Here is a 94141-nt window from a genome sequence, read left to right on the forward strand (position 1 = left end):
CGGTCCGGGCGCGGGCAGCCGAAATCCGCGCCGCCGTCGCGGCCGAACGCGCGCGCTGGCTCGCATCGCTGGTCGGCCTTCCGCGCGAAGTGCTTGCCGAACGCGACGGCACCGGGCATTCGCCCGAGTTCGCGCCCTATCGCCTGCCCGAAGGCACGGCCGCGGGCACCATCGTCACCCTGACGCCGACAAGGATCATCGAAGGAATGCTGGCATGAGCCCCGAGCCGGAGAACGGAAGCTGGAGCGACAGGCTTCTCGGCGGGTTTCGCAAGACTTCGGAACGCCTCACCGAGAACCTGACCGGCATTGTCGGCAAGACCCGGCTGGACGACGCGCAGCTCGACGAGATCGAGGACGCGCTGATCCTGTCCGACCTTGGCCCGCGCGCCGCCGCGCGCATCCGCGAACGGCTGGCGGACGAAAAGTTCGAACGCGGGATCGACGAAACCGCGCTGCGCGAAGCCGTGGCCGAGGAAATCGCCGCCATCCTGCGCCCGGTAGCGAAGCCGCTGGAGATCACCGCCTTCCCACGCCCACACGTCGTCCTCGTGATCGGCGTCAACGGATCGGGCAAGACCACCACGATCGCCAAGCTGGCGCATCTGTTCCAGGAACAGGACTATGGCGTGATGCTGGCGGCGGGCGACACGTTCCGCGCCGCCGCGATCGGCCAGCTCAAGGTATGGGCGGACCGGCTGGGCGTGCCCGTGGTCACCGGCCCCGAGGGCGGCGACCCCGCCTCGATCGTGTTCGACGCGGTCAAGGCGGCGACCGATACGGGCATCGACGCGCTGATCGTCGACACCGCCGGACGGCTCCACAACAAGCGCGAACTGATGGACGAATTGGCCAAGGTCCGTCGCGTGCTCGGCCGCCTGAACCCCGCCGCGCCGCACGACGTGGTGCTGGTGCTCGATGCCACCAACGGCCAGAACGCGCTCCAGCAGATCGAGATCTTCAAGGAAGTGGCGGGCGTGACCGGCCTGATCATGACCAAGCTGGACGGCACCGCGCGCGGCGGCGTGCTGGTGGCGGCGGCGGAACAGTATGGCCTGCCGATCCATGCCATCGGCGTGGGCGAGAAGATCGACGATCTGCGCCCGTTCGACCCCGATCTGGTCGCCCGCGTCATCGCGGGCGTGTTCCGGTGAACGTCTTGCCTTTCCCCCTTCGTCATTGCGAGCGAAGCGAAGCAATCCAGAGTGCGGCACGAGAGGCCCTAGATTGCTTCGTCGCTACGCTCCTCGCAATGACGATCCAAAGCGTGATGCAGGTTTCCCATGTCTGACTCTCAACAGCCCGGCGCCAAGCCCAAGTCCTCGTGGATCAATCTGCTGGTAGATTACGGCCCGTTGCTGGTGTTCTTCCTCGCCTATCGGCATTTCAGCCCCAGGGAAGCCAACGCCGGGATCGGCACCGTTGTGGCCGTCACCAAGGGTACGGTCGCGTTCATGGTGGCGACGATCGTGGCGCTGATCGTGTCGAAGTGGCGGCTCGGCCGGATCTCGCCGATGCTGTGGCTGTCGACCGTGCTGATCCTGGGATTCGGCACGCTGACCGTGCTGCTGGGCGATCCGTTCTGGATTCAGATCAAGCCCACCGCGATCTACCTGCTGTTCGCGGGCGTGCTTTTCGCCGGCCTTGTCCGGGGCAAGCCGATGCTGCGCACGCTGCTGCAAAGCGCGTTCGACGGGCTGGACGATGCGGGCTGGATGAAGCTTTCGCGCAACTGGGCGTTCTTCTTCCTGTTCCTGGCCGCGCTGAACGAAGTGTTGCGACACACGCTCAGCTTCGACGGCTGGCTTCAGGCCAAGCTGTGGGGCGTGACCGCGCTGTCGTTCCTGTTCACCTTCGCGCAAATCCCCATGCTGCTGAAACACGGGCTGGGCGCGGAAGCGGCGGACGAGGTGGAACAGAACCCGCCACACGATTGAGCGCTTCAGTCCGTCAAGCCGCTTTGCCGCAAATGCCCGACGCCCTGCCGCACGACAAAAACGTGTGACAAATTGCGCACACCCCCTAGAATGTTGTCAGCCCACCTCCGGCGATAACCGGGTAAACGGATCAAAGGGCGCAAACTGGGGGAAAGTTTCATGGCCAAGCTGTTTGGTAACCTGCATCTGGTGCTTGCGATCGGCCTTGTCGCGGCCATCGCCGTGATGCTGGGGTTCGGCGCGGAAGTGCCGGTCGATGTCAATTCCGTGTTCCGCTGGCTGCACGTGTTCTTCGGCATTCTGTGGATCGGCCTGCTCTATTACCTGAACTTCGTGCAGGTGCCGACGATGCCGTCGATTCCGGCCGAACAGAAGGGCGCGATCACCGGCCACATCGCGCCGAAAGTGTTCTTCTTCTTCCGCTGGGCCGCGCTGCTGACGGTCGTCACCGGCCTGGTGATCGCCTACGTCACCGGCTACGTCCACCGCGCGCTGATCTTCCAGGGGCTCAACCTGCATGAAAACCTGATCGGCCTGGGCATGGACCTCGCGCTGATCATGGCGTTCAACGTGTGGTTCATCATCTGGCCCGCGCAAAAGAAGATCCTCGGCATCGTCGAAGCCAGCGCGGAGGAAAAGGCTGCCGCCGCACCGCGCGCCCTGATCGCCAGCCGCACAAACCTGCTGCTGTCGCTGCCGATGCTCTACTGCATGGTCAGCGCCAACCTCGGGTAACTCCGACGCTGACCGGAGCCATCCAGGCTTGCACGGGCGCGGCTTTCTCCGGAAAGTCGCGCCCGTTTCCGTTGGACGATACGTTCGTCAGGAACTCGAAGCGCCATCGCGCTTTGATGTGACGCGACAGAGAGGAGCTTTTTTGATGCGCAAACCCATCTTCACCACCCTGGCCGCAGCGGCAGCCGCCATCGCGCTTTCTGCCTGCTCGGAAAAGACGCAGGACAACGCGCAGGAAGCCGCGACGTCAGCCGGGAACGATATCGCTGCTGCCGCCTCGGACATGAGTGCAACCGCCAGCGAGGGCGCGGAATCGGTCCGCAACGCGGCAGACGAAGCGATCAACAAGGCCGACGCCGCCGCCGACAAGGCCGGTGTCGAGGCGGACAAGGCTGGCGTGAAAGCCGCCGATGCGCTGAACAAGGCCGGCGACAAGGCCAAGGAAGAGGCCGCGAAGCTCAAGGCCAAGGCCGAAAACAGCAATTGATCGGTTTATCCTGACAAGCGTCTCCCGTCCGCGCGACGGGCGGGAGACCGTCAGATCTTGAGCTGGCTGCCCAGCTCCACCACGCGGTTTGTCGGCAGCCGGAAGAACTCCATCGCACTCGCCGCGTTGCGCAACATCCACGCGAACAGCTTTTCGCGCCAGATCGCCATGCCCGGCTTGTCAGACGCGATCAGCGTCTGGCGCGACAGGAAGAAGCTGGTCTTCATCATGTCGAACGGTTCGCCGCACATCGTCACGGTCTTGAGCGTGGCCGGCACGTCGGTTTCCTCCAGAAAGCCGAAGCGCAGGCTGACGCGGTAGAACCCGTTGCCGAAATCCTTGCAGGCCGATCGCTCCACCTGATCCACGTAGGGCACGTCCTCGATCTGCACGGTCAGGATCACCACCCGCTCGTGCAGCACCTTGTTGTGCTTCATGTTGTGGAGCAGCGCCGAAGGCACGCCCGATGCGGTGGAGGCCATGAAGATCGCCGTGCCCGGCACCCGCGCCGCGCTGGCGTGCGCGGACTTGGTGAATACTTCCAGCGGGATCGATCCCTCCGCCATGTTCTGCCGCATCAGCGCGCGCCCGCGTGACCAGGTGGTCAGCAGCGTGAAGATGGTGACGCCCATCAGCAGCGGCACCCAGCCGCCGTCGGGGATCTTGGTCAGATTCGCGCCGAGGTAGCCCGCGTCGATCACGAAGAACAGCGCCAGCAGGCCGACCGCGAACACCGGCTTCCAGTTCCACAGCTTGAACAGCACCACGGCCAGCAGCACGTTGTCGATCAGCATCGCGCCGGTCACGGCGATGCCATAGGCCGCCGTCAGGTTCGACGAACGCTGGAACACCAGCACCAGCAGGATCACCGCGACCATCAGCGCCCAGTTGATGACGGGGATATAGATCTGCCCCGCCGCCGTGCTGGTGTGCTTGATCGTCATGCGCGGGATGAAGCCGAGCTGGATCGCCTGCTGCGTAACCGAGAACGCGCCCGAGATTACCGCCTGCGAGGCGATCACCGCCGCCAGCGAGGCGATGACGAGCAACGGCCACTGGAACCATTCGGGCGCGAGGAAATAGAACGGGCTTTCCAGCGCGGAAGGATCGCGCATCAGCAGCGAGGCCTGGCCCAGATAGTTCAGCACCAGCGCCGGCAGCACGAACGTCAGCCACGACACCCGGATCGGGTTGCGGCCGAAATGCCCCATATCGGCATAGAGCGCTTCCGCGCCCGTCACGGCGAGCACCGCCGCACCCATCGCCAGGAAGCCCCGGAACGGGTCCGCCGCGAACATCATCACCGCATGATGCGGGCTGAGCGCGGTGATCACGTGCGGGAAGGCCATGATGCTGATCACGCCCAGCACCGAGATCGTGGTGAAATAGGCGAGCATGATCGGACCGAAGAAGGTCGCCACGCGTTCCGTGCCCCGGCTCTGGATGAAGAACAGGAAGATCAGGATGGCCACGACCATCGGCACCACCAGCCGGTGCATTTCGGGCTGATAGACCGCGACACCCTCGATCGCACCCATCACCGAAACGGCTGGGGTAATCATAGAATCGCCATAGAACAGCGCGGTGGCGAACACCCCCATCAGGATGATGCCCTTGCCCCAGCGGTTGCCGCTGGTGTGCTGATTGATCAGCGCCAGCAGCGCCAGGCTTCCGCCCTCGCCCTTGTTGTCCGCGCGCATGATCACGCTGACGTACTTCAACGTCACGATGATCATCATCGACCAGAACATCAGGCTGATGATGCCATAGACGTGCAGCTGGTCGAGCGGCAGCTTGTGGTGGCCGGCGAAGGTATCGCGCAGCGCGTAGAGCGGGCTGGTGCCGATATCCCCGAACACCACACCGATCGCGCCCACCGCCATCTTGAGCAGGCTGCCCTGATGGTGAGTCTGGTGGCCGGAATCGCGAAGAGTGGATAAAGGAACTGCGCTTTCGTCCGAACCGTTCGCAAGCACGGAATCACTCATGGCAACGGTGCCCCCGGGCCTTGGCCCAAACCGCCGGTCCGCCATCGGACACCGGAACGGCGCGGCGCTTTAGCACCGGGCCTTGGCCCCGGCAATGGCTGCCTTCGTCACACCGGATACCACGAAATCATGCCCCGCATGGCATCGCAAATAGCTGATTTCAGGGCGCTTCAGAAGAGGCACCCGACGGTTCGGCGGCTGCGGCGGGCGGCTCGTCCGATGGAGATGCCGGCGCCGGCGCCTGTCCCGAGGCCGCCAACATCGAATCGAGTCTCGCCAACCGGGCCTGAAGGTCCTCCCGATAGGGGGCATCGGCAGGCGCACGGCGAAGCAGTTCGGCCCAGATCGCCCGTGCTTCTACCAGCTTGCCGGACTGCGCCAGCGCCAGCCCCATGAAGAACGGCGGCCCCGGATGTTCGGGCGAAATCTTCGCCGCCTTCTGAAACGCGAACTGCGCGGCCGGGGTGATCAGCCCGTCGCTATGGCCGACCAGCGTGTTGCCGAGCGCCACCCACAGGTCCGCATCGTTGGGATCGGCCTTCACCGCCTTGCCCAGGATTGTCGCCGCCGCCCCGAACTGACCCTGCCGCGAAAGCCCGTCCGCCAGCACCATCCAGTTCTGGCCCTTGCCGAAGGCATCGCCCATCGCCTGCCGCTGCTTGATCAGCGCCTCGTCGGCCGCCTTCTGGTTCTCGACCGCCGCCTTGGGCGCGCCGGGAACGCCCGGATGGCCCTGCAAGGCATAGCCAGCAATACCGAACAGCAGGGCCGCGCCGGTCAGTTCCCAGCCGGAGCGCGGCATCTTCAGCACGAATGCCAGCACCGCGAAGACCAGAATCGCGATCAGGAGGATCAGCACCCAAGTCATGCGTTATCCTCCAGCCCTTCGACGTCCGGCTCGTCCACCCCGCCATCGCCATTCCCCCGGCGGAAGCGCTTGCGCAGAAGCAGCGCCGCCAGCACGAGGAACGCGGCTGGCGCGGCGAACAGCGGCCAGGTCATCGGTCGCAGTTGCGGGGTATAGCTCACATAGTCGCCATAGCGTTCGATCAGCCACTGGCGGATTTCCTCCGGGTCTTCCCCCGCCGCGATGCGCGTGCGCACCTGATGGCGCATGTCGCCCGCCATCGGCGCGTCCGAATCCGCGATCGACTGGCTCTGGCACTTGAGACAGCGCAGTGTCTCCATCAGCGCCTGCGCCCTCGCCTCTTGATCGGGGTTCGGAAGCTGCTTGTAGGCATAGGGCGCCGGCGGCAGCGAATCCTGCGCGGCGGCCGGAGAAGCCAGCAGAAGCGAGAAGACCGCGAAAACGACGGCTCCACGCCTCGATGCGGCGCGCGCCATCACGATTCCGCCTCCTTCAGCTTGCGCAGGATCAGCGGCACGTCCTCGGCGCGGATGTCGCCGATATGCTGGTAGCGGATCACGCCCTTGCCATCGATCACGAACGTCTCGGGCACGCCCGACGATCCGATCGCGAGCTGGACCTTGCTCAGATCGTCCTTGCCGATCCGGCGGAACGGGTTGCCGTTCGCGGACAGGAACTGGGCCACGTCCTCGCGCCGGTCGCGGATCGCGACGCCGTCGATCTCCACGCCCTGCTGCGCCAGCGCGGCGAGCTGCGGCGATTCCACCGCGCAGGGCACGCACCAGCTGGCGAACACGTTGAGCAGGCGCGGCTTGCCATCCCGGAAGTTGGCGAGCGCCAGGCCGGGGCGGTCGTCCACCGCCGGGGGCAGATCAAAGCCGGGCAACGGCTTGCCGATGAAGGCGCTCGCCACCTCGCGATCGGCCGGCCGCACCAGGCCGTAGATCACCAGCACGAAGAACCCGGCGAACAGCGCCAGCGGCAGCCACAGCGCCAGCCCCGGCTTCTTCGGCGTCGGATCACGCGGATCGTTCTGCTTGCTCATCGTCCCTGCCTCATGCGGCGATACGCGATCTTGCCTTCGGCCCGCAGCCGCTTCACGTCGGCAGCCACGCGGCCAAGCAGCGCCAATACCCCACCCAGCGCGATCAGCACGCCGCCGTACCAGATCATCGGCACGAACGGCTTCCACCAGAAGCGCATCTGCCAGCGGCCGTCCTCGCCCTCTTCGCCCAGCACCGAATAGAGCTGGCCGTTCCAGCGGGTCTTGAGCGCGCTTTCGGTGCGCGTCCCCGGAGGCGAGGCGAAGACGCGCGCCTGCGGTTCCAGCGTGATCGGCGCACCGCCGGCATAGCGCGCCGACAGCGTGGCCTGCAGCGCGGTCCAGTTCGGGCCGGCGACCGGGTCGATGCTTTCGAGCTTCACCTGCCACGGCCCCACGTTCTGCGTATCGCCCACGGTCATCGCGGCAAGCTTCTCGGTGGAGAAAGCGCTATCGCTGGCCATCCCGAACAGGGCGACGGCAATGCCAAGGTGCGCGATCACCATGCCCCACACCGGCAGCGGCGTGCGGCGCAGGTTGCGCCCCTTCAGCGGCAACAGGCTGGCGAAGAAGAGCCCGCTGGCGATGGCAAGGCCCAGCGCCGGCAGCAGGTGGATACCCGGCGCGACCATTTCGGCGATCAGGAACACCGCCGCCATAATCAGCGCGGCGATCGCAAAGGGCATGGTGACCCGCCCCGCCTTGTCATTGCGCCAGCGCAGCAGCGGGCCAACCGCCAGCACCAGCAGCATCGGGATCGCGAAAATCGCGGACACGGGATTGAAATAGGGCGGGCCAACCGAAACCTTGGTGCCAAACGCTTCGGTCAGCAGCGGATAGAGCGTGCCGACCAGCACGATGCCCAGGATGCCGCACAGCATCACGTTGTTGAACACGAGGCTCGCCTCGCGGCTGACGAAGCTGAACCGCGCGCCTTCGGTCACCGTCGCCGCGCGTACGCCGAACAGGGTCAGCGCGCCGCCGATGTAGATCGCCAGCAGCGCGAGAATGAAGCTGCCGCGTTCCGGATCGACTGCAAAGGCATGAACCGAGGTGAGAATGCCCGATCGCACCAGGAAGGTGCCGACCATCGACATCGAGAACGCGATCACGCCCAGCATCACAGTCCAGGCCCGCAACGCGTTGCGCGAAGCGAGGACCGAGCACGAATGGAGCAGCGCCGTCGCCGCCAGCCAGGGCATCAGCGAGGCGTTTTCCACCGGGTCCCAGAACCACCAGCCGCCCCAGCCCAGCGTGTAGTACGCCCAATAGGAGCCGGCGGTGATGCCCAGCGTCAGGAAGATCCACGCGCCCAGCACCCATGGCCGCATCGCGCGGGCGAAGGCGGGGCCGACATCGCGCGTCACCAGCGCACCGATGGCGAAGCTGAAGGCGATCGAAAGGCCGACATAGCCGACGTAAAGCGTGGGTGGGTGGAAGGCGAGGCCGATGTCCTGCAGCAGCGGGTTAAGGCCGTTGCCATCGGGCGCGGGTTCGGGCAGCCGCTCGAACGGGTTCGAGGACAGCAGCAGGAAGGCGTAGAACCCCAGGCTGACGAAGGCCTGCCCTGCCAGCGTCGCCACCAGCGTATCCTCGCGCAGCCGCTTCTCGATCAGCGCCACGAAGCCGCCGGCCAGGCCCATGATCGTCACCCACAGTAGCATCGAGCCTTCGTGGTTGCCCCAGGTGCCCGCCAGCTTGAAAATGAACGGCTTGGCCGAATGGCTGTTTTCCGCCACCAGCTTTACCGACAGGTCGGTTTCCAGAAACAGCGTGACGAGCGCCAGGAACGCGAAGGCGACCAGCACGCCCTGCATCACCGCCAGCGGACGAACCACGCCGGCCAGATGCTCCCCCTTGGGACGCAGGGCGATGATACCCGCCGCCAATTGCAGCACCGCCAGCGCGGCGGCCATCCACAGGACGGCAAGGCCCAGTTCGGCTATCATGGGAGTTCCGCCATCATTTCGTTTCGGCCACCACCTGTTTCGCCTGCGCGTCGGTCATGTTCTTCATCTCGCGCGGGACGTATTTCTCGTCATGCTTGGCAAGCAGGTTGTCGGCCACGAACGTGCCGCCTTCCATCCGCCCTTCGGCGACAACGCCCGATCCCTCGACGAACAGGTCCGGCGTGATCCCGGTGAAGCGCACCGGCACGCGCGCCTTGCCATCGCCCACGATGAAATCGATGGTCACGCCATCGGGCCGGGTCTTGATCGATCCCTTCTCCACCATGCCGCCCAGGCGCACGGCGCGGCCCTGTTCGGGCGGATGGGCGACCAGATCGCTCGGCACGTAGAAATAGGCGGCCTGATTGCGCAGCGCGTAAGCGGCGAGCAGGCCCGCGCCCACCAGCGCGACCAGCGCGATGGCCAGCAGGACCAGCCGCTGGTGCTTTGCCTTGATGCCGCTCACTTGCCCCTCGCCCTGTCACGCCGGCGTTCGGCGCGGACCATGGCCCACAGCGTCCACCCGACCAGCAACAGCGTGCCGATCACCCCGATCGCCAGCGCCGCCGCCACGTAATCCCATTGATCCAGTCTCTCGTGCATCCTGCCCTCCCGCGCCGCGTCAGCCCAGCGCCTTGCGGCGCAGGCGCGCCTCGGTCTGGATGTCGGCCAGCAGCGTCCGCATCCGCGCCAGCACCACGCCGCCGAAGATGCACGAAAAGCCGATGGCCGCAATCAGCAGCGGCCACAGGAACGTGCCGTCGATCGCGGACTTGCCGATGGTGATCGACGGCGGCTGGTGCAGGCTGTTCCACCACACCACCGACCGGTTGATGATCGGGATGTTGATCGCGCCGACCAGACCGAAGATCGCGGTCACGCGGCTCGCGCCCTCACCCGCCTGCGCATCGCGCTGTGCGGCGCCTGCCAGGGCGATATAGCCGAAATAGAGGAACAGCAGGACGAGGAAGCTCGTCAGCCGGCCGTCCCACACCCACCACGTGCCCCAGGTGGGACGCGCCCAGATCGATCCCGTGGCCAGGCAGATCGCGGTGAACGCCGCGCCTGGCACCGCCGCCGCGCGCGCGCCGATGGCGGCGAGCGGATGGCGCCAGACCAGCTCGACCAGGCTCGCCACGGCGATCGTGCTCCAGCCCGCCATGCCCAGCCAGGCCGAGGGGACATGGATGAACAGGATGCGCACGGTATCGCCCATCAGCCGATCGGGCGGCACCACCAGCAGACCCCAGGCCAGCGCGCCGAAGGCAAGCACCAGCCCCAGCCCCAGCAGCAAAGGCATCAACCAGCGCGCAAGGCGCAGAAAACGGGCGGGATTGGCAAAACCGTGCATGGACGCGGGAAACACATATCCTCGTCCGGCGGCGCGCGCCGCCGGTTCGCGCCACGCTCTGCCACCTGCGCCGTTCCGGGGCAAGCGCTTAGCGTCCCTCGAAAGGCCGGGATGCGCAGAGAATCTGAGGAAAGATGGGGCGATCGAAGGGGTTCGAACCCTCGACCTCCGGTACCACAAACCGGCGCTCTAACCAACTGAGCTACGATCGCCACAAGATCGGCGCACCCATCGTAACACGATGCAGGGCGCGGGCGAGCCCCTTTGCAGAAAGGAGCGGCCTTGAAAAGCGAAAACTTGCGCGACCGCCACGCGCCGGCGCGATTCCTACACCCTACCGGCTTTCGCGATCACCCCAGCTGCGGAACGCCACGCGCGCGGGCGTCACCCCGGTATCGATCAGCGCTTCCTCCTCCAACCGCACCGAATCGATAGAGACCACCTGATCCAGCAGGAACCAGCGGCTGCGCACCTGCAACTGATCGAGCGGAAGCGCGCCGGTTGCCCCGGCCGTGCCTCCCAGCCGCGCGGTCGCTTCCGCCGCGCTGGCATAGCCGGCAGGCGGCCGACCCAGCACAAGCGCACGGGCGCGTTCGGGCGGAATCGTGGCGGGAGAAAGCATGGTCAACAGGCGGATCTGGTCCAGCCGCAGCGTGTTGACGTTGACCGGTGAAAGCTCCGCCGCCGGCAGCGCACAGAGCCAGGGCCGTAAACGCTGGTAGAGTACCGGCGTCATCCCCCGCACCGCGCGCAGTTCGCTGACATCGCCGATCAGCCGGTTGGGTGGGCGATAGGGCACCGGCCCGGCGCGATAGGCATCGTCCTCCGCCCCGTTCGGCGCGGGCCGCTCGTCGCTGTCGATCCAGTCCGCCATGGCATCGCTCAGGCGGACCGCCTCGTTCGCCGGCACTGCCAGCCCCGCCATCAGCGCCCGCAACTGCGTGAGCGCCACGGGCCGCAGCGTGAACGTGCCGTCCACGCCCTGCTGGACCAGCGAATTGACGTTGAAGCAATTGCCCGCGTCGTCGATCCGCACGCGCGCCGCCCCGCGCGGCAGCGGCAACGGGAACTCTCGGCCCAGCAGTCCGATGCGGTCGACCGTGCGGCGATCGTCCGCATCGACCAGGGCCTTGAGCCGGGCCATTGCCACCGTTTCCGCGCTGGTGGCGGCAAGGCGCGCCTGAGTCATCGCCTGCCCGTTGCCGGCCAGCCGCGTCGCCAGGTTGAGCCGGTCGAGCATGACCGCCGCGATCACCGCCATGACCGCCACCAGCAGCAGCACCGACAGCAGTGCCGCGCCACGTTCGTGGGGAGGACGAGCCCGCCTCACTGGTAGTTCACCCCGACCAGCGAGACGATGCGCAACGGCTCGCCCCCCGGCTGTGGTAGCAGCACTTCGATCGCCACCGGCAATTCGCCCATGCGCTGCGGCTCCCACCGGCGCTGCCATTGCCCGTCACGGCCGCGGAAGCGCAAGGCCGGCGGCCCCGCCAGCGACAGGACGGCGGCGGCCGGCTCGGGCGCGGCGCCATCGGGGAACGGATAGCCGGCGCGCACCAGCGCCTTGCCGTCCCAGCGGTATTCCACCTTCTGCAGGCTGGGCCGCGCCGCGCCATCCGCGTTGGACCAGCCGCTGCGGGTGAAGCGCAGCACCATGCCGCCCGCTCCACCAGCTTCCAGCGCGGGATGAACCGCGCCGCTTTCGTCGCGCGCCAGACGCGGCGTGATCTGCGCCAGATCAGCGGTCCAGACCGACAGGAAGCGCCGGCTGGCGGCGATACGGTCGGTCCCGGCGCGGCTTGCCAGTTCGGCATCGACGCTGAAGCGCAGCAACGCCAGCGCGCCGCCGGCAATCATCGCGAAGATCAGCAACGCCACCAGCATTTCCACCAGCGTGAAGCCGTTTGCCGAATGCGAAGGTTCGCGATGGCCGTGCAATGACGTCATGACGCTGGCAACCGGGCAAAGTCGAGCGTGATCGCCTGGCTGGCGCGGCCCGGCGTTACCTCGCGCACGGTCAGCGTGATGGCCAGCACGCCGAAGTCCGCCTGCGGCGCGACGTGCCGCGTCCATGCGAACTGGCGGCCGGCATTGCGGATCGTACCGCTGGCGTCGCCGATCGCGGGGGGAGCGGGATCGGTCAGGATTTCCGCCGCCATGTTCTGCGCCACAATCTCGCGCAACAGGCGCTGGTCCAGATCGGCGGTGCGCGCGATGCTGGCGCCCTCCATCCTGAGCAGGGCCAGCGCCGCCAGCGCGAACACCGCCAGCGCGATCATCAGTTCGAGCAGGGTGAAGCCCGCTTCCGCGCCGTTGCCGTCACGCCGCATCGAGCGTGACCTTTCCATCGCGCGCGATGCGCAGGATCAGATGCCGGTCCCCGCGTTCCAGCCGGACCGCGCCATCGCCGCTGGCAAGACCCAGCGTATCGAACACGATGCGGCCCCGTCCGCCCGGCTGGGCGACCGTGGCCTGCGTGCCCTGCTTCCACGCCGCCAGATCGAACCCCTTGCCGGGAAGCGCCTGCCACGCGCCATCAACGCGGCGCTGGAAATAGTAACCGGCCGGCCCCACCACCAGCGCCACCGGCGCGCCGCCAACGATCGCTTCGTCCCGCGCCGCGATGGTGCGCGCGGCGAAGCGTTCCGCCTCGTTGCGCAGGATGCGCTCGTCGCCGGGCATCGACAGGACCACCACTGCCGCCAGCAGGCCGATCACGAACAGCACAACCAGCATCTCGACCAGCGAGAAGCCGTTGGCACGCCCGATGGACGGCGCGGAGCGGGACGACGACGGAGCCATGCCGAAGGAATAGCAGGCCGGACGGCCACATCCTATGGCTGGCGGCACATCGCGCACAGGCGATGTTGGCGTTCGGCCTGGGACCGGCTAGCACACGATCATGGACGCACCCGTCAACGAAGCCTCGCTCGATCGGCTGCTCGCAACGCCGGGCCTCGTTCGCGTTCCCACTCCCCGCGCCGACATGGTGATCCTGCGCGATTTCCTGACCGCTGCGGAATGCGGGGCGCTGATCGCCCGGATCGAGGCGGACCGCCGGCCCTCGACCATCGCCGACCCCAACGGCGATCACTATTTCCGCACCAGCGAGACCTGCGACCTGCCGATGGCCGCTCCCGACGTGTTGGCGCTCGACGAACGTTTTTCCGCGCTGTGTGGCATCGACCGGCCGTTCGGCGAACCGATCCAGGGCCAGCGCTATGCCCCGGGACAGGAATTCAAGGCACACACCGACTATTTCGACGAACACGGCGCCGATTTCGACCGCTATTGCGCCGTTTCCGGGCAGCGCACCTGGACCTTCATGGTCTATCTCAACGCGGTGGAAGCCGGTGGCGCCACGCGGTTCAAGGTTCTCGACAAGCTGATCCATCCCGAACCGGGCAAGCTGGTGGGCTGGAACAACCGCCGGCGCGACGGCAGCGTCAACCCCGCTACGATCCATCACGCCATGAAAGTGCGCAAGGGGCTGAAATACGTGGTGACGAAATGGTATCGCGAACGCCCCTGGCAATAAGCTGGCCTTAGCTCAGCCCTCGGGTTCGGTACCAGTGCCGCGAATCGTCGGCAGGCATCGCAACAGCGTTTCCACTTCGCCCGCGGCAAGCTGGGTGACGAAGCGCGCTTCATGCGCCGCAATGCGCTGACTGGCTTCGTCCGCCATTTTGCGCCCCTGATCGGTCAGGGTGAGCGCGTGCGAGCGGCCGTCCGCCCGGGTGCGCGCAACAAAGCCCCGGTCCATCAGGCGCGCGATGATCGGCACCATGTTGGCGCGCTTGATGGCCAGCGCATGCCCCACCTCGGTCTGCGAGCAATCGGGGTTTTCGCCGATCACCAATAGCGTGGTCACTTCCGCAGGCCGCAGGTCAAGGTCCGCCAACTCGCGCGCGAGGTCGGCCATCATCACCGCGGAAGCGCGGCGCAACTGATAACCCAGGCGGTTTTCCAGCGCGTTGGTCAGGGTGGTCATGGCGATACTCTAGAACGGCTATCGCAGATAGCAATGCCACGCACCGATACGGACGGATCGCTGCGAAACGCTTTAACGAAAGGGCGAAAACGAAAAGGGCGGCCGAAGCCGCCCTGCCCGTCTGGCTTTTCGCGCGCGATCAACGCTTGAGCGAAAGACCGCCGAACCGCTTGTTGAACTGCGCAACGCGGCCGCCCTGATCCATCTGACGCGTGCCGCCGGTCCAGGCCGGGTGCGAGGTGGGATCGATGTCGAGCGCCAGCGTGTCGCCTTCCTTGCCCCAAGTGGAGCGGGTTTCGAACACGGTGCCGTCGGTCATCTGCACCTTGATCATGTGGTAGTCGGGGTGGATATTGGCCTTCATCGGTCTTGCTCCGCTTGGCGACCGGTTCCGACCGGTCTTCGGGAAACTGGAAAGCGGCGCCCCTAATGGATACCGCGCGATTTGTCGAGTCCCTGGTCGGACGCCCCCGGCATCCGTCGGGAGCCTGCTCAGCTGTCCGCGATCATCGCGGTGAAGCTGACCTCGCAGGTCACCTTGCCATCGACCATGGCCTTGCCCGCGAACTTGCAGACGCGCGCGCGCTTCTGCGTGAATTCGACGTGCAGGTGCAACAGGCAGCCAGGCTCCACCGGATTGCGGAACTTGGCGCCCTCGATCGCCATGAAATAGACGAGCTTGCCGGTGCCGGCGAGCCCAAGCGTTTCCACCGCGAGCACGCCGGCGGCCTGCGCCAGCGCCTCGATCTGGAGAACGCCGGGCATGATCGGCCGGCCGGGGAAGTGCCCCTGGAAGAACTGCTCGTTCATCGAGACAGCCTTGACCGCGTGGATCGAATCATCGGGCACAAGGCCCAGAACGCGATCGACCAGCAACAGGGGATAGCGGTGCGGAAGCGCCGCCATCACCTTGGTCACGTCATAGTCGAACGGTGCGGCAACCGCGCCGTCCGTCTGATCTTCCGCCATGGTGCCCCCGTTTGACGCTGTTCGACGCGGACGGCCTTAGCGGCCGACCGGCGCCTTCTTGTTGTCCGGCTGGGCGGCAGCGGCCTGCGCCGCCTGCTGCTGGGCCTGCTGTTCACGCTGCGCGCGCGGCAGCCAGCCGGCCGGCGGCACGAGCTGCGCCGAAGGGATCAGCGCGTTGAGTTCGGTCAGGATGTCCTGGTTCAGGTTGTACGCCTGATCCGCCTTGATCACCGATTGCGAATCGAGGACCAGCGAAATCTTGCGCTTGGTCATCGCGCTCTGCGTGGCATCGTCCAGCTTGTCGCCGATCTGTTCGAGAACGTACTGTTCCGAAAGCTGCAGCGGCTCCAGGATCTGCTGGATTTCGCGCTGGCCGGCCTGCTCGATCTGCTGGATCTGCGCGTACTGCTGGCGCAGCGCGGCCTGATCGGGCTTGGGCGCCTTCGAATCCGCTTCCAGCTTGGCGTACAGCGGCTGAAGCTGCGCGGTGATCTGGTTCTTGCGCGTGTTGGCCTGGTCGATCTGCGCCTTGTAGGTCACCGGGCGCTGCTGCTGCGCGGTCTGGTAGGCCGAGGACGAAGCGACGATCGCCGGGGGGTTGGCCACCGCGACGCCGGCGGCGACAACGCCACCGGTAGCGGCCGGAGCGGCTGGCGCGGCGGCCATGGCCTGCGGAGCAACCGAAACGAGAAGGCCCGCGACAAGGGCCGATGCAATGCGCGTGATCATCAGAACTGGGTTCCTACGTTGAAAGTGAATGCCTTGGGGTCGTCGCCTTCGACCTTGCTGAGGACTTTGGCGAAATCGATGCGGAAGGGACCGAACGGCGAGTTCCAGTTGACGCCGATACCAACCGAGATGCGCGGTTTGGGACTATCGCCCACGAAGACCTCGTCGTACTTCTGCGCAACTTGGTTAACCGCCCCGCTGGAATCCTTGCTGGAAGTCGTCAGCTTCTGGGTCAGGTTATCGAGATACAGCAACGTTCCTGCCCCCGTTGTCTGTGGATGCGCCACACCAAACACGGCGCCCGCGTCAACGAAGATCGAAGGCCGCAGCCCCATCTCACGCGCGCCCGAGCCCAGCGGAATCTCGACCTCGGCGTGGGCAAGGTAGTAATATTTGCCGCCCAGCGCGTCATCGACCCACTGGTTGCGATCGGTCGAAACCGTGCCACCCGCGCCGGTCTGCTGATCATACCCGGAATACTGCTTGCGCAGCACGCGGGGGCCGACGCCGCGAATGTCGAAGCCGCGGATCTGGGGTTCGCCCAGGAAGAAGCGGTCGGTCAGGCGCACGTCGTCGATCGACGGATCGTTGGAGCGGCTGCCCAGCGCCTTGATCGCGCCGCCTTCACCGCGCAGCGAGAAGATGAAGCCATGGCCCAGCGGTACATACTTCGAGGCGTTGGCCGTGAGGCGGGCATACTTCACCGAACCGCCAAGCCCGGCGATGTCGCCACCCAGCACCAGCGAGGAGCCGCGCGTCGGCCGCAGGCGGTTGTCGCGCGTGTCATAGACTAGCGACACACCCAGGATCGAGCTGGTGCGCTTGCCGATGGCGTCGCACAGATACCGACCGGCCAGCAACGGGCTGCACTGGCCGTTGAGGTAGTAGGTATCCTTGTCGAGCGTCACGTTGTCGAAGTTGAGCGTGTAGCGCCCGATCAGCGAGGTATATTCGGTCAACGCCACGCCGATGCGGGCCTGGAAGCCGGTGGTGGCCTGCCGGTAGGTCGTGTTGCGGTTGCTGTTGAAGTAGTTGAAGCTGTTGTAGTCGCGCCGATAGACGTCCATACCGAACGACACGTTCCGGTCGAACAGGTAAGGCTCGGTAAAGCTCACCTGCACCGCGCGCGAATAGCGCGAATAGTCGACGCTGAGGCCAACGGTCTGGCCACGGCCACGGAAGTTGTTCTGCTGGATCGAGGCCTGGAAGATGAAGCTTTCAAGGCTGGAGAAGCCGGCGGAAAGCTGGAGCTGGCCGGTCGGCTTTTCCTCGACGTTGGCTTCCAGCACGATGCGGTCGGCCGCGCTGCCGGGTTTCTGCTCGACCTCGAACTTTTCCTGGAAATAGCCCAGCGACTTGATGCGGTTGGTGGAGCGCTTGATCTGCAGGCTGTTGAAGGCGTCGCCCTCGCCCAGACGGAACTCGCGGCGGACCACCTTGTCCTGCGTCAGCGTGTTGCCGTTGACGTCCACGCGCTCGACATAGACGCGCGGTGCTTCCGCCATGCGGAAGGTCACGCTCATCGTCAGGTCGTCCTTGTCGCGCTGGAAGTCGGGACGGACGTCGGCGAAGGCATAACCGAAGCTGCCGGCGGTTTCGGTGAGGCTGTCGACCGTGTCTTCAACGGCCTTGGCGTTGTACCACTGGCCCTTCTTGATGCTCAGCCGCTCGGCCAGCTTGTCGCCATCGAAGTCGCGCAGCTGGCTGTCCACCTTGACGTCGCCGAACTTGTAGCGCTTCCCCTCTTCCACCACGTAGGTGATGATGAAATCGCGCTTGTCGGGCGTCAGTTCGGCCACCGCCGAAACCACGCGGAAATCGGCATAGCCGTTGGTCAGGTAATACTGGCGCAGCTTCTGCTGGTCGAAGGCGAGGCGATCCGGATCGTAGCTGGTGCCCGAGCTGAACAGGCGGAAGAAGCGCGACTGCTTGGTCACCATCTGGCCGCGCAGTTCCCCGTCGGAGAACTTCTCGTTGCCGATGATGTTGATCTGGCGGACCTTGGACTTCGGCCCCTCGCTGATCTCGAACACGATATCGACGCGGTTCTGTTCGAGCATGACCATCTTCGGTTCGACCGAAGCGGCGAAGCGGCCCTGCCGCTTGTACAGCTCGATGATCCGGGCCACGTCCGCGCGCACCTTGGAACGGGTGAAGATCTGGCGCGCCGAAAGCTTGATTTCGGGCAGGATCTTGTCTTCCTTGAGGCGCTTGTTGCCCTCCAGGATGATACGGTTGACGACCGGGTTCTCCTTGACCTGGATCACCACGTCGCCGTTGTTGTTGCGCAGTTGCACGTCCGAGAACAGCTCGGTCGCGAACAGGTCCTTCAGCACCTGGTCGGCGGCGGCCTGGGTATAGCGATCGCCTTCGCGCAGGCGGATGTAGGAGCGGATGGTATCCGGCTCCAGCCGTTGCGCGCCATCGATCGTGATCGTCTTGACCGTGACTTCCGCAACCACCGGTGGCGCGGCGGGCGCCGGCGCAGGGGTGGCGGGAACCGGAACCGCGCTGGCCGGCGCGGCTTGCCGGGCATGTTTGCCGAACAGGGCCGAAGGCTTGCGCGCAGGCTTCTGATCCGCCTGGCTCTGCTGCGCCGCCGCCATTTCGGGCACGCCGGCCATGCAGGTGGTGACCATCAGGGCAATAGCCACCGACGACGCCCGTGGCGAGGCAGGAACGGTCCGGCCCGAGTTACGTCCAATCATCACCAAGCGCCATCCCGTGTGTTCTTGCGGCAAACCCTTTTCAAGGACCGGCCGCACCAGCAATCGCCGCCATCTGCCCGAAGCAGCCCCGCCAATCAAGCAAGCAGGCTGTCCAAGCGTTCGATCGCCCCGCAAATTGTGGAAAATCCGGCCCCCGCGACCGGATTGTATCCCCTACCCCCCGAACACTTTCAGCGACGCAACGTCATTGATCGTAACAAAGAGCATCAAACCGACAACAAACGCCAACCCGGTCCGGAACGCCCATTCCTGGCCGCGCCGGCTGACCGGCTTCCTGCGCACCGCCTCGGCGGCGTAGAAAGCGAGATGACCTCCGTCCAGCACCGGAATTGGCAGCAGGTTAATGAACCCCAAGTTAATCGAGATCAGCGCGACGAACCATGCGTAGTTCCGCCAGCCCGATACCAGCTGCTCGCCGGAATACTTGGCGATCTTGATCGGCCCACCAAGCTCCTTCACCTCGCGCCGGCCGGTCACGATCTGGCCGATGCCGGTCACCATCATCCCGATGATGTCGCGCGTCTGCCCCACCGCGTCGGCCACGGCATCCACCGGCCCGGCGCGCACCACGTCGAAACGGGCCGGGCCGATGCCCAAATAGCCGATACGCTGTTCGTTTCCGAAAGCATCGGACATCACCTTGGCTTCGGGCGTGACCTGCATGGGCAATTGCTTGCCATCGCGCTCGATTACCAGATCCAGCGGTTCGGCGGGGTGCTGCGACACTTCCATGCGGATTTGCAGGAAATCGTCGATGCGCGCACCTTGCAGCGACACCACGCGATCGCCCGCGCGCAGGCCGGCCTTGTCGGCCACCGAGGTCGGCTGGACCACGCCCACCACCGGCGAGGCAACAACACGCCCATCGATCATGTTGAACGCCGCCAAGATCAGCACCGCGAAAACCAGATTGGTCACCGGCCCGGCCAGCACGATCAGCGCGCGTTGCCACAGCGGCTTGGCCTGGAACGTCCGCTCGCGTTCGGCGGCGGGCAGCGAAAGCCAGGCGGGATCGGGCTGGCTCGCCGGGTTCATGTCGCCCGCGAACTGCACGTAACCGCCCAGCGGCAGCATGGACAGCTTCCAGCGCGTGCCGCGCTTGTCGGTCCACCCCGCCAGTTCCTTGCCGAACCCGATCGAAAAGCTTTCCGCCTTCACGCCGAACAGGCGGCCGACGAGATAGTGCCCCAGTTCGTGGATGAACACGAGCGGCCCGAGCACGAGAACAAAGGCGAGCAGGGTCACCAGGATCCCCGGATCGTGCAGCGGTGGTGTGGGCATCAGTGCGCAAGCTCCATCGTTTCACGCGTTCTGACCCGCGCGGCGCGGTCCACCAGAATAACATCATCCAGCGAGCCCGGGGCGGAAAAGTCGTTCATCGAATCGAGCACGCGCGCCGCATTCTCCGCAATATCGGTGAACGCGATCTGACCGGCCAGGAACGCGGCCACGGCGATCTCGTTGGCGGCATTGAGCACGGCCGGCGCGGAACCGCCCGCCGTCACCGCCTCGCGCGCCAGGCGGGTGGCGGGAAAGCGCGTTTCATCGGGCGCGCGGAACGTCAGTTCGCCAATGGCGGCAAGATCGAGCGGCGCGCAGGGTGTGTCCATCCGCGCGGGCCAGGCGAGCGCGGAGGCGATCGGCACGCGCATGTCCGAAGGGCCAAGCTGCGCCAGCGTGGACCCATCGCGGTATTCGACCATCGAATGCACGATCGACTGCGGGTGAACGATGATGCGCAGCCGCTCCACGCCCACCGGGAACAGGTGGAACGCCTCGATGAATTCCAGCCCCTTGTTCATCATCGTGGCCGAATCGACGCTGATCTTGGCGCCCATCGACCAGTTGGGGTGCTTCACCGCTTCGGCCGGAGTGGCCAGGGCCAGGCGTTCGGCGGGCCAATCGCGGAACGGGCCGCCACTGGCCGTCAGCGTGATCCAGCGGACGTTGGCGGCATCGTTGCCCTGCAGGCACTGGAAGATCGCGTTGTGTTCGGAATCGACCGGCAGCAGCGTGGCCCCGGTCCGGGCGACCGCTGCGGTCATCACCTCACCAGCGGAAACCAGTGCTTCCTTGTTGGCCAGCGCGATCACCTTGCCCTGTTCGATCGCCGCCATCGTGGGAGCAAGGCCCGCGCACCCGACGATCGCGGCCACGGTGATATCCGCGCCGCGCGCGGCCGCCTCGACCAGCGCCGCCGGGCCGCCCGCGGCTTCCACGCCCGATCCGGCGAGATGTTCGCGCAGCTCGGGCAGCCGCGCCTCGTCGGCCACGACCGCCACTTCCGCGCGGAATTCGCGCGCCAGCGCCGCCAGTTCCGCCGCCTGCGCGTTGGCCGTCAGCGCCACCACGCGGAAGGCATCGGGATTGCGTCGGACGAGATCAAGGGTGGAGGCGCCGATCGAACCCGTCGCGCCCAGAACCGAAATCGTGCGTTGTCCGGTCATCTCAGGCTCCTCCGCCAAGTCCCATGGCCCAGGCCGTGCCCGCGACGATCGCCACCGGCAACAGGCCGTCCACGCGGTCGAACACGCCGCCGTGGCCGGGGATCAGGCGCGAACTGTCTTTCACGCCGGCCCGGCGCTTGAGCCAGCTTTCATAGAAATCGCCGGCCTGCGCCACCACCGCCAGCCCGGCGCCGGCCAGCGCCGCCATGCCGACGTTGGTGATCGCCAGCGCCTGCTTCAGGCTTGGCCCGGTCGGCCCCAGCGCCGACAGCATGTACCCGCCCGAAAGCGTGACCAGCGCCAGCCAGATGCCCGCCGCGGCCATGCCGCCGGCAAGGCCGGCCCAGGTCTTGGAGGGGCTGATTTTAGGCGCAATCTTGGGTCCACCCAGCGCGCGCCCGGTGAAATAGGCTCCGGTATCGGTGCAGATCACCAACCCGATCACCGCGATCAACAGCGGCGTGGGCATGACGATCAGCGCGAGCGCTGCCCAGCCGATGTAGAACGCGCCGGTAATCGCCGCCGCTCCCAGACGTGCCGGGTCCGTCGCGATCCGGCTCGCCAGCATCACGTACTCGCCATAGGCTGCGAAGGCGACCAGCGCGATGAAGCAATCGAGCACCACCCCATCGCGCCATATGGCGAAGCCCGCGATGGCGAGCATGACCACGGCCGAGGCGACACGCACCGGAAGGTCGTTCCGCCGGGCCGGCGTGGCGGCGCCTTCGGCGGACGGATCAGCGACCGCCAAAGCGCCGCTCGCGAGTCGAGAACTGCTCCAGCGCCTGCCGCAGATGCTCGGGCGTAAAATCGGGCCACAGCACGTCGGTGAACCACATTTCGGCGTAGGCGGCCTGCCACAGCAGAAAATTGGAAAGCCGCACCTCACCCGAGGTACGGATCAGCAGATCGAGCGGGGGCAGATCGGCGGTATAGAGCTCGGCCTCGATCGCCTCCGGGGTGATCGCGCCCTTGGCGGCAGCCCGCGCCGCCGCGCGGGCGATCTCCTGTTGCGATCCATAGTTCAGCGCGATCGCCAGCGTGGTGCCGGTGTTCGCCGCCGTGCGCGCCATAGCATCTTCGATCAGATCCACGATATCGGGGGCAAGTCCATGATAATCGCCGATAATCCGGAGCCGCGCGTTGTTGTTGATCAATTCCTGCAGATCGCTGCGGATGAAGGCCTTGAGCAGCCCCATGAGGTCGGCGATCTCGTCCGCCGGGCGCTTCCAGTTCTCGGACGAGAAGGCATAGAGCGTCAGCGCTTCAAGCCCCATGTCGCGCGCGGCGCGCGCCACTTCGCGCACCGCGTCGACCCCGCGCTTGTGCCCGACGACGCGCGGCAGCAGGCGCTTCTTCGCCCAGCGCCCGTTGCCATCCATGATGATGGCGACGTGCCGCGCGACGCAACCGGTATCTCCCGACCCGTTTTTCGGGGCGACCGCCGCGCTCACTTGCCCAGGATTTCCTTTTCCTTCTGGGCGGCGGCTTCATCGGCCGCCTTGATGTAATCGTCGGTCAGTTTCTGGACGTCGGTTTCGGCGCGCTTGCGCTCGTCTTCCGAGATTTCCTTCTTGTTCTCGTCCGCCTTGAGCGCTTCCATGCCGTCGCGACGGACGTTGCGGATCGCGATGCGCGCCTTTTCGGCATACTGGCTGGCCAGCTTGGCCAGCTCCTTGCGGCGTTCCTCGGTCAGATCGGGAATCGGCAGGCGCAGGTTGTTGCCGTCGTTAATCGGATTGAGGCCGAGCCCCGCCGAACGGATCGCTTTTTCGACCGGCCCGATGTTCGACTTGTCCCAGACCTGCACCGACAGCAGGCGCGGTTCGGGTGCGGAAACGGTCGCGATCTGGTTGAGCGGCGTGTGCGCGCCATAGACTTCGACCGTGATAGGATCGAGCAGCGCGGTGTTGGCCCGGCCGGTGCGCAGGCCCGAAAGATCGCTCTTGAACGATTCAACCGCGCCCTTCATCCGGCGTTCGAGATCGGCCTTGTCATACTTGGCCATGGTCAGGCTTCCTTCTGCACGATGGTCTGCGTCCCCTCACCCGCCAGCACGCGGGCAAGATTGCCCTGCTCGCGGATCGAGAACACGACGATGGGAATGTGGTTATCGCGGCAAAGCGCCACCGCGCTGGCGTCCATCACCTGCAGGTTGGTTGCCAGGACGGTGTCGTAATCCACGGTTTCATAACGCTTTGCCGAAGGATTCTTCTTCGGATCGGCATCGTACACGCCGTCGACGCTGGTGCCCTTGAGCAGTGCGTCGCACTGCATTTCGGCCGCGCGCAACGCCGCGCCGCTGTCGGTGGTGAAATAGGGCGCGCCCACCCCGGCGGCGAAGATCACCACGCGGCCCTTTTCCAGGTGGCGTTCGGCGCGACGGCGGATCACCGGCTCGCACACCGCGTCCATCTGTATGGCGGACTGCACGCGCGTGTGCACGCCCAGCTTTTCGAGCGAGGACTGCATCGCCAGCGCGTTCATCACCGTGGCCAGCATACCCATGTAATCGGCCTGCGCCCGGTCCATGCCCTTGGCGGCCCCCGCCATGCCGCGAAAGATGTTGCCCCCGCCGATTACGAGGCACAGTTCGACGCCGGTATCCTTTACCGCCTTCACCTCGGCGGCCAGGCGATCGACGAAATCGGTATCGATGCCAAACTGCTGGTTCCCCATCAGCACCTCGCCCGAAAGCTTGAGCAGGATGCGCTTGAACTTGGGGAGGCTCATGGGAACGGGGTACTCGCAAACGGGGGTAAACGCGGCCCTTATACGCGGATGGACCGCGCTGCCAAGGGTGGCGTGGCCGGCCATGGTGGCGGCCGCATACAGCGATCCCCGCGCCGGCGGGGAGAACGAGCCGGAGCAATACCGGCAACGCCTCCCCCGCCCGCGCGGGGACGTGCTGTTCAGAACTTACTTGATGCCGGCAGCGGCGGCGACTTCGGCGGCAAAATCGCTTTCTTCCTTCTCGATGCCTTCACCAAGCTGGAAGCGGACATAGTCCACCAGCGCGATCTTGGTGCCGGCGGCCTTGCCCGCCTGCTCCACCACCTGCGCGATCGGAGTCTTGTTGTCCATCACGAACAGCTGCGAAAGCAGCGCGTTTTCCTTGGCGTACTTCGAGACCGCGCCGTCGACCATCTTGGCCTGCACTTCAGCGGGCTTGCCACTTTCAGCCGCCTTTTCGGCCGCGATCTTGCGTTCGCGGGCGATCAGTTCGGCGTCGAGATCGTCGGCGGTCAGCGCCAGCGGGAACGCGGCGGCGATGTGCATCGCGATCTGCTTGCCCAGCGGCTCCAGCACATCGGCGCCGGCTTCGGATTCGAGCGCGACGAGCACGCCGATCTTGCCAAGGTTCGGCGCGGCGGCATTGTGCATGTAGGGCACGACCACGCCGTTCGTCACGGCGACGTGCTTGATGCGGCGCAGCTGCTGGTTCTCACCGATGGTGGCGACGTTGTTGGTCAGCTTGTCGGCAACCGTGCCGCCATCGGGATAGGCGGCGGCCTTCAGCGCCTCGACATCGGCAGCGGCGGTGTTCAGCGCCACTTCGGTGGCCTTGCGCACGAAGTCCTGGAACTGATCGTTCTTGGCGACGAAATCGGTTTCCGAGTTGACTTCGACGGCAACGCCCTTGGTTCCGGCAACGGCCACGCCAACGAGACCTTCGGCGGCGGTGCGGCTGGACTTCTTGGCGGCGGCAGCCAGGCCCTTGGCGCGCAGCGCGTCGACCGCGGCTTCGAAATCGCCGCCGGATTCGTCCAGCGCCTTCTTGCAGTCCATCATGCCGGCGCCAGTGCGCTCGCGCAGGTTCTTCACGTCAGCGGCGGTATAAGCCATCGCGTTGATCCTTCTGTTCTTCAAACGGGTGAGGCCGCAGCAATCCGCTGCGGCCCGTAAGTCTTGTCCGGGTCAATTCGGTGACGGCCCGGACGGGCCGCCCCGATCATCGACCGGCGGCGCCGGGGCTCAGGCCTCGACAGCTTCCTCGGCCAGCGGCTCGGCCAGCGCGCCGAAATCCGCACCCGAAGCAATGGCGGCATCACGGCCACCCTTGGTGGCGGCGGCGGCCACCGCTTCGCAGTAGAGGCGGATCGCGCGGCTGGCGTCGTCGTTCGCCGGGATCGGGAAGGCGATGCCTTCGGGCGAGACATTCGAATCGAGAATGGCAACGACCGGAATGCCCAGCACGTTGGCTTCCTTGATCGCCAGTTCTTCCTTGTTGGCGTCGATCACGAACATCACGTCCGGAATGCCGCCCATGTCGCGGATGCCGCCCAGCGACAGTTCGAACTTGTCGCGTTCGCGGGTCAGCTGAAGGACTTCCTTCTTGGTCAGACCGGCGGTGTCGCCCGCAAGCTGTTCTTCCAGCGCCTTGAAACGCTTGATCGACTGGCTGATCGTCTTCCAGTTGGTGAGCATGCCGCCCAGCCAGCGGTGGTTGACGAAGTGCTGGCCCGAAGCGCGCGCGGCCTGCGCGATCTGCTCCTGCGCCTGGCGCTTGGTGCCGACGAACAGCACCTTGCCGCCGGCCTGCACGGTGGCCGAGATGAAATCGAGCGCGCGCGCGAACAGCGGCACGGTCTGCGACAGGTCAAGGATGTGGATGCCGTTGCGGGCGCCGAAGATGTACGGCTTCATCCGCGGATTCCAGCGGTGGGTCTGGTGGCCGAAGTGCGCACCGGCCTCGATAAGTTGCTGCATCGTGACGACAGGAGCCGCCATAGGTATTTCCTTTCCGGTTCAAGCCTCCGGGAAACTGGAACCAGGCGGAGATCCCGCCACGGCACCGGTATGTGCGTTTCCCGTGTGGATTACCGTCTCTCATGCAAGGGGCACCTGCCCCTGCACCGTCCGGCGCTGGCGCCCCTTAGAGCAAGTGCGGAAAGAAATCCACCTCGAATTTGCTGGCGCGCGACCGGCCGGTTCCGACGGCGAGGACAGCGTCACGCCGACGATCTCGACTTCCGTCTGTCGCACGCAAAAAACGCCGCACGGCATTTTCCGCTTGACGATACAGAACAAAAAGAGAACATAAGGGGCATTACGGCATCCGGTAAGGAACCGTTAACCATATTCCGAGTTATCCACATGATGTCCACAGGCTGTCAAGGCGAACCTTGGCCGGGGACACAGGGTCGAAAGGCTGGTTGTCATGCTTGGTGTTCTTGTCTCGCTGCTTTTTGCCGGTGCCGGCCTTCTGGCCATCGGTGCGATCGGGGCGACCGTAACCGCGCAAGCCGGTGCGGTGCGCGGCCTGTTGCGCCAATCGCGTGCCGGCGTGGCGCACCGGGAATACTGCGTCAGCATCGTGTCGGACATGCCGGCAGTCGCGCCTGCGGCGGGATGCGGTCCGCGCCGCGCCGCAGTCCGCTCGATCAGGCGGACGGCGGAACGGCGGATCGCCCCTGCCCGCCGCGCAGCCGCCTGACGCGCGCATAGCGCACCACGCCCACCGGCACGAGCGCGAGATAGATCCCGCAGATACCCACCAGCGTCAACCACGGTTCCGTCAGCAGCGCGGCAATCACCAGCCCGAACAGCGCGATCACTTCCAGGCGGATGGCGCGGCGCGGGCGCAACGCGGTCCAACCCAGAGTGGCCATGTTGGATATCATCAGGAACGCGATCAGCGCCGCCCATACTCCGACGAACATCGGGTAGCGGAATTCCTCGCGCCCGCTGGCAATCCACAGGTACAGCGGCAGCATGGCCAGCCCCGCACCTACGGGCGCCGGCACACCCGTCAGGAAACCGGCTGATTTATGCGGTTGGTCCGCCATGTCGATCCGGGCGTTGAAGCGGGCCAGCCGCAACGCGCAGCACACCGCCAGCGCCAGTGCGGCGAACCAGCCGAAGCGCGGTTCGGTCTGCAACGACCACAGATAGAGGATCAGGGCAGGCGCGACGCCGAACGAAATCGCGTCCGACAGGCTGTCCAGTTCGGCGCCGAAGCGCGACTGCGCCTTCATCATCCGCGCCACGCGCCCATCGATGCCATCGAGAATGCCGGCGATGATCACCGCCATCACCGCGCGTTCGAAATCGCCGTTGATGGCAAAGCGGATGCCGGTCAGCCCCGAACAGAGCGCGGCGGAGGTGATCGCGTTGGGCACCAGCGCGCGCAGGGTCAATCCGCGCGGAAGGCGGGTGCGGCCGAAGTCCTCGCCGTCCGGCAGAGCTTCGCCATTCACGTCAAACGTCTCTTCGGGCTCCGCCGACGGCGCAGGCCCGGAGGTCACTGGCTGACGCCCTCGATCATCGGCGCCTGCCCGATCTCGGCCAGCACGGTTTCGCCGGCGATCACCCGCTGCCCCATCAGCACCTTGGGTTCGGTGCCTTCGGGCAGATAGACATCGACGCGGCTGCCGAAGCGAATCAGACCGACGCGCTGGCCGGCGGCGACAATGTCCCCGCCCTTCACGAACGGCACGATACGCCGGGCGATCAGCCCCGCGATCTGTGTGAACCCGATCTGCACCCCGTCGCTGCGCTCGACCAGGAAATGCTGACGCTCGTTCTCCTCGCTGGCCTTGTCGAGATCGGCGTTGAGGAACTTGCCGGGGATATAGACCACACGCCGGATCGTGCCGCCAATCGGCGACCGGTTGATGTGGACGTCGAACACGCTCATGAAAATGGACACGCGGGTCACCGGCGTTTCCGCCATGCCCTTCGCACCCGATCCGTCATCGGCGGTCAATTCGCGCGGCGGCGGCACCTTCTGGATCAGCGTGATCAAGCCATCGGCGGGCGACACCACGAATCGGTCATCGCGCGGCGTAACGCGCAGCGGATCGCGAAAGAAGGCGAGGATGCCGACGGTGAGGAACGCCAGCGGCCAGGCCAGCGTTTCCCACGCCATGACCGCGCTGCCTAGGCTCAGCGCAGCGGAAACAAGCGCGAACTTGCGTCCTTCGGGGTGAATGGCTGGCCAGCTCCAGCCGGCGCTGCCGCGACCGCGGTTGTCAAGAATATCTCCGGGCATGGGGCTCATCTACGGGTTGGCGCGCAAAGCGGCAAGGGCAGGTTCCGGACCGGCGGTCGCAACGGGGGCCTGCCTCGTGGAAAAAGCCCGACCTATCGCCAACCGAACGGACAATCGAAAGACCGGTCGCGCGGACCGGCCACCGGCCTTCACGGCCAATGCGGCGAGAAGAAGCAGCGGTGGTGGACAGGGCTAGATTCGAACTAGCGTACGCTTGCGCGGGCAGATTTACAGTCTGCTGCCTTTAACCACTCGGCCACCTGTCCACACCAGTGCTGCCGGTGCGAGGGTTCCCCGGATAACGGGTCCGCCTCTGATTTGAGACCCCCGCGAAGGGGCCGTCCGGCCGAGAGGCGGCCCCTTTGGCGAAGCATCGCTTGCCTGTCAATGGGGCGACTGGCAGGAGGCGCACGATATTTTCGCATTCCAGCATAAAGGTACTCTCCATGGCCGCTCCCCACGATCATCGCGAAGCCCGGCAAGACGGACAGCGCAAGGGCCGCGCCCTACGCGGCCGCGCGGGGCGGATGCAGGGCGGACGGGGTAGCGGACGCGGCAGCCAGGGCACCGTGCGCCTGTGGGGCCGCCACGCTGTGGAAGCCGCACTGACGAATCCCGATCGCGTGGCCAAGAAACTGTGGGGCACGCGCGAAGCGATCCAGGCGATGCTCGACGATCACGACGCCGAACTGCCCGCGTCGCTGCCGGTGGAATACGCGCAGGCCGCCGATCTCGGCCGGCTGGTGGCGCGCGATGCGCCGCACCAGGGCCTTGTGCTCGAATGCCTGCCGCTGGACGACGTGGCGCTCGACGACGTGCTGGACGAAGCCGACGGCAAGACGCTGGTGCTGCTCGACCAGGTCACCGATCCGCACAACGTGGGCGCCATCCTGCGCAGTTGCGCGGCGTTCGGCGTGGCGGCGATCGTCACGCAGGATCGCCATGCCCCGCCCGAATCGGGCACGCTGGCGAAATCGGCCTCGGGCGCGCTCGAAACGGTGCCGTGGGTGCGCGTGGTAAACCTCGCCCGCGCGCTGGAGGATATCGCCGAGGCAGGATACTGGCGGATCGGCCTGGACGGCGATGGCAAGGATGCCTTCCCGCAGGCGGTGCCCTCCGGGCCGGTCGCGCTCGTGCTGGGGGCCGAGGGCGAAGGGCTTCGGCACAACGTGGCGCAGCATTGCGATTCGATCGCCCGCCTGCCGATCTCCTCGGCGATCGAAAGTCTCAACGTGTCCAACGCCGCCGCGATCGCGCTCTATGCGATCGCCACGCGCACGACCGACTGAACCGGAAGGAGCACATCGTGAGCACAAAGCGCCTGTTCACCGGTACGCTGCTGGTGCTGGCATCGCTGGTACTGGCCGCCTGCATGTTGCTGCCCGGCAAGTTCGGATCGGATCTCACCCTGCACCGCGACGGCACGTTCAGCTTCACCTACAAGGGCGAGATTTTCCTGCTTCCGCTGTCGAAGCTGGCGCAGGACAAGCCGGCCGGCACGGGCGAGAAGAAGCCGTTCACCCCTTCTCCCTGCCGGGATGAAGGCAGTCAGGCCAGCCGGCCCTGCACCAAGGCCGAAGTCGACGCGCAGCGTGCCGCGTGGGACGTCGCGCAGCCCGGGGCATCGCAGCGCGACGCGGAGAACGAACGCATGGCCAAGGCCTGGCTCGGCGGGCTGGACCCGTCCGATCCGAAGGCTGCCGATGCGTTCGCGGAACGCCTGTCACGCCAGGCGGGCTGGAAATCGGTGATCAATCGCGGCGACGGGCGGTTCGAAGTGGAATATGCCGCCAACGGACGGCTCGACCACGATTTCAGCTTCCCGATGATCGAACGGATGCCGGCGGTGGTACCCTTCGTCACGATGATCCGCCGCGCCGACGGCAGCGTGCGGATCGATGCCCCCGCCTTCGCCAGCAGCGCTTCCGCATCGCCACTCATGGCGATGCTGGCGGAAGTGGCCAAGGACAAGGCCAAAGGAGGGACCAGCCCCCTGCCGCAGATCGACGGCACGTTCACGCTGCGTACCGACGGCGCGATCCTGGCCAACAACACCGACGAAGGCGCCCGGCCCGATCCAGCGGGGCAGCGGCTGGACTGGAAGATCGATGTCCGGACGGCCGCAATGCCAACGGCACTGATCCGGCTCGATCGATAAGCTTTACCCCAAAAAGAAAAACCGCGCCGATCGCATGACCGGCGCGGTTTTTCTGTGCTCGGACTTCCAGCAACGGCCGGGCTTCTGCCGGCGCGACCCGTTCGCGCCAGGCGGCCCGGCTCGTTATCAGTTCACCGCGTCCTTCAGGCCCTTGCCGGCCTTGAACTTCGGCTGCGACGAGGCCTTGATCGACATCGGCTCACCCGTGCGCGGGTTACGGCCGGTCGAAGCCTTGCGCTTGGCGACCGAGAACGTGCCAAAACCGACCAGACGCACTTCGTCGCCCTTCGAGAGCGCCCCAGAGATGGAATCGAAAACGGCTTCCACCGCCTTCGTGGCATCACCTTTCGAGAGGCCGCTGGCATCGGCGACAGCGCTGATCAAATCGTTTTTGTTCATTGCGGAACCCCCTACCTTTTCTTGGGAAAACTGCGGTTTCGGAATCGCCTTTCGGGTGCGCGGGAATTGAGCGGAGAAAGAATCCGCTGTCAAAGACAAAAGCAACGAGAAACGTTGAATTTGTCTCAAAAACCAACGCATTTCCCGCAAACGGAAAGGCGCACCCCCATGCGGAGATGCGCCCCCTGGTGATTGCGGCTTCGCGGACGTCCCGCGAAGGAGACCGTCAGTGCGCGGTGGTGGAGGCCGGCTGGCCTCCCACAGCGGCTCCGGGCTGGCTCGCCAGATCGTCCGCTTCGGTCCACTCGATCGGCTCCAGCGGCCCGGCCAGCGCCAGCGCGAGCACCTCGTCCACGTGCTTTACCGGAACGATCTCAAGCCCTTCACGGATGTTGGCCGGAATCTCGGCCAGATCCTTGCGGTTCTCTTCCGGGATCAGCACGGTCTTGATGCCACCGCGCAGCGCGGCGAGCAGCTTTTCCTTGAGACCGCCGATCGCCAGCACGCGCCCGCGCAGCGTCACCTCGCCGGTCATCGCCACGTCCGCACGGACGGGGATGCCGGCCAGGGTCGAGACCATTGCCGTGACCATGCCGATGCCCGCGCTCGGCCCGTCCTTGGGCACCGCGCCTTCGGGCAAGTGGATGTGCAGGTCCTTGCGCGCGAAAATCGAAGGCTTGATGCCATAAGCCGGGCTGCGCGCCTTGACGAAGCTGAACGCCATCTGGACGCTTTCGCTCATCACCTCGCCCAGCTTGCCGGTCGTGCGCACGCCTCCCTTGCCGGGCACCGTCACGCTTTCGATCGTCAGCAGTTCGCCGCCCACCTCGGTCCACGCCAGCCCGGTTACCGCGCCAACCTGGTTTTCCTCGTCGGAAACGCCATGGCGGAACTTGCGCACACCGGCATAGTCGGCGAGGTTTTCAGGCGTCACGGAGACGGCCTTGGCCTTGCCTTCCAGAATCTGGCGCAGCGACTTGCGCGCCAGCCGGGCAATCTCGCGCTCCAGCGTGCGCACGCCGGCCTCGCGGGTGTAATAGCGGATCAGGTCGCGCAGCCCGGATTCGGTCAGCTCGAACTCGCCCTTCTTCAATCCGTGCGCCTCGACCTGCTTGCCCACCAGATGGCGTTGCGCGATCTCGACCTTCTCGTCTTCGGTATACCCTTCGAGCCGGATGATCTCCATGCGATCGAGCAGCGGCTGCGGCAGGTTGAGGCTGTTCGCGGTGCAGACGAACATCACGTCCGACAGGTCCACGTCGAGTTCCAGGTAATGATCCTGGAACTTGGCGTTCTGTTCGGGATCGAGCACTTCGAGCAGCGCGGACGCCGGATCGCCGCGGAAATCCTGTCCCAGCTTGTCGATCTCGTCGAGCAGGAACAGCGGGTTCGAGGTGCCCGCCTTGCGCAGGTTGGTCACGATCTTGCCCGGCAGCGAGCCGATGTAGGTGCGCCGGTGGCCGCGAATTTCCGCCTCGTCGCGCACGCCGCCCAGCGACTGGCGCACGAACTGGCGCCCGGTGGCCTTGGCGATCGACTTGCCCAGCGAGGTCTTGCCCACGCCCGGAGGGCCGACGAGGCACAGGATCGGCCCCTTCAACTTGTTGGTGCGCGCCTGCACGGCGAGATACTCGACGATGCGGTCCTTGACCTTGTCGAGCGCGTAGTGGTCCGCATCGAGGACCGACTGCGCCGCCGCGATATCCTTCTTCAGCTTGCTGCGCTTGCCCCACGGCAGGCCCAGCAGCACGTCGAGGTAATTGCGGATGACCGTGGCCTCGGCGCTCATCGGCTGCATGGTCTTGAGCTTCTTCAGCTCCGCCTGCGCCTTGGCGCGTGCTTCCTTGGGAAGCTTGAGCCGGTCGATCTTGTCTTGCAGTTCCTGAATCTCGTTGGCTTCACCATCGTCGCTGCCGCCGAGTTCGGACTGGATAGCCTTCAACTGTTCGTTGAGGTAATATTCGCGCTGCGTCTTCTCCATCTGCCGCTTCACGCGGCCACGGATCTTCCTTTCGACCTGGAGCACGCCGAGTTCGCCTTCCATGAAGGAAAGCACCATCTCGAGCCGCTTGAGCGGATCGTTCTCGGACAGCAGCGCCTGCTTGTCGGACACCTTGGCCGCGATCTGACCGGCAACGGCGTCGGCAAGCGGGCCCGCTTCGGTGATCTCGCCAAGCTGGCCGGCGGCATCGGGCGAAAGCTTCTTCGACAGCTTGGCATATTCGCCAAACTGCTCGACGACCTGGCGCATCATCGCCTCGATCTCGGTACTTTCGGCCTCGATCGCGTCGATCGTTTCCACCTGCGCCATCAGCACTTCGCCGTTGGCGCCGGTTTCGGGGGTCAGCGCTTCCAGCCGCGCGCGGCTTGTGCCTTCGACCAGCACGCGCACGGTGCCATCGGGCAGCTTCAGCAGCTGCAGCACCTTGGCAATGACGCCGGTATCGTACAGGTCATCCCGATCGGGATCGTCGCAGCCGGGATCGAGCTGGGCGAGCAGGAAAATATCGCGTTCGCCCGCCATCGCGGCTTCCAGCGCCGCGACCGACTTCGCGCGACCGACGAACAGGGGCACGACCATGCCCGGAAAGACAACAATGTCGCGCAGGGGAAGCAAGGGGTACAGATTCATCAGCAACTTTTCCGTCTGTCCCGGATCAGGGCGCCGGGTTTGAGCAGGATATGGGAGGGCATTCCCGCGCCCGCAATGGCAAAACGCATAACGGCTGTGGATCGGTGCTTTTCAGCCACTCCGCGCATTCCGTCCGCGCCAGCCTGCAATGACAAGGTCAACGCGCTTCATCCCTCGGGCAGCAGCACCGCCGCGCCCTGCAGCGCGCCCGAACGCAGCCGGGCCAAAGCCTCATCGGCCTGCGCCAGCGGGAAGGTCTCGGTCACGGAACGGATGCCGGCTTGCTCGGCAACCGCGAAGAACGAAACGCCATCCTCGCGCGTCAGGTTGGCGACGGACAGGATCTGCCGCTCCTCCCACAGGTCGGCATAGGGAAAGGCGGGAATGTCGCTCATGTAGATGCCAGCGCAGACCACGCGCCCGCCCTTTCGCACCGCCTTGAGCGCCTGCGGCACCAGATCGCCCACCGGCGCGAAGATCAGCGCGGCGTCGAGCGGTTCGGGCGGCATCTCGTCCGATCCGCCGACCCAGACGCAGCCAAGCGAGCGGGCAAAGGCCTGCCCCGCCGCATCGTCGGGCTTGGTGAAGCCGTGGACCGTCCGCCCCTGCCAGACCGCCACTTGCGCCAGAATGTGCGCCGCCGCGCCGAAGCCGTAGAGGCCGATTACCTTGCCCTCGCCCGCCAGCCGCAACGCGCGCCAGCCGATCAGACCGGCGCACAGCAGCGGCGCGGCCTCGACGTCGGAAAAGCAATCGGGCAGCGCGAAGCAGAAATGCGCGTCCGCCACGGTATGCGTGGCGTAGCCTCCGTCGCGCGTGGCTCCGGTGAACGCGGGCGCATCGCACAGGTTCTCGCGCCCGCCGGTGCAATAGGGGCACGTTCCACAGGTATGGCCAAGCCAGGGCACGCCCACGCGCTGGCCTACGGCAAAACCTGTCACGCCTTCGCCCAGCGCCAGAACGCGCCCAACGATCTCGTGCCCCGGGATGACCGGATAGCGCGCCTTCACCTCGCCATCGAGGACGTGAAGGTCCGTGCGGCACACGCCACAGGCGCTTACCGCGATCAGCAGTTCGTTCGGGCCGGGCGCGGGAACCGCCCGCTCTATGCGCCTGAGCGGACGCCCCGTCGCCTCGATCTCCATCGCGACCATGATCTCAGACTTGTCCACGGGCCCATCCACAGGGTTATTCACAGGCGGACGGCTCGCAAGGCAAAACCAGCGAGCAGCAGCATGAAGCCCTGCAGGAACAGGTCCACCGCCAACACCAGCCCCAGCACCCAGATCGTGTTCCACGGCCAGCCAAGTGCCAGCACCAGCGCCACGCCGATGCTGACGAGGCCGGAGAGTAGCAGCCAGCCCCACCCCCGCTCGCGCATGGCGAAGGCAACATAGGCGCGGACGAGCCCCGATGCGGCAAGGCTCGCCGCCAGCAGCAGGGTCAGCACGCCGGCCGCGAACAGCGGGTCGGCCAGCGTGACGAGCGCCGCGCCCATGTAGAGCAGGCCCGACAGCGCCCACCACCATGTCCGTCCCTGGCGCCGCACGCCGAAGGCGTGGACAAGCTGGAACACGCCGCCCGCAAACATCATGACGCCCACGGTGATGGTCGCGGCCAGCGTCGCGAACATAAGATTGGCCGACGCGAGCGCGCCAAGCATGGCCAGCACCACGCCCACACCCACAAACCATCCCCAGGCCCGGCCAGGGCGGTCATCGACAATCAGACTGCTGCCTATGATCTGTGTCATCCAAAGCGGCTCCCGATGCGGTGATACGGCGAATCCGAAGGCCCCACCCTAGCATCTTTTGCGCCGGTGGCGTTGGCATCGATCAAAAGGGCGGCGGCCCTGCCGCGAGCGCCTGCGCGGAAACGAAAGCGGCGGGTTGTCTGGCCTGCCCGCCGGTGGCATCGTTGCCCCGCCATGCAGCGCATCACCATATCCGTCGACGAAACCCTTGCCACCTCGCTGGACAGCATGGCGCGCGAGAAAGGCTATTCCAGCCGTTCGGAAGCGGTGCGCGATCTGGTGCGCGGCGGACTGGAACAATGGCACAGCGAAGCGCACGCGGGCGAGCATTGCGTTGCCAACCTGTCCTATGTGGTCGAGCATCGCGTCCGCGCGCTGCCGCAACGCCTGGCGGAAATGCAGCACGCCCACCACGATCTTGTCGCCGCGCGGACCACGGTGGTGCTCGATCACTATCACAGCCTGGAAAGCGTGATCCTGAAAGGACCGACGCACGCGGTGCGGGCCTTCGCCGATGCGGTCCGCTCGGAACGCGGCGTGCGGTTCGGCGCGATCAACCTGCTGCGCGTGCAGCCCGACGATAGCCATGACCATGCGGACGATCACGTCCACCATGGCCACAACCACCTGTCGCCCACGCTTTAGCGCCCCGACCGCGCCGTCAAATCCGGCGCTCGGCCACGCAGAGGCTCAACGCCGCGCGCGCCCTTTGCGCAGCGCGGCCCGAACATCGCGCCAGGATACCAGCTTGAAGTTCTGCGGCGCCGGCTGGTTGTGCCCGTCCTGCGCCACGAACAGCCCGGCGGGGTAGTCCTTGCCGAAACTGCCCGGCATCACGGCGATGCCATCGGTTTCCTCGGTGCCACCGAACCGCCCCGCCACCACGCGGAAACGCCCCGCCGGCTTCATCGATGGCAGCGCGAACAGGGCATAGGCATTGTCGCCCTGGCTCGACGCGATCAGCCAGCCGCCATCGCGGCCCACAGGCATCAGCGCCAGGCCCTCCACATCGTCGAACAGGTGCGCGCGGTCGACGGTCGCGACCAGCGTGGCTTCGGCGGGGCGATCCTCGCGCACATCGAACGCCCAGATGCCCCGGTCTTCCTCGCCCACATAGAGCGTGCCCGTGCGCGGATCGGCGACGCAGCCCTCGGTCTGGGTCGGCAACTGCATGGTCCGCACGATCCGCCCCGTCGGCGCCGCGCCGTCCAGCGCGATCCGCACCTGCACGATCGCCCCGTGCTTGAGCACGGAGAACGCGGTCAGCCCGCCCGCATCGCGCAGCAGGCATACGCCATAAGCCTCGCCCGCGCCGCCCGTCACCGCGCCCAGCGGCTGCAGCTTTGCCGCCGCGGTATCGAGCCGCCAGACCTGCAGCTTCGCCTGCGCCTCGTCGTTGCGGTCGCTGGCGACGACGATCACGCCCGCCGTGCCCATGTCGATCAGATCGACGTTGTTGAGCCGCCCGGCCGCCGCGAAATCGCGCACCTTGCCGTCCAGCCCATAGACGTAGAGCCCGGCCTTCTTGTCGGTGCCGACGATCAGGCTTTCCCCCGGCCGCGCCGGGTTGCGCCAGATCGCCGGATCATCGGCGGCATCGCCCTGCGCCGTCGCCACCGGCGCGGTTTCCCCGCGCGCGGTGACTTCGACGGTGGGGACCGACGGCGGCGCGGCTGCTGCCAGCGCGGCCGCGCTCCAGATCGTCAGCAGCATCAGAACGTCACCCGGATACCGCCGCTGTAACGACGGCCGAAGCGTTCCCATTCGATCGTGTAGTTCTCGATCGCGCCATTGGTCTTGATCCCCTTGGCGTTGAGAATGCCCGAAGGATCGACGAACCGGCGGCCCGGCTGGTTGAGCAGGTTCTGCGCGTCGAAATAAATCTCGACATGCTTGTTCACGGCATAGCGCGCCGAGAAATCCATCTCGTCGTCCGCCGCCCAATAGGCATCGCCCGCGTCGGTCAGGGTATCGGCGATGCCATCCAGCCACTTGCTGCGCCGCTGGTACTGCAGCCGCAGCGAGAAGCCGTACTTTTCGTAGTAACCGCCAATGTTGTACACGAGGTCCGAGGTGTTCGGCAGGCGCACCTTGCGGCTCGCCACCAGCAGCGCGCCGGCCGCGTCATACACCGCCGGTTTGCTGACCTTGCTGTTGTTCACGGTGACATTGGCGCTGATGCCGAAGCCGCCCATCCACGACGGGATGCCGAGCTGTTCCGCCCAGGGTTCGAGCTGGAACTGCGCTGCCGCTTCCATGCCATAAATCCGGCCGCTGCCGCCGTTGGTGATGCCCGAGAAGATATAGCCCGAACGGTCGAACGCAGCGGTATTCAGCGCGTTGGAGCCGAACGTGCGCCGCTGCGTGTACAGCACGTCGGTCACATGCTTGTAGAACACGCCGACCATCAGATAGCCCTGCGGCTTCACGTACCATTCGAAATAGCCGTCCAGACCCCAGGCGCGCTCCGGCTTCACCGCCGGGTTGCCGCCGGATATCGTCTCGTTGGTATCGTTGATGACCACGTTCGGACGCAGCAGATCGTAGTCGGCGCGGGCAGCGCCGGTATTGAGCGACAGGCGCACCTTCTTGGTATCGTCGAGGTTGTAATTGACGTGCAGGCTCGGGAACACCAGCGTCTGCTCAGCCTCCGCCGTGATGCCGGTGGCGATGCCGCGGTTCTTGACGTGCTCCACCCGCGCGCCGCCGACGATCGAACCCCAGTCGTAGCGCAGCGTGCCCATCAGGTAGCCCGCGAATACCTGCTCGCGCACGTTGTAGATATTGGCGATCTGCGGCACGAACGTGCCGACCTTGCGCGCCGCCGCCGAAGCCGCGCGCATCTTCGCGGTATCGAAATAGCGGAACGTGTAGCCCGGCTGGATCTTGCCCATGAACGCCGTATCGAGCGAGAACTGGTTATAGTCCGTGGGAATGCCCGCGGCGGAGAACTGCGCCGCCGTGTCCAGCGTCAGCAGGTTCTCGTCCACCACCTTGGTCCGCTGGTCGAACTGGAAGCCCGCCTTGAACGTGGCGTCGGCGCCCAGGAACTGTGTCTCGCGCGACAGCACCAGCCGGCCGGTATAGGCCTTGGTGGTGTCCACCGCATCCAGCACCGTGAACGTGGCCAGAGGCTTGGTGAAAGTATCGATCGCGGTCACCTGCGCGCCCGCCGTATAGCGCGTCGGGCCGGAAAGCTGGGTGGTGTTATAGAGCGTCAGCGGCGAAAGATTCGGATCGGTGAAATCATAGGCCACGGTGGGGCGCAGGTTGCGCGTATTGGGGCTGTTCCACGAAGCTTCGCCCACTACCGAACGGTCATCCTTGGATTCGGTGTAGTTGCCCAGCCAGTCCAGCGTCCAGCCTTCGCCGAACTTGTGCGTGCCCTGCAGCGTGTTGGTGAAGATCGACTGCTTGAACGCGCGCAGCGTCGAGCGCTGGCGGATGTCGATGCCATAGATGGTGCCCTTCAGCGGCGTGTTGCCGATGCACACGTCGGCATAACCCGAGGTCGTCGGCGCGGTGTTCACGGTGGCGTTGCACGCCGCGCTGTTGGCGACCAGATCGCCCTGCCGGTCGTCCATGTCGAAGCGATAGTTGTCGCGCGCCTCGTCGTCGGTGAAGATCGTGTAGATCGACCGCAGCGAAATGGTGTTGTTGTCATCCGGCTTCCAGTCGAGCCGGCCGGAGACCGACCAGTTCTTGCGCGTCAGGCGGTAGAGCTTGTTTTCGGTCTCGTGCGTCCAGAAGCGGGTTTCGTAGCCCGGCCGCACGTCCTGGCTCACCTGTTCCCAGTCGTGCTCGAAATTGTCGGTGATCATCCGGCGCTCGTAGTACGAGCCGGACACCAGCACGCCGATTTCGCCGCCGCCCACGTTGAAGCGGTCGGAAAGCACCAGCGATCCTTCGTACTGCGGACGGCTGCCGTATTCGGCCACGCCCGCGCCGGCCTTGCCGGCGATGTGGAAGCCGGAATAATCGAACGCCGAACGGGTGATGATGTTGACGTTGCCCGCCACGGTCTCGCCGGGCATGTCGGGCGTCACCGCCTTCGACACGATGATCTTGCCGGCGATCGCTGACGGGATCGAATCGAAGCGGGCGTTACGCCCTTCGGGGCTGACCACGTTGATCCCGTCGAACGACAGCGTGGTCCAGTTCTTCGGCGCGCCGCGCAGGCTGATATAGCGCGCCTGGCCCTGATCGCGCTCCACCGCGATGCCCGGCAGGCGGCTGGCGGCCTGGGCGATGTTCTGGTCGGGCAAGCGACCCACGCTGTCGGATGCGGCCACGGCCACCAGCGAATCCGACATCTTCTGCACCTGCAGCGCGGCTTCTTCGGATTCGACGATCGGGCGCGATCCGTTGACGACGATCTGCTCGCCCGCTTCCTCCTCGCCCGGAACGGCCGGCGCTTCCTGCGCGTAGGCCGGCGTCACGGTCAGGCCTCCGCAGGCGCTGGTCATCAGGATGGCACGATAGAACGCCCGGCGCGCCGCGCCGGGTTGCGTGATCGAATGCATGAACGGTCCCCACTTCTTTGACGGTCGGGGCCGCGCCTAGGGCGTTGATTTGACGGATTCGCGACGAAGATTACCGATCCGTAATGATCCTTTCACAAATCAGTCATCCATTCGCTGAAAGGTAAAGTTTGTCATTACAAAGCCAGGCTTCTAAAGGCGGGCGGATGACCCAAACCGCCCCGCATTCATCACTTCCCCCGGCAGAAACCCTCTCGCCGGAAGCTCTGCGCGCCTGGACGCTGGAAGCGGTGCGGCGGATCGATGCCGATTTCACCCGCTCGGCCGAAACCCATCTGGTGCGCGTGGAACTGCCCCGCTTTCCCGGCATCACGCTCTATCTCAAGGATGAATCGAGCCACCCGACCGGCAGCCTCAAGCACCGCCTCGCCCGGTCGCTGATCCTCTATGCGTTGTGCAACCAGCAGATCGGCCCCGGCACCCCGCTGATCGATGCGACCAGCGGATCGACCGCCGTTTCCGAAGCCTATTTCGCCCGGCTTATCGGCCTGCCGTTCATCGCGGTGGTGCCGCACGGCACCTCGCCCGCCAAGATCAAGGCGATCCGCTTCCATGGCGGGGACGTCCATTTCGTCCAGAACGCCGGCGAAGTGACCGATGCCGCCCGCGTACTGGCGCTGGAGACGGGCGGCCATTTCCTAGACCAGTTCACCAATGCCGAACGCGCGACCGACTGGCGCGGCAACAACAACATCGCCGACACCATCTTCCGCCAGATGCGCAACGAGGAGCATCCGGTGCCCACGTGGATCGTCTGCGGCGCGGGCACCGGCGGCACCTCCGCCACGATCGGCCGCTACATCCGCTATGCGCGGCACGGCACGCGGTTGTGCGTGGCGGACCCCCAAGGATCGGTGTTCCACCGCCATTTCGCCGACCGCTCGATCCGCGACCTCGGCTGCGGCAAGTGCTCGTGCATCGAAGGCATCGGCCGCCCGAGGGTGGAGCCGTCTTTCATGCCGCAGGTGGTCGACCGGATGATGGCCATTCCCGATGCCGGATCGATCGGCGCCATGCGCGCGCTCTCGCGCCGGCTCGGCCGCCGCGTCGGCGGATCAACTGGAACCAACATCCACGCCTGTGCGGCGCTGATCGGGGAAATGGCCGCCGCCGGACAAGCCGGATCGATCGTATCCATCCTGTGCGATTCCGGCGAGCGCTACGCCGGGACGTATTACGACGACGCCTGGCTCGACGCGAACGGCATCGCCTGGCAGGCCGAGGACGAGCGCATCTACGCGCTGTTGAGCTAACGTCCCAGCCGTTCGATCAGCACGTCCGCCGCCGCGCTCACATCGGCCCAGGCGCGCTCGAAATCCTCGGCTTCCCCGTAATAGGGATCGACCACCGCCGCCCCTTCGCGGCCGGGCACAAGGTCCATCAGCAGTTCCAGCCGGGCGAGATGCCGGCGCGGGGCGATGGCCTGCAAATCGCGCAGATTCTGCGGATCGAGCGCGAAGATATGGCTGAAGCGCAGGAAATCCTCCGCCTTCGCCTGCCGCGCGCGATAGCCGGATATGTCGATACCATGGCGCCCCGCCTCGATGATCGCGCGGCGATCGGGCGGGCGGCCGACATGCCAGTCCCCGGTGCCGGCGGAATCGACCGTTACCGCGATCCCGGCTTCCACGGCCCGCGCGCGCAGCGCAGCCTCCGCCATCGGTGAACGGCAGATGTTCCCGAGGCACACGAACAGCACGGATGGCTGGTTCACAAGACTGTTTTCATCAGACGACGTACTCCCGCTGGCCGGGTCTCCCCATGCCTATCAGGGTCGCATCCTCTCCTTGGCGCGATGAAAACGCATCCTTGCTGCCGATGTCCAGCCAATTCAGCGCGACGAGCACTTGCCCGATCGCCCCGCCCAGCGTTTCGCCCGGGCCCAGCAGGACGATACGGTCCGGCGCGAACTCGCGAATGGCCACGGTCATCGCGGTGGTGAAATCATAGGGAGCGAGGATCTGGTGGCCGAAGGTGTAGTCCCACAGGCTTTCCGCATCGCTTTCGAACCGCCGCCATATCTTGCCGCGCCCGTCGATCAGCGGCACCTCGGGCCGGCCGAACCAGGTGGCCGGCAGGCTGGCCCGCGCCGCGTTGGCGCTTTCCGCCATCAGCGGCGTGTGGAAGGGGCCGTGGCCAGCAAGGCGCAGGGGCGGACGCGACAGGCCGGGCAGGTCCTTTTCCAGCGCATCCAGCGCGGCCTTGCTCCCCGCCACCACCAGCATCCCGCCGAGATGGATCGAGGGCAGCACACCATGGCGCACCATCGCCGCGTCGACCGCCCGGCGCAGCGCGGGATCGACGCGCCAGTCCTCGCCCGCCAGCACCAGCACCGCCTGCCCGCCGGGCGCGTGCTTCTGCGAATTGACACCCATGGCATCGGCGATGGCAAAGCCATGCTCGCCCGAAACCGCGCCCGCGCAGGCCAGCGCGGTGTACCAGCCCATCGAATTGCCGGTCACCGCCACCACCTCGAACCGATCGCGGTCGATGCTCAGGAAATCGAGATAGGACGCGGCGTAAATCAGCGGCGCCGCGATATCGCCACGCGTGTGGAGCGCAGGGCTGAACTTAGCCGCCCCGTCCAGTTCGCTAAGCGTCGGCGCGCCACGCCCCGCGCGCAGGGCATCGAACGCGGCGAGTTCCGCCCGGCCGCCATGGTGCCGCGCCAGATAGCCCAGTTCCGGCGCGTTGTAGGTGCCGCGCCCCGGACAGACGACAAGGATGGACTGCTTAGCCACGCACCATCTCCCGCGCCTTCGCCACGATCATGTCGCGGCTGGGCAGCGTATAGGTCGCCGCGCGGGCGAGCGGGATGAAGCTGTCGGTCGCGGCGATCCGCGCCGTGGACTTGCCGCCCGCACGTTCGGCGAACAGCGCCATCAACGCCTCGCTCTGCGATCCGGTTTCGCGGCATTCATCGACGATCAGCACCTTGTCGCACGGCGCGATCGCTTCGAGCAGCGCATCCTCCGTCAGCGGCGCGATCCAGCGCAGATCGATCACCCGCACGGCAATGCCCTGTTCCGCCAGCAGCTTCTGCGCCTGAAGCGAGAGATAGACCCCGTTGCCATAGGTCACCACGGCCAGATCTGCGCCATCGCCGTGCACACCGATCTCGCCCAGCCGCACCGCGCCTTCGCCAGGCGCCTGATAGACGCTTGTCCACAGGCCATCGCCCTCGGCATGAAGATCGCGCGTCATGTAGAGCGCGATCGGCTCCACGAACACCACCACGCGCTGTTCCTCGTGCGCCAGCCGCACGCATTCGCGCAGCATCGCCACGGCATCGCGCCCGTTCGACGGCACCGCCAGCACCACGCCGGGAATGTCCCGGAACACGGCCAGCGAATTGTCGTTGTGGAAATGGCCGCCAAAGCCCTTCTGGTAGGGCAGCCCCGCGATCCGCACGACCATGGGATTGGTGTACTGCCCGTTCGAGAAGAACGAGAGCGTGGCCGCCTCGCCCCGGATCTGGTCCTCGGCATTGTGGACATAGGCCAGGAACTGGATTTCCGGCATCGGCAGCAGGCCGTTGTGCGCCGCGCCGATGGCAAGGCCCAGGATCGCCTGTTCGTCCAGCAGCGTGTTGATCACGCGCGCCGAACCGAAACGCTGATGCAGCTTGGCCGTGCAGTTATAGACGCCGCCCTTCGGCCCCACGTCCTCGCCGCAGACGATGGCGTTGGGATATTGCAGCAGCAGGTCCGCCATTGCCCACGAGAGCAGGCGCGCCATGTGCTGCGGCTTTTCCATCTGCGCGGCATCGTCGGCAAACAACGCCGCGCGGGCCTCCGCTGCTGGAACTGGACGCTCCACGCCCTCGCGCTTCGGCGGCACGATGCTGGCCATCACTTCGGCCGCGTCCTTCAGCTTGGGCCGCCGGATCGCCAGTTCCACCTGCCGCAGCAGCGATGCCTCGATCGCTTCGTATTCGCGCCGCACGTCGGCGGCGGTCATCACGCCTTCCTCGATCAGCAGCGCCGCGCTCGCCAGCAGCGGATCGCGCTCCTCGTCGCGGCGGATGTCGTCCTTGGACAGATAGACAAGCTGCACGTCGTTGCCGGCATGGCCATAGAGCCGCACCGTGCGCATGTGCAGGAACACCGGCTTGCGATGGCGGCGGGCATAGTCGACCGCTTCGCGCGCGCCGCGCCAGGCGTCCACCAGATCGCTGCCGTCGCACTGGATATAGTGCAGCCCGGCGCGCCCGGAAAAGTTCGCCTCGATCCACCCCTTCGGCGTGCGCGTGGAAATGCCGATGCCGTTGTCCTCGCACAGGAACACCAGCGGCAGCGGCGTACCCTGGAACGCGGCCCAGGCGGCGGTGTTGATCGCCCCTTGCGCGGTCGAATGGTTGGCCGAAGCATCGCCGAAGCTGCACAGCACCACGCCATCCGGCGCCAGTGGCGTGTCCTCCAGCCCCATCCGGCGGGCAATGCCGATCGAAAAGGCCGCGCCCACCGCCTTGGGCAGGTGGCTGGCGATCGTGCTGGTCTGCGGCGGAATGGCCAGCCGCTTCGATCCCAGCACCTTGTGCCGTCCGCCCGAGATCGGGTCTTCCGCCGAGGCGGTGAACGACAGCAGCATGTCCCACGCCGGATTTTCACCCGGCACCCGCCCCGCGCGGTGAATCTGGAACGCGGCGTCGCGGTAGTGGAGGAAAGCGATGTCATCGGTGCGCAGCGCCTCGGCCAGCGCGGCATTGCCTTCATGGCCGGACGATCCGATGGTGTAGAACCCCTCGCCCCGCGCCTGCAGCTTGCGCGAAAGCCGGTCCAGCTGGCGGCTGAGCATCTGGCTGTGGAGCAACGCGGCGGCGCGTTCGGGCTCCAGCCCCACGTCGGCCAATCCCAGGTTGGAACGCCGCCGCAGCCCGCCGCCATCGAGCGCGGCAAGGAACTGCTGGTGGACCTGCTCGGCGGCGTCCATCAGCGCCACCTGGTTTCAAATGCGATCATTTCCCTTGCGTAGCGCAAGGAAAATCGGGCGTCACCCCCCTATCGCGACACATGCAATGCGCGATAGCCAAGCGCGGGATCGTCGGTGAAGAACCCGTCCAGGCCCGTCGCCAGATAGCGCCGGATCTCGCGCACGCTGCCTTCCGGGTTGCTCGCCCTGGCATCGCCCTGATCTCGAAAATCGCCCGCGAGGAACGTGTTCTCCGGCCGGAACGTCCATGTACCGACCAGCAGGCCCGCCTTGTGCGCGTCCGCCACCAGCGACGTCGGTGCCCCCAGCCTGCCATCGGCGCCGAGCGGAATGATCCGGCGCGTGGCCGGAGCTACCCAGTCGGCATAGCCGGCGATCTCGGCCAGCCCCGCCGGCGTCAGCATCGCGCCATAGGTCAGCGCGCCATCCACCGCCGCCACGTCGGCCGGACGCTGTGCATCGTCATCGATCAACTGCATCAGCTGGATGTTGGCCATGCCCGCCAGCATCGTGCGCAGCCGCTTGAGATTGGCGATCTCGAACGACTGGACGATCATCGGCATCGTGGCCAGCACCCGGCTGGCTTTCACCCGCGCCAGGAACATATCCTCCACCGGCAGGCCGATGCCATTGAAGTAGGTCGAATGCTTGATCTCGGGAATGATCCCGATCGTTCGCCCGCGCGCCGCCGCTTCGGCCGCGACGAAATCGATCACCTCCTCGAAGGTGACGATCTGGAACTGCCCGTCATAGCCCATGCTTTCCGGCCGCAGCGCGCCGAGCCGCTCCTTCGCGCGCAGCGTCTTCAATTCGGCCAGCGTAAAATCCTCGGTGAACCAGCCTTCCAGCTTTTCGCCGTCGATCACCTTCACCGCCTTGCGCGCGGCGAATTCGGGATGGGCGGCGACGTCGGTGGTTTCGGCGATGTTGTTCTCGTGCCGCGCCACCAGCACGCCATCCTTCGTGGCCACGAGGTCCGGCTCGACGAAGTCGGCGCCGTCGGCGATCGCCTTGGCGTAGGAGGCCAGCGTGTGCTCCGGCCGCAGCGCCGAACAGCCGCGATGCGCCAGGAGCAGCGGCTTGGCGGGACGAGGACGCGCGGCCGCCAGAGCAGCCCCTCCGGTCAGCACGGCCACGCCCAGTCCCGCCCCCATCGCCATCATGCTCCGCCGCGAAAATCCCGCCGTCATGGCCCGTCTCCTCATTCCGAAGACCGCGCTAGGATCGCCGCACGACAGCAATGTGACAAGCGCCTACAACAGCGAGACTATCTCAACCGCCGGCAGGGCCGCTTGCGCGCCCGGTTGCTCGGTCCAGTGCCGCGCGTTCAGCACGCCGCCGTCCGCGCGCAGATCCGCCACGCACGCCGTATCAATCTCGGCGAAGACCCAGCCGGCCGCGTTCTCGCTGCCGATGGCCAGCACGCCATCGACGGGCATCCCCCGGTCCGGCGGGCCATAGACGGCCGCCGCGCCGCGGTTGATGTCCACCGCCGGGGACCACGCCGCCTCGCCCACCGTCGGCGATTGCACGGTGTAGCACTGGCCTTCCAGCGCCCGCGCCTGCGCCCCGATCCGCACGCGCCAGTATCCGTGCAGCGAATCCGTGCAGGAAGGAACGAGGATCACCTCCGCCCCCGCTTCCACCGCCGCCCTTGCCAGAAGCGGAAATTCGCTGTCATAGCAGATGTTTACCGCAAGCTTGCCAAGCTCCGTCTCGAACAGCTTCAGCCCGGCGCCCGCCGCGATGCCCCATTGTTCGCGCTCGAAGCGGGTCATCACCAGCTTGTCCTGCACGCCCATCCGCCCGTTCGGCGCAAACAGGCGCGCGGTGTTGCGGAAGCGCCCGTCGGCATCCTTGCGCGGCGCGCTGGCGGCCAGGATATGCATCCCGTGCCGCGCGGCCAGTTCGGCATGGAGCGCATCGACGCGCGGCAACAGCGCCGAAACCGTCTCGATCGATCCCGCCAGATCGCCCATCGTCGCCGGATCGAGCGAAGCGAGCTCCATCGCGCCATATTCGGGAAACACCGCCAGCGCCGCGCCCCCGTCCGCCGCCTGCGCCACCCATAGCGCCACCTTGGTAGCATAGGCGTCCCAGTCCGCCAGCGGATCGATCGGATACTGCGCCGCCGCGACGCGCCAGCTCACCATTGCCGCAGCCAATACTGCATGGGCTTCACGCTTTCCCCGTCCTCGCCATGGTCTTTCCAGCCGAGTTCGGTCACCAGCCCGTCGATCGGCGCGTAGCCGCGCTTGGTCCAGAACGCATCGAGCGGAGTATAGCCCGCCGGCCGCGCCGGATGGTCGCCGGGCCGGATCACCGCCGCGAAGCAGGCGGCATCCGCGCCGCAGCGCCGCGCCTGCGCCTCGCGCTGGTCGAAGAAGGCGTGGCCAATGCCGTGGCCCCGGTATTCAGGCAGCAGCACGCTTTCGCCGAAGTAGAACAGGCGCGCCACGTCCAGCCCGCGCGCCTCGAACGGCGCGCGAAACTCCGCCTTCTGATGCAGCATCGGCGCTGCTGTGGCCGCGCCGACCACGCGATCCCCGTCGAACGCCGCGACCAGCACCGCATCGGGCGCCGCGGCATATTCGCGCAGGTATTCCGCTTCATAGGCCGCGTCCCCATCGTAGAGATAGGGATACGCCGCAAAGACACGGATGCGCAGGTCGGCCAGATCGCCCAGCCCGGCAGCGATCTCCTCCCCGGTCAGCGGGCGGACGGAGATCCCGCTTCGCGGGTTGGCGGCGATCCCGCTCTGTGGGTGGTCAGCGCTGGCCATCAGCCGACCACTTGCGCCGTCCAGTCGGCCAGATTGTAATACATCGTCAACCGCGTGATCCGGCCATCGGCGATGGTGAGGAAAGCGCCCGCCGGCAGCACATAAGTCTGGCCATTCGCTTCGGGCAGCCCCTCGTCCGTGGCGAGGTATTCGCCATGCACCACGAATTCCGCCGCCGCGCGCGTACCGTCCTTGTTGGCCATCAGCACGATGTCGTCCAGCCGTTCGCGATAGCAGCGTTCCATGTGCGCGATGAAGGCGCGGAAGGTCTCCTTGCCTACCTGCCGCTCGCCCTGGTTGATGTCGTGCGCCACGTCGTCCGACAGGCAGGCCAGCATCCCTTCCCAGTTCCCGGCGTTGAACGCGCCGTAGTAGGTTTCGAGAAGGGCAAGCGTTGCGGCACGGCTCATCGGCGGGTCTCCTTTGCGTCCCTGCCTAGCCAATCCGCCGTTGCGGGACCAGAGCCGCGCCGGGAAAGCTGTGCTGCACCGGTGCAACAATCGGCCGCCGCGCCCGGCCAAAAGGACGTTGCGGACCGCGCCGCGCGCGGCCACAACCGGCGTCCTACGCAACGCCCTGTTCCGGACCGGAGAACCCGATGCGCGCTCGTATTCTCGCCCTGACCGCCACCGCCGCGCTGGCCGCTGCCATCGCTCCCGCCCCGCTGCTGGCGCAGGACGCGCCGAAGCCCGCCACTATCGCCGTCGATGGCGCGCCGCCGGTGCCGATGGCGGTGGTCGATGCCACGCGCCCTTACATGGAATACCGCACCGCCGCTTTCCTCGACTGGAACCCGGCCACGCGCGGGATGCTGATTTCCACGCGCTTCGCCAGCGTGCCGCAGCTTCACACCGTGGCCGGCCCCGGCATGGCGCGCCAGCAGATCAGCTTCGAAGCGGAGCCGCTGGCCGGCTGGTACGCGCCTAACGATGGCACGCTGGTGGTGCGCAAGGACAAGGGCGGAGACGAATTCTTCCAGCTCTACACGCTGAAGAACGGGCGCCTGACGATGCTGACCGATGGCAAGAGCCGCAACGAATTCAACGCCTTCAGCCATGACGGCCAATGGATCGCCTACAGCTCCACGCGCCGTAACGGCGTCGATTCCGATCTCTACGTGGTGAACCCGCGCGATCCGGCGTCCAACCGCCTTGTCGCGCAGGTCAAGGGCGGTGGCTGGTCGGTCGCCGGCTTCACGCCCGACAGCAAGGGCGCGGTGGTGCGCGAATATGTCTCGATCCAGAAGAGCAACCTGTGGTGGCTGGATATCGCCAGCGGCAAGCTCACGCCGATCGGCGATCACACCAAGCCGATCGCCTATGCCGCCGCCGATATCGCGCCGGACGGCACGCTATGGGTCACCAGCGACGAAGGCTCGGACTACCAGCGGCTCGGCACGCTCGATCCGCGGACGGGCAAGTTCACGCCCCGCGCGCCCGAAGCCAGGGGCGATATCGAGGAATTCTCGATCGCCGATGACGGCAGCTTCATCGCCTATGCCGTCAACGAAACCGGCATCTCGAAGCTGCGCCTGCTCGACCCGAAGACCGGCGCGGTTCGCGATGTCACCGCGCTGCCGGCCGGCGTGATCTCCACGCTCAAGGTCGCGCCATGGGGCACGATCGGGCTTACCCTGTCTTCGGCCAAGGTGCCGGCGGACGCCTTCGCCGTCGATCCGAAGACGCTGGCGGCCACGCGCTGGACCACCAGCGAGACCGGCGGCCTCGATCCTGCCGCCAACGTCGATCCCGAACTGGTGCAGGTAAAAAGCTTCGATGGCGAAACCGTCACCGGCTTCCTCTACCGCCCCGATCCCGCCAAGTTCCCCGGCAAGCGGCCGCTGATCGTCAACATCCACGGCGGGCCGGAAGGGCAGACCACGCCCGGTTTCAAGGGGCGCGCCAACTACCTTATCAACGAGCTGGGCATCGCGGTATTCTATCCCAACGTGCGCGGATCGTCGGGCTTCGGCAAGCGCTTCGTCGGGTTGGACAACGGCCCGTTCCGGCGCGAGGATTCGGTGAAGGACATCGGCCCGCTGCTCGACCGGCTCCAGTCCGATCCGGCGATCGATCCGGCGCGGATGGCGGTCACCGGCGGCTCCTATGGCGGCTACATGTGCTATGCCTCCGCGATCCGCTATGGCGACCGGCTGAAGGCGGCGGACTGCATCGTCGCGATCAGCAATTTCGTCACGTTCCTCGAAAACACGCAAGGCTATCGCCGCGACCTGCGCCGCGCCGAATATGGCGACGAGCGCGATCCGAAGCAGCGCGCGCAACTGACCGCGATCTCCCCGCTGACCAGCGTGGACCGCCTGACCATTCCGCTGATGGTGGTGACCGGCGCCAACGATCCGCGCGTGCCCAAGAGCGAGGCCGACCAGATGGTGGCCGCCGTGCGCGCCAAGGGCCGCCCGGCGTGGCACATCGTGGGGCTCAACGAAGGCCACGGCTTCGCCAAGAAGGAAAACGCCGACTACCAGTTCTGGTCCGAGATCGGCTTCTGGAAGGCCAATCTGCTGGGCGGGAAGTAGAAGATCGTTGTCCGGCGGAGACAACTGACTAGACGAAAATGCACTCAGGCTGCTTGCAAGCGCGGCGCGCTGAAAGCCCTCCCCGCTGCGACTAACGCCACCTGCGGCGACGCAAGTCTCGCTCCCCTCCCGCTTGCGGGAGGGGCTGGGGGTCGGAAACACCCCACCGTCCAAAAACAAAAAGGCCGCAGACACGAAGTCTGCGGCCTCTTCAGGGTCAGATCGGCCCGCTGTATGCCCGCGCATAAGAGGGGGGCTGGCGCGGGCGCGGACCGATCCTTGAGGGGGAACGGGCTTTAGCCGAACAGCTTGTTGGCGGTTTCGGCTACGCGCTTTCCGAGATAACGCGCTCCATCCAGTTCGGTTCCACTCGGCTGACGGCTTCCGTCGCCGCCGGCGATCGTCGTCGCGCCATAGGGGGCGCCGCCGGTGACTTCGTCATGGCCAAGCTGGCCCTGGAAGCCATAGTCGAGGCCGACGATGGTCAGGCCGAAGTGCAGCAGATTGGTGATGATCGAGAACAGCGTCGTTTCCTGACCGCCGTGCTGGCTGCCGGTGGACGTGAACGCCGCGCCGACCTTGCCGTTCAGCGCGCCGCGCGCCCACAGGCCGCCGGCCTGGTCGAGGAACGCCGCCAGCTGCGAGCTGATGCGGCCGAAGCGGGTGCCGGTGCCAACGATAATCGCGTCGTAGTTTTCGAGTTCGGCCACCGTCGCCACGGGCGCGGCCTGATCGAGCTTGAAATGCGCGCCCTGCGCGATTTCCAGCGGAACGGTTTCGGGAACGCGCTTCACGTCCACTTCCGCGCCGGTCGCACGGGCGCCTTCGGCAATGGCGTTGGCCAGCGTTTCGAGGTGGCCATAGCTGGAATAGTAGAGAACCAGGACCTTGCTCATCGTTTTCATCCTTGCTGGTGGCGGGAGCGGCCCCGCTTGAACACGAAGCCCTTATGCCGTGATTCCCGCAATCAGGTCATCCGGATAAACTGGCAGAAACCGTTCCAAAATCTTGAACAACCCAAACGCTGCCCGAACCACGGCCCGTACAGGGCACGGGCAATCCGGCGTGGAATTGCGCACCTTGCGATTTTCCATTATGGGCGCTGCGACGCCCCGGCTTCCGCGATAGGGTCGCTTTTCGCGACTCACCTCGCCACGCCGGGGTTTTTGATTTCCCGCGAAGACCAGAAAACTTCGCACGCTTGAGGAAGACCCGCCCATGTCCCGTCGCCGCCAGATTTACGAAGGCAAGGCCAAGATTCTCTACGAAGGCCCGGAACCCGGCACGCTGATCCAGTATTTCAAGGACGATGCCACCGCGTTCAACGCGCAGAAGCGCGGCACGATCAACGGCAAGGGCGTGATCAACAACCGCATCAGCGAATATGTGTTCACGCGCCTTTCGCACATCGGCATCCCCACGCACTTCATCCGCCGCCTCAACATGCGCGAACAGCTGGTGCGGCAGGTGGAAATCATCCCGATCGAAGTGGTGGTGCGCAATGTCGCCGCCGGTTCGATCAGCAAGCGCCTGGGCCTGCCCGAAGGCGAGCCGCTGCCCCACACCCTGCTTGAATACTACTACAAGGACGATGCGCTGGGCGATCCGCTGATCGCCGAAGAGCACATCGCCTGCTTCGGCTGGGCCTCGAACGAGGAAATGCAGGACATTTCCTCGATGGCGATCCGCGTGAACGATTTCCTGGTAGGCATGTTCGCGGCGATCAACATCCGCCTCGTCGATTTCAAGCTGGAATTCGGCCGCATCTGGGATGGCGACTACAGCCGCGTGATCCTGGCGGATGAAATCAGCCCCGACGGTTGCCGCCTGTGGGACATGACCACCGGCGAAAAGCTCGACAAGGACCGTTTCCGCCGCGATCTGGGTGGCGAAGAAGAAGCCTACCAGGAAGTCGCCCGCCGGCTGGGCCTGCTCGAAAACGACGGCGGTCCGAGCGAGGTGTTCGACCTCGGCGCGCACCGCAGCAAGCTGCGCAACAAGAAGTAAGGTTGCTTCCCCCTTCCCGCTGCTGCGGGAGGGGGGAATGCCTGCCCCCGCCATTCCGGCGCACATCCCTCATTGCCCGTTAAGCCGACTCGCGGCAGGATCGGCGCCGAGATGATGCCGCGCCGTTCCCTGTTCCTGCTGGCCGCCGGCCTGTTGCTTGACGCAACGCCCGCGCTGGCCCATCCTTCGAGGCACGTCGCCCCCAAGCCCGATTGGGCCTTCCAGCAAAGCGATCTCGCGCCCGAAGCCGGCTATCGCTTCGGCAAGCTGCCCAACGGCATGCGCTATGTGATCCGGCGCAACGCCACGCCCGCCGGCACCGCGCTGGTGCGGATGGACGTGGCTACCGGATCGCTGGACGAAGGCCCGCAGGAGCGCGGCTTTGCCCATTTCGTCGAACACATGGCCTTCAATGGCAGCACCCACGTTCCCGAAGGCGAGATGATCCGCCTGCTCGAACGCAACGGCCTGTCGTTCGGCGCGGACACCAACGCGCAGACCGGGTTCGAACAGACGCTCTACATGCTCGATCTGCCACGCGCCGATCCCGCCCTGCTCGACACCGCGCTGATGCTGATGCGCGAGACCGCAAGCGAGCTGACCTTCACGCCCGAAGCCGTGGCGCGCGAACGCGGGGTCGTCCTGTCGGAACTGCGCGACGGGCAAGGTTACCAGCGGGCCAATCTCGAAGACCAGCTTGCCTTCCTCTACCCCCACGCCACCTATCCCGCCCGGCTGCCGATCGGCACCGTGGCCACGCTCGATGCCGCCACGGCCGATGCGCTGCGCTCGTTCTGGGCGCGGCACTACGTTCCCGCCAACGCCACGCTGATCGTGATCGGCGATTTCGATGCCAATGCCGTCGAAGCCGCGATCCAGGCCCGCTTCGCCAGCTGGCAGCCCGCGCCCGTCCCTCCCCGGCCGGACCAGGGCAAGGTCGATCGCGCGCAGAAGGGCAGGACGGAAGTCTGGCTCGATCCGGCGCTGTCCGAACGCGTCACCGCGTCGCGCCATGGCCCCTGGCTCGACGAACCGGACACGATCGCCAGCCGCCGCACGAATCTGCTGCGCCAGATCGGCTATGGCGTGATCAACCGGCGCTTCCAGCGGATGAGCCGCAAGGTCGATCCGGCGTTCCGGGGCGCGGGCTTCGGCACCAGCGACGTATTCCGCATCGGGCGCACCACCAATCTGGTGGTCGATACGGTGGACGGTGGCTGGCAGCGCGGCCTCGCCGCCGCGACCACGGCCCTGCGGCAGGCACTCGACACGGGCTTCACGCCGGCGGAGATCGACGAACAGGTCGCCAACATTCGCACCGGCATCGAAAACGCGGCGGCCAGCGCCGATACACGTGGCAACGGCACACTGGTGCAGGCCGCGCTGGGCCTTGTCCGCGACGAGACGGTGCCCACCGATCCCGCCGGTGCGTTGGCCCGTTTCAACGCCTTCGCGCCGCGGATCACGCCCCGGGCGGTGCTGGCGGCGCTTAAGCGCGAAGCGCTGCCGCTCGACGATCCGCTGATCCGCTTCCAGGGCCGCACCACGCCATCGGGCGGCGACAAGGCGATACGACAGGCGTGGAACACCGCGATCCGAGCGTCAGCCGGCCTGCCCGAAACTGGCCCCTCCGGCGCCTTCGCCTATACCGATTTCGGCACGCCGGGCGCGGTAGTGTCCGACAGCACGGAGCCCGCCTTCGGCATCCGCGAGATCCGCTTCGCCAACGGCGTGCGCCTCAACCTCAAGCGCACCTCGCTGGAGACCGACCGCATCCAGGTGCGCCTGTCGATCGACGGGGGCGAGATGCTCGACACCCGCGACAATCCGCTGGCGACCGAGATGATGGCGATGTTCTCCGCCGGGGGCCTCGGCAAGCACAGCCAGGACGATCTACAGACACTGCTGGCCGGGCGCTCGGTCGGCGGCGGCGTCGCCACCGGGGGCGATACGTTCTATTCGGGCGTCACCACCACGCGGCGCGATCTGGAAGCGCAGCTCCAGTACCTTGCCGCCCAAGTCACCGATCCGGGATACCGCCCCGAAGGCGAGGTGCTCTACCGGCAGAACATCGCCAATTTCTTTGCGCGCTACCGCGCCACGCCGTCGGCCGCGCTGGCCAACACGCTAGGCGGGCTGCTTTCGGATGACGATCCGCGCTTCACCCTGCAAGCTCCCGCCGCCTACCAGAAACTCAGCTTCGCCGACTTGCGCCGCACCGTGTCCGACCGGCTGACGAACGGCGCGATGGAAATCGCGCTGGTCGGCGATTTCGACGAAGCGCAGGCGATCGCGCTCGTCGCCCGGACCTTCGGTGCTCTGCCGGCGCGCGAAGCCGAATTCCGTGGGTGGGATTTGCAACGCCAGCGCCCCTTCACCACCACGCGCGGGCTGCGCGTAATCCGGCACCAAGGGCAGGCGAACCAGGCGATCGTGCGTTATGTGTGGCCCACGCGCGACGACCGCGATCCCGACGAGGCCATGGCTATCGATCTGCTGGACGAGGTGACTGGTATCGAGGTGCTCGACACCGTGCGCGAAAAGCTGGGCAAGTCGTATTCGCCCGGCGCGCAATCCAGCCTTTCTCACGTGTGGCGTGGCTATGGCACCTTCGCGATCCAGGCGTCGGTCGATGTGGCCGACATCGCCGCCACCCGTGCGGCGCTGGCTGAAACCGTCCGCCAGCTCACCTCCTCGCCAGTCGATGCCGACGTGCTCCGCCGTGCCCGCGCGCCCATGCTGGAGCGGATCGACAACGCGCTCAAGACCAACGGCGGCTGGATGGCGCTGGCCGAACGCGCGCAGAGCGAGCCGGAGCGATTCGACCGCTTCCGCAAAGCCAAAGCCCGTCTGGAAGCGCTGACCCCGGCCGACCTGCTGGCCGTGGCGCGCCGCTATCTGGCGCTGGACAAGGCAGTGCAGGTGCTGGTCCTGCCCGAAGGCGTGGACGCCCCGCCCGCCTAAGCCCCCTCCTGTCACCGACCGGTCATGCGCCGCGCCTAACGCGCGCGCATCAGGATGCCGCAACAGGAATGACCGCCATGATCCGTTTCCGCACGCTCTCGAGCTTCACCGCGCTGGCGGCCATGGCCCTGGCCGCCCCCGCGCTGGCGCAGACCGGCCAGCCCGTCGAGGTCATCCGTACAGCTCCGACCACGGTGGATGTGCGCTGGACCGGGATCAAGGCGGCCGACGTGTTCCGCGCGGATACGCCCGATACCACCGTCGCCACCGCAACGCCGGTTTCCGCCAACGATCGCGACGGCCATGAAACCGTCACCGTGCCCGCCGGCGCGCGCGGCTGGTTCCTGGTGCGCGATCGCGCCACCGGCACCGTAACCCGCGCGGTCGAACGCGTCGTGCCGCTCGAACAGGGTTCCAATTTCCGCGACATCGGCGGCTATCCGGCGGCCGGCGGCAAAACGGTGCGCTGGGGCATGATCTACCGCGCGGGCGCGACCCCGCTTCTGAGCGACGCCGACCTCACCACGGTCGGCGCGCTGCGCCTGAACGCGATGGTGGACCTGCGCTCGGACGAGGAACGCCAGCTTGCCCCCACCCGGATCGACGGCGTGCGCTACACCGCCGTCGGCTACAGCATGAAGCGGCTGATGGCGGCTTCCGGCACCACCCCCACCAACGGCAGCGCGGTCTATCGGGGGATGCCGGTGCTGCTGACCCCGCAACTGCGGCTGGTGTTCGACCTGCTCAAGCGCAACGAAGGCCCGATCGAATACAACTGCTCGGCCGGACAGGACCGCACCGGCTTCGTTACCGCGATCGTGCTGTCCGCGCTCGGCACCCCGCGCGAGGTGATCGTGAAGGACTATCTCGCTTCCACCGCCCTGCGCCGCCCAGAATACGAAATGCCCCGTTTCGATCCGGCCGCTTTCCCGGATAACTACGCGGCGAAGCTGTTCTCCTATTACCAGTCGAAGCCCGAACTGGCGAAGCCGCAGCCGCTGATGGAAGCGGACGGCACGCCATTCCTCCTGGCCGCGCTCGATGAAGTGGAGAAGCGCTGGGGTTCGGTCGATGGCTATCTGAAGCAGGAAATCGGCCTGTCGGACGCCGACATTACCGCGCTACGCGCCAACTACACAGAATAAATGTAATATTATGAGTTAGATGAAAGGCGACACCCCGGCAACTTCCACGGTCCGCCGGCGTGTCGCGCGTTATGGCGGGTCGCGATCGGTGCGGCAGATTGGCCACACCTTTTCCGTAGTTTGTCTGGCCGCCATACAAAACAATTGGCACGCCTACCTCGCACTTGTATGCCTTCCATACAAACCAGCTGCCACGAGACAGCGCGCAAGGGATTGAAGGATGCCAGGCAGATCCGCCGCCAAAACGGAAGCCATTCCTGATGCCAACCCCGGGACCGGGCTCTTCGGCGATATCGGCGAGCGCCTTGGCTACCAGTTGCACGCGACCGACGTTCTCGCGATGGACTTGATCCGGGGCATGCTGGCCGAACTGGGCCTGACTGCCACGCGCGCCACGGCGCTGGCTTACATTCGCACCCATCCTGGATGCCGGCAGGCCGAACTGGGCCGCGCGCTCAGCATCAACCGTGCCAGCGCGATGGAAGTTGTCAACGCCCTCACCGCACTGGGCGCGGTTGCGCCGCGCCAGCAAGGTGTTTCTCGGCGCGGCGGCATCCACCTGACGCTGCGCGGCGAGACGCTCTATGAGGAATTCCGCATGGCATCGCTGCGGGCCGATGCCGTCTCGTTCGGCGGCCTCAGCGAAACCGAGCGGGAAACGCTGCGCGTCCTGCTCGCCCGGGTGCGGGCCAGCACGCTTGATTTCACTACCAACTCCAACACCAAAGAGGGGATCTGACAATGCGCAAGGTCGCATGGAAACTGATGACGGGCGCGGCGCTTCTCGCCACCCCGTTCACCGTACAGGCACAAACTGCCCAGGCATCGGGTGAAGGTCAGTCGGCCGAACCCGCCAGCGATGCCGGTACCAACGACATCATCGTCACCGCCCGCCGCACCAACGAACGCCTGCAGGACGTGCCCGTCGCCGTGACGGCGTTCGGCAGCGATGCGCTCGCCGCCCGCAACGTCGACACGCTGGACCAGGTCGCGCGCTTCACGCCCAACATCCGTTTCGATGGCGCCGCCGCGCTTTCGGGTGGCAACTACAACGCCACTGTCTTCATCCGCGGCGTGGGCCAGAACGACTTCGCGATCTTCTCCGATCCGGGCGTCGGCTTCTATGTCGATGACGTGTACTACGCCCGCTCAATCGGCGGCGTTATGGATGCGGTGGACATCGCCTCGGTGCAGGTGCTGCGCGGCCCGCAGGGAACGCTGTTCGGCAAGAACACCATCGGCGGCGCCATGGTCATCACCACCGCACGCCCCAAGCTCGACGTGTTCGAAGGCAAGCTCGAAGCGACCTATGGCAGCTTCGACCGCATCGACGTGAAGGGCGCGGTCAACATCCCGCTGGTCGAAGGCAAGGTGGCGCTGCGCCTTTCGGGCGCGACGCTCAACCGCGATGGTTATGTGAAGCGGCTCTATGATGGCGGCACGCAGGGCAACCGCAACGCCCAGATGGTGCGCGGCACGCTGCGTCTCGCGCCCACCGACACGCTGACGATCGACATCGGCGGAGACTATACCCGCGCGCGCGAAAACTCGGCACCTTCGGATCTGCTGGCGGTGGCCAACGTCCCCGGCATCACCGGCACGCCGTTCCTCACCAACTACAACCGCTTCGTTGCGCCCACGCTGGGCATCACCGCGCCGAACGGGCAGAACACGCTGAACGCCAGCTACATCACCGCCAGCCCGTTCGAAACCTGGGCCGGTGGCCCGAACCGCAACGATCTGGACCTGTGGGGCACGCAGGGCACCGTGGCGCTCGAACTCGGCCAGGTCACGCTGAAGTCGATCACCGCCTACCGCGACATGAAGGCCTACTTCACGCGCGATGGTGACAACACGCCGTTCACCTTCCGCCAGACCACCAACCGCGACAAGCAGTGGCAGTTCAGCCAGGAGCTTCAGGCCAGCGGCAAGGTGCTGGACGACAAGCTGAGCTTCGTCGTCGGCGGCTATTACTTCAAGGAAAAGGGCAGCGACATCGCCACGGCGGACCTCGCCATCGGCCTGTGGCCGCCGCTTGCCGCGACCCCGCCCTATTCGCCGGCGGTGTTCATCCAGAACTATACCAACAACCGCAGCATCGCGTTCTACGGTCAGGCCGATTTCGAGATCGTCCCCCGTCTGTCGGTCACGGTCGGCGCGCGCTACACCTCGGACAAGAAGGTCTTCACCTCGATCAACGTGCGCCAGCGCGACAACGTGAAGTTCGTGGACGTGACCAAGGAAGCCACGTTCAACAAGTTCACGCCGCGTTTCGGCCTGAACTTCAAGGCCACCGACGACATCCTGCTCTACGCCTCGTTCTCGCGCGGGTTCAAGCAGGGCGGGTTCAACGGCCGTCCGCTCGACAGCGCGGCGGAAGTGACCCAGTATGCGCCGGAAACGCTCGACACCTATGAAGGCGGCGTGAAGGCCAAGTGGCTGGACGGCGCGCTGACCACCAATCTCGCGGTGTTCCATTCGCTGTACAAGAACATCCAGCTGACCGTGAACCAGACGCCGCAGAACTTCGTGGCGAACGCGGCTTCGGGCAAAATCGACGGCTTCGAGCTGGAAACCGTGATGCGCCCGGCCAACTGGTTCAGCGCCAACCTGGCGGTGGGCTACACCCACGCCCGCTACACCAGCGTCGGCCAGGGCCTTGGCCCGACGCAGGTCCTGCCGATCACGGTCAACAGCAAGTTCGTGAAGACGCCCGAATGGACCGTTTCGGCCGGCGCCGAAGTCAGCCACGGCTTCAACGACGGATCGGACGCGCGCCTGCGCGTGGACTACACGATGTACAGCCGCATCTACAACGATGTGGCCAACACGCCGATCATCACGCAGGGGGGCTATGGCCTGCTGAACGCGCGCTTCAGCTATACCTTCGCCAACGATGCGCTGACGTTCTCGGCGTTCGGCACGAACCTCACCAACACGCTCTATCTGCTGTCGGGCAACGCCTCTTCCGGTTTCGGCCTGGCCGAAGGCGCCTATGGCCGCCCGCGCGAATGGGGCATCTCGGCCGGATACAAGTTCTGATGGCCTGACGGCTGTCCCACGGGACAACGCCAAGAATACGGGTGTCGGCATGATTGCCGGCACCCGTTTTCTTTGCCCGGACCGCGCACCGCCTGTTTCCGTCCCCACGCACCGCCATCCGGACCTTGCCCTTCGCGCCGTGCGGGGGCATAGGCGCGGACGAGTCCCAATCCCTCCGTTTGATGCGAAAGGCCCGCCGCCGATGAAGGTCCGCGTTTATGTCAGCCTGAAGAACGGCGTGCTCGATCCGCAGGGCCGCGCGATCCATCATGCGCTGGAAGGCCTCGGCTTCTCGGGCGTCAACGATGTCCGCGCCGGCCGCATGATCGAACTCGATGTCGACGCAACCGTCACCGACGAAGCGCTCGACGACATGGCGCGCAAGCTGCTCGCCAACATGGTGATCGAGAACTACCGGATCGAAAGGGTCGCCTGATGTCCTTTACGGCCGCCGTCATCACCTTCCCCGGATCGAACTGCGATCGCGACATGGCGGTCGCCATCGAGGAGATCAGCGGCGGCACCGTCCACCGCGTGTGGCACGGTGATGCCGATCTGCCCGATGGTCTTGACTTCATCGCCCTGCCCGGCGGTTTTTCCTATGGCGACTATCTGCGCTCCGGTGCGATGGCCGCGCGGTCGCCGGTGATGCAGGCGGTGGTCCGCGCCGCCGAACGCGGCGTGGCGGTGCTGGGCGTGTGCAACGGCTTCCAGGTGCTGACCGAAGCCGGCCTGCTGCCCGGCGCGCTGATGCGCAATGCCGGCATCCGCTTCGTCTGCCGCGAAGTGGCGCTGAAAGTCGAAACCAGCCAGTCGCTGTTCACCTCCGGCTACGATGCAGGCGAGCGGATTCATATCCCGGTCGCGCATCATGACGGCAATTATTACGCCGATGCCGAAACGCTTGACCGGCTGGAAGGCGAAGGCCGCGTGGCGTTCCGTTATGCCGAACCGGTCAACGGATCGCAGCGCGATATCGCCGGCGTGCTCAACGATCGGGGCAACGTGCTGGGCATGATGCCTCACCCCGAACGCATGATCGAAGCGGCGCAGGGTGGCACGGATGGCCGCGTGCTGTTCGAAAGCGTGGTGCGGGGGCTGGTCACCGCCTGACGGCTGCTCTGGCCGGCTGCCCCAAGTCGGCTGGCGCGCAAGTCGGCTGGCTCAGGCGGCCGCGCCACCGCTGTGCTGCTGGTATGCGGGCGCGAACAGAGCGCGCGCATCTTCCGCCGGCATCGGGCGGCCGAAATAATACCCCTGGATTTTCTTGCAGCCCAGCGCGCGGATTACCGCCAGTTGCTCCTCGGTCTCCACGCCTTCGGCCGTGGTCGACATTTCCAGGCTGTCCGCCATGGCCACCACGGCGCGCACGATCGCCAGGCTTTCCGCGTTCTTCCGCGCCGCGCCCTGCACGAAGATGCGATCGACCTTGATTGTCGAGAACCGCATCTGCCGCAGGTATCCGAGCGAGGAATAGCCGGTACCGAAGTCATCCAGCGCCACGCCGCAGCCCAGCGCCATGATCCGCTGCAGGGTCGCCTGCGCGGTCGTGCCATCGCGCACGAAGATGCTTTCGGTGACTTCGATCTCCAGCCGGTGCGGCGGCAGCCCGCTGGCGGAAAGCGCGCTGACCACCGTGTCCGCAAAGGCCGGATCGAGCAGCTGCTCGCCCGACACGTTCACCGCGATCTTGATCGGATCGGGCCAGCGCGCCGCTTCGAGGCAGGCCATGCGCAGCACCCATTCGCCGATCGGTACGATCAGCCGCGTGTCCTCGGCCAGCGGAATGAACTTGGCCGGGCTGATCATGCCGTGTTCGGCACTGTTCCAGCGCAGCAGCGCCTCGAAGCTCACCAGCTGTTCGCTCGTGGCATCAACCACGGGCTGATAGGTCAGGTGCAGTTCGTTCCGTTCCAGCGCGCGGCGCAGCGCGAATTCCAGCTGCCGGCGTTCCTCGGCATGGGCATGAAGCGCGGGTTCGTAGTTGCAATGCGTCCCCCCGCCGCTGTCCTTCGCCCGGTAAAGCGCCAGATCGGCGTTGCGCATCAGCGTTTCCACGGTCGCCCCGTCGCGCGGTCCGATGGCGGAACCTACGCTCGCCCCCACATAGAGGGTGTGGCTGTCTACCTGATACGGCTGCGACAGCGCATGAATCACCGCCTGGGCGACATGGGCGATGCGATCCGTATCCGAAGCGTCGCGAAGGACGATGGCGAATTCGTCGCCGCCCAGCCGGCCGCACAGTTCGTTGTCGGTCATCAGCTTGCGCAACCGTTCGGAAACGAGCGCGAGCAACTGGTCGCCCACAAGATGCCCCAGCGTATCGTTGACGGCCTTGAAACGATCGAGGTCGATCATCAGGAACGCGCAACGCGTGCGCCACTTGTCGGCGTCCGCCATCGCTTCGCCCAGCGTGTCGGTCACCATCATCCGGTTGGGCAGACCGGTCAGCGTATCGTAGCTGGCGAGATAGGCGATCTTCTCGGAGCTTTCGCGCTGTTCGGTCACGTCCGAACCCACGCCGCGGAAGCCGGCGAAGCCACCATTCTCGTCGACCTTGGGAGATGCCGACAGCTCCCACCACCGGTGGCCACCATCGATGGTGACACGGACTATGAGGTTGGAGAAGCTTTCGCGCCGCTTCAGGCGTTCCGCCAGATCGTGCAGGCTGGAATGGAATTGCCCGCTATCCCACGAAGGCCCGGCGATCAGCTGGATCAGAGGCTTGCCATCTGCCTCGTCCGGCTCGCAGCCGAGCGCGAAGGCAAATCGCGGCGATGCGGCGCGGACCCGGCGGGCCGTATCGATCTGCCACAGCCAGTCCGCCCCGCCTTCCTCGAATTCGCGCAGCAGAAGCGAAACCACCTCGCCCTTTTCGGCCATGCCTGCTTCGGCCACGCGCGCGTTCAGGAACGCACGTGCCGCCTCGATCCTGCCGGCGGAAACGATCGTCACGAACGCCAGCGCCAGCCCGCCATTCACGACCTGACCGGACCACACGAACATGACCGCGCCGGTAATGCCCACGATGCCGCCAAATAGCAGCGGCGCCAGCGGCACCGCGGCCAGCGCATAGGCCATGCCGGCAATGATCACCGTCATCACCATCCACAGGGCCAGCCGGTCCACATGTCCGAACAGGGGAAACACAACCAGCGGCAGCGTCCAGATCAAGGCCAGCGCCACGATCAATAGCGCGTGGCGGACGATTTCCGGCCTGGTCAAACGGCGGCGGTCGGCGTCGGCCAGCCCCCGATCCAGGCGCATGCCCTGAAGCAGCACAGCGGCCAGGAGAACCATCCAGCCAAGGATGAAGAGAGGAGGCGTTGCCCCGAAACTCACGAAGGCAAGGAATAGCGCCGCCAGCACATTCATGCCGACTTTCACATACATACGGCGGAATGCGCTGAAATACTGATAGCCGCGCAGCCTTGCCCAATCGCCTTCGACCGGTTCGTCAAGGCCAAGAACGGCCATGACCGGCAGACTGCGGGGCAGTGTCTGAATCGAGAGCGACGGCGGCATTTGCACGCCTTCGCCTTACCGCGCAAACCTTGAACAATGGTAAGCGGGCGGGATGTTGCCGAGCCCACGGCAAACCCGGCGCGGTTCAGCCTGCCCTAATTCGTTTCGGTGAAGTCGAAGGAGCCGCGACCGACAGCGATCAAGGCCTCCATGTCGGCCATGTGACTCGTCGCCGGGGCCGCGCTCGGCAGAGCCCCGTCCGTGGTGACTACCTGCGCTCCGCGCATGAGCGTGCGATGGACGGGGCAGTGATCGGCAATCTCCAGGAGCCGGGCTTTCCTCGCCGGATCAATGTCGGCATCGAACTCGATCCTGCGCGTGAAAATATCCGGTGGGTTCGACGCCTCATCGCGGCGATGGCCGACAGCGGTGCACCTTACTTTGACATCCCAGCCTTTGCGCTCGGAATAGAGCTGTAGCGTCATCGTTGTGCAGGCCGCGAGCGCCGACGCCAGCAGTTGGTAGGGGCTTGGCCCGGATCCCAGGCCGCCAACCTCCACCGGCTCATCTGCCATGAAATGCGCGCCGCCGGCCGTGATCGCCAGCTGAAACCGCCCGCTGCCTGTCTTCTCCGCAATGGCTTCGTCGCGCTTCTCGTCAATCCTCATCACTCACCCTTTCGAACTCCAGGTTCCTGCGTGCTCTGCATCGAGAATCTCGCCAACCATTGTCATCGCGTTGCTACTCCGAGCTCGCCTTGGCTTGCTTCCCGTCCACATCATGAAACGGGTCCCCGGGTAGCACGCCTCCCATGCATGCTGACCACCCAGCTTCTTACAGACAGCCTGGATGATGTGCGAACCCAGTCCGCGCTCTCCGCCATTGAGGTGACCAATGCCAACACCATCGTCCTCGACCGCCAGACGCCAGTCTCCGGATGGCGTTGCGTCGAAAAGGATGCGTACCTCGCCGGGATCGTCCACGCGGTAGGCGTGCTTGCAGGCATTTCCCACCAACTCGCTCACCATGATCGCGAAAGCGGCGGCATGTTCGTTGGGAAGGTCAAAGTCGTCGGCTTTGACCGTGATTGTCCGGCGGTCCCGGCCATCGGAAACCAGGGCGCGGAGGGAATCGCCCAGTTCATCGAGGAAAACGCCGAGATTGACGGTCTCCGCCAGGGGTTCGCGGTACAGCGCCCGGTGGACGCTGGCCACGGCGTGAATCCTGCGCTGCGTTGCCGCCAACACGATCGCTGCCTGCGGGTCGGAGACGGTGCGCCCATCGAGTTCGACGATCGCGGCGATGAGCGCGAGATTGTTCGCGATCCGATGGTTCATCTCGGAATCCGCCAAGACCTCCCCCGAAGGATGCAGCATGCTCGGGTTCATTGTGCGTTCCTCCACTCTCACCCGCACCACGGGTCGAGGACCTGGCGAGGACGGTTCGCCTCCGGCGATCCGAAAACTTCGTGTCGCTGGCGCTACCTTTCCCGTGCGGGTGGTGCTCACTGCAAGCAATGTAGCCGCGAAGGGGAAGCGATGGGACCGTCCTACCGGATCAGGGCGCTCATACATTGGTATTGCGAACTTCGCGTCCTGACTCTAGCGACCGAGGCTCGGATTGAGAAAGTCCCAGACCTGGGAGATCACCACCGATCCCTCGCCCACCGAAGACGCGACACGTTTGACCGAGCGGGCCCGCACGTCGCCTACGGCAAAGATGCCCGGACAGGAGGTCGCGTAGGACGATGCGGCGCCAGCGGCATCGCCCGTGACGACGAAACCTTTGTCATCGAGTGACACCAGCCCCGACAGCCAGTCCGTGTTGGGCGCAGCTCCGACCATCACGAAGAGTGAGCAAGCATCCACCACCCTCTCATCCCCGCTGACGACATCCCGTATAGAAATTCTCTCCAGACGCTCGTCCCCTTCGAGGGAGACGACCTCGGCGCCGTAATCGATCGTGATCGCCGGATCCGCCTCCAGCCTGCTCGACAGATAGCTGGACATGGACGCCGCAAGGGAGCTTCCGCGGACCAGCACCCTCACGCTGCGCGCCGAACGGCTGAGATACATGGCGGCCTGCCCGGCGGAATTTCCCCCACCGATCACGACGACGTCACCGCCATGACAGCTGCGCGCCTCGTTCTCCGTCGCCGCATAGTAGACGCCGGCTCCCTCGAGTTGGGCGAGACCGCGGATTGGGAGGCGTCGATACTGTACGCCGGTCGCGACCACTACCGCCCTCGCGCGGACAGCTTGCCCGCTGTCGAACGTGGCGCAGAAGTCGCCGTCGTCGAGACGCTCGAGAAGGGATACGCGCCTTGGAACAACGAAGCGGGTTCCGAACTTCATCGCCTGGACTTCGCCACGCCAGACAAGGTCTGCGCCCGAAATCCCGGTCGGGAACCCCATGTAGTTCTCGATGCGGCTGGAGGTGCCGGCCTGCCCCCCGACCGCGGTGTCCTCGACCACCAGGGCGCTCAGACCCTCCGCGCCAGCATAGACACCCGCCGCGACGCCGGCAGGGCCACCCCCGATGATGACGACGTCGAACACCTCGTCATCGACCAGTTCACGGCCGATACCGAGCAGGCGAGCGACACGTTCTGGCGTCGGATCCTCGATGACTGTCCGCCCGAATATCACCATCGGCTCCGTTGAGGTACTCGAACAGCTGCGTGCCGCCAGGACCGCTTCGTCGCTGCCAGGCACGAGCGAAGTGAAAGGGATGCGATTCCGGCTCGCGAAGTCCGCGATCCTGCGGATCGCCCGGTCCCTGTCTTCCCCGATGAGAATGAGAGCGCCATCCCGGGTGTCGAGCTGACGGCGGCGTCGCGCGGCGAAAACCGTGATGATGATGTCCGACATCTCCGGGATGTGCGCCATCAGGCCCAGCATCGTCTGCCGATCGACTTCGATGACCCGTGTCGGCTGCGCGGTCCTCAACAGCATCGACCAGTTGCCGCCGTCCAGAAACGCGATCTCGCCCATGAACTGTGTCGGGCCGAGTGTGGATGGAAGGTGGCGCTCATTGGTGAGCGGGTTGACCACCTCGATCTCGCCCTCAAGGACATAGATGAAACGGTCCGCGGGTTCACCGGGCCGCGCGACGAAGACGCCCCTCGGATACTCCCTCACCACTCCCGATTTGCGGAGAGCCTCTACATGAGCAGCCAGAAGCGGCGTCCGCTGCATCTCCTGCAGATCTCTTCCGATTGTCTCCATGATGATTCAATTCCACGTTGAGAAAGGGATACCCAATGGCGATTACCCTACAAGTCGCCTGCCAGGATACGCTCGATGCAGTCGATCAACTCGTCTGGGTCGAATGGCTTTCGCATGAAGCAACGGACGCCTTGCGCGATCGCTTGCTGCTTCACCTCCGGGCTCGGAAACGCCGTGATCAGTATCAGCGGCACGGCCTCTTTACCGAGTATCTTCGCCAGCTCCAGACCGCTTGTCCCCGGCATCTGTACATCGCTGATAACGAGATCGAACCGCCGATCTCGGTCAGCAAGAAAGATATCCGCAGAGCCGAAGGTCATGGCGTGGATGCCCATGCTCTCGATGAGACTTCCGAGCGCCGACGAAACGTCCTCGTCATCATCGACGACCGCTATCAACCGCGGCGACCCATTGGGCGGTGACGATTCAACCAAAAGACGGTCTCCCTTTATACTCGACCATCTCATGCCGGATCGAATCGACAAGAAGCACTGCGCCGGCGTCAGCCGTCGTCATCGGAGCATCGTACAACGCCTGGCCCGTTCAGTTGAACCATACCGTGGTATTGGCGCCACGGTGGCACCGGTCAGGGGATCCCCGTTCAGCCTTGCTTTCACGACTTATGCGCGTGGCGAAATTCCGATGGTGTCATTCCAACTTCGCGTCTGAAGCTCGTCGAGAAATGCTGTGCGTGGCTGAATCCGCAGGCGAGCGCCACCTCTGTTATCGAAACGTGCTCGTGGGCGAGCATCTCCTTCGCGCGGGATATGCGGCGCTCCTGAACGAAGCGAGCCGGCGTCTTTCCGGTTGAGGTTTGAAAGGCACGAGCGAAGTGCCGAATACTCAGCCCGACGATGCCAGCGAGTTCGTTGAGACTGATGATCTCATGAAGCCGGCTGTGGACGTATTCCTCGACTCGCCGGAGCGCTGGCGCCGGGATACCGCCCTTGACGATTGTCGGCTTGTGGACACCGTCCATTATGCGACGAATGCGAGCGACAGCCTGCAGCGCCCACCCCTCCGCCATCAGGCTGTAGGTTGCATCGTCACGCCAACCAAACAGTTCCTTCACGCTCCTCTCCAAGGGTTGGTCCGTGAAGCTGGCAAGCGGTTGAGAGAGCGTGAAGCGGCCTCTGTCCTCGAACAGGGACAAGTCGATGAAGGCAGCGCGGTACTGCGTCGTCGGGTGGCAATAGAATTCGCCGGAAGCCTTCAGTTCCGGGGGGATGAGAGTGAGACTCCCGGAAGCTCGCTCGGTCTCGACCCGCGAGCCTCCGATATCGAGCGCGTAACGCTGAAAGCCCGCATCCCAACAATAGAGAGCGACACGGGGTTGCCGGAGCAGCCAGCTTATCGGTTCCCGGGAATGGCGTGTCAGCGATTCGATGCGAACCGATGGCGAATCCTTGGGCACCAGAGACACGGTTCCGCTGACATCGCGATAGTAGTCGCTTCCCCCGGCGTTGTGGATGCTGTCCTCAGAAGACCTTGATGAGCCCGCGCTGTCAGTCACCGCAGACAACCTGTTGGCGATCGCCACTCGGTCCGCTCCGCGCTTTCTGTCCGTTTCGCGTATGTCGTGTCCTTGTTCTGCAATTCGCTCGCCAAGGGGGATGCTATCCAGACAGTCGAAACAAGGAGACCACGACGATGGAAATGATAGCCCTGCCGCCGATCTCCGAAGCGAACCTGAACTTCGATCTCGAGACGGCGAACGGGATGGACCGGCTGATCGCAGTATCCCATCACGTCCAGCAGAAGGTTTGCGCCACGGTGCTCCAGTCCTCTCTGATCGAGCAGCTTCTCGATCGGCCCGAACTGGATGTTGCAAGTGTACGGCATCTTTTGAAACGCATCATGGACGTAAGCTACACCGCCTCGTCCGCCGTGAGCGAACTGCAGGAATTGGTGCTCGAGCATCTCGGCGGCCAAGATCGCGGAGCGACCTTTCCGTTGTGCGACGCCCGCGCGGCATGATCCCGAGGGACCGCCAGGGCCGCTAGACTTGCTGCTCGATCGGCGCCCCCGATGCCAGAATGCTCTGGTGGGATAGAACGCATCGCCGCGCGCACCGGCTGGGATAGCTGCCGCCATCTAACCGCCACTCAACTCATGCTGTGAAGCGCCTTCGGGGAAGGCGCTTTTTGAAGTCCAAACCAATCATCGATGCGGTCGTGTCGCAGCATGATCCACCCCCGACCATGCTTTCGCATCGCGCGCTGAGCCGAACATCCCATAACATGGTATGGGTCCATCCCCCAAGAACTCCTGAGGAAGACGCGCGCCTGTCGCAATGGGAAGGCGGTCAGACCGCGTCGCATCGCCCCCCATTCGCCTGCCGGAACTCTGTCGGCGTCATGCCGGTTGAACGCTGGAAGCTGTTGGAGAAGTGCTGGGCGTGGGAGAAGCCGCAGGCATACGCGACATCCGTCATCGAGAACCCCGGCATGGCCAACATCTCGCGAGCCCGCCCCAATCGCCGGTCGTGGATGTAGCGCGCGGGTGTCTTGCCCTTGCTCGCCTGGAAGCTGCGCGCGAAGTGACGGATGCTCAGGCCGGCGATGGCGGCAAGCTCGTGGAGCGTGATGCTCTCCTGGATGCGGTGTTCGATATAATCGGTGACCATTTTAAGCCGAGCCGGCGCCAGCCCGCCACTTCGTGCTCCCCCCGGTTTCCTATCTCCCAGTTTCGCACGCAACCGTGCCACGCACTGCAGGGCCCACCCTTCGGCCATCAGCGGGAAAGTCGGGTCATGACTCCATCCTCCAAGCTCCGACATCCCCCACTGCAGGGTGGTATCCTCGAACCCTACCAGCGGGCGTTCGAACAGCGCACGGTCACTTGCGCTGAGAAAGTCGATTTCGATGTACGCAATGCTGTAGCGGAAGCGGTCCCCGACGGCGTGGAACTCTCCACGCACCTCCTCAGCAGCGGGAAGCAAGGCGAAGACGCTACGCTGCGGCCTTGACACGTTGCTGACCTCACCAGCCACGTCGACGCTGAAGTGCCGATATCCGGCATCGAACATGAAGAGCGAAAGGCAGGACTGACGGTAGCGGCCTACGACGGGTTCGTCGCTGACGCGATCGACCTTTTCAAGCCGTAGCGAAGGCGACGCTCGGATGGTCACATGCGCCTTGCCATTCACATGCCTGTAGAACTCAGGATTTTCCGGTTCCCGCGAAATCACCATCGACGGAACCTGTCAGCCACACTTTGTAAGGTCGACCTATACCCTGGTAGTGGCGCGGCGCGATCGAGATGATCGAGCGGACACGACCGAACCGACACGCCGTCACCCTGGGTATGCGCGATACTTCTCCGGGGTCATGTCAAAGATCCGGACGAATGCGCGCGAGAATGCTTCCAGTGATCCATAACCGAAGCGCGAGGCGACATGCTCGATGGAAAGGCTTCTGTCGTTCAGAAGCGCGGCCGCCGCTTCCATCCGCATTTTCACGGCATACTCGAACGGTGTCTGCTTCGTTTTCTGCCAGACCGACTGCATGAACTCCGTGCGCGACATCTCGGCCACCTGCGCCATGTCCCCCAGGGTGGGGACGACATGGCCGTATCGCAGGAACTCGATGAGCCGATCGGGCTTGAGCTCGGGCACGGTATCCGGTGATTGAGCTGTCCTTAGGCTCCGCAGCCGGAGGCGTGCTGCGGTTTGAAGCGTCCAACCCTCCGCCATGATGGAAAACCCGGGATCATCGCTCCAGTTGGTGAGGTCGGCCAAGCCATGGCGTATCGCCGGATCATCGAACCCGATCACCGGATCGCTCGCTGCGTTCTCCGCCAGCTCGGCAGGAAAGAACACCGCGATGTAGCTGCAGGTGTTTCCGACGGTGTAGTCACCCTGGGCATCCGCACCGGGAGGCAGGTAGAACAACCTGTGCCGTCTCGGCGAGTAGCTCCTTTCGGCCGAGCCGCCGACGCTGAGATTGTATCCGGAGAAGCCGCTCCGCAGGCACATCATCGTGGCGACGGGTTGCCGGTACAGCCACTCAAGAACCGGCTGCGGCGCGGTTCTCCTATTGAATTCGATGTGCACGGCCGAGCTCGTCAACGTGCTCTGCCGTGCCACCTGCCCCGAACCCGAAATCGCGCGATAGGCGACGTCACGGCCGGAGACGTCACCCTCAATGTCGAGTTTCGTGAATTCAGACAAACTTCAGTCCCAATACCGGAAATCGGCAGCACGTTTTACGCGCCGACAATGGTCCACCCTCCCCGAGCTGGCCATACATACCAAGGTATCGGCACCGCGGACCGAATGGCGGTCTGTACGGAGTACTAGGTCGTAAACTCATAATCAGCAGGCTCGAGGCGTCCAAATGGTGAACATATCGGGCCGAAAGGCGCGCCGCGAAGGCTGGTTGCCTTTGCAAGCGCCTTTCGGTTCGAGATGGAAGCGATTTGGACGTCCCGTAGGGATTTGACCAAAATGGCCCAGCGCGGCGTCGGAGTGGTTTGAAATATCGACATATTCCTGCACCCCTCCTTCTTGCGCCGGGCCATTTTGCTTCAAACCTCGAGCCTGCTGATTATGAGTTTACGACCTAGAGACGGTAGCTCGCCCGCAAACCGAAGGTTCGAGGCATCCCGGTGAAGCGTACGTTGACGTCAGGCGATACCGTGCTGGTGAACGTCCCATACTTCTGGTCCGCGACGTTCGTGACATAGGCCTGGACGGTCCAACCCCCATTCACAGTCACGCCCGCCCGCAGATCGACGATCGCATACGGGTTGAGGTAAAGGGCTGCGATTTCTCCGAGGTCGGCATTCGTCCCCGACTGGTATTTGATACTCGCGCCGGCGAACACCTCCGAGCCACCGCTGCCAACGGTTCGGCGATAGCCCATATTGCCGAACAGCTGCCACTTCGGCGTCAGGGGGAACGGCTCCCCGCCAAGATCACGGCGCCGGCCATAGGCGTCATAGGCGAGAAATGGACCCAGGATGGAACTGCTTGTCAGATTCATCCCGGCCGCGAGGTCGACCCCCTTGAGCGGCTCGGCGTCCACCGTGACCTCACCTCCCCAAACGCTTGATCGGGTGATGTTCACGAGTGCTCCGACCGGTCCAATGTTGGGATCGATCGTCTTTCCGCGCACCTGCTTGTCGCGGTAGTCGTAGTGGAAGGCAGCCGCAGATATGCGCACGCGCCCTCCCAAGCCCGTGGCCTTCGCTCCGACTTCATAAGCAATGACGGTTTCCGGCTTGGCAGGCGCGAACTGGCTTGCAACCGTTCCGGCGACGGTGGGAAATGCCGCGCTCTTCTGACCTCTGCTCACGTTGGCGTAAAGCATGATCGCTGGGTGCAGCGACCATTTGAGGCCGGCGCGCCAGGACCAGTTCCGATCAGAGAATTCCGTGTGGGTGACCGCGGGCAGGAGACGATCCGAAAGCGACACGCATCCGCCAGCGGGAATGTTCACCGTCGTTCCCGAAAGCGTCGTTGCCACGCGGCCTACATACGCCGCAAGGCTGCCATCGCCACCATCGTAGCTACACCCCTGAAACCTTCGGCGTTCATCGGTATAGCGTCCGCCGCCCTCAAGAGTCAGCCTGTCCGTGACGTCGACCTCCAGATTGGCAAAGACCGCCCAACTACGGTTGCGATGTCTCGTCTTGGTTTGAATGGCGTCGAACGGAAAACTGCTGTCCTTTATGGTGAGAGCCAGTTCATCCTTGACCCGTTCCCGTTGAAAGTTTCCTCCCACCATCCACTTGACCGGTCCCTGCTCAAGCCGCGCGCGCAATTCCTGGGAGAATATGGAGACCCGCCCCGGAGTCCGGGACTGGAGAAGCTGAAAGTTCGTGCCGTCTGAATCCGACGTATCGTCACGCGACAGGTCCTGCCACGATGTGATCGAGGTGAGGGTGAGGTTCTCGAGCCGATAGAACACCCGGAGGTAAACCTGGTAGTAATCGGCATCACGAGCGAACGTGCCATCATCCGACCAATCGGCCAACCGGTTGTTGCGCACGCCCGCAGGATGGCCTTGGACGCCCTGAGGTAGAGGCGGGCTCGCGCCCCTTAGCGTCACCAGCTGTCCGGCCTGGGTATCGGACCGATCCCGCCACCCGTTGATGTTGAGCAGGATATCCAGATTGTGGGCTGGGTTCCATTGGGTCAGGAGGCGGGCGATCAGCAAGTCCTTGCCCCCCCTTTTCTCTCCTGTCCTATCGCTCTCCTGCCAGTCGCCACCGCGTTCATATCTGGCCGAAAGCCGCACCTTGAGATTCGCGGCGATGGGGCCACTTACGAAGCCCTCGTTGGTGAACTGCCCAAAGCTGTCGATGTCCGACGATAGGCCCACACTCAGGCGGTCCGTCGGCTTCGCGGACACGAAGTTTATCGCCCCCCCTGTGGAATTCTGTCCGAACAGCGTTCCCTGCGGCCCCTTTGCCACCTCGACGGTAGCGAGATCCAGCGCGGCCCCGGTTGACAGTGCCGAGTACGGAAGCGGCGCCTCGTCGATGTAGATTGCCACCGCTGGCGGAGCGGTCAGGCTGTTGTCGAAGTAACCGATCCCTCGAATGGAATAGACGGGCACCCCATAGGTAGATCGGGTGAATGTCAGGCCTGGGACCACCTTGGCCAGCCCGGCCACGTCCTGAATCCCCCGCGATGCAAGATCTTCCGAGCTCAGTATCTGCAGCGACCGCGCTTGGCGTTGAGGATCGCTCCCGAGCTTGCTCCCGGTCACGACAATCGCGGGTGTCTCTTCGTCCCCACCGGCCGGAATGGCATCCTGGGCGAGCGCGCCTCCGGATGAGCCGCACGCCGCAACGCCGGCGCCAAAGAAAAGAATCCGCCCTAGCACCCGATACCCCACCTTCCTCCGCGTGTGCTGCGGCGGACAGACGGAAGTGTCACTACATGCGATCGTATGGGTCGCTAGGGTACTGGCCCCGGGATATTGGCTAAATAAGCGAATACTAGGGAGAACCACCCTTGTCCTCTCGGGGAGAATCCAAGAGCGTTGCGAAGTCCATCTCCGGTGCCCTTGGCTTGCCCCGGAATGATCAGGTGCCTTCCCTCCCCTCAACACCGGTGTGCAAAGCTCCCGCGCTCATCGACGGGGCAGGCTGGCTCTCCGACGCTGGCTGCATGTCCAGCCCGGACACGGTGCCTTGGAACAACAGGACGATCTCCGGGAAGAGCAGGCGGAATTCGGAGGACGACGATTGCGCGCCGCGCCATCGCGAACCGTTCGAGAAGCCCGGATGGAGTTGGTATGAGATCTTCATGCAGATCTCCACCATCGCGTTCGTCGTCGTTGACGCCCGCGAGCGTTCGCGCAAGGCGGACGAACTGCGCAAGAACGGCGTCGAAGATTTCAAGGCCTACCTGTCCGAACGTCCGGCGGACCTGGCTGCGCTCACCAGCGCCGTCCTCCTGGATCTGAACGATGCGGCCGTCGAGATGTTCGGGGGAACGGATAAAAGCGAGTTCATCGGGTCGCCCACCCACCGGTTCTTCGATCCGCTGTGTCCGGTTCTCAAGAACGTCTCCGCGGCCTATTTCGATGGAAAGCACGAATACCACGAGCAGGCTCGCTCCATTCGTCTCGATGGGTCGGGCTTCGACACGATCTTTGCCGCGGTGATGCGGGTTCCGAATGGACCACATGGGGTCTGGCTTGCCGCGTTCATCGACATAACCGAGGAACTCAAGAGGCGTGCAGCCCTTGACGGCCTGAAGGAAGAGCTCGCGCACTTCTCACGCATCTCCATGCTTGGCGAGATGTCGGCATCTGTCGCCCACGAGCTGGGCCAGCCACTCAGTTCCATCTCGATCTCGGCGATGGCGGCGACCCGGTTCCTTGAACGCGAAGTTCCCGATGTGGCAGCCGCCCTCGACGCCATAACCCGCATCTCCTCGCAAGCCGGCCGGGCACGCGACGTGATGGATCGCATCCGCGGGATGGCGGCACGTCGGGTAACGAACGCCGTCACCGTTCCGGTAGTCGACCTCGTCAGGGAATCGATGCAATTCATCAGGCACGAACTGGAAAGGGGAAAGATCACCTGGTCCGTCGATATTCCAGACCTGCAGAAGCACATTCAGGTGGACCCGATCCAGATCCAGCAGGTCCTGGTGAACCTGCTTCTCAACGCGGTCCAGATACTCAAGGACAGTCAGACGCGCCGGCCTGCGATCCAGGTTGCCGGCCATCACCACAGCGACTGCTACGTGCTGGAGATAAAGGACAACGGCCCGGGGATACCCGCCGAGAGCCTCTCCCGGATATTCGACAGCTTTTACACCTCCCGCCCAGAGGGGCTCGGACTGGGCTTAAGCATCTGCAAGACCCTCGTCGAAGCCCATGGCGGGACGATCGTCGGACTGAACCGAACGGATCAGCCAGGCGCGATCTTCCGGGTCACCCTCCCGGTTCTCCCTACGGCGCACCACCGGTCGGAAGACCTAACGGCGTGATGACAATCGATACCATTGATCGGCGGCCGGGAACGATTTCCACGGACCTCACCTGCGTGATGCCCTCGTTCTCCATGCCCCATGGAGGGGAAAACGAGCCCGATGATGCAGTAAGCCTTGCCGACGCGAGACGGTGAGATCAATGGTCCAATCGAACGATTGAAGGAAATGAGTTGCTCGGGTCTCCACTGATTGGCGTCATCGAGGACGACGAGGATGTTCGCCTTTCGTTGGAGGACCTCCTGCACAGCCTCGGCTATCGGACCAAGTCGTTCGCGAACGCCGACGCCTACGTATGCGACGAGGAATGCCGGCCCGACTGCGTTTTGAGCGATGTCCAGATGCCTGGCATGAGCGGGATCGAACTCACCAAGCATATTCGCCGGACCCAGCCCGATGTACCCGTCGTCCTCATCACGGCTTTTCCAAGCAAGGACATCGCACGGCAAGCCACCGACGCTGGAGCCAGCAGCTTCCTTAGAAAGCCATTCGATCCAGCCGACCTGCTCGCCTGTCTCGAACGCGCCTTGCGACGTCCGGATGACTAGCTCCTGGTTTTACAGACGCCTTGCTTTCAAAATCTGCTTCCGTTCCTGACCTGCTTGTATACCGGGTTGCAGCAAATCTCGCAGCAAACGAACACGCCCTGCCGGCCCCGCGATTTCCTGCAGGGGGTTTTGAACAGCCCGCGAACTTGCGCCGGGATGCGTGCGAAGTTCCGCGTCGAAGCTTCCGGTCAGAACGAGGTGATGACCGAGCGGGCAATCGCGCCGTGCTTCAGGTCTTCGTATGCCTCGTTGATCTCGGAGATGTTCACCTCACTCGAGATGAGATCATCAAGATTGAACCGACCCTGCAGGTAGAGATCCGCATACATCGGGATGTCATGCTTGATGTTGCTTGATCCCATGAAGACGCCCTTCACCTCGACCTGGCGCACGATCACGTCAAGACCGGCGACGGGGAAGGTCTGTCCGGGACGGTGAAGGCCGACGAGATATGCCGTCCCGCCCGGTCGGACCAGTTGAACCGCAAGTTCCGTGGTCACGGGCAGTCCGATCACCTCGAAGGCGTGGTCCGCACCGCGCGGCAGGATTTCTTTCACCGCGGCGACAGCGTCCCGTTCCCCCGAGTTGACGAAGTCGGTCGCGCCGAACTTTCGGGCGAGTTCTTCCTTCGCGGGCTGGTTGTCGATCGCGATGATATGCGAAGCGCCGGCAAGCTTCGCTCCTGCGATGGCGTTCAGCCCAACACCCCCGACCCCGATCACGACGACGGTATCGCCGGTCTTGAGGTCCGCCGAGTTGATCGCCGCTCCCGCGCCCGTTATCACACCACAACCCAAAATCGAGGCCTGCGGGAAGGGCACAGCCTCGGGAATCTTCACGAGCTGGTTCTCATGGACAAGCGCCTGCTCGGCGAAGGCGGCGGTTCCCCAGCCGGTGTACACCGGCTTGTCGTCCGACATCCTCGTAAGCCGCTGACCGTCGCTCGTCGCGCGCATCGTCTCCTCGGGATGCTCGCACTGGTACGTGCGACCGGACAAGCAGGAGACGCAATGACCACAGAACTGCACGAGCGATCCGACCACATGGTCGCCGACCTTTAGCTCGCGGACGTCCGGTCCGACTTCGCGAACGACACCCGCCAACTCATGACCGAGCACGGCCGGCAGGGGCACACCATAGTTCGCCTCGGCGAGATGAAGATCGGAATGGCAGAGCCCGCACGCCTTGACGTCGACGAGCACCTCCCTGCCCTTGGGTATATCGATCCGGACATCCTCGACGTCGAAGCGGCCCTCGTTGGCGTTCAGAACAGCTGCCTTCATACCCCATTCACCCTTCTCGCCGATCCGCCACCAGAGGGGGACCTTCCCGCTTAAGGAAGGGGTTTGAGAGCGAAGCAGCCAGCCCTACCCCGGTATGGCCCCGCCCGAACTCCGTATGCGAGCGGCTCGCAGAAATCGCGCCCCCATACCGAAGTATCCTCGCGCCTCCGCCACTTAGATGGCATTCCGTGCTGCGAACCGACATCCTCGGGCACGTTCAGACGGGAGGCCGCATTGTTGAATGAAGCAGGAACGGCCGCCGCCAGCAGCGCCTCTCAGGAGCCCATGATCCTGATCGTGGACGACGATCAGGATATCAGGGACAGCCTGACGGATTTGTTCGGGTCGGTCGGCATGCGGACGACTGCATACGGCAGCACCAACGAGATGTTGGGCGACACGCTGCCCGACGGCCCGACCTGCCTTGTCCTCGACCTCCGACTGCCCGGCTCCAGTGGTCTCGAACTGCAGGCGCAGCTGGCGAGCCAGGGCGTCGACATCCCGATCATCTTCATCACGGGCCATGCCGATGTTCCCACGTCGGTTCGCGCCATGAAGGCAGGCGCGCTGGACTTCCTGTCAAAGCCCTTCCGCGAGCAGGAGCTTCTTGATGCGGTCACGGATGCGCTTCGCCGCGATGGCGAGCGCCGCAGCGCGCAGCGTGAGCGCGACTCGGTCCGCCAACTCGCGCAAGAACTCACAACGCGAGAAATCGACGTGCTGAAGGGCGTCGCGCGAGGCCTCCTGAACAAGCAGATCGCCTATGAGCTCGGGATAACCGAGGTCACCGTAAAAATGCATCGATCCAGCGCCGGCAAGAAACTCAAGTCGATCTCCGTCGCGGACATGGTGCGGAAAATCGATCTCCTCGGTCTCTGAGTGCTCGCAGGCAACGGGACGCGCTCTATGCGTTCATTGCCGAGCATCGCGATCGCTTTGGCGCGCGGGCAGCGACAAGGTCCATGGCTACCGCAAGCGGCACGATGTCCTGCTGCATCATGGCGCAACCTGTTGACCGAGCGGCGGGGGAGAACGATCCTACTCGACGGTAACGCTCTTCGCGAGATTGCGCGGCTGGTCGACATCGGTGCCCTTGGCCACCGCGACATGATAGGCCAGCAACTGCACCGGCACCGCATAGACAAGCGGCGCGATCAGCGGATGGACACGCGGCATCTCGATCGTGGCAAGGCAGCCCTCGCCCGCTTCGGCCAGTCCATCGGCATCGGATATCAGCACGATCTTGCCGCCCCGCGCCCGCACTTCCTGCATGTTGCTGACGGTCTTCTCGAACAGCGGCCCGCTGGGGGCGAGGACGATCACCGGCACCGCCTCGTCGATCAGCGCGATGGGGCCGTGCTTCATTTCGCCCGAAGCATAGCCTTCAGCATGGATATAGCTGATTTCCTTGAGTTTCAGCGCACCCTCCAGCGCCAGCGGGTAATCCGGACCACGCCCGAGGTAGAGCACGTCGCGCGCCGGCGCGATCAGCGGCGCCATCGCCGCGATTTCCTCGTCGTGGCTCAGCGCGGCATTGAGCGCCGCCGGCGCTTCCGCCAGCTGGTTGACGATTTCGGCTTCCTCCGCCCGGTCGATCATCCCGCGCTTGGCCGCGAGGTGCGCCGCCAACGCCGCCAGCACGGCAAGCTGGCAAGAGAACGCCTTGGTCGAGGCGACGCCGATTTCCGGCCCGGCGTGGGTGGGTAGCAACAGGTCCGCCTCGCGCGCCATCGAGCTGGTCGGCACGTTGACGACGACCGCGATCGTCTGCCCGGCCGCCTTGCAGTGGCGCAGCGCGGCCAGCGTATCGGCGGTCTCGCCCGATTGCGAGATGAACAGCGCCAGGCCGCCCGGCTCCAGCACCGGATCGCGATAACGGAATTCCGAGGCGACATCGATGTCCACCGGCAGCCGCGCGAAGCGTTCGAACCAGTACTTCGCGACCATGCCGGCGTAGTAGCTGGTGCCGCAGGCGACGATCGTGACGCGGTTGATCTTCGACAGGTCGAAATCGATCTGCGGCAGCGCGACGGTCTGGTCCACGCGGCGCAGGTAGCTGCGCAGCGTCTGGGCGACGACGATCGGCTGTTCGAAGATCTCCTTCTGCATGAAGTGGCGGTAATTGCCCTTCTCGATCGCCGCCGCCGTCGCTCCGGAGGCGACGATCGCGCGCTTCACCGGGTTGTTGTCGACGTCGAACACCTGCGCACCATCGCGCGTGATGATCACCCAATCGCCTTCTTCGAGGTAGGAAACCTTCTGCGTCAGCGGCGCAAGCGCCAGCGCATCGGAACCCAGGTAGGTTTCGCCATCGCCGTAGCCCACCACCAGCGGCGAGCCAAGCCGCGCGCCGATCAGCATTTCCGGGTGCTGGCGGAAGGCGATGGCCAGCGCGAACGCGCCGCGCAGTTGGGGCAACACCGCCCGGACCGCGTCCTGCGGCGAAGCCCCCGCCTCGACCTGTTCGGACACGAGATGCGCGACCACTTCGGTGTCGGTCTCGCTCTCGAATCGGCGACCGCGCGCGATCAGGGCCTCGCGCAACGGGCGGAAATTCTCGATGATGCCGTTGTGGACCAGCGCGACCTCGCCCGTGGCGTGGGGGTGTGCGTTGCTGGTGGTCGGCGCGCCATGCGTGGCCCAGCGGGTGTGGGCGATCCCGATTGTGCCGGGCGCCGGATTGCGCGCCAGTTCGACCACCAGGTTGTTGAGCTTGCCTTCCGCACGGCGGCGGACGAGCTGCCCATCGTGCACCGTACAGACACCGGCACTGTCATAGCCGCGATACTCCATCCGCCGCAGGCCATCGACGAGCCGGTCCGCAACTTCATCCTTCCCGACGATTCCGATAATTCCGCACATGGGACGCGACTTTCAACAGAGGGTGTAAGGAACGCGGATGCCCGGCATGTTGGCCGGAAAATCCTTGGTATTTCGTGTCACGAGAATAGCGCCATTGACTTGCGCGGTCGCAAGAATGAGCGCGTCGAGCAACTTCATGCGGCTGCGATGACGGATGTCCGCCGCCGTGGCGGCGATGCGCGCGTCTATCTCCACCACTTCGAACGGGGCGATGATCTGCTGCACGGTATCGCGCTGTTCGAGCGGTTCGCCGGCGAGAATTTCGGCCCAGACGATCCGGCTGATCCGGTGCCGCTTGTAGCGCGAAAGCTCGGCCACGGCTTGCGGACGGTCCTTCAGCCAGTCGACCAGAATGTTGGTATCGAAAAACGGATCGGCCACGGATCACACCTGGTCGTAGGGCGTGCGATCATCGCGGATCGCGCGCTGGTATTCCACAGCATCACCGATATCGGCACGATCCTTCCAGTAACCCGCGCCCCGTGCGATCCAGTCGCTGCGGCGCGATGCGCGGTTCTGCGCCTTGAAGCTCGCCACCGCCTCGCGCAGCACCGAGGCGCGCGACTTGCCCTCTTCGGCCGCGCGGGCATCGAGCCATTGGATGTCCTCATCGGGAAGATCGGCGAGAATGCGAGTCATCGTGATATACCGATATCATATCATGATATCATGGCAACCGAATTTCCTGCCGTTCCGGAGCTGATGCGATCGGGAGAGGGCCTATCCCTTCTTCTCGGCCTTCTTCTTCTTCATCGCATCGTGGAAACGATCGGCCCAGCCGGGCTTGATCAGCTGTTCCGCGCGCACCATGCGCAGTTCCCCGGCGGCAACATCGCGGCTGACCGCGCTGCCGGCGGCCACGATCGCATCCGCGCCGATCTTGACCGGCGCGATCAGCGCCGAATTGGAGCCAATGAAGGCGCGTTCGCCGATCACCGTGCGATACTTGAAATAGCCATCGTAATTGCAGGTGATCGTGCCCGCGCCGATGTTGGCCCCCGCCCCAACGTCGGCATCGCCCAGGTAGGTCAGATGATTGGCCTTGGCGCCTTCGGCCAGATTGGCGTTCTTCACCTCGACAAAATTGCCGACCTTGACCTTCTTCGCCAGGTTGGCGCCCGGGCGCAGGCGCGCGAATGGACCGATCTGCGCCCCTTCACCCACGGTCGCGCCTTCGAGATGGCTGAAGCCATGGATCACCACCTTGTCCGCCACCGTCACACCGGGGCCGAACCACACGTTCGGCTCGATCGTCACGTCGCGGCCGATCGCGGTGTCCCACGCGAACCATACCGTTTCCGGCGCGACCAGCGTGGCGCCATCGGCCATCGCCCGCGCGCGGCGGCGCTGCTGCCAGCGCGCCTCGGCCTCGGCCAGTTCACCCCGGCTATTGATGCCGGCCACCTCGTCCGCATCGGCGGTCACCACCACCGAACAGGCGCGGCCATCGGCGATGGCGATGTTGACGATATCGGGCAGGTAGTATTCGCCCTGCGCGTTATCATTGCCCACGCGCGCCAGCAGGCCGAACAGGTCGGCCGCGCGCACCGCCATCAGGCCCGAATTGCACACGCGACAGGCGCGCTCCGCCGCGCTCGCATCCTTGTGCTCGACCATCTTCACGATGCGCCCATCCTCCGCGATCACGCGTCCGTACTGAAGCGTGTCGGCCGGCTCGAAGCCCAGCACGACCACGGCCGGCGCATCGCCCCCATGCAGTCGGTCGATCATCGCACGCATGGTTTCCGCGCTGACGAAAGGCACGTCGCCGTAAAGAATCAGCACGTCACCGGAAAAGCCGGAGAGCGCCGCTTCCGCCTGCTGCACGGCGTGGGCAGTGCCAAGCTGCGGGTCCTGCACGGCGATGGCCGCGCGCTCGCCCAGCGCCTGCTCCAGCTGCTCGCGCCCATGCCCTGCCACGACGACGCAACGTTCCGGCGCCAGCGCATCGGCACTGGCAAGCAGGTGCAGTAGCATCGGCCGGCCGGCGATGGGGTGCAGCACCTTGTGCAGATCGCTTTTCATGCGGGTGCCCTTGCCGGCGGCAAGGACAATGATGGCAAGGGGAGAGGAAGCGGCGGCGGCAGGATTCGGTTCGGTCATACCGGGTCATTGCCAGCAAATGCTTGCGCTTTCCAGAACGGTCCGCCACGTGCCCTGCCCATGGCACCATTTCCCTTCGACATCGTCGGCTTCGATCTGGACGGCACGCTGCTGGATACGCTGGGCGATCTCGGCCAAGCGCTCAACCATACGCTTGCCATCGCGGGGCGGCCGATCCTTCCGGTGGAAGAGGTGCGCCGCTTCGTCGGTGGCGGCGCGGGCCAGATGCTGCGCGGCGCGCTCGCCGCCAGCGGCGGGGTGGACGAAGCGGCCCTGCCCGCCTTGCAGGACCAGCTCTATGCCTTCTACGCCGAGAATATCGCCCGCCATTCGCGCCTGTTCCCCGGCGGCGCGGCGATGCTGGACGCGCTGGATGCGCGCGGCGTCCGGATCGCCGTAGCCACCAACAAGAAGGAATCGATGGCGGTCCGGCTCTTCGAGGAACTCGGGCTGCTGGACCGCTTCGCCACGGTGATCGGCGGTGACACGCTCGGCCCCGGAAGCGCCAAGCCCGCGCCGGACATGCTTCATGCCATGGTCGAACGCTGCGGCGGCGGCCGCGCCGCTTTCGTGGGGGATACCACGTTCGACATCGGCGCGGCGCGCGCAGCGGGGATTCCCGTGGTCGCGGTCGGCTTCGGCTATCACGACCTGCCGCCGCACGAACTCGGCGCCGACGCCGTGATCGACCATTTCGACGAGCTGGTGCCCGCGCTCGAACGTCTCTGAAAGTTCTCGTTTCAGTGCGACAACCACAAACATCGGACTTTCGGGTCTGGTGTGGCCGCGCCGCGCCGCCATATTCAACGGCAACCTGAACGCCCTCCGTGCATCCGCGCTTGCGGACGGGGCTGGCGCAGGGCAAATGATAGCAAGCCTAACAATATCCGCGAAGGAGCCGGTGATGTCTGAAGAATACGTTCCGCCGAAAGTCTGGGCCTGGGACAAGGAGAACGGCGGCGCCTTCGCCAGCGTGAACCGACCGATCGCCGGCCCGACGCATGACAAGGATCTCCCGGTCGGCAAGCATCCCTTCCAGCTCTATTCGCTAGGCACGCCCAATGGCCAGAAGGCCGCGATCATGCTGGAGGAACTGCTGGCGCTGGGCTTCAGCGAAGCCGAATACGATGCCTGGCTGATCAAGATCTTCGAAAGCGACCAGTTCTCCTCCGGCTTCGTCGATATCAACCCCAACTCCAAGATTCCCGCGCTTGTCGACCGCAGCGGCCCGGAGCCGTTTCGCGTGTTCGAATCCGGCGCGATCCTGATGCACCTGGCCGAAAAGTTCGGCGTGCTGCTGCCCACGTCGGGGAAGGAACGCGCCGAAACGCTTTCCTGGCTGTTCTGGCAGGTCGGTTCCGCCCCGTTCATCGGCGGCGGCTTCGGCCACTTCTACAACTACGCGCCGTTCAAGATCGAATACGCGATCAACCGCTACGCGATGGAAACCAAGCGCCTGTTCGACGTGGCGAACCGCCAGCTCGCCAAGACACGCTTCCTGGCGGGTGACGACTACACCATCGCCGACATCGCCACCTATACATGGTTCGGCAACCTCTATCGCGGCGAAGCCTATGGCGAGGCGGCGACGTTCCTGTCGATGCACGAATACGAGCACGTCGGCCGCTGGGTGGGCGAGATCGACGCGCGCCCCGGCGTGCTGCGCGGCCGTCTGGTCAATTCGGCCAAGGGGCTGGCCGAACGGCACGACGCCAGCGATTTCGACACGCTGCCGCCCGAAAAACTGCAGGGTATCGTCAAGGGTTTCTGACCCGACGATCGCCTGGACGAGGGGCGCGCGAAGAAGTTCACGCGCCCCCTTCCCTTACGCAAACGCCCCGCTATAAGCGCGCGACCCGCTGGGGCGTCGCCAAGTGGTAAGGCACCGGTTTTTGGTACCGGCATTCGCAGGTTCGAATCCTGCCGCCCCAGCCAGTCGAGCCCTCATGATTCGGCTTGGTTCCAGTGGGTTACGGCAAATCGGCCCAATGGCCTAGCAGCCGAGTTGAAAGTGTTTTTCAGATTGACAGCTTCCTTGCGCGGCCTCGAGGTCGACCTTGAAAGCGATCCTTCCCGCCGGCTTGGCGATCTGCAATTTCCAGAAACAGCGCGGACTAAACCGACGTTTCAACGAGCTCGACGATTTCGAAGGCAAATTCCCTCCAGCCTCGCATTTTCGCCGCTTCCGCGAGAGCAAGGCGTTTGCGGCGCGCTTCTGTGAGCGAACGGGTGTGCCCCCAGAAGACTTCCGTCTTGCCGTTCGCCAGTGTCGCCACAATCCGCCAGTAATGCGTCAAACTGTCGGTCGTCGGCCCGATGGTCTTCACATAGCCGTCAGGCATGGTGGCAGTCAGATAACGGCGTTTTCTGGCCATGAACCAGTCTCGCGTGCGGGCTGGCCGCTTTGAGGCGCGGCGCGATCAGGGGTTGCCGTCACGCTTGCCTGGCCTCGCCGAGCCGGTCGAGCCAAGCTTGCGCCTGCTTGGGCTCGCCGACTGCGTCCGGTTTGACCGGGCCGCGCGATGCCAGGAACTCCTGGTGCAGATCGAACGGCGACATGGCCAGCTGCTCTCGCATCTGGTCGATCGCCTTGCCTGTTTCGAGCAGATTGTCGACAAACGGCGTCGCAGCATTGCGCGATATGCGATCCGCATTGTGCCCGAACAGGCCCCATTGGCCTGCGGCGGTGACGCGCAGGGCCTCGATCAGCGCCTTCGCGTAGTCCGCCTCGAGTTCGGCACGACGGTTATCAAGCCGTTCCAGTCTATCAGCTCTGGCCATGCTCTAGCCCGTACACGGTGCAATGGGTGGCGGCAATGCAGGCGGCAGTTGTCGGAGCGTGTTGAATGGCCTCTTCTGGGTGCTGCGTTCCGGGCCTCGGTGGCGCGACCTGCCCGAGCTATGGGCCGTGCGCACCGATTTACGCCCTGCGGCGTCCAAGCAGGCGCCGAGCGCAACCATGCAGCCGATCCGTGAGGCAATCGCCCGGTTCGAAGATGATGACGGTTGGGTGCCCCTTGGCCACCTGGGCCGGCGTCTATGTCCTTTATGGAAAGCTCAGGGAACGTTGCAAAGGCCGCTGCGCCCGCCGCATAAACCAACGCCTGCTTTCGACGCGCCGATAGCTTTTGGTTGAGTGAGTTCTATTTTCGAACTAACAAAGAGTGCGAATCCGCGAAAGGCGCGGACAGTTGCGGGAGGATTTCCAGCCATGCGGAGCCTTGAATTTCACTTCGATTTCCGTAGCCCCTACTCCTATCTCGCGCTCACGCGGCTGCCGCTCCTGGATGCCGAAATCGATTACCGGCCGTTCGACGTTCTCGACGTGATGGGCAAGGTCGGCAACGTGCCGACCAGCGTCACCTGCCAGGCAAAGCGCCGGTATCTCCAGCAGGACCTGCGGCGCTGGGCGATGCATTACCAGGTGCCGATTGCCCCCAATCCGGGGATGGCGAACATGGATACCCGCGCCATGCTGCACGCCATGCTTGCCGCGCGGCGAAAGGGACTGGCGGCAACCGCTGCCAGCGCGCTGTTCAAGGCGGTCTGGGCGTCGCAAGTCCCGATCGCGAGCGAAGGCGATATTGCGTCCATTCTCGAAGGCGCCGGCATCGACGGGGCTGCGCTCGGCGATCTTGGCAGCGCCGAAGCCGCAGCCGAGCTGGCCGCCGTCAACGCCGAAGCCGCCGAACGGGGCATCTTCGGGGCGCCAACCTTTTTCGTCGGCGAACAGCAGTTCTTCGGCAACGATCGTCTGGAATTTGTCGCAGCTGCGTTGGAGGCCCAGCCATGAAACCACTTGCCATCATCACCGGCGTAGGTCCGGGCACCGGGGCCGCGCTGGTGCGGCGCTATGCGGAAGGCGGCTACCGCGTCGCCATGCTGGCCCGCGACGTTGGCCGTCTCGATACGCTGGCGCGCGAGGTTCCGGACAGTTTCGCCCTTCCCTGCGACGTTGGCGATCCCGACGCGCTCCTTGCCGCGCTCGACCAGGCGGCAGCGGCCGGCGGCCCGGTCAAGGCGGTCGTACATAACGCGGTGGGCGGCGCGTTCGGGAATTTCCTGGATGTCGATCCCTCGGTGCTCGAAGCCAATTTCAGGATCAACGTCATGGCGCTCTACCATATCGCGCGGTGGGCCGTGCCGCACATGGAAGCCGAAGGCGGATCGATCCTTGTCACCGGCAACACGTCCGCCGAGCGCGGCAAGGCCCTGTTCGCAGGTTTCGCTCCGACCAAGGCGGCGCAGCGCATTCTTGCGGAGTCGATCGCGCGCCAGCTCGGCCCCAAGGGCATCCATGTCGCCTATCTTGTGATAGACGCGGTGATCGACGTGCCGTGGACGCGGGAGCGTTTCCCCGGCAAGCCGGACGACTTCTTTATCCAGCCGGCCGACATCGCGGCGGAAGCCTTCCATGTCGCGCACCAGCCCAAAAGCGCGTGGTCGTTCCGCACGGAAATCAGGCCGGCGGGCGAAGTCTGGTAGCGCGGGCAGGCTTTCCCCACAGTGGCACAAGCGAAAGGAACGGCGTGATCATCGAACCCAAACAGGCCTCGGTCGCCATCGTCGGTGCCGGCGACTATATCGGCGGCGCCATTGCGAAGCGTTTCGCACGGGCAGGCTATCTCGTGCAGGCCGGGCGCCGCAACGGCGACAAACTCCAGCCGCTCGTCGACGAGATAGAGGCCGAGGGCGGCCGCATCGCGGCGCGCGGGCTGGACGCCCGCATTCCCGAGGACGTCACGGCCTTTCTGGCCGAGGCCGAAGCCGCGGCACCGCTCGAACTCGTGGTCTTCAACATCGGCGCGAACGTCAATTTCCCGATACTCGAAACCACCGACCGGGTGTTTCGCAAGGTCTGGGAAATGGCCTGCTTCTCCGGGTTCGTCACGGGGCGCGAGGCCGCGCGGATTATGCTGCTCCGACAGCGCGGCAAGATCTTCTTCACCGGCGCCACCGCCGGCCTGCGCGGCGGCAAGGGCTTTGCCGCCTTCGCCTCCGCAAAGTTCGGCTTGCGCGCGGTGGCGCAGTCCATGGCGCGCGAACTGTGGCCCCAGAAAATTCACGTCGCCCACCTGATCATCGACGCCGGCGTCGATACCGCCTTCGTGCGAGACCTCATCGCCAAGCGCGAAGGCCCCGACGCGCTGGAGACGCTCGATCCGGACCGGCTGATGCCGCCCGAGGCGATCGCCGACGCCTATTGGGATCTTTTCAACCAGCCGCGGACCGCCTGGACCTTCGAGCAGGAAATCCGCCCCTATGGAGAAACCTGGTAATGGCGGGCAAATCCATCGCGTTCCTGTTCGATTTCGGCTCCCCCAACGCCTACCTCGTCCACCGCGTCATCCCGCAGATCGAAAGCCGGCATCCGGTCGTCTTCGATTACGTGCCTGCTCTTCTGGGGGGCATCTTCAAGGCGACCAACAACCAGTCGCCGGCCACCGCCTTCGCGCATATCCCGGCCAAGCTCGCTTACGATCGGCTGGAAATCGATCGCTTCTGCGCCCGTCATGGCATCGCAGACTATCGCATGAACCCGCATTTCCCGGTGAACACGCTCACCCTGATGCGGGGAGCGATCGCGGCGCAGCATCTCGGCCTGTTCGCGCCTTATGTCGAGGCTGTGTTTTGCGCGATGTGGCGCGATGGGCTCAAGATGGATGATCCGGAGGTGTTCGCCCGTGCACTCGATGCGGCCGGCCTTCCGGCCGGAGAAATCGCGGCCCGAAGCCAGGCCCCCGAGGTCAAGGGCGGCCTCATCGCCAATACCGACCGCGCGGTCGCGCGCGGCGCCTTTGGCGCGCCAACGTTCTTTGTTGGCGACGCGATCTATTTTGGCAAGGATCGGCTATACGAAGCCGTCGACGCCGCCCTTGCCTAGCGTCAGCAAATCAAAATTACCCGGACGGAGACAGAGATGCGGTGGAACGAACTGGATGAGGAGGCCTGCTCGCTAGCCCGGACGATGTCGGTAATCGGGGATCGCTGGACGCTGCTGATCCTGCGCGAATGCTTCCTCAGGGTGCGGCGGTTCGACGATTTCCAGGAACGGCTGGGGATCAGCCGCGGTATCCTTGCCGAACGGCTCAAGAAGCTCACCGACAGCTCGATCCTGACCAAAGTTGCCTATCAGCAGGACCCGCCGCGCCACGAATACCGCCTCACGCCCAAGGGGCTGGACCTCTATCCGATCCTGATGTCGCTGGTGCATTGGGGGGACGAACATCTTTCGGACAAGGCGGGCCGCCCGCTGGTGCACGTCCATGCCCTGTGCGGTTCGGAATGCGATCCCGTTCTGGCCTGTTCCGAATGCGGCGAACCGCTCGATCCGCGGCAGGTCCGTGTCTATCCCGGCCCCGGCGCACCGCGCCCGCACAATATTCCGTTTATCGCCGCGAGCGTTTCCGCGCCGCCAGAGGGTACGCGCAAGCGCAAGCGCGCCTGACGCGGCACGCGGCCTAAATCAGGCCCAAGGTTGCCGCCGGCGACGGCGCTCGGCTGCCTCCATGTCGATCGCTTCGGTCACGCGGCCAAACGCCAGAAAGTGCTGCCACAGCACCGCAAGGCGCTGCCGGTCCATTTGCCACCGCGTCATGCCAAGCTGCCCGGCGGCGGAGAATCAAGAAACAGGCCGGCGTGTTCCACGAAAAGGGAGGGATACTGGAAGTGCGAGGCATGCCCCGCGTCGGGATAGAGGATGAGCTGGGCGCCGGGAGTGTGCTGTTGCAGGTAGAAGCTGTTGATCGTGGGGATCATCACGTCTTCGGACCCGTTCACGACGAGCGTGGGCACCGCGATCGCCTTCAGGTCGGCAAAGCGTTCGCCCTTCGGTAGTGCCCAGTCGCGCGCTGCCGCAACTTGCGCCGCGATGGATTCCGGCCTTATCGGTGCGTCGAGGTCGGTAGTGCGCTGGTGGCGACGATCCCAGAATGCCTTGCCCGCAGCGACCGCCGCCTCCGACCGTCCGAAAAACAGAAACAGGAAATCGTCGAGGTTGCCGTTGCCGCGCGCATGTTTTGCAACGTCGGCCTGGTAGGGCGTCGGGTCGCCGCCGCGCGGTCCCGTGCCAACGAGAATGAGCCGGCGCAGGCGATCGCTGTGTTGCTTGGCATAGGCCTGGGCGACCATCCCGCCCATCGAGAAGCCGAGAAGATCGAAACGCTGGAGACCGAGCGCGTTGGCAAAGGCCGCCACGTGGCCGGCCATGGCTTCGATGGTCGGCGGGACGGCGCCGCCCGAAAGGCCCACACCGGCGTTGTCGAACAGGATTACCGGGCGGCCGCGCCCCAATCCGTCGGTCACCGCCGGATCCCAATGGTCGAGCCCACCGGTAAAATGCTGCAGAAAGACCAGCGGCACACCCTGCGCGGCACCAAAGCGGCGATAGGCATAGCGCACGCCATTGGCCTCGACGAAACGTGTCGGCGCATCCCCGTGGCGCACGCCCGCGGGTCGCGCGAGGGCGGCCGATGGTAACACGGCGCCGGCGGCCACGATCGCAGCACTACCCAGGCCTAGCACCGCTCGGCGCCCGACGGCTCCAGACACTTTCCGACCCGTTTCATTCACCGCTTCCATCGACCGCTCCGCTTAACATTACAATTGACATGTAATCCAGCAACCTTACTATGACAAGTGTAATCCAATGGTGCCTGACAGGAGAGACCCATGCCGCTCTGGACAATCTATCATCCCGCCGATGCCTATTCGGACAGCGACAAGGCCGAGCTTGCGGAGAAGATCACCGACCTTTACGGCACTGTCATGCCGCGCTTTTACGTGGGGATCGTGTTCCAGCCGATTGACGCCCGCAATTTCTACGTGGCCGGCAAGCCCGCCGACCGGTTCGTGCGGATCGTCATGGAACACATCGCGCGCTCTTTCCCCAGCATCGAGATCAGCCGCCGTTTCATCGATCGCGTCAACACGCTGCTCAAACCCTATGTCGAGGACCGGGGCTTCGACTGGGAGTTCCACATCGACGAAACGCCGTTCGACTACTGGTCCATCAACGGCTATTTTCCGCCGCGCGCCGATACCGAAGACGAAAAAAGGTGGCGCGCCGAAAACCGCCCTTCCCCGCGCACGCACGACTGACGGAGCACGCCCATGTCCGACAGGAAGACCGCCGTCATCACCGGAGCCTCATCGGGCATCGGCGCCGTTTACGCCCAGCGGCTTGCCGCGCAGGGCTATGACCTGCTGCTGGTGGCGCGCCGCGCCGATCGCCTCGCCGACCTTGGCGCAAGGCTGGAAGCCGAATTCGGCATCAGCGTCCAACGCTGGATAGGGGATCTCGCCGATCCGGCCGATCTCACCCGGCTCGAACGCCGCCTCGAAGAGGAGCCCGTGGCCATGCTGGTGAACAACGCCGGCGCGGGCGGCCTTGGCCCCACGGCCACCACCGGAGCCGACGCGCAGGAAGCGCTGATCCGCCTCAACGTCATCGCACTCACCCGCCTGTCCATCGCCGCGCTTGCGGGGTTCCGCAAGGCGGGTAACGGCACGCTCGTGAACATCGCCTCGGTCATCGCCTTTGGCCCTTCCGCAGGAGGGGCGTCCTACAGCGGCTCGAAAGCCTTCGTGCTGAACTTCACGCGGTCCCTGCAAATGGAATACGCCGATAGCGACATCCGCATCCAGGCCATCCTGCCAGGGCCGATCCGCACCGAGTTTTTCACGTCGCAGGGTCTCAGCGATTCCGTCTTCCCCGACACCGCCTACCTTTCCGCCGAAGAGCTTGTCGATGCCGCGCTCAGCGGGCTGGAACAGGGCGAGAAAGTGACCATCCCCAGCCTTGGCTCGCCCGCGATCTGGGACGCGATCGAAACCTCGCGCCAGGCGTTCTTCAAGGACGTGCTCAGCGGGCAGGTCGCCGAACGCTATAAGGGCGGCTAGAATTTCAGGAAGGTGGAGTAAACGTGGCAAAATACAGCGAGGACCATAAGCGCGCGACGCGCGAGGCGATCCTCAAACACGCCGCCGAGCGATTCCGCCGCGAAGGGATCGCGGCGGTGGGTGTGCGCCCGCTGATGGCCGACGCCGGCCTCACCCATGGCGGTTTCTACTCCCATTTCGGATCGCGGGCGGAACTGGTTGCCGAGACACTGGAATATGCCAGCGCGTCGACGCACGCCTACTTCGAGAAAGCGGTTGCCGATTGCCCGGATGACAAGAAGCTCGAGACGATCGTGCGGAGGTATCTGCGCCCGATCCATCGTGACCATATGGGGCTGGGCTGCGCCATCTCCGCGCTTGGCCCCGAAATCGCCCGGGAAAGCGAGGCGACGCGCCACCGCCTTACCCCCCGGAACCTCGGGTTGGTGCGCCTGATCGCGGAGAACCTGCCCGCGGGTGGCGATGCCGACGAGCGTAGCGAGCGGGCCAGCGTTGTTTTCGGTGCCATGCTCGGCACCTTGCAGCTCATGCGCATCGAGACCGACCCGGAGATTGCCGCCCGGCTGGCCAAGGCGGGCTGCGAGGCCGCCCTGCGCATCGCTTCGGCGCCCTGGCGTTCCCCGGCTGCCTGACGCGCCTGCTGCACCATCATTCGGGCACTGCCTTGGCCCGATCAAGCAAGGGGCGCGGTATCCTCGATTGTGGACCGGCGTGCAAAAGGGGGGCTGACTCAATTCCGTGCGGATCTGACATTTCCACGCTGCGTGCGGCCAACTCCACCGGGGTCAGCAAGGCGCGCGCGTCGATGACCTTGAAAGCATGGGACGGTATACCAGGTAAACAGAGGCCAGGTATCAGGGAGGGTCTTGAGTGCCGCGAACGGCCGCTATCGGGGCGGCACTTTCCATCACGGCGCATAGACGGCTAGCGACCCAGATCAAGCCGTTCCGGCGCGTGCTCCGGAGCGTCGGCTTGCGCCGAAACCGATCATTCGGCCGATCGACGGCTTCCAGTCTGCAGTGCGCCCACTCAAGTCGTCCGAACTTTCGAATGCCTTTTCTGGATCCATCAAACTTGAGCGCGGCCACCGTCAACGAAAAGCTCGGTGCCGCTGACGAAGCTCGAGTCTTCTGAGGCGAGATAGAGCACTGCCCGAGCCACTTCTTCCGGTAATCCCACGCGGCCCATGGGCACTGTAGAGGTCAATTTCTGGAACGCCTCGGCTGAGAAGCGTTGTGTTGCGGGCGTATCTATCGGCCCCGGGCTGACCACGTTAGAACGAATTCGCCTATCCTTGAGCTCGATGGTCCATGCGCGCACGAAGTTGCGCAACGCAGCTTTGGTCGCACCATAAACGCCAAAGCCGCTTGTGCCCTTCACGCCTGCCACCGAGCCCATCAGGATGATCGAGGCGCCGTCCTGGAAAAGCGGAAGGGCCTTCTGCACCGCGAACACGGCGCCCTTGACGTTGATGGAGAAGAGCCGATCGAAATGCTCTTCCGTAAGCTCCTCCAAGGTTACGCTTTCCGCGATCCCTGCGTTGGCCACCAGCACGTCTAACTTACCCATGGCCGCAACCCTCTCGAACAGACGGTCCAGATCTTCAAGCGACGCTACATCACCGCGGAATGCCAAGGCGCGTGGTCCAAGCGCAGCTACCGCATCATTGAGTTCCTGCTCACGTCTGCCAGTGACGACAACGCGCGCACCGTTCGCCACAAAAATCTGTGCAATTGCCAGGCCGATGCCGGAGCTGCCGCCGGTAACAACCGCGAGCTTACCATCGAGTTTCGACACGGTGCATATCTCCATATATATTGAACATCTTTGAGAAAAATGCACTCAATGTGCACATTCACCTGAATTAATTGCGCTATTTTTGGGTGAAAGTTTCTTGAATTACTCAAACAGCGATAACTGTTGGGTCAGCTTCCATGCATCTGCTTTGGCGGCGCGTGCGCTGCCCCAGACCGATCCCGGACGATGCTTAGGTTGAAGCACTGGATGTGTCGCGAGTCAGAATTTTTGCAGGTCAGCCGATGGCCGAAATCCTGCTGCATTTTCCAGCAGCCAATCTGCAACCGATCGGGCATTTTTGCCCGTAAGTTCGCGGACGGTTGTTGTGGTTTCGGCCAAAACGCCTTCACGAAAAATTCGGTCGAGCCCTAACAGAAGGTCCGCAACCATCTCGCTTACCCCTGATGCCAACAGATACTCGCGATGTTCCGCGTGCGTGCGATGATGATAGGAAACTGTCCGCCCCAGAATTGAAGACAGCTCTTCTGCGATTTCGGGCATGCTGACAGCATGCGGGCCGGTGAGATGATAGGCACGCTGGGCGCCAATGAAACGATCGTCGAGCAGGGCAATACGGGCAACGTCCGCAATATCGCGGGTGTCGATCAGGTTGACCTTACCGTCGCCAGCGGTTCCTCCCCAGTGACCCTCCGCGACCGGCTTTTTGGCCCGTGCGAGAACATCGACGAATGAACCGGGCCTCAACACGGTGTAACCGATCTGTTGGTTTGCGAGATGGGCTTCGATTTTCATATGCCAGTCGAAGGGGTGCAGATGCGTGGGCGGGCCAAGCGCAGATAGCTTGACGATATGGGATACCCCTGCCTGCACGGCCGCATCGATCACTGCGATTTCGTTCTCAACTTGGCGGTCGGACGTCCCGTGGGCAAGGAACAGGCGATCCACTCCATCAAGAGCGGATGCGAGCGACGCTGCGTTCGAGAAATCCACCTCGGCCGTCGGTATTCCGGCAGGCAAGCGGTCGGAATTGGCATCCCGCGTCATGGCGATCAAGTCGACCGGGTCGTTTGAGAGGCTCGCCACAAGCGTGGCACCTACTCTACCGGTTGCGCCCGCTACAGCTATGCGCGGGCGTGAAGCGTTACCTGAATGTCCGTTCATAACCAACCTTCGACCTTATCTGGCTCGAGATTGATTATGGGTAGTCGAACTTAAGCGCGCAGGACGTACGATGGTATGGTGCCCCATCCATTCCCTGCTTCAAAAATATGTAAATCCACAGTCGTTTGCAAATGACCGGGCCAGCGCAGCGGCCCCCTTTGTGGCGTAATCGGGAATGACCGCTATCCACCATCCATCGTTCAACACCTGCCGATCCGTTCACGGCCAGTCCCTTCCATTCCGGGAACGATCATCGGTGCTTCATGAATGGCAGGTGTCGGCTAGGTCCCTGCCATTTTCGGCGCAGCTCGGGAACGGCAGCTTCGTCCCAGCCCTCGTCATTCAAGCGCTGCACTGCGGCGAACAAACGGCGGGTTCCGACACCCCAGACCGGACCCCTGAACGTCCGGCATAGAGGCGGCAATTTGCATCACATCGTCTTAGTAGCAGCCGCCCCACCCCTTGCGCACCGAAGTGCCAAAGCAGACGTCAGGTGTTGGACAAGCTCGCAGGTTTCAACGCCAGGACCTGTCGGGCGATGATGTGCCGACCGAGAGACGCCCGTTATCATGCAGAGGCATATTGGTTATTGTCCCTGCATTTGCTTCGCGCGCCCCGATGCCGCTGTGGGAATGGTGCGGACCGTGTTGCACTCGGTGCCACCGGCACCGAACTGATTGGGTTTGACCTCGATGGAGACGCGCCGCGTTGTGCCATCGGCTTGGGGCACCAATTCGACAACGATGACGGGCACGTTCGCAGCGGCAGTTCCGTTCGATGGCCTGCCCTTGATCGCCCCCGTTCTCGGGTCGATCGTGATCCAGCAGGGCAAATCCCCGCCGTTTTCGGCCATGGCTGTTATCATCTGGCCCTTCGGTGCGGGCGCGATTTGCGGGCGCAAAACTTCGCGATTGGGGTCCATTTGTGCAGAGACCGGATCGCCGTGAGTCGGTTTGACGTTTGTGTCATGCCCGCTCATCGATGCAGGCTCGGCGAACTGAGTTACGGGACGGGAACTTGTCGTGTCGTTCGACATCCCCTTGGATCGTTCGGTATCGTTCATTCCTGTCCGATCGCCCTGCTGCTCGCGCTGCGGTCCGGTCGTGGTGGTGGTGCCACCGCCCTGCTGCTCGCGCTGCGGCCCGGTCGTGGTGGTGGTGCCGCCGCCCTGCTTTTCGCGCTGCGGCCCGGTCGTGGTGGTGGTGCCGCCACCCTGCTTGTCGCGTTGCGGCTCGGTCGTGGTGGTGGTGCCGCCGCCCTGCTGCTCGCGCTGCG

The 94141-nt window shown here is 65.1% G+C and carries 96 protein-coding genes and 3 tRNA genes (1 of these 99 cut by a window edge); 34 read left to right on the top strand and 65 right to left on the bottom strand.

The window, feature by feature from the left end; translation table 11 throughout:
• The 5 genes from NMD1_RS17290 to NMD1_RS17310 all read left to right on the top strand — a co-directional run.
• Window positions 1–218: the end of a MiaB/RimO family radical SAM methylthiotransferase gene (locus tag NMD1_RS17290; protein ID WP_125955936.1), read on the top strand. It extends 985 nt beyond the left edge of the window; only the last 218 of its 1203 coding nucleotides appear in the window; its start codon lies beyond the left edge, outside the window; its stop codon occupies window positions 216–218.
• Window positions 215–1153: a signal recognition particle-docking protein FtsY gene (gene ftsY / locus NMD1_RS17295; protein WP_124808718.1), complete on the top strand. Its 939-nt coding sequence runs from the start codon at window positions 215–217 to the stop codon at window positions 1151–1153. The genes NMD1_RS17290 and ftsY overlap by 4 nt, the downstream gene beginning before the upstream one ends.
• A gap of 129 nt (window positions 1154–1282) precedes the next feature.
• The gene (locus tag NMD1_RS17300; protein ID WP_125955938.1) at window positions 1283–1936 is read left to right on the top strand and encodes an inner membrane-spanning protein YciB; all 654 of its coding nucleotides are present in this window, start codon (window positions 1283–1285) and stop codon (window positions 1934–1936) included.
• A gap of 159 nt (window positions 1937–2095) precedes the next feature.
• Window positions 2096–2671, top strand: coding sequence for a urate hydroxylase PuuD (locus tag NMD1_RS17305; RefSeq protein ID WP_124808720.1), 576 nt, complete (start codon window positions 2096–2098; stop codon window positions 2669–2671).
• Window positions 2672–2816: 145 nt separating this feature from the next.
• Window positions 2817–3158 carry an entericidin EcnAB gene (locus tag NMD1_RS17310; RefSeq protein ID WP_125955941.1) on the top strand — a complete coding sequence of 114 codons (342 nt, stop codon included), beginning with the start codon at window positions 2817–2819 and terminating at the stop codon, window positions 3156–3158.
• Between the two features lie 50 nt (window positions 3159–3208).
• Here the strand turns inward: NMD1_RS17310 and NMD1_RS17315 are convergent, their stop codons facing one another.
• The 13 genes from NMD1_RS17315 to NMD1_RS17370 form a co-directional block, all read right to left on the bottom strand.
• Window positions 3209–5146 (bottom strand): potassium transporter Kup, encoded by a 1938-nt coding sequence (locus tag NMD1_RS17315; RefSeq protein ID WP_125955943.1) that lies wholly within the window; start codon window positions 5144–5146, stop codon window positions 3209–3211.
• Between the two features lie 160 nt (window positions 5147–5306).
• On the bottom strand, window positions 5307–6014 hold the full coding sequence (locus NMD1_RS17320) for a tetratricopeptide repeat protein (RefSeq protein WP_125955945.1): 708 nt from the start codon (window positions 6012–6014) through the stop codon (window positions 5307–5309).
• Window positions 6011–6490 carry a cytochrome c-type biogenesis protein gene (locus NMD1_RS17325; protein ID WP_125956071.1) on the bottom strand — a complete coding sequence of 160 codons (480 nt, stop codon included), beginning with the start codon at window positions 6488–6490 and terminating at the stop codon, window positions 6011–6013. The genes NMD1_RS17320 and NMD1_RS17325 overlap by 4 nt, the downstream gene beginning before the upstream one ends.
• Entirely contained in the window at window positions 6490–7059 is a 570-nt protein-coding gene (locus NMD1_RS17330; RefSeq protein WP_124808725.1) for a DsbE family thiol:disulfide interchange protein, read from the bottom strand. Before NMD1_RS17330 ends, NMD1_RS17325 begins: the two co-directional genes overlap by 1 nt.
• Window positions 7056–9005: a heme lyase CcmF/NrfE family subunit gene (locus NMD1_RS17335; protein ID WP_125955948.1), complete on the bottom strand. Its 1950-nt coding sequence runs from the start codon at window positions 9003–9005 to the stop codon at window positions 7056–7058. The genes NMD1_RS17330 and NMD1_RS17335 overlap by 4 nt, the downstream gene beginning before the upstream one ends.
• 13 nt (window positions 9006–9018) lie before the next feature.
• Window positions 9019–9462, bottom strand: a complete 444-nt coding sequence (ccmE, locus tag NMD1_RS17340) for a cytochrome c maturation protein CcmE (protein ID WP_125956074.1) — start codon at window positions 9460–9462, stop codon at window positions 9019–9021.
• A 5-nt stretch (window positions 9463–9467) separates the two neighbouring features.
• On the bottom strand, window positions 9468–9608 hold the full coding sequence (locus NMD1_RS21380; RefSeq protein WP_168195962.1) for a hypothetical protein: 141 nt from the start codon (window positions 9606–9608) through the stop codon (window positions 9468–9470).
• Between the two features lie 19 nt (window positions 9609–9627).
• The gene (gene ccmC / locus NMD1_RS17345) at window positions 9628–10356 is read right to left on the bottom strand and encodes a heme ABC transporter permease CcmC (RefSeq protein WP_124808748.1); all 729 of its coding nucleotides are present in this window, start codon (window positions 10354–10356) and stop codon (window positions 9628–9630) included.
• A gap of 135 nt (window positions 10357–10491) precedes the next feature.
• Window positions 10492–10568 (bottom strand) — tRNA-His (locus NMD1_RS17350).
• Window positions 10569–10690: 122 nt separating this feature from the next.
• Window positions 10691–11686 (bottom strand): type II secretion system minor pseudopilin GspK, encoded by a 996-nt coding sequence (gspK, locus tag NMD1_RS17355; RefSeq protein ID WP_158453989.1) that lies wholly within the window; start codon window positions 11684–11686, stop codon window positions 10691–10693.
• Window positions 11683–12303 (bottom strand): type II secretion system minor pseudopilin GspJ, encoded by a 621-nt coding sequence (gene gspJ / locus NMD1_RS17360; RefSeq protein WP_158453990.1) that lies wholly within the window; start codon window positions 12301–12303, stop codon window positions 11683–11685. The genes gspK and gspJ overlap by 4 nt, the downstream gene beginning before the upstream one ends.
• On the bottom strand, window positions 12300–12686 hold the full coding sequence (gspI, locus tag NMD1_RS17365) for a type II secretion system minor pseudopilin GspI (protein ID WP_125955954.1): 387 nt from the start codon (window positions 12684–12686) through the stop codon (window positions 12300–12302). Before gspI ends, gspJ begins: the two co-directional genes overlap by 4 nt.
• A complete protein-coding gene (locus NMD1_RS17370) occupies window positions 12676–13158 on the bottom strand; it encodes a GspH/FimT family pseudopilin (RefSeq protein WP_125955956.1) in 483 nt (160 codons plus the stop codon). The genes gspI and NMD1_RS17370 overlap by 11 nt, the downstream gene beginning before the upstream one ends.
• 100 nt (window positions 13159–13258) lie before the next feature.
• Here NMD1_RS17370 and NMD1_RS17375 point away from each other — a divergent pair, with 100 nt between their 5' ends.
• Window positions 13259–13894: a 2OG-Fe(II) oxygenase gene (locus tag NMD1_RS17375; protein ID WP_125955958.1), complete on the top strand. Its 636-nt coding sequence runs from the start codon at window positions 13259–13261 to the stop codon at window positions 13892–13894.
• Between the two features lie 12 nt (window positions 13895–13906).
• Here the strand turns inward: NMD1_RS17375 and NMD1_RS17380 are convergent, their stop codons facing one another.
• The 13 genes from NMD1_RS17380 to rpsB form a co-directional block, all read right to left on the bottom strand.
• Complete coding sequence (locus NMD1_RS17380) at window positions 13907–14347, bottom strand: MarR family winged helix-turn-helix transcriptional regulator (RefSeq protein ID WP_125955961.1); 441 nt, start codon at window positions 14345–14347, stop codon at window positions 13907–13909.
• Window positions 14348–14486: 139 nt separating this feature from the next.
• Window positions 14487–14711 carry a 50S ribosomal protein L31 gene (rpmE, locus tag NMD1_RS17385; RefSeq protein WP_124810317.1) on the bottom strand — a complete coding sequence of 75 codons (225 nt, stop codon included), beginning with the start codon at window positions 14709–14711 and terminating at the stop codon, window positions 14487–14489.
• Between the two features lie 128 nt (window positions 14712–14839).
• Complete coding sequence (gene fabZ / locus NMD1_RS17390) at window positions 14840–15316, bottom strand: 3-hydroxyacyl-ACP dehydratase FabZ (protein ID WP_125955963.1); 477 nt, start codon at window positions 15314–15316, stop codon at window positions 14840–14842.
• 36 nt (window positions 15317–15352) lie between these two features.
• Window positions 15353–16045 (bottom strand): OmpH family outer membrane protein, encoded by a 693-nt coding sequence (locus NMD1_RS17395; RefSeq protein ID WP_190287303.1) that lies wholly within the window; start codon window positions 16043–16045, stop codon window positions 15353–15355.
• Window positions 16045–18753 carry an outer membrane protein assembly factor BamA gene (gene bamA / locus NMD1_RS17400; protein ID WP_223806726.1) on the bottom strand — a complete coding sequence of 903 codons (2709 nt, stop codon included), beginning with the start codon at window positions 18751–18753 and terminating at the stop codon, window positions 16045–16047. The genes NMD1_RS17395 and bamA overlap by 1 nt, the downstream gene beginning before the upstream one ends.
• A gap of 174 nt (window positions 18754–18927) precedes the next feature.
• Window positions 18928–20055 carry an RIP metalloprotease RseP gene (rseP, locus tag NMD1_RS17405; protein WP_125955966.1) on the bottom strand — a complete coding sequence of 376 codons (1128 nt, stop codon included), beginning with the start codon at window positions 20053–20055 and terminating at the stop codon, window positions 18928–18930.
• A complete protein-coding gene (locus NMD1_RS17410; RefSeq protein WP_125955968.1) occupies window positions 20055–21221 on the bottom strand; it encodes a 1-deoxy-D-xylulose-5-phosphate reductoisomerase in 1167 nt (388 codons plus the stop codon). The genes rseP and NMD1_RS17410 overlap by 1 nt, the downstream gene beginning before the upstream one ends.
• Before the next feature lies 1 nt (window position 21222).
• Window positions 21223–21972: a phosphatidate cytidylyltransferase gene (locus tag NMD1_RS17415; RefSeq protein WP_233497756.1), complete on the bottom strand. Its 750-nt coding sequence runs from the start codon at window positions 21970–21972 to the stop codon at window positions 21223–21225.
• On the bottom strand, window positions 21959–22603 hold the full coding sequence (gene uppS, locus NMD1_RS17420) for a polyprenyl diphosphate synthase (protein ID WP_125956079.1): 645 nt from the start codon (window positions 22601–22603) through the stop codon (window positions 21959–21961). Before uppS ends, NMD1_RS17415 begins: the two co-directional genes overlap by 14 nt.
• A 68-nt stretch (window positions 22604–22671) precedes the next feature.
• On the bottom strand, window positions 22672–23229 hold the full coding sequence (gene frr / locus NMD1_RS17425; RefSeq protein WP_124810313.1) for a ribosome recycling factor: 558 nt from the start codon (window positions 23227–23229) through the stop codon (window positions 22672–22674).
• 2 nt (window positions 23230–23231) lie between these two features.
• Window positions 23232–23954 carry a UMP kinase gene (pyrH, locus tag NMD1_RS17430; protein ID WP_124810312.1) on the bottom strand — a complete coding sequence of 241 codons (723 nt, stop codon included), beginning with the start codon at window positions 23952–23954 and terminating at the stop codon, window positions 23232–23234.
• A 186-nt stretch (window positions 23955–24140) separates the two neighbouring features.
• Window positions 24141–25067 carry a translation elongation factor Ts gene (tsf, locus tag NMD1_RS17435; protein ID WP_125955971.1) on the bottom strand — a complete coding sequence of 309 codons (927 nt, stop codon included), beginning with the start codon at window positions 25065–25067 and terminating at the stop codon, window positions 24141–24143.
• Window positions 25068–25196: 129 nt separating this feature from the next.
• Window positions 25197–25952 (bottom strand): 30S ribosomal protein S2, encoded by a 756-nt coding sequence (gene rpsB / locus NMD1_RS17440; protein WP_124810310.1) that lies wholly within the window; start codon window positions 25950–25952, stop codon window positions 25197–25199.
• Window positions 25953–26382: 430 nt separating this feature from the next.
• Here rpsB and NMD1_RS17445 point away from each other — a divergent pair, with 430 nt between their 5' ends.
• Window positions 26383–26658: a hypothetical protein gene (locus tag NMD1_RS17445; protein WP_125955973.1), complete on the top strand. Its 276-nt coding sequence runs from the start codon at window positions 26383–26385 to the stop codon at window positions 26656–26658.
• On the opposite strand, the gene NMD1_RS17450 is transcribed toward NMD1_RS17445, so the two are convergent.
• The 3 genes from NMD1_RS17450 to NMD1_RS17460 all read right to left on the bottom strand — a co-directional run bounded on the left by NMD1_RS17450 (window position 26606) and on the right by NMD1_RS17460 (window position 28481).
• A complete protein-coding gene (locus tag NMD1_RS17450) occupies window positions 26606–27421 on the bottom strand; it encodes a phosphatidylcholine/phosphatidylserine synthase (RefSeq protein WP_194917357.1) in 816 nt (271 codons plus the stop codon). The two genes, NMD1_RS17445 and NMD1_RS17450, sit on opposite strands and share 53 nt — an antisense overlap.
• Window positions 27422–27465: 44 nt before the next feature.
• Complete coding sequence (locus tag NMD1_RS17455; RefSeq protein WP_124810308.1) at window positions 27466–28215, bottom strand: phosphatidylserine decarboxylase; 750 nt, start codon at window positions 28213–28215, stop codon at window positions 27466–27468.
• Between the two features lie 180 nt (window positions 28216–28395).
• A tRNA-Tyr gene (locus NMD1_RS17460) sits at window positions 28396–28481 on the bottom strand.
• A gap of 180 nt (window positions 28482–28661) precedes the next feature.
• Between NMD1_RS17460 and rlmB the strand changes: the two genes are divergently transcribed.
• Entirely contained in the window at window positions 28662–29504 is an 843-nt protein-coding gene (gene rlmB, locus NMD1_RS17465) for a 23S rRNA (guanosine(2251)-2'-O)-methyltransferase RlmB (protein WP_124810307.1), read from the top strand.
• A gap of 17 nt (window positions 29505–29521) precedes the next feature.
• The gene (locus NMD1_RS17470) at window positions 29522–30373 is read left to right on the top strand and encodes a hypothetical protein (protein ID WP_125955978.1); all 852 of its coding nucleotides are present in this window, start codon (window positions 29522–29524) and stop codon (window positions 30371–30373) included.
• Window positions 30374–30499: 126 nt separating this feature from the next.
• Here the strand turns inward: NMD1_RS17470 and NMD1_RS17475 are convergent, their stop codons facing one another.
• The 4 genes from NMD1_RS17475 to NMD1_RS17490 all read right to left on the bottom strand — a co-directional run bounded on the left by NMD1_RS17475 (window position 30500) and on the right by NMD1_RS17490 (window position 35157).
• Window positions 30500–30913 (bottom strand): HU family DNA-binding protein, encoded by a 414-nt coding sequence (locus NMD1_RS17475; RefSeq protein ID WP_255352115.1) that lies wholly within the window; start codon window positions 30911–30913, stop codon window positions 30500–30502.
• Window positions 30914–30998: 85 nt separating this feature from the next.
• Window positions 30999–33404 carry an endopeptidase La gene (lon, locus tag NMD1_RS17480; RefSeq protein ID WP_124810305.1) on the bottom strand — a complete coding sequence of 802 codons (2406 nt, stop codon included), beginning with the start codon at window positions 33402–33404 and terminating at the stop codon, window positions 30999–31001.
• 167 nt (window positions 33405–33571) lie between these two features.
• Window positions 33572–34576 (bottom strand): zinc-dependent alcohol dehydrogenase family protein, encoded by a 1005-nt coding sequence (locus tag NMD1_RS17485; protein ID WP_375600808.1) that lies wholly within the window; start codon window positions 34574–34576, stop codon window positions 33572–33574.
• Window positions 34577–34596: 20 nt separating this feature from the next.
• Window positions 34597–35157, bottom strand: a complete 561-nt coding sequence (locus tag NMD1_RS17490) for an HdeD family acid-resistance protein (RefSeq protein ID WP_125955981.1) — start codon at window positions 35155–35157, stop codon at window positions 34597–34599.
• Between the two features lie 174 nt (window positions 35158–35331).
• On the opposite strand from NMD1_RS17490, the gene nikR reads away from it, so the two are divergent.
• Complete coding sequence (gene nikR, locus NMD1_RS17495) at window positions 35332–35802, top strand: nickel-responsive transcriptional regulator NikR (RefSeq protein WP_125955983.1); 471 nt, start codon at window positions 35332–35334, stop codon at window positions 35800–35802.
• A gap of 45 nt (window positions 35803–35847) precedes the next feature.
• Here the strand turns inward: nikR and NMD1_RS17500 are convergent, their stop codons facing one another.
• Together NMD1_RS17500 and NMD1_RS17505 are read right to left on the bottom strand one after the other, a co-directional pair.
• Entirely contained in the window at window positions 35848–36870 is a 1023-nt protein-coding gene (locus tag NMD1_RS17500; protein WP_233497759.1) for a phytase, read from the bottom strand.
• Window positions 36870–39680, bottom strand: coding sequence for a TonB-dependent receptor (locus NMD1_RS17505; RefSeq protein ID WP_233497761.1), 2811 nt, complete (start codon window positions 39678–39680; stop codon window positions 36870–36872). The genes NMD1_RS17500 and NMD1_RS17505 overlap by 1 nt, the downstream gene beginning before the upstream one ends.
• A 164-nt stretch (window positions 39681–39844) precedes the next feature.
• Between NMD1_RS17505 and NMD1_RS17510 the strand changes: the two genes are divergently transcribed.
• The gene (locus NMD1_RS17510; RefSeq protein WP_125955988.1) at window positions 39845–40951 is read left to right on the top strand and encodes a PLP-dependent cysteine synthase family protein; all 1107 of its coding nucleotides are present in this window, start codon (window positions 39845–39847) and stop codon (window positions 40949–40951) included.
• Here the strand turns inward: NMD1_RS17510 and NMD1_RS17515 are convergent.
• From NMD1_RS17515 to NMD1_RS17545, 7 genes are all read right to left on the bottom strand, one after another.
• A complete protein-coding gene (locus NMD1_RS17515) occupies window positions 40948–41412 on the bottom strand; it encodes a low molecular weight protein-tyrosine-phosphatase (protein ID WP_125955990.1) in 465 nt (154 codons plus the stop codon). The genes NMD1_RS17510 and NMD1_RS17515 overlap by 4 nt on opposite strands.
• A gap of 13 nt (window positions 41413–41425) precedes the next feature.
• A complete protein-coding gene (locus NMD1_RS17520) occupies window positions 41426–42439 on the bottom strand; it encodes an ACP S-malonyltransferase (RefSeq protein WP_125955993.1) in 1014 nt (337 codons plus the stop codon).
• Window positions 42432–44630, bottom strand: coding sequence for an alpha-ketoacid dehydrogenase subunit alpha/beta (locus NMD1_RS17525; RefSeq protein WP_125956086.1), 2199 nt, complete (start codon window positions 44628–44630; stop codon window positions 42432–42434). The genes NMD1_RS17520 and NMD1_RS17525 overlap by 8 nt, the downstream gene beginning before the upstream one ends.
• 68 nt (window positions 44631–44698) lie before the next feature.
• On the bottom strand, window positions 44699–45820 hold the full coding sequence (locus NMD1_RS17530; protein ID WP_199558156.1) for a glycerophosphodiester phosphodiesterase: 1122 nt from the start codon (window positions 45818–45820) through the stop codon (window positions 44699–44701).
• A gap of 63 nt (window positions 45821–45883) precedes the next feature.
• Window positions 45884–46783, bottom strand: coding sequence for a carbon-nitrogen hydrolase family protein (locus tag NMD1_RS17535; protein WP_125955997.1), 900 nt, complete (start codon window positions 46781–46783; stop codon window positions 45884–45886).
• Entirely contained in the window at window positions 46777–47412 is a 636-nt protein-coding gene (locus NMD1_RS17540) for a GNAT family N-acetyltransferase (RefSeq protein ID WP_125956000.1), read from the bottom strand. The genes NMD1_RS17535 and NMD1_RS17540 overlap by 7 nt, the downstream gene beginning before the upstream one ends.
• On the bottom strand, window positions 47412–47822 hold the full coding sequence (locus NMD1_RS17545; RefSeq protein ID WP_125956002.1) for a ketosteroid isomerase-related protein: 411 nt from the start codon (window positions 47820–47822) through the stop codon (window positions 47412–47414). Before NMD1_RS17545 ends, NMD1_RS17540 begins: the two co-directional genes overlap by 1 nt.
• Before the next feature lie 188 nt (window positions 47823–48010).
• Here NMD1_RS17545 and NMD1_RS17550 point away from each other — a divergent pair, with 188 nt between their 5' ends.
• Window positions 48011–49948: a prolyl oligopeptidase family serine peptidase gene (locus NMD1_RS17550; RefSeq protein ID WP_125956004.1), complete on the top strand. Its 1938-nt coding sequence runs from the start codon at window positions 48011–48013 to the stop codon at window positions 49946–49948.
• 296 nt (window positions 49949–50244) lie between these two features.
• Here the strand turns inward: NMD1_RS17550 and wrbA are convergent, their stop codons facing one another.
• Window positions 50245–50844 carry an NAD(P)H:quinone oxidoreductase gene (wrbA, locus tag NMD1_RS17555; protein WP_124810292.1) on the bottom strand — a complete coding sequence of 200 codons (600 nt, stop codon included), beginning with the start codon at window positions 50842–50844 and terminating at the stop codon, window positions 50245–50247.
• A 322-nt stretch (window positions 50845–51166) separates the two neighbouring features.
• Between wrbA and purC the strand changes: the two genes are divergently transcribed.
• From purC to purQ, 7 genes are all read left to right on the top strand, one after another.
• Window positions 51167–51955: a phosphoribosylaminoimidazolesuccinocarboxamide synthase gene (purC, locus tag NMD1_RS17560; protein WP_124810291.1), complete on the top strand. Its 789-nt coding sequence runs from the start codon at window positions 51167–51169 to the stop codon at window positions 51953–51955.
• Window positions 51956–52066: 111 nt separating this feature from the next.
• Complete coding sequence (locus NMD1_RS17565) at window positions 52067–54919, top strand: pitrilysin family protein (RefSeq protein ID WP_233497762.1); 2853 nt, start codon at window positions 52067–52069, stop codon at window positions 54917–54919.
• Between the two features lie 77 nt (window positions 54920–54996).
• Complete coding sequence (locus NMD1_RS17570; RefSeq protein WP_125956006.1) at window positions 54997–56064, top strand: tyrosine-protein phosphatase; 1068 nt, start codon at window positions 54997–54999, stop codon at window positions 56062–56064.
• Between the two features lie 220 nt (window positions 56065–56284).
• Window positions 56285–56803 (top strand): MarR family winged helix-turn-helix transcriptional regulator, encoded by a 519-nt coding sequence (locus tag NMD1_RS17575; protein ID WP_223806721.1) that lies wholly within the window; start codon window positions 56285–56287, stop codon window positions 56801–56803.
• A 2-nt stretch (window positions 56804–56805) separates the two neighbouring features.
• Complete coding sequence (locus NMD1_RS17580) at window positions 56806–59106, top strand: TonB-dependent receptor (RefSeq protein WP_125956009.1); 2301 nt, start codon at window positions 56806–56808, stop codon at window positions 59104–59106.
• Between the two features lie 202 nt (window positions 59107–59308).
• A complete protein-coding gene (gene purS, locus NMD1_RS17585; protein WP_124810287.1) occupies window positions 59309–59542 on the top strand; it encodes a phosphoribosylformylglycinamidine synthase subunit PurS in 234 nt (77 codons plus the stop codon).
• Window positions 59542–60219, top strand: a complete 678-nt coding sequence (purQ, locus tag NMD1_RS17590) for a phosphoribosylformylglycinamidine synthase subunit PurQ (protein ID WP_124810286.1) — start codon at window positions 59542–59544, stop codon at window positions 60217–60219. Before purS ends, purQ begins: the two co-directional genes overlap by 1 nt.
• A gap of 51 nt (window positions 60220–60270) precedes the next feature.
• On the opposite strand, the gene NMD1_RS17595 is transcribed toward purQ, so the two are convergent.
• From NMD1_RS17595 to NMD1_RS17620, 6 genes are all read right to left on the bottom strand, one after another.
• A complete protein-coding gene (locus tag NMD1_RS17595) occupies window positions 60271–62631 on the bottom strand; it encodes a bifunctional diguanylate cyclase/phosphodiesterase (protein ID WP_233497763.1) in 2361 nt (786 codons plus the stop codon).
• Window positions 62632–62726: 95 nt separating this feature from the next.
• A complete protein-coding gene (locus tag NMD1_RS17600; protein WP_124810285.1) occupies window positions 62727–63239 on the bottom strand; it encodes an OsmC family protein in 513 nt (170 codons plus the stop codon).
• A 3-nt stretch (window positions 63240–63242) separates the two neighbouring features.
• Complete coding sequence (locus tag NMD1_RS17605; RefSeq protein ID WP_158453991.1) at window positions 63243–63959, bottom strand: sensor histidine kinase; 717 nt, start codon at window positions 63957–63959, stop codon at window positions 63243–63245.
• A 213-nt stretch (window positions 63960–64172) separates the two neighbouring features.
• Complete coding sequence (locus tag NMD1_RS17610) at window positions 64173–65798, bottom strand: FAD-dependent oxidoreductase (protein WP_125956013.1); 1626 nt, start codon at window positions 65796–65798, stop codon at window positions 64173–64175.
• Window positions 65799–65845: 47 nt separating this feature from the next.
• A complete protein-coding gene (locus NMD1_RS21775; protein ID WP_125956094.1) occupies window positions 65846–66265 on the bottom strand; it encodes a response regulator in 420 nt (139 codons plus the stop codon).
• A 146-nt stretch (window positions 66266–66411) separates the two neighbouring features.
• Window positions 66412–67338 (bottom strand): helix-turn-helix domain-containing protein, encoded by a 927-nt coding sequence (locus NMD1_RS17620; RefSeq protein ID WP_125956016.1) that lies wholly within the window; start codon window positions 67336–67338, stop codon window positions 66412–66414.
• Between the two features lie 110 nt (window positions 67339–67448).
• Between NMD1_RS17620 and NMD1_RS17625 the strand changes: the two genes are divergently transcribed.
• Window positions 67449–67775, top strand: coding sequence for a hypothetical protein (locus NMD1_RS17625; protein WP_125956018.1), 327 nt, complete (start codon window positions 67449–67451; stop codon window positions 67773–67775).
• Between the two features lie 328 nt (window positions 67776–68103).
• Here NMD1_RS17625 and NMD1_RS17630 read toward each other — a convergent pair whose 3' ends face one another.
• The 4 genes from NMD1_RS17630 to NMD1_RS21270 form a co-directional block, all read right to left on the bottom strand.
• Window positions 68104–68991: a helix-turn-helix domain-containing protein gene (locus NMD1_RS17630; RefSeq protein ID WP_125956020.1), complete on the bottom strand. Its 888-nt coding sequence runs from the start codon at window positions 68989–68991 to the stop codon at window positions 68104–68106.
• Between the two features lie 102 nt (window positions 68992–69093).
• A complete protein-coding gene (locus tag NMD1_RS17635) occupies window positions 69094–69969 on the bottom strand; it encodes an AraC family transcriptional regulator (RefSeq protein WP_125956022.1) in 876 nt (291 codons plus the stop codon).
• A 391-nt stretch (window positions 69970–70360) separates the two neighbouring features.
• On the bottom strand, window positions 70361–72859 hold the full coding sequence (locus tag NMD1_RS17645) for a TonB-dependent receptor (protein WP_125956024.1): 2499 nt from the start codon (window positions 72857–72859) through the stop codon (window positions 70361–70363).
• Window positions 72834–73058, bottom strand: coding sequence for a hypothetical protein (locus NMD1_RS21270; protein WP_158453993.1), 225 nt, complete (start codon window positions 73056–73058; stop codon window positions 72834–72836). Before NMD1_RS21270 ends, NMD1_RS17645 begins: the two co-directional genes overlap by 26 nt.
• Here NMD1_RS21270 and NMD1_RS17650 point away from each other — a divergent pair.
• Complete coding sequence (locus NMD1_RS17650) at window positions 73057–74250, top strand: sensor histidine kinase (protein WP_158453994.1); 1194 nt, start codon at window positions 73057–73059, stop codon at window positions 74248–74250. The two genes, NMD1_RS21270 and NMD1_RS17650, sit on opposite strands and share 2 nt — an antisense overlap.
• A 173-nt stretch (window positions 74251–74423) precedes the next feature.
• Window positions 74424–74798 (top strand): response regulator, encoded by a 375-nt coding sequence (locus NMD1_RS17655; protein WP_158453995.1) that lies wholly within the window; start codon window positions 74424–74426, stop codon window positions 74796–74798.
• Between the two features lie 188 nt (window positions 74799–74986).
• Here the strand turns inward: NMD1_RS17655 and NMD1_RS17660 are convergent, their stop codons facing one another.
• Entirely contained in the window at window positions 74987–76081 is a 1095-nt protein-coding gene (locus NMD1_RS17660; RefSeq protein ID WP_125956030.1) for a Zn-dependent alcohol dehydrogenase, read from the bottom strand.
• Window positions 76082–76366: 285 nt separating this feature from the next.
• On the opposite strand from NMD1_RS17660, the gene NMD1_RS17665 reads away from it, so the two are divergent.
• Window positions 76367–76960 carry a response regulator transcription factor gene (locus tag NMD1_RS17665; RefSeq protein ID WP_124810551.1) on the top strand — a complete coding sequence of 198 codons (594 nt, stop codon included), beginning with the start codon at window positions 76367–76369 and terminating at the stop codon, window positions 76958–76960.
• 159 nt (window positions 76961–77119) lie between these two features.
• Here the strand turns inward: NMD1_RS17665 and glmS are convergent, their stop codons facing one another.
• The 4 genes from glmS to glmU all read right to left on the bottom strand — a co-directional run bounded on the left by glmS (window position 77120) and on the right by glmU (window position 81046).
• The gene (glmS, locus tag NMD1_RS17670) at window positions 77120–78943 is read right to left on the bottom strand and encodes a glutamine--fructose-6-phosphate transaminase (isomerizing) (protein ID WP_125956032.1); all 1824 of its coding nucleotides are present in this window, start codon (window positions 78941–78943) and stop codon (window positions 77120–77122) included.
• Window positions 78944–78955: 12 nt separating this feature from the next.
• On the bottom strand, window positions 78956–79324 hold the full coding sequence (locus NMD1_RS17675; protein ID WP_124810549.1) for a type II toxin-antitoxin system VapC family toxin: 369 nt from the start codon (window positions 79322–79324) through the stop codon (window positions 78956–78958).
• Between the two features lie 3 nt (window positions 79325–79327).
• On the bottom strand, window positions 79328–79582 hold the full coding sequence (locus tag NMD1_RS17680; protein ID WP_125956034.1) for a CopG family transcriptional regulator: 255 nt from the start codon (window positions 79580–79582) through the stop codon (window positions 79328–79330).
• 81 nt (window positions 79583–79663) lie between these two features.
• Complete coding sequence (gene glmU, locus NMD1_RS17685; RefSeq protein WP_125956036.1) at window positions 79664–81046, bottom strand: bifunctional UDP-N-acetylglucosamine diphosphorylase/glucosamine-1-phosphate N-acetyltransferase GlmU; 1383 nt, start codon at window positions 81044–81046, stop codon at window positions 79664–79666.
• A gap of 60 nt (window positions 81047–81106) precedes the next feature.
• Between glmU and NMD1_RS17690 the strand changes: the two genes are divergently transcribed.
• The 3 genes from NMD1_RS17690 to NMD1_RS17700 all read left to right on the top strand — a co-directional run bounded on the left by NMD1_RS17690 (window position 81107) and on the right by NMD1_RS17700 (window position 82981).
• Window positions 81107–81775 carry an HAD-IA family hydrolase gene (locus tag NMD1_RS17690; RefSeq protein WP_125956039.1) on the top strand — a complete coding sequence of 223 codons (669 nt, stop codon included), beginning with the start codon at window positions 81107–81109 and terminating at the stop codon, window positions 81773–81775.
• 175 nt (window positions 81776–81950) lie between these two features.
• Window positions 81951–82817, top strand: a complete 867-nt coding sequence (yghU, locus tag NMD1_RS17695; protein ID WP_124810545.1) for a glutathione-dependent disulfide-bond oxidoreductase — start codon at window positions 81951–81953, stop codon at window positions 82815–82817.
• An 89-nt stretch (window positions 82818–82906) separates the two neighbouring features.
• Window positions 82907–82981 (top strand) — tRNA-Gln (locus tag NMD1_RS17700).
• A 179-nt stretch (window positions 82982–83160) separates the two neighbouring features.
• Here NMD1_RS17700 and NMD1_RS17705 read toward each other — a convergent pair.
• Together NMD1_RS17705 and NMD1_RS17710 are read right to left on the bottom strand one after the other, a co-directional pair.
• Entirely contained in the window at window positions 83161–83421 is a 261-nt protein-coding gene (locus tag NMD1_RS17705; RefSeq protein ID WP_125956041.1) for a hypothetical protein, read from the bottom strand.
• 58 nt (window positions 83422–83479) lie between these two features.
• Window positions 83480–83827 (bottom strand): hypothetical protein, encoded by a 348-nt coding sequence (locus NMD1_RS17710; protein ID WP_124810543.1) that lies wholly within the window; start codon window positions 83825–83827, stop codon window positions 83480–83482.
• Between the two features lie 430 nt (window positions 83828–84257).
• Between NMD1_RS17710 and NMD1_RS17720 the strand changes: the two genes are divergently transcribed.
• The 5 genes from NMD1_RS17720 to NMD1_RS17740 are packed head-to-tail and all read left to right on the top strand — an operon-like array spanning window position 84258 to window position 87494.
• Window positions 84258–84839 carry a 2-hydroxychromene-2-carboxylate isomerase gene (locus NMD1_RS17720; protein WP_125956043.1) on the top strand — a complete coding sequence of 194 codons (582 nt, stop codon included), beginning with the start codon at window positions 84258–84260 and terminating at the stop codon, window positions 84837–84839.
• The gene (locus tag NMD1_RS17725; RefSeq protein WP_125956046.1) at window positions 84836–85531 is read left to right on the top strand and encodes an SDR family NAD(P)-dependent oxidoreductase; all 696 of its coding nucleotides are present in this window, start codon (window positions 84836–84838) and stop codon (window positions 85529–85531) included. The genes NMD1_RS17720 and NMD1_RS17725 overlap by 4 nt, the downstream gene beginning before the upstream one ends.
• Window positions 85532–85575: 44 nt before the next feature.
• A complete protein-coding gene (locus tag NMD1_RS17730; RefSeq protein WP_233497770.1) occupies window positions 85576–86325 on the top strand; it encodes an SDR family NAD(P)-dependent oxidoreductase in 750 nt (249 codons plus the stop codon).
• A complete protein-coding gene (locus NMD1_RS17735; protein WP_125956049.1) occupies window positions 86325–86930 on the top strand; it encodes a 2-hydroxychromene-2-carboxylate isomerase in 606 nt (201 codons plus the stop codon). The genes NMD1_RS17730 and NMD1_RS17735 overlap by 1 nt, the downstream gene beginning before the upstream one ends.
• 36 nt (window positions 86931–86966) lie before the next feature.
• Entirely contained in the window at window positions 86967–87494 is a 528-nt protein-coding gene (locus NMD1_RS17740; protein WP_125956051.1) for a helix-turn-helix domain-containing protein, read from the top strand.
• A gap of 18 nt (window positions 87495–87512) precedes the next feature.
• Here the strand turns inward: NMD1_RS17740 and NMD1_RS21685 are convergent, their stop codons facing one another.
• Both NMD1_RS21685 and NMD1_RS17745 read right to left on the bottom strand, forming a co-directional pair.
• The gene (locus NMD1_RS21685) at window positions 87513–87644 is read right to left on the bottom strand and encodes a hypothetical protein (protein WP_255352116.1); all 132 of its coding nucleotides are present in this window, start codon (window positions 87642–87644) and stop codon (window positions 87513–87515) included.
• The gene (locus tag NMD1_RS17745) at window positions 87641–88543 is read right to left on the bottom strand and encodes an alpha/beta fold hydrolase (protein WP_233497771.1); all 903 of its coding nucleotides are present in this window, start codon (window positions 88541–88543) and stop codon (window positions 87641–87643) included. Before NMD1_RS17745 ends, NMD1_RS21685 begins: the two co-directional genes overlap by 4 nt.
• 174 nt (window positions 88544–88717) lie before the next feature.
• On the opposite strand from NMD1_RS17745, the gene NMD1_RS17750 reads away from it, so the two are divergent.
• Genes NMD1_RS17750 through NMD1_RS17760 form a run of 3 tightly spaced genes read left to right on the top strand, consistent with a single transcriptional unit; the run spans window position 88718 to window position 90579 of the window.
• The gene (locus NMD1_RS17750; protein ID WP_124810537.1) at window positions 88718–89146 is read left to right on the top strand and encodes a tautomerase family protein; all 429 of its coding nucleotides are present in this window, start codon (window positions 88718–88720) and stop codon (window positions 89144–89146) included.
• Between the two features lie 12 nt (window positions 89147–89158).
• The gene (locus tag NMD1_RS17755) at window positions 89159–89947 is read left to right on the top strand and encodes an SDR family oxidoreductase (protein ID WP_125956056.1); all 789 of its coding nucleotides are present in this window, start codon (window positions 89159–89161) and stop codon (window positions 89945–89947) included.
• A gap of 23 nt (window positions 89948–89970) precedes the next feature.
• Window positions 89971–90579 (top strand): TetR/AcrR family transcriptional regulator, encoded by a 609-nt coding sequence (locus tag NMD1_RS17760; protein WP_125956059.1) that lies wholly within the window; start codon window positions 89971–89973, stop codon window positions 90577–90579.
• Window positions 90580–91015: 436 nt separating this feature from the next.
• Here NMD1_RS17760 and NMD1_RS17765 read toward each other — a convergent pair whose 3' ends face one another.
• The 3 genes from NMD1_RS17765 to NMD1_RS21275 all read right to left on the bottom strand — a co-directional run.
• The gene (locus tag NMD1_RS17765; protein WP_199558158.1) at window positions 91016–91744 is read right to left on the bottom strand and encodes an SDR family NAD(P)-dependent oxidoreductase; all 729 of its coding nucleotides are present in this window, start codon (window positions 91742–91744) and stop codon (window positions 91016–91018) included.
• Window positions 91745–91963: 219 nt separating this feature from the next.
• Window positions 91964–92866 carry an SDR family oxidoreductase gene (locus NMD1_RS17770; RefSeq protein ID WP_125956063.1) on the bottom strand — a complete coding sequence of 301 codons (903 nt, stop codon included), beginning with the start codon at window positions 92864–92866 and terminating at the stop codon, window positions 91964–91966.
• Between the two features lie 586 nt (window positions 92867–93452).
• Window positions 93453–94141, bottom strand: a 689-nt coding sequence (locus tag NMD1_RS21275; protein ID WP_233497773.1) for a putative Ig domain-containing protein, incomplete at its 5' end; no start/stop codon positions are given.

This window comes from Novosphingobium sp. MD-1 (assembly GCF_001014975.1).
Classification (GTDB): domain Bacteria; phylum Pseudomonadota; class Alphaproteobacteria; order Sphingomonadales; family Sphingomonadaceae; genus Novosphingobium.

Bases quoted from the DNA above. Each gene is read 5' to 3' on its own strand.
- NMD1_RS17625 (WP_125956018.1), top strand. From the start codon at position 67,449: ATGGAAATGATAGCCCTGCCGCCGATCTCCGAAGCGAACCTGAACTTC.
- NMD1_RS17605 (WP_158453991.1), bottom strand. From the start codon at position 63,959: ATGAACCCGAGCATGCTGCATCCTTCGGGGGAGGTCTTGGCGGATTCC.
- NMD1_RS17500 (WP_233497759.1), bottom strand. From the start codon at position 36,870: ATGCTGCTGACGATCTGGAGCGCGGCCGCGCTGGCAGCAGCCGCGCCG.
- NMD1_RS17330 (WP_124808725.1), bottom strand. From the start codon at position 7,059: ATGAGCAAGCAGAACGATCCGCGTGATCCGACGCCGAAGAAGCCGGGG.
- yghU (WP_124810545.1), top strand. From the start codon at position 81,951: ATGTCTGAAGAATACGTTCCGCCGAAAGTCTGGGCCTGGGACAAGGAG.
- pyrH (WP_124810312.1), bottom strand. From the start codon at position 23,954: ATGAGCCTCCCCAAGTTCAAGCGCATCCTGCTCAAGCTTTCGGGCGAG.
- NMD1_RS17320 (WP_125955945.1), bottom strand. From the start codon at position 6,014: ATGACTTGGGTGCTGATCCTCCTGATCGCGATTCTGGTCTTCGCGGTG.
- frr (WP_124810313.1), bottom strand. From the start codon at position 23,229: ATGGCCAAGTATGACAAGGCCGATCTCGAACGCCGGATGAAGGGCGCG.
- NMD1_RS17650 (WP_158453994.1), top strand. From the start codon at position 73,057: ATGCAGATCTCCACCATCGCGTTCGTCGTCGTTGACGCCCGCGAGCGT.
- NMD1_RS17315 (WP_125955943.1), bottom strand. From the start codon at position 5,146: ATGAGTGATTCCGTGCTTGCGAACGGTTCGGACGAAAGCGCAGTTCCT.
- NMD1_RS17550 (WP_125956004.1), top strand. From the start codon at position 48,011: ATGCGCGCTCGTATTCTCGCCCTGACCGCCACCGCCGCGCTGGCCGCT.
- NMD1_RS17755 (WP_125956056.1), top strand. From the start codon at position 89,159: ATGTCCGACAGGAAGACCGCCGTCATCACCGGAGCCTCATCGGGCATC.
- NMD1_RS17610 (WP_125956013.1), bottom strand. From the start codon at position 65,798: ATGGAGACAATCGGAAGAGATCTGCAGGAGATGCAGCGGACGCCGCTT.
- NMD1_RS17740 (WP_125956051.1), top strand. From the start codon at position 86,967: ATGCGGTGGAACGAACTGGATGAGGAGGCCTGCTCGCTAGCCCGGACG.
- NMD1_RS17660 (WP_125956030.1), bottom strand. From the start codon at position 76,081: ATGAAGGCAGCTGTTCTGAACGCCAACGAGGGCCGCTTCGACGTCGAG.
- NMD1_RS17545 (WP_125956002.1), bottom strand. From the start codon at position 47,822: ATGAGCCGTGCCGCAACGCTTGCCCTTCTCGAAACCTACTACGGCGCG.
- purC (WP_124810291.1), top strand. From the start codon at position 51,167: ATGTCCCGTCGCCGCCAGATTTACGAAGGCAAGGCCAAGATTCTCTAC.
- NMD1_RS17505 (WP_233497761.1), bottom strand. From the start codon at position 39,680: ATGCATTCGATCACGCAACCCGGCGCGGCGCGCCGGGCGTTCTATCGT.
- glmS (WP_125956032.1), bottom strand. From the start codon at position 78,943: ATGTGCGGAATTATCGGAATCGTCGGGAAGGATGAAGTTGCGGACCGG.
- NMD1_RS17750 (WP_124810537.1), top strand. From the start codon at position 88,718: ATGCCGCTCTGGACAATCTATCATCCCGCCGATGCCTATTCGGACAGC.
- NMD1_RS21775 (WP_125956094.1), bottom strand. From the start codon at position 66,265: ATGAGATGGTCGAGTATAAAGGGAGACCGTCTTTTGGTTGAATCGTCA.
- NMD1_RS17380 (WP_125955961.1), bottom strand. From the start codon at position 14,347: ATGACCACCCTGACCAACGCGCTGGAAAACCGCCTGGGTTATCAGTTG.
- NMD1_RS17735 (WP_125956049.1), top strand. From the start codon at position 86,325: ATGGCGGGCAAATCCATCGCGTTCCTGTTCGATTTCGGCTCCCCCAAC.
- NMD1_RS17525 (WP_125956086.1), bottom strand. From the start codon at position 44,630: ATGGACGCCGCCGAGCAGGTCCACCAGCAGTTCCTTGCCGCGCTCGAT.
- purQ (WP_124810286.1), top strand. From the start codon at position 59,542: ATGTCCTTTACGGCCGCCGTCATCACCTTCCCCGGATCGAACTGCGAT.
- purS (WP_124810287.1), top strand. From the start codon at position 59,309: ATGAAGGTCCGCGTTTATGTCAGCCTGAAGAACGGCGTGCTCGATCCG.
- NMD1_RS17490 (WP_125955981.1), bottom strand. From the start codon at position 35,157: ATGACACAGATCATAGGCAGCAGTCTGATTGTCGATGACCGCCCTGGC.
- NMD1_RS17445 (WP_125955973.1), top strand. From the start codon at position 26,383: ATGCTTGGTGTTCTTGTCTCGCTGCTTTTTGCCGGTGCCGGCCTTCTG.
- NMD1_RS17540 (WP_125956000.1), bottom strand. From the start codon at position 47,412: ATGGCCAGCGCTGACCACCCACAGAGCGGGATCGCCGCCAACCCGCGA.
- NMD1_RS21685 (WP_255352116.1), bottom strand. From the start codon at position 87,644: ATGACGCGGTGGCAAATGGACCGGCAGCGCCTTGCGGTGCTGTGGCAG.
- NMD1_RS17690 (WP_125956039.1), top strand. From the start codon at position 81,107: ATGGCACCATTTCCCTTCGACATCGTCGGCTTCGATCTGGACGGCACG.
- rlmB (WP_124810307.1), top strand. From the start codon at position 28,662: ATGGCCGCTCCCCACGATCATCGCGAAGCCCGGCAAGACGGACAGCGC.
- tsf (WP_125955971.1), bottom strand. From the start codon at position 25,067: ATGGCTTATACCGCCGCTGACGTGAAGAACCTGCGCGAGCGCACTGGC.
- ccmC (WP_124808748.1), bottom strand. From the start codon at position 10,356: ATGCACGGTTTTGCCAATCCCGCCCGTTTTCTGCGCCTTGCGCGCTGG.
- NMD1_RS21380 (WP_168195962.1), bottom strand. From the start codon at position 9,608: ATGCACGAGAGACTGGATCAATGGGATTACGTGGCGGCGGCGCTGGCG.
- NMD1_RS17475 (WP_255352115.1), bottom strand. From the start codon at position 30,913: ATGCGTTGGTTTTTGAGACAAATTCAACGTTTCTCGTTGCTTTTGTCT.
- NMD1_RS17535 (WP_125955997.1), bottom strand. From the start codon at position 46,783: ATGGTGAGCTGGCGCGTCGCGGCGGCGCAGTATCCGATCGATCCGCTG.
- NMD1_RS17630 (WP_125956020.1), bottom strand. From the start codon at position 68,991: ATGGTGATTTCGCGGGAACCGGAAAATCCTGAGTTCTACAGGCATGTG.
- NMD1_RS17565 (WP_233497762.1), top strand. From the start codon at position 52,067: ATGATGCCGCGCCGTTCCCTGTTCCTGCTGGCCGCCGGCCTGTTGCTT.
- NMD1_RS17595 (WP_233497763.1), bottom strand. From the start codon at position 62,631: ATGCCGCCGTCGCTCTCGATTCAGACACTGCCCCGCAGTCTGCCGGTC.
- NMD1_RS17600 (WP_124810285.1), bottom strand. From the start codon at position 63,239: ATGAGGATTGACGAGAAGCGCGACGAAGCCATTGCGGAGAAGACAGGC.
- NMD1_RS17325 (WP_125956071.1), bottom strand. From the start codon at position 6,490: ATGGCGCGCGCCGCATCGAGGCGTGGAGCCGTCGTTTTCGCGGTCTTC.
- bamA (WP_223806726.1), bottom strand. From the start codon at position 18,753: ATGATTGGACGTAACTCGGGCCGGACCGTTCCTGCCTCGCCACGGGCG.
- NMD1_RS21270 (WP_158453993.1), bottom strand. From the start codon at position 73,058: ATGAAGATCTCATACCAACTCCATCCGGGCTTCTCGAACGGTTCGCGA.
- glmU (WP_125956036.1), bottom strand. From the start codon at position 81,046: ATGACCGAACCGAATCCTGCCGCCGCCGCTTCCTCTCCCCTTGCCATC.
- NMD1_RS17300 (WP_125955938.1), top strand. From the start codon at position 1,283: ATGTCTGACTCTCAACAGCCCGGCGCCAAGCCCAAGTCCTCGTGGATC.
- NMD1_RS17305 (WP_124808720.1), top strand. From the start codon at position 2,096: ATGGCCAAGCTGTTTGGTAACCTGCATCTGGTGCTTGCGATCGGCCTT.
- NMD1_RS17680 (WP_125956034.1), bottom strand. From the start codon at position 79,582: ATGACTCGCATTCTCGCCGATCTTCCCGATGAGGACATCCAATGGCTC.
- rseP (WP_125955966.1), bottom strand. From the start codon at position 20,055: ATGCCCACACCACCGCTGCACGATCCGGGGATCCTGGTGACCCTGCTC.
- nikR (WP_125955983.1), top strand. From the start codon at position 35,332: ATGCAGCGCATCACCATATCCGTCGACGAAACCCTTGCCACCTCGCTG.
- NMD1_RS17530 (WP_199558156.1), bottom strand. From the start codon at position 45,820: ATGACGGCGGGATTTTCGCGGCGGAGCATGATGGCGATGGGGGCGGGA.
- NMD1_RS17725 (WP_125956046.1), top strand. From the start codon at position 84,836: ATGAAACCACTTGCCATCATCACCGGCGTAGGTCCGGGCACCGGGGCC.
- gspI (WP_125955954.1), bottom strand. From the start codon at position 12,686: ATGCGGCGTGACGGCAACGGCGCGGAAGCGGGCTTCACCCTGCTCGAA.
- NMD1_RS17410 (WP_125955968.1), bottom strand. From the start codon at position 21,221: ATGACCGGACAACGCACGATTTCGGTTCTGGGCGCGACGGGTTCGATC.
- fabZ (WP_125955963.1), bottom strand. From the start codon at position 15,316: ATGGCGGAAGATCAGACGGACGGCGCGGTTGCCGCACCGTTCGACTAT.
- NMD1_RS17375 (WP_125955958.1), top strand. From the start codon at position 13,259: ATGGACGCACCCGTCAACGAAGCCTCGCTCGATCGGCTGCTCGCAACG.
- uppS (WP_125956079.1), bottom strand. From the start codon at position 22,603: ATGGATGGCAACGGGCGCTGGGCGAAGAAGCGCCTGCTGCCGCGCGTC.
- rpmE (WP_124810317.1), bottom strand. From the start codon at position 14,711: ATGAAGGCCAATATCCACCCCGACTACCACATGATCAAGGTGCAGATG.
- NMD1_RS17710 (WP_124810543.1), bottom strand. From the start codon at position 83,827: ATGGCCAGAGCTGATAGACTGGAACGGCTTGATAACCGTCGTGCCGAA.
- NMD1_RS17310 (WP_125955941.1), top strand. From the start codon at position 2,817: ATGCGCAAACCCATCTTCACCACCCTGGCCGCAGCGGCAGCCGCCATC.
- NMD1_RS17705 (WP_125956041.1), bottom strand. From the start codon at position 83,421: ATGGCCAGAAAACGCCGTTATCTGACTGCCACCATGCCTGACGGCTAT.
- NMD1_RS17395 (WP_190287303.1), bottom strand. From the start codon at position 16,045: ATGATCACGCGCATTGCATCGGCCCTTGTCGCGGGCCTTCTCGTTTCG.
- NMD1_RS17570 (WP_125956006.1), top strand. From the start codon at position 54,997: ATGATCCGTTTCCGCACGCTCTCGAGCTTCACCGCGCTGGCGGCCATG.
- NMD1_RS17575 (WP_223806721.1), top strand. From the start codon at position 56,285: ATGCCAGGCAGATCCGCCGCCAAAACGGAAGCCATTCCTGATGCCAAC.
- NMD1_RS17720 (WP_125956043.1), top strand. From the start codon at position 84,258: ATGCGGAGCCTTGAATTTCACTTCGATTTCCGTAGCCCCTACTCCTAT.
- NMD1_RS17665 (WP_124810551.1), top strand. From the start codon at position 76,367: ATGATCCTGATCGTGGACGACGATCAGGATATCAGGGACAGCCTGACG.
- wrbA (WP_124810292.1), bottom strand. From the start codon at position 50,844: ATGAGCAAGGTCCTGGTTCTCTACTATTCCAGCTATGGCCACCTCGAA.
- ftsY (WP_124808718.1), top strand. From the start codon at position 215: ATGAGCCCCGAGCCGGAGAACGGAAGCTGGAGCGACAGGCTTCTCGGC.
- NMD1_RS17510 (WP_125955988.1), top strand. From the start codon at position 39,845: ATGACCCAAACCGCCCCGCATTCATCACTTCCCCCGGCAGAAACCCTC.
- rpsB (WP_124810310.1), bottom strand. From the start codon at position 25,952: ATGGCGGCTCCTGTCGTCACGATGCAGCAACTTATCGAGGCCGGTGCG.
- NMD1_RS17580 (WP_125956009.1), top strand. From the start codon at position 56,806: ATGCGCAAGGTCGCATGGAAACTGATGACGGGCGCGGCGCTTCTCGCC.
- lon (WP_124810305.1), bottom strand. From the start codon at position 33,404: ATGAATCTGTACCCCTTGCTTCCCCTGCGCGACATTGTTGTCTTTCCG.
- NMD1_RS17455 (WP_124810308.1), bottom strand. From the start codon at position 28,215: ATGCCCGGAGATATTCTTGACAACCGCGGTCGCGGCAGCGCCGGCTGG.
- NMD1_RS17335 (WP_125955948.1), bottom strand. From the start codon at position 9,005: ATGATAGCCGAACTGGGCCTTGCCGTCCTGTGGATGGCCGCCGCGCTG.
- gspJ (WP_158453990.1), bottom strand. From the start codon at position 12,303: ATGACGTCATTGCACGGCCATCGCGAACCTTCGCATTCGGCAAACGGC.
- NMD1_RS17370 (WP_125955956.1), bottom strand. From the start codon at position 13,158: ATGGCTCCGTCGTCGTCCCGCTCCGCGCCGTCCATCGGGCGTGCCAAC.
- NMD1_RS17770 (WP_125956063.1), bottom strand. From the start codon at position 92,866: ATGAACGGACATTCAGGTAACGCTTCACGCCCGCGCATAGCTGTAGCG.